The following is a 91,187-nucleotide window of genomic DNA, read 5'->3' as shown; positions in this document are numbered from 1 at the left end:
ACTCAGGCTACAAATAAAGGAGGGCAGTGCTTGGGTAAGCGGAGGTGTTCACGCTTACCAGAATTAGCGTTCACGTTTACCAGAATATGCAGGGCTATTGCGAGGAATTCCAACGAAGATCCAGCTGTTCAAAATGGCTGCGCAGTTCATATTTAGAAGGTGGAATTGGTATTACCAATAACCCTGGAGATTGCCGAATTATCCGTAAGCTTTGACAGCAGCATAAATAACGACCCTGCCGACGGCTGAGCGCCGCCTGTGCCACTATATACGACGCCAAAATGGTGACAGCCAGCGACAACCAGTAACTCATCACGCCCTACCATAGGTATCCTCAAACCGCACAATATCATCCTCACCCAGATACCCACCGCTCTGCACCTCAATCAGCTCAAGGTTGAACTTGCCGGGGTTTTTCAGCCGGTGAACAACACCAATAGGAATGTAGGTAGACTGATTTTCAGTCAGTAGAATTTCCTGATCACCATTAGTTATCAGCGCAGTGCCTTTAACCACAATCCAATGCTCGGCACGATGATGGTGCATCTGCAAAGAGAGCTGGGCACCGGGCTTAACGGTAATGCGCTTGACCTGGAAACGGTCACCTGTATCAATGGAGTCGTAAGCCCCCCATGGACGATAAACCTTGCGGTGCAGTTTGACCTCGGAACGGTTTTCCGTTTTCAAACGATCAACGATCTTTTTAACATCCTGCACGCGGTCCTTATGGGCCACAAGGATGGCGTCATCACTTTCGGTGATCACCAGGTCATCAACCCCCACCGTGGCAATCAATTTTTTCTCACTGCGCACATAGGTGTTGCGTGTATCGCGAAGCAATACATCGCCCAGAGTGGAGTTACCCGCATTATCCTTTTCAGAAATATCAGCCAGCGAAGACCAGGAGCCGACATCAGACCACCCGGCATCCAGAGGTACCACCACTGCATCGGTGGTTTTTTCCATCACTGCGTAATCAATGGACTCATCCGGGCAGGCCTTAAAGGCATGCTCGTCCAAACGAACAAAGTCCAGGTCGGCACTTTGTACTTCCATCGCTTTTTGGCAGGCTTCAAGAATATCCGGACGAAACTGGTTCAATTCTTCCAAATAGCGGGAGGCTTTGAACAAGAACATGCCAGAGTTCCAGTAATAGTCCCCAGAGGCCAGATAACCCTGAGCCGTTTCCAGATCCGGCTTCTCTACAAACTGATCGACTGAGTAGATAGTTGTGAGTGATGGATTATGGGTTGTGGATTCAACGTTTTTACCCGCTATTACCTCTACCCGATTCCCTATTATCTGTTCACCCGCCTTAATATAACCATACCCTGTTTCCGGATGGGCAGGCACAATACCGAAAGTGACCAGTTTCCCATCGCGGGCCGCTGGTAATGCCGCCTCAACAGCCTGATGGAAAGCCTTAACATCGTTAATCACATGATCCGCTGCCAGGACCAGCAGGATTGGATCGTTATCAGTTGTGGGTTGTAAGTTTTGAGCCTTAAGAGATGCCAGAGCGACTGCCGGGGCGGTGTTCCGGCCAGCAGGTTCAAGAATAATCCCTGAGGCTTTGCGGTTCATCTGGCGAAACTGTTCTGCCACAAGGAAACGGTGCTCTTCATTGGCAATCACCAATGGAGCGGCAACAGAGTCCAGCCCATCCAATCGGGATACTGTGTTCTGCAACATAGTCTGTTCGTTGACCAAGGGCAGAAACTGTTTTGGGTATAAAGAACGGGACTGAGGCCAGAGGCGGCTGCCGGAGCCGCCGGACATGATTACGGGTATTAGGTTCATAGTTTTTGTTATGAGCTGTGAGTTATGGTTTTTGTACAGTGGGTTGTGGGTTGTGGGTTGTGGGTTGTGGGTTGTGAAAAGAATGATTCTTGGGTGTGAGAGGGAACTCATCACTTATAATTCACGACCCATCACTAAAATAATCCTTAGTATGTTGATGGACCTGCTGAGAAGCCAGCAATTCATCAACGGTAAACCAGCGATAATCCTGATGCTGATCAGCTGGAAGATCATTGAGACTAATATCCAGCTCCAATTCATAACCCAACACCACATAATGAGTACTGAAGTTATCACCAAAAAAATTATCCGGGTAGAAATGCTGATAAGGTCCTAAAAACCGGGCTTGAACAAAACTTGCATCACATCCCAGTTCCACTTTAACCAGACGGCGAAAAGCGCTTTCCACCCGTTCGTCTTTCTGAATTCGCCCACCTGGTACAAACCAAAACCCTTGGGCAGGGCTATTACTCCGTAGTCCCAACAGCACTTGCTTCTGGCGATTACGCACAATCAAATCAATGGAGACCAGGGGCGAAGAGGCGACAACTGTTTTGAAAGTTTCGAGTCCAAGCATAGGGTTGTGTTAATGATGAAGTAGGAATAGTTAATGGTTAAAAGTGAACAGCAATTACTTATTAACTCTCAACTCATACCGACCGCAACTGAGCAGCATGTTCAAGGAACCAGCGGTAAGTCATACCCAACCCATCTTGCAAAGAGACCGAAGACTTCCAGCCCATCCGATGCAAACGGGAAACATCCATCAGCTTACGGGGTGTACCATCAGGCTTGGAGGTATCAAACACAATGTCACCCTCAAAACCCACCACCTGCTTCATGGTCTCGGCCAGTTCTCGAATGGTGCAATCCACCCCGGTACCCACATTAACATGGGACATCATGGGTTCGGTATGTTTGCAATAAATGGCCTTATCCAGGTTCATCACATGGAGGCAGGCTGCCGCCATATCATCCACATGAAGAAACTCTCGCATTGGCATACCGGTTCCCCATACGACGACTTCTTTACTTCCCCGCAGCTTCGCTTCATGAAAGCGGCGCATCATGGCCGGGATTACATGGCTGTTTTCGGGATGGAAGTTATCGTTTTCACCATAAAGATTAGTTGGCATTACCGAGCGGTAATCAACGCCGTACTGCCGGTTATAAGATTCACACAGCTTGATACCAGCAATCTTAGCGATGGCATAAGGCTCGTTGGTGGCTTCCAGATGGCCATTAAGCAACTCAGTTTCCACCATAGGCTGCTGTGCTAACTTCGGATAAATACAACTGGACCCCAAAAACAGCAGTTTCTTAACGCCTGCCGCAAAAGCCTGATGGATAATATTGCACTCTATCATCAGGTTTTCATAAATAAACTCAGCCGGGTAAGTGTTATTGGCATGAATACCCCCCACTTTTGCCGCAGCAAGATACACTTGATCAATCGGTGCAGAGTGGAAAAACTCAGCTACAGCACTCTGGCTGGTTAGATCCAGCTCACTGCGACTGCAGGTAATTAAATCAATATCAGCTTGTTCAGACAGCTGACGAATAATAGCCGATCCCACCATGCCTTGGTGGCCAGCAACAAAAACTCTTTTCATAGGAATTATTTGATTGAACGCCCCGGCACAGGCCGGGGTCAATTATGTCTTGAACATGTTAGCCTCGGTTGTGAGTTTTTAGTCATGGGTTATGAATAGAGAAAGTTCTCACCCTCTCAGCTCATACCCCAAAACTTATAACTACTACTCCCGCGACACTTTCACATCGTAGCCATGCTCTTTCAGCAAAGCGTGCTGCTTGGCCTTGGACAGGTCATACTCCACCATTTCTGCCACCATTTCTTCCAGTGTGATCACCGGTTCCCAACCTAGCCTGGCGTTGGCATTGGATGGATCACCCAGCAGGGTTTCAACCTCAGCTGGACGGAAGTAACGGGGATCAACCGCAACCACCTTCTGGCCAAGTGTCAGGGCCGGAGCGTTATCACTCATAATCTTCTCCACATAGGCACACTCATTCACACCGGAGCCTTCCCAGCGCAGCTGAATACCAATGGCCTTGGCGGTGAAATCTACAAACTGTCGTACAGAATACTGGACACCGGTAGCGATGACAAAATCTTCCGGGTGTTCTTGTTGCAGCATCAGCCACTGCATCTCTACATAATCACGAGCATGGCCCCAGTCCCGCAGGGCATCCATATTTCCCAGATAGAGGCACTGATCGAGCCCCTGAGCAATATTAGACAGACCACGGGTAATTTTACGGGTAACAAAGGTTTCACCACGGCGGGGTGACTCATGGTTAAACAGAATGCCATTACAGGCATACATGCCATAGGACTCCCGGTAGTTAACAGTTATCCAGTAGGCGTACATTTTCGCCACGGCATAGGGCGAGCGAGGATAAAACGGTGTAGTTTCCTTTTGGGGAATCTCCTGTACCAAGCCATATAGCTCGGAGGTAGAAGCCTGATAAAAACGAGTCTTTTTCTCCAGCCCTAAAAAGCGGATTGCTTCCAGCAGGCGTAGAGTACCAAGAGCATCAACATCAGCAGTGTATTCCGGTGATTCAAAGGACACCGCTACATGAGACTGTGCTGCGAGGTTATAAACCTCATCCGGCTGTACTTCGCTAATAATACGAGTAAGGTTTGAGCTGTCACACAGGTCACCATAATGAAGCTTGAAGTGTTGATTTTCTGTGTGTGGGTCTTCATAGATATGGTCCACACGACCTGTATTAAACAGTGAAGCTCGACGTTTAATGCCATGTACTACATAGCCTTTTTTCAACAGAAATTCGGCAAGATAGGAGCCATCCTGACCAGTTACCCCAGTTATAAGTGCGACTTTTTTTGACATTTATGTATCACCGTATTTTCAAAGTGAGTAGTTATGGCTTTTATGAGTTAAGGGTACTCAGTGGTTTTATGAGAGCTATCATGGGTTGTAGGGATTACAGGGAATAGTTGAAAGTGACATGAAGATAATGAAATTCACAATGATCTGTTCTTTCTGCCCAATCCATGGTTCTGAAAAAAACAAAAAATTCATTTAACTTTTACTGGTAATGATAAAATCCTTACGGAATACCAAAGGCAGAATCTTAAGGCCATCTATAAAATATCGTCTTAATTTACCTTTAGGGTCTTTTATAAAACGATATAACCATTCCAATGCCAGTTTTTGCATCCATAGCGGGGCTCGCTTCTCCTTGCCAATAAGAAAGTCGATAGAAGCACCAATACAAAATGCTTTACAGGGAAAATCAACTTCCTGCTTCAAACGATACGCAAGAATCTCCTGCCGTGGCGAACCCACTGCCAGAAACAATACTTCTGGCCGATGATTTGTAACAAATTCAATACAATATTTCACCGCATCCGGGCTGTTAATAAACCCCATAGGCGGATAATGGTGAAACAGTTTTTGCAAATGATATCGTTCTTTGATGTAAGTGATTGCAGTCTGATCTCCCCCAATAATGGCAACTTTCCGATTTCTAAGAACACCCGAGTTAAATAGATACTCTGTCAGGTCACTACCTGGTAAGAAAGATATATTGGCACCGTGAAAAAACCTGGACACAAGCTGCAATACACGGCTATCTAGAATTGCAATATCGGCTGCCCGATAAGCACCAACAAATAAAGTGTCTCTGGAATCCACGTAGCGCACCAGGTGATCCACATTAGGCGTGACACAATATTGCAAAGACTCAATTTGCCCCTCCTTAATCCACTGCTCAACTTGTGGGGCGGTATAATCGCATAATGGGATACCCAATAAGTAACCCTGGGTTTCATGACCGTTTACATTAAATGAATATTTAGTCATTGGGAGAGAATATCATCTTTCATAGAAGATTTAACTATCAAAAGTTTTGGAATTCGAGCCAGAAAAACAAAATTACCAATAATATAACGACCGAAAAGTCGAACAGGCTCCTGCAAAAAACGATACAACCATTCCAACCTTAGCTTTCTCAATATCAACGGTGCACGAGAAACTTTACCTCCAAGAAAATCCAGAATGGCACCAGCATTCAAAATTAGCCCATTGGGTAGATGCTTAACTAACTCATTCGCTATTTTCTCTTGTTTAGGCATACCCATAGCTAAAACAACGATCGGCCTTTGAAACTGCCTCCAATTAATCTTGTTAATGTAAAACTCATTAGGCTGAAAGCCATCAAAGATAAAACAGACATTCCCCCCCTTACACTCCAGTGTTTTTTTGGCATTTTCCAGCCATGGTGATTCCGTACCCAGTAAAATAATTTCCCGTTTCTGCTGAATAGCGCGCTCCAGTAACTGGGGAATAAAGTCCGTACCGTTCATGTTCTTTCCTGGGGCAATTCCAAGAGTTCGACATAACAGACTAATGCCAACACCATCTCTGAATAACCAGGTTGAAGAACTCAGACTATCAAGAAATAACTGATCATTTACTGCCAAATTGAAGGCATGAGCATTTAAAAACGAGATTATTGTTGGTTCAAGAGATGCTTGATCCAAGCATTTCTGAATAATTATCTGGTGATCAGTACTCTCTGAAACAATGTGTAACTTATGACACAAAAGCTGAGTGATATTTTTATAGCATCTAATGCCAAACATAACTTTATTCATCTTTTATTTTTCAACTTCTTTTGCATGTTGGCTGATCAAATGATCATGGTGAATTGGAGAATTATTCTGTTGATACCAATATATTCTTCTAAATAGTAAAATACTGCATCTGATTAACCTTTTTACAGGTGGGGCCAGAATGTAGGTTAAGCATTAGTTACCCTAGTTACTGACGTTAATATCTGAAAACGATAAGCTAAAATGCGAAAAAACCTTATTTTGATCGTAGTGAAAACATTAATTCCGGTAATATTTTTTTGAGTAAATAATGTATCTGATGACTTACAAAAAGTACACTTGCCATAATATGGGAAGCTTCCATAACTTTCCGACGGATACGGTAATCCTCCTTCAAAGCCTTTTGCCTTTGTACCACAGAAATACCATCAAGATAAAATTTGCAAATTTTAATTTGGAGTCGCAATGGGGGCCGGTTAAAGAAATCACAGGCCTTAATGAACTTACACATCAAATCATAATCGCCACTGAGTTGGTAACGCTCATCATAACCCACCAATGCCAATAATTGGTTGTTAAAAAGCATTGCTTGATGGGATGTAACCATACCCTTCAACGCATGTTGAGGTAAACGGGAGCAGCTGAGGTGCTCAGTACCGCTTTGACTGATATTGACTGCATCCCCATAAATCAACAAAGGCATAGGCTTCTCGGTTATGTTTGCAAAATAAAGTGACTCACGAAGCTTATGGATAACATCAGGCCCATAAAGCTCATCACCACTGTTCATATAAAGACTATAACCACGGTGTTCGATGTAGTTACGCCCTTTGTTCATGGCGTTGTAAATACCCGTATCCGGTTCGCTAAGCCAGCGCCAGGCAAAAGGTGGCCTTATTGCTTCGAGCCACTGTTTGGTACCATCTTTTGAATTACCATCAATAACAATCCAGCAGAATTGTTGATCTGACTGACTTAACAGGGACTGATAAGTTCGCTGGAGTTCTTTCAGGTTATTAAAGGTGACAGTAATAATATCAATATTTTGTTGCATAAAAATCCGTTCACAAGAAGAGAGCTTTAACTGATTCACTTAAAAGAAGTTAGCATTTTTTGGAAATGAACTGGCTTTACAAAAACCATGCCGTAACACGCTTGCTGTGTTGGCAGAATCAGACAATCTGATTCTGACAGCCGTTATACACAAAACTAATAAGCTTTACACTTTCAACCTCTACAACACAACCATCAATTGCCTGTCGGCAGGCCCATTTTGATGGGTAAGGGACTATTGTCAACTACTCAACCACTTTATTTTTTCTACAGCGGGGCCATAGTGTAATTCAAAGACAAGGGATAAAATCCACGAAATTCTTAACCAACTTTTATAACTGGTTTGATCAATAGCACAAAAAATATCACTTTCATGATGAGTTTTTACCTGATAACCATCTAATGTTAAAAAATCGTGACTCTCTGGATAGTTTTCCCAAACGGGGGTATTCGACTAAATTCAAGTAAGCCAATACAGCAAAAAACAATCCATAAGTTTGCCCACCAAACGTCATGATATTAGAGTAAACAGGGTTCAATAGTGCAAAGACGATAGAGTAACGGATGGCAACCACCAACGGTCTTTTATCATCAGGCCGACCAAATGCCCAAACCAGATTGTTACGGAAATAGAAAAATATTAGTGGAATTGCTAACAAGCCAAACCGGTACCAGATGCCATAAAGTCCCACATCTGATAGGTAAAAATGGCGATTATAAACTTGATGAAAACCACCTTGCCATTGCAAGGAAAGTGCCCCCATACCTACCAGATTATTGTTGAAAATTTCATCCACAATAACCTGTATGGTCACATCCCTGACCCTGGGGCCATGATCATGGGTGGCTTCCTCATAGAGCTTTTCGAAGGTTTCGACCTGCTGCCCGGCCCAATCCGGGAATAGCGCAATAACCAGTACCAAAGTAAAAAGGGTAACATATCCCAACTGCACGACACGGAAAAGCTGCTGACGAAAAGCGACCAGAGTCATCAGCAAAAGCATTGCCATCATGCTTCTGGTTTGAACAACAAACCACAGATAAGCGACACACACCAATGCCAGTAACATCCATTTAATAGCAGCCTTTGAAAACAGATAAGGCAGACGACGCAAGTTTAATATCGCAAGCAGATACACCAATCCAAGAAACGAGCTGCCAAAGGTAAAACGCCCTGCACGAAACCCAGTGTAAAGATCTTCTAAATCTTCAATCGCACCCTCCACCTGGAAAGAAACACCAGCGCGGACTTGCAGAATTTGCAGTGCATAGAGCGAACCTAATGCCACACACGCCAAAAAGGCAAAGATAATGTACTTCTCTATTGTTTTCACCGTAATGTGTTTTTTTAAAAGACCATAAAATAGTGGGAAAAAAATCAGATAATGCAAAATTCGTCGTTCTTCCAGCATGCCATAACTTATAGGTTGACCAAAGCTCAGCCATGCCAGCAAAGGGGAAAGTAGTATAGTACTCCCTACCAATAACAGAACCCAATACTCATAAAAAGTGCCCTGCCAGCGGCGTTTGATGATAATCTGCCAGGCACAAATAGAGAGCAATATGAAAACAAACAGCTCCCGAAAAAAAGGGATACCAGAAGTTTTAGAATCACTTAAAAACAAAAAACCCATATTAAAAAGGATCAATATAAAATAGGGGTGTTTTCGTTTGACAGAAAGTAAATTAACCATTTATTGAAAGTTATACAACTAAGAAACGGGAAGCAACTCAACAACCACCCTCTAAAGCCGGTGGTTTTAACCTGGGAGCCTAATGAACTGAAGTACCATTAACTTGGGTAAATCTGACAATTTTAGAATAATTGACTACTTCACCTTTTAGTAAGTTTGTGTACTCACTAAATATACAGTTTGGAGATGCATATGTCAGCATGCTCACATTAAATTCATTGATATTATTAAGAAGTTTAAGCGATGATAAAACACCCATAAAAAAATAGTCTTCATTAATAAATTTACTCATATATTCCTTAGCAATCTTCTGATATCAATGCTAAATACAATCGTACGAGATAACTCAGAGATTAATATAAATGACAAAACAACTCCGATCATTCCAACATCAATTCCGAATCTATAAGAGAAAAATGAACCCAAAATAACCAAGGCAACTCCATAAGTAGCTTGGCTTTTAAAATTATTTGTGCCATTGAGCAGCATCGTGAGTGCAATATTTATGCTTGATAAAACCATCCAAAATGCACACAACATTAAAAGTGTAAAACTTGGAACCACTTCACTACCTGCCCATATATCAATTATCAACTTCCCAAATAGAACAAAAATAATAGAAGAAGAAAGAGATATAATAAGTACTGAAACAATGGATCTTTTTAATGTTTTAGTTATCCATGCCTTATCTCTTTTATAAAATGCTTCTCCATAGGCAGGCCACAAAGATTGTAAAGAAACATTAATAAACATCAAAACAGCACCTATGATTCGCTGAGTTACAGCAAAGGTTGAAACCTGCGCTACACCCACCAAGGATGATATAATCAGTATCGGCATATTTTCTTTTAGAGCAAAAGAAAACTGCGCAAGAAAATTCCACCCCCCTGTACTAATTACATCCTTAAAGTGTTGTGTTCTAATAAAGTAGATAGAGGGACACATCTCTCTATTTTCCACTTTAGAAAAATAAAATATCGTATAAACAAAATAAACAATACTTGGCGACACTATGAACAAAACAGACAAAAGATAGAGACCGAGATCAAAGTATATACTTATAAAAATAAAGAACAACCCCAATACTCTTCCTAAGCAGAGCAGTAGGTTTGCCAAATAGTTTTTTTGATAACCAACAAGAACTCTTTCAATTAGGTTTATAGGAATACAAGCTATAAATGCAATGCAACTTAATTTTACTGCCATTATTGATTCACTATAAAGATCCTGACTATTAACATTAAACTTAAACAGACGATCAAACGGAACATATGAGTGAGAAACAAGAAAGCAAAATAAGATAAAAACTATCAAAACTGAAACCAGAAAATAACTTGTCGAAATATAAATCTTTGGGTTGACTTTATCATCATTACCATAACACCTTGTAAGTGCATTTTGCAGACCAATACCTAACCCAAAGTCACTTAGGGTTAAAAAACTTACAAGCCCTGTAATAGTCATCCAAACACCAAAACGTTCAACCCCCAAATATTCCAATGTAAAAGGAATCGTTACTAGTCCAGAGACTATAGTTATCGACTTTGCTAAAATACCCGTTACAATCCCTTTAAATATACCTTTATCTCTTTGAGATTTAATTTTATTAAAAATCATAAATACTTAAAATAGAAAATGCTTGCTGTGGATTTGATAAAACAATATTGCATATCCAGTTTATTTTTTTATTAAACGGCTTAAGGGAGCAGAAAATAGATAGTTAAGCCAGACATAATGCTTTGCAAAATAGAAAACTACAACAGGAAAAATAACACCTGCCAGTGTTCCAATTACCAAGTGTATAGCAGGGTCGTAGATATAGAACAGGTTAACCAGAATAATCCTCACACCACTTCCCGCTAGTATATGCAACAAATAAATACTCATTGATGCAGAACCAACAATTAAAAACCAATGAATAGGTTTACGAACCAAACTTTGAGATAACAACACAATAAACAAAATAGATATCATAGCAAGTAGAAGGCTTAACACACCTTTGTCTTCATAATTCATATCCAGTTGTAAATGAAAGATGTATTGGGAAACAGCAAAAATTATAAATGCAAAAAGTGTAAAATTTAGGTTCCCAGAGCCTGGAAATAGCTTTTTATAGCGGTCATATAAAATGCCAGCAATAAAAAAAACAAGATTATTTGTGATAAATCCCAAGTTATAAGCACTGGGTAGCTGCTTCTGGAAGATGTATAGTAAGATAGACACAGCAAAAGCTAATAATATCAGTCTATTTTCACTGGAGTTGAACAAAATGGACGACAACACAAAAATCATAAATAGTGCATACAAGAACCAGAACTGCCATTGTGGTTGCCATAGAATTGTTAATAATGTGCTGGCCTCAACCTTATTATTGGTGAAGGATGACAAAACAACTATGACTCCCCCCTGGATTAAAGACCATAATAAATAAGGATATACAATAGTATCAATTTTACTGGATATTAATTTCAACCTCCCTCTTCTTCCTAGAGAATTCATAAAAAACAAACCGGATAAAAAGAAAAATAGTGGCATATGAAATGTATACACTAGACTGTCGACTAATGTGTAAACACCAACATTCAATGGAATTGAAGCATTATAAACACCTCTTGCAACATGACCATAGACTACCAGCACTATACCGATGGCTTTTGAGTAGTCCACCCATAAGCTTCTATCACTCATGACACCATTAATCCTTTAATATTATCTTGCAATAGGTATTTAAAAATTGAGTTTAGAGTTTGAAGGGTACTATCGTTTGTATTGAAAGCCTTTGTAACACTTTAACCTGGCCAAAACATGCTGATTTGCTGTGGTAAAAGCACTCACTATGTGAATAACGACTACTGTCGTAATGCCCATCTTTACAAGCCAGTCAGCCATTTGCTATGAACTGAAATAATTCTGCTTCACTAATTAATTAGTGCCAGGAGTTACCAATCTCAGGGTGGGAAAATAGCTTGTGAATTTTCCATTATCCCGTGTTATCAGTTGGAAATTTGAAGTCAAAGCATGGGCTCCAATAAAGAAATCAGGCAATGGTAATGTTTTATTGCCTTTGTTTTTTCTATATTGAAGGAAAACTTTTCCTGCCAGAAATAGCGCTTCACGTGGCATTTCCAAAACTTTAATGCCCATTTCAGTTAATGTTTCATCGACTGCTTCTATTGTTTTGAAACCAATCGATATTTCTGTGTATACCATTGAGTTGATGAATAGGCTATTGCTCTGGCTGTACTGTTCCAGAATATTTTCTGACCAATCAGCCCAGTTTTTGTCATTGGTCAATAAGTCCAGAAGAACAGAAGAGTCGATGAGAATGCCGTTCACGGTTTTCCCCTCGTATACCCCATAATTTCATCTGTGCTCATTTGGGCAGAAGCGATTCCTCTGAACCGGGCAAATTTTTTCTTCGTTTTTAGTTGGTCTCTTTTTGCCAGATAGAATCTGCCGTTCTCCTCAATAAAATCTATTTCACTTCCCGGCACAACTCCGAGTGCCTCCCTCACTTCCCTGGGGATAGTGACCTGGCCTTTTATAGTAACTCTCATGATTTTCTATCTCTGGCTTAAAGTAATACTAATATAGTATTACTTGAGAGTGTGTACCAGAAAAGCCAATGGAATCAGCCCAGAAACCCGAAAAGCCGGGGCCAGCCAGTGGCCGGTAATTACCGTTGGCGGCCTCTATTTACCCTTGTGCAAAAGATTCTTCTGCTCTGTCCAAGGCAACATTTTGCCGAAGCTGTGAACAATGGTCAGCAGCGCAAGAAGTAGCTCGCCAGGTGTTTTCTCGATTTCCTGCTCCAGGTCCTGTATTTTCATCTCAGTAATTTTCAGGAAGTTGATCAGAAGCTTTAAGAATCCACCCCAAATAAATCCCGGATATAAACCTTACCCCGATTCTCTGGTCGCAAGCACGCTACCGCTCACCATCTTTTGCGCTCTATGTTGGAACAGCGAAACGTCTGTTTGTAAAAATCATGCCGCAGGCATATTGCTACTCTTTAACTTTCACCCCCTGCAATGAGGGCATTTATCTGGTATTTGAAAATCGATGTATAGCTAATGTAGACATAATAAATGACAAAGTAATAACAGAATTACTAATTATCATTTTCCTTATAATTTTTTTTAATTACATTGATCACAAAGGATACGATTAAAAAACTTTTCTTTTTTCTGTTTTTGTGTCCTCCTCCCCAGTTAACAAAAAAGCCAATTAAACAATGCCAGAGTTATAGCCGTTATGGTCGTAATAGCCCTGGGTATAGCCATAAGCATCTTTTTGCAACGGATTGATCTTATTCAACACTGCTCCTGTCACTGGCGTTCGGGCCTGTAACAGACGACCAACCGCCACCTGTATTGCATTCACCTGCATGCGGCCAGCTTCAACCACATAGATCAAGCCATCGCAATGGCGGGAGATCATCAGCACATCACTGACGTTCTGCACCGGTGGACAGTCCAGCAGCACATAGTCGTAGTGCTCTTTCAGCTGTTTCAGCAGCATGCCGTAACGCTCAGAAGCCAGGAGCTCCTGGGGGTTTGGTGGTATCAGGCCACAGGGGATTACATCAATGCCATCCACCGTATGCACCGCTTCATCAACTGAAGCCGAACCCAACAGCAGGTTTGCCAGGCCAGCAGAACCACCTTTAATAGCGAAGTTCTTACCTAAAACCGGACGACGCAGGTCGCAGTCAATCAACAAGGTTTTACCCAGCTGCCCCAGCGCCAGCGCCATATTGGAAGCAATGGATGACTTACCCTCACCGGGCGCAGTAGAGGTAATAGCAAAGAGTTTATGCTCCTGATCCATTGCGCTCAGGTTGATGCCGGTCCGAATAGTCCGAATCGCCTCTCCAAATCCATGCTGGTCTTTATTGGTGAACAGGCTGTGAATCTGACCATCCAGTTTTTTATCGGTCATCTTTGGCAGCACTCCCAGCACTGGCAGATTCAGCTTTTCTTCAACGTCGCTTGTTGTACGGATAGTGTTGTTCAGCATCTCCAGCAGGAAAGCAACACCACAGGAAAACAACAGCCCCATCAAGCCAGCCACAACAACAATCAGTTTTTTCTTTGGTTTTATTGGGTGCTGAGGCGCATAGGCCTGATCCACAATACGAGCATTAGCGGTCTGTAAATCGCTGGTGGCCGAAGTTTCCTGAATACGTTTAAAGAATGCGTCGTAAAGATCTTTATTAGTCTGTACTTCACGTTCCAACGCCCTTAAGCGGAACTGTTTGCGGTTGATTGCCTGCACATTGACCTTTGCCTCCGCAACCGCGTCCTCAAGGCTGCGTTCGTTGGCTTTATCCAGCTCATAGTCCCGCTCTACCCCTTCAACAATATTACCAATCTGGCTGTCAATATTATTCTCAAGGCTTTCCAGGTCACTGCGTGCTGCAATCATTTTCGGGTGCTTTGGCCCATAGCGACGGGAAAGCTCCTGAACCAATCGCTGACTTTTTGCTTCTTCAGTTTTTAAGTCTTTTATCAGTGGATGGTTTAACACCGCCTTTAGTGAATCATGACTATTTTTTATACCACCATTTTGAATCTGCTGATAAATACCTTCAGACACCGCCAGTTTCCGACGCAATGCCACCAGTGACTTCGTCAGGGCTTTTAACTCATCACTGGAAATGGTTAATACCCCTTCCAGGTCCACCAGGTCTTCACTGTCCCGGTAATTCTGAAGACTCTGCTCAGCAATACGTAACTTCTCAGAAAGCTCATTCATCCGTCCCTGCATCCAGTCAGTAGCACTGAGCGTCAGGGATAGTTTTGCTTCCATATAAGCTTCGATATAGGCACCGGCCACCGCATTGGCAATGGCAGCTGCCAGTTTCGGGTTTTCGGACTGGGCGTGTATTTTCACCACCTGAGTTTTGCGTACAGGCTCAATGCTGACTTTTTTATTCAGGGCATTGATCACATCCCTGCGCACCGAAGACTCATCAACTTCTCCCCCGGGCTCCTGAAGGCCTAACCATACTTTCCAGTCCAGCAGCCCGACATACCAGGGAGCATTGTTCAAACGATCATTAAACTCCGGGTTATTCATCAGTCCGAGTTTATCCACTACCTTTTCCAGAACCCCCCGGGATTTCAGCACTTCAAACTGGGTATTCAGGTAACTGTCGCTGCCTTCAATGCCATAGACCTCCTCAATGGAAAGCACCTTGGCCTGCTCCTGTTCTATTTGCAGAACCGTGGTCGCCTGATAGACCGGTGTAATAGAAAACACCACCAGAATGACAATTAGAGTGACCGCCAGGGTAAAGCCAATAATTGGCCAGCGGTAATTGACCACTACCTGAACAATCTGGCGCAGGTCGATAATGTCTTCATCTTGCTCTGCAATACCCGGCAGTCGAGTGGGTTGTGAATTACTCATAACTATGACTTCTAACAGATGAGGCAACAAACTCCCGTTTACTGCCTGAATCAGGAATTTATTACTTAAAAAAAGCTCTCTTTAACATTGACAATATCACCAGGAAGCACCGAGTTATTCAGTGCCATGGTACGTTCCTGCAAATGACCATTTTCTTCACGGGTAACCACCACCTCCTTACGTGCCGCACGCTGGGTAAAACCACCAGCAAGGGCCACCGCCTTTTCAAGAGTTAACCCCGGTTCAAAACTGAAACCACCAGGTGATTTAACTTCACCACTGACAAAGAACTTGCGGTATTCGGTAATTCTGACGGTCACTTTCGGGTCAATAAAGTAATCCCCCTTAAGCTCACTGGTCAGAAACGACTGCAACTCACCGACCGTCTTTCCCTTCACCCGAATCTCACCCAGAAATGGGTAGGTGATGGTGCCCGCATCGGTCAGCCTGGTTTCCACCTCCATATCCTCTTCACCAAAGACGGTGATACTTATCTGGTCACCAGAACTCAGGCCGTAGGTAGAGTAACTCACCAGCTCTGCATTCGTGATATTTGCCATCAGCGTCAGGGTGGGGAAGATAATTGCCAGAAGCGGTTTTACCCTTCTAGCCAGCAAACAGGGTCCTTCCATATTCACTACCATTTCTGCAAAAAACAGGAAACTGACGACTTTAGTCGTCGACTTATTTTATAACCATTAACATTTAAACAAGATTAAAGAGACACTTCAGCCGTCAGCATGTATACATTACGGCTAAATCCATCCGGAGTCTGGCCCACAGCCAGAGCCTTTTCATTCCGGTCGATGGTATTCCAAGAAAAACCCAGTGTCGCATAACGACGCAGTTGCCATTCAACTCCTACACCAAAATCATTTAACGTAAGGTGCTTCAGAGCTTCACCACTCGCTCTTTGCAACTCTTCATTGGTGTATCGGTAAGTAACACGGGTTGAGATACGAGATGTCCAGCCGTGTTTCCAGCTTACCTCAGTGCTGGTACCCTGAGTAAAAGTCACATCCTGTGGATTACCAGACTCAAGACCGTAGTCACGAGCAGTACTGAACTGAATCAGGGAGTGCTCCAGGGGCAGGTAACTGGCACCCACCTCCCAACCGGTATAGCCTTCTGAGCCTACCCCACTGACCTGACTGCTACGGTAGCGACGACCCAGCTTGGCGTAACCGGTGGTTTTCACTGTAGCTTCCCAACTCAGACCCACCAGATAACTGGTAATGTCATAACCGGCACTGTTTACACCGGTGTAATCCAGCTTGCGCTGCTTGATTTCTACCAGTGCATCAGTTACGGGCATAAAACGGTAAAATGCGGTACCACCCAATTCCGTTGTTTTGCGGTCATTACCTTGTACAAGGCCATTACTGGTTTTGTAGTCCTGCATGTTGTAGCCACCAAAAAGGTCAGCACGAAGGATGGCTTCCTGGCCACCCAGACTGTAGAGGAGACGACCAGTGGTGCGGATGTATTCAGGGGCACTTAGATCAACAACACCATTTACTGTTGAACCTTCATCATGGTAATTGCCAATACCCAGCGTCAAATCTATCCGGTTACGACGATTCAGCTCGTGATTAAGGTTGGCATCAAGGCCAATATTGGTAAAGTCAGCATCCTGCTCACTGGTAAAATGTTTGTTTTTTGCTGCTGCTCTTACCACGTAGGTATTCAAACCCTGCTGCGCCTTAAATTCAACAGATGCTTCCAGGTCATAAACCGTAGAGCTTTTGTTTTTCAGGCCATCGGTCACACTATTTTGAAAGATATTGTCATCATAGCCAATATTCAGAACAGCCAGAGGAGTTACTTCAACGACACCCCAGTCTATATGTGCAGGCTCTTCTACCGCAGCAACCGCCCTCAAACCATGACTGGTCAGGGCAATACCAATAGCGAGCTTACTTATTCCCTTCATTTCCTACTCATCCCTAATGCATCTTTTAAAGGCACTTGTCAGTCCAGACATGTCGAGCCTGAAAAGCTCTTGTCATCAATGATCCCGCCATACCTTGGGAAGTAAGACCTGTAATCACACAGCAAAATTGATGCCAGCCTGCTTTCCTATTTATTTACTAACCGGAGATCTCTAAAAAATAAGCAGTTGTACTAATAGACCTAAAAAATTAGTTTGTATTATAAAATCAGTTTAAATATAATTTCTAGCAATATATTAATATATTTAAAAACTGGCTCTTTCTATTAAACGAAAGCCAATCCCTGAAAAATGGATATCTAACTTCATTGGATCTCGCTGATCAGGAAATTGTTGTTTATTTTCAATGAATCATCGCTTCCCATGGTAATTCCTAAACGTTCACGCCCATCAGGGCGCTTTGCCATACAGGAACCCGGATGAAACCAAAACACTTACTTGCCTCAAGTGCATTGTCGCTGATCGCTATTGTTGGTATGGCCCAGGCAGATCTGGTACAGGACCTGGCCACCATGCCAGCCGACCAGGCGCTAACCATAGCAATGCAGGCTGAAAATTCCTCTATTGAATCAGTTATCAGCAGTGCTGCTATACAACTGAATAATCAGCCAGAACTCCTTTCTGCTTTGATTGAAGCCGCAGTTAAAGTTTATCCTCTACAGACTGGTCAAATTGTTTCTGCCGCCATCAGTCAGGCACCTGACCAAAAAGAAATCATCGTCAATGCAGCCAAGGCAGGAGCTGGCAATAGTGCTGAGCTGATGAGCATGATCGACCAGGCCGCCGGACAGTTTGAGCAACTGGTGACAGCACTCGATGATGTTGAAACGACTGAAGAAATCGAGGCGGAACAACAAGAAATCGCCCCACTACTTCCACCACCACCGCCTCCTGCTAATTCTGGCTCCAATGACAGAGAGTCCTCCATCAGCGATAACTGATTTAAATGCACCCGATTCGATCGGGTGTTTTTTTATGTTTTTAACCAAGAAGAATTCAAAGGTTTTCACCTTTTCGTTTTATAGGTCTGTTATTTGGGGAAGAAGATATATAGCCTCAACAGATTTCCCGCGAACCAAAAGCTGTTCCATTCAAGGAGTGCAAGACGCATTCTAAAAATAACGTTGTAGCTTTTGTGGTTAAAAACAGCCCTTCCACGGCTCAAAAAATGCCCACTTTTAATGCGACCTATCAACAAATTGAACAAATTCAGTGCTTATGCCTGCATTGAACCGGTTTCTTGCTGACCTATATCAAAAAATGCACAACCCATTGGCTCTATTATTGATCTGCGCCAGAAGGCCTGAGGTGAAATGAGTAATGGTTTTTGCATTAGCAAATCCACCACTTTTAGCTGAACAAATATTGATCAATTTCACTTTATCGTGAAATATGTAGAGAGTATGATGCCCCGTTGGTTTCATCATCCATCAGATCGAGGCTTTCTTTTTTGTCAGGTCAACTCTTGTCAGAACACACAGCGCCAGCACCGTTGAAGATTGGTCCTTATTCCATCGTTCACCCGGTGGTATTGGCACCCATGGCGGGCGTTACCGACAGTCCGTTTCGCAAACTCTGCCTGAAAATGGGTGCAGGCATGGCGGTGTCGGAGATGGTGACCAGCAACCCAAAGCTCTGGAATACCCGTAAGTCCAGGCTGCGCATGGATCACAGCTGTGAGTCCGAACCACGCTCCGTGCAGATTGCCGGAGGTGATCCGGAGCAGATGGCCGAGGCGGCCAGGCTGAACCAGGAGTTTGGAGCCCAGATCATAGATATCAACATGGGCTGCCCTGCCAAGAAGGTTTGCAATAAGGCGGCCGGTTCTGCCCTGCTGCGGGACATTGATCTGGTGGAGTCCATCCTGAAAGCGGTAACGGCGGCGGTGGATATTCCGGTGACCCTGAAGATTCGTACCGGCTGGGACCCGGACAACCGCAACGGTGTTGCGGTTGCCAAACTGGCCGAACAGTGTGGCATTGCCGCCCTGGCGGTTCATGGCCGCACCCGGGCCTGCATGTATAACGGTGAAGCGGAATACGAAACCATCGCCCGTATTGTTGAGGCGGTGACTATCCCGGTGATTGCCAATGGTGACATCACCTCACCGGAGAAAGCACGGCATGTGCTGGACGTTACCGGTGCCAGCGCATTAATGATTGGCCGTGCCGCCCAGGGCCGTCCCTGGATATTCCGGGAGATCAATCACTACCTGCAACACGGGGAACGGTTGGCAGCCCCGGATCAGAATGAGGTTCAGGCAATCCTTTTGAGGCACCTGGAAGCCCTCCATCAGTTCTACGGCCTTTTTTACCAGGAGCTCCAGGCTGTGCGGATTGCCAGAAAACATGTGGGCTGGTACATGCAGGACCAGCCATCCGGCCTGGAGTTTCGCCGGCATTTTAATAAGCTGGAATCTTCGGAAGAACAGCGCACCTGCATTCAGGAGTATTTTCAGCGTTTTTCAGAGTCGACTTTTGCGAAGAAGTCAGAAGGTAACGGAGAGGACATAGCGGCATGACGGCAACACAAGTAATCGTAGAAGAAGGTCGTCCAGTAAATGGCCATGGGGGAAGCCTTGCCACAGCGTCGAGAATACCGGAGTCCCAGACTCTGCGCGACAGTGTGGAAAAATCCATGAATAACTACTTTGCCCACCTGGACGGGCAGGACGTCACCGATGTCTATCAAATGGTGCTGTCTGAAGTAGAAGCACCTCTGCTGGAAACGGTCATGGCTTACGTCAAGGGCAACCAGACCCGCGCGGCCACATTACTGGGCCTGAACCGGGGTACCCTGCGCAAGAAGCTGAAGCAGTACGGCCTGCTTTAATTGGTTCATTACTCTTTTCAATCTAATCAGTAGTTTCTGGACCAAGGACACTACTGATTTCCCCTTTATTCCCTCTCCCCCTGCCAATAGCCACCATTTCCAGCTAAAATCTGCCAGAATTTTTATTCCAACTATCTATTCCAACAAACGGTGAGTGAGAAACGATGGCAGTCACGACACGCCCGATTCGCCGGGCTCTGATTAGCGTTTCCGACAAAACAGGAATTGTTGAGTTCGCCCGGACACTGCAACAGCATTCGGTTGAAATTCTGTCCACAGGCGGAACTTATGCACTGCTGGTTGAGAACGATATTCCTGCCATTGAGATTTCTGACTATACCGGCTTCCCGGAAATGATGGACGGCAGGGTGAAAACCCTCCACCCCAAGGTTCATGGTGGCATTCTGGGCCGCAGCGGCCAGGATGAATCCGTCATGGACCAGTATGGCATCCAGCCTATCGACCTGGTTGTGGTCAACCTCTACCCCTTCGAGCAAACCATTGCCCGCCCTGACTGCGATCTGGCCACCGCCATTGAGAACATCGATATTGGCGGCCCGACCATGGTTCGGGCCGCCGCCAAGAACTACCGCGATACCACCATTGTGGTGAACGCCAGTGATTACCAGTGCGTACTGGACAGCCTGGCTGACAATAATGGCTTGATTGATCTGACCACCCGCTTTGATCTGGCCGTGAAGGCATTTGAGCATACAGCCGGCTACGATGGTGCCATTGCCAACTACATGGGCACCGCCATTAACAGCGATGACGATGAGCCGGAAGCTTTCCCACGCACTTTCAACAGCCAGTTTATTAAAGTAGAAGATCTGCGCTACGGTGAAAACCCGCACCAGAAAGCCGCCTTCTACACAGAAAAGAACCCGCCTGAAGGCACGGTTTCCAGCGCCAGACAACTGCAAGGCAAAGCGCTTTCCTACAACAATATTGCCGATACCGATGCAGCCCTGGAATGCGTTAAAGCGTTTGATCTGCCAGCCTGTGTTATCGTCAAACACGCCAACCCCTGCGGTGTGGCAACCGGCACAGATATTCTTGAAGCCTACAACCGCGCTTACGAAACCGATCCAACCTCTGCCTTCGGCGGCATTATCGCCTTTAACCGCAAGCTGGATATGACCACAGCCCGTACTATTATTGAGCGCCAGTTTGTGGAAGTCATTATCGCTCCCGAAATGGACGCTGAAGCGGCCGCCACTCTTCAGAATAAGCAGAACATTCGGGTATTAACCGCTGGCCAACTGGCAGCTGAGCCAACTCCTTTGCCGGATTTCAAGCGTGTCAATGGCGGCCTGCTGGTTCAGGATTCCGATATCCGTATTATTGATCCTTCTGATCTGAAAGTGGTGACGGATCGCGCCCCGACCGAGCAGGAAATGGCCGACCTTCAGTTCGCCTGGAAGGTCGCGAAATTTGTGAAGTCCAATGCCATTGTCTATGCCAGGCACTCACAGACAATCGGTATCGGCGCAGGCCAGATGAGCCGTGTTTACAGTGCCCGCATTGCCGGCATCAAGGCAGCGGATGAAGGGCTGGAAGTTCGTGGTTCCGTGATGGCATCCGATGCCTTCTTCCCATTCCGGGACGGTATTGACGCCGCAGCCAGTGCAGGTATTACTGCGGTCATCCAGCCCGGTGGCTCCATGCGAGACCAGGAAGTGATTGACGCCGCCAACCAGGCAGGCATAGCCATGGTATTTACCGGCGTTCGGCATTTCCGCCATTGAGAAAAATTTTCCCCAGCAGAAATCACAAAAAGAAAACCTTTGTGCACTCCGTGGTCTCTGTGGTTCAAAAAAAGGACATCCTTTATGAAAGTACTGATCATCGGAAATGGCGGGCGGGAGCATGCCCTGGCATGGAAAGCGGCTCAAGACGACAATGTTACACAAGTGTTTGTCGCTCCCGGTAATGCTGGCACCGCCTCTGAAAACAAAGTATCCAACGTTGCTATCGATGTGCTGGATATCACCAGACTGGTTGAATTTGCCCAGTCAGAAAACATTGACCTGACCATTGTCGGCCCGGAAGCACCATTGGTGGCGGGCGTTGTTGACCAGTTTGAACAAGCAGGTCTGGCGATATTTGGTCCGTCACAGGCAGCGGCCCAGCTGGAAGGCTCCAAGGCATTCACCAAAGATTTTCTTGCCCGCCATAATATCCCCACCGCCGCCTACCAGAACTTCACAGAGATTGAACCCGCTAAAGCCTACGTCAAACAACAGGGTACACCTATTGTGGTGAAAGCTGATGGACTTGCTGCCGGTAAAGGCGTGATTCTCGCCCAGACGGAGCAGGAAGCTTTTGCTGCTATTGACGACATGCTGGCTGGCAATGCTTTTGGTGAAGCCGGTCACCGTGTGGTGATTGAAGAGTTTCTTACCGGCGAAGAAGCCAGTTTTATCGTCATGGTGGACGGCAAAAACATTCTCCCCATGGCCACCAGCCAGGATCACAAAGCCCGTGACAATGACGATAAAGGCCCGAATACCGGCGGTATGGGTGCATATTCTCCTGCGCCTGTGGTGACGCCGACAATTCATGACCGAGCCATGAAGGAAGTCATCATCCCAACGGTACAGGGCATGGCCAGCGAAGGCATGCCATACCGGGGCTTCCTCTACGCCGGATTAATGATTGATGCTGATGGCACCCCCAAAGTACTGGAATACAACTGTCGTTTTGGTGACCCGGAAACCCAACCCATCCTGATGCGCCTGAAGTCCAGCCTGGTAGAACTGTGCCTGGCCGGTACCCGTGGTGAGCTGGATCAGGTTGAGATTGAGTGGGACAGCCGCACTGCCCTTGGCGTGGTCATGGCAGCCGGTGGTTACCCGGAAGCCTACCGCAAGGGTGATGAAATCACGGGCATCGATAATATCATCAATGCCAAAGTCTTCCAGGCCGGAACCCGTGTTGAAGAGGGCAAAACCCTGACCAATGGCGGCCGGGTACTCTGTGTGACCGCCCTGGGCGAGACCGTGAAGGAAGCTCAACAGCAGGCCTATAACGCGGTCACAACCATTGACTGGAAAGACGTCTACTATCGTACAGACATCGGCCATAGAGCCATCGTCCGGGAAGAGGCATAGTTACAGAGGTCAGGCAAAAGACTTTTAACCACAGAGAACACAAAGCCCACAAAGAAAGATAAAACTTCTTATCTTTTTTCTTCGTGAGCTTTGTGTTCTCTGCAGTTTAAAAAAAGCCTTTCACTTTGTCATACTTCAGGAAAATCCCCTGAATTTCCTGTTCTTGCGTAAACCGTCGACTGATTCACTGTCCAACCAGTCAGTTTTCAGTATAATTCTGCAATAAATACGAAAAACGGAATTTTCAACAGTGTTTTATCAAGCCTTTACACGGCAAAAATGGACATTCGCACTGCTATTTATTTTATCGTTTACTTTCTCCGCCCTGAATGCATCTGCGAATGTCGACATTAATCAATCATCCTACTTACTCCAGCCTGGAGCGAGTACAGAGTTCTATATTGACGACACTAGACAACTATCCATCAATGCGCTGGTTGAGGGAGCGTTCAAATACCGCTTTGCCCCATGGCAGCCTAACTTACTCCGCACCGAAGAACAGCAACAAAACCTCTGGTTACGCTTTCCTGTTACCAACCATACGTCAGAAGTAGTGCATCCCATCCTGTCTGTGGATTATCAGCAGCAGGAACTGCCGACCCTTTATCTCACATACGTCAGCGCTGCCACTGGCAAGACTGTCGTTAAACCACTGCCACTGGATCAGGTCAACACCACGAGCTTTACGCTGCTGCCAGCTCAGTCCGCAATGATATACCTTAAAGCACCGTTTCATCCTGAACTGAGCAATAGTCTGAAACTGGGTAGCTTTGATCAGTTGATCAAACAGCAGTGGTATAAACACTGGCAAACCGGATTAATCAGCGGTCTGTTGATATCAATGATTCTTGCCAATGCCTGGCTTTTCCTGTCGATAAAACAGCCATCAAAAACTTCAAACAGCCTCTCACCTTCTAATCACCGTCGTATTTTTCATCTACTGCTGGCTTCAGGTGCTATCTTTGCACTCATTTTTATGGCTTCCTGGCAGGGCTATCTGAGCACCTGGTTTTACATACCCATCACCGCAGAAGCCTGGCTCTACAAATTATCACTGCTGTTAATCAGCCTGACCTTCTGTCAGCTGGCCATAAACCTCTTTGGCTATCATAGGCCACTGCTTATCCGTTTCTTTAATATTTTCTCGTTTATTTACCTGGTATCAGCCCTCTGGTTGCCACTAAGCGACAGTAGTATGTTAAATACTCATCTGCTGGTACTGACGCTGATCGGTAATGCCTGCTTCTGCCTGTCTTTTTGGCTGGTAAAACCCCATCGCCTCTATATATCACCCTGGTTGCTGGTCCCCCTCGTCATCAGTCAATGTATTTTCGCCCTGAACCAAACCGGTGCATTGGGGATATCTTCCAGAAACACGACCTGGCTACTGATTCAAACATTGGCTTTAACACTCGGCTTCCTGTCGCTGTCAGGGAGAGTCAACAGAAAAGTGATCAACAGGGAAAAATTTTCGGATAGCGTCCGACAACGGGATGAGCTGGACGAAGAGACCATGAAATCGCTGGGCCATGAAATGCGAACGCCACTGAATGGTGTGATGGGCATGTCAGAGCTGTTACTGAGTACACCATTGACCCCGAAGCAGGAAGACTACGTGCAAACACTTCGCTACGCGGGTTATGAACTGGGCAACCTGGTCAATCTACTGGCCTCCAGCATTAAGGCTCAAAACCAGGAAATAACGTCGGACACACGACTGGTTGATATACACAACACAGTGGATGAGCTGATTCATCATTTCCAGTATCGTGCGGAACAGCAGAATATTGAAATTATCTGCTTCGTTGATGAAAGCATGTCCGCCGAATGTCATATCGAAGGCTATCGGGTCTCATTGATTCTGGAAGCATTTCTGTTCTATGGGCTGAGCCAGGCTGAAACGGGAGAGGTTGCACTTTCTATTCAGAGAGATGCTGCCGGTAAACTGCTGTTTGAGTTCAGTTTCAAAAACCCTGCCGGTAGCAGCATTGCAGAAAAACATTTATCCGGTGAGCACTCTTTATCCGAGATAAAAGCAGAGACAGTCATGAGGCTGAATCTATACCTTGCAACTCGTCTTATACGACAGCTTGGAGGAAAGGTCAGTAAACGGGCCAATATCCTCTCATTTACTTTGCCCTGCTCCTGTGGAGAAGAGAATAAGCAACCCAGACAAGATGAAATACCTCAGCAAAACCAGTATGAAAATATGCGGGTACTGATTGCTGATGACAGTGCAACCTGTCGTAAAGTGCTCCGCCAGCAATGTCATCTATTGGGTATTTCGGTGATCGAAGCAGAAGATGGCCCGGAAGCCCTTGCCATGATTCGTAACGAAGCTTACCTGAACCGAGCATTTGATATCATTATTCTTGACCACCAGATGCCCGGGCTGAAAGGTTTACAGGTCGCAGAACGAATCAATGACGACCCGGGTATTGACCCATTGCCAGCCATTATTATGCTGACCGGGGTCAGTAACCCTCCCAGTAAGCACCAGTCCAGCAAACTGGGTATCAGCTCAATTCTCACCAAGCCGGTTACCCGGTTTACCGTACAAAGCGCCCTGATAAAGGCCCTTAACAGCAGGCAACAGCGTTATACGGAAGCATGATATTGGGCAGACAGTTCATGTACGGCATTCACAAAGGCACCCGCCTTTTCCGGCTCAACATATTGGTGAATGCCATGCCCCAGATTGAACACATGGCCATTGCCTGTGCCAAATTTTTCCAGAACGGTTGCCACTTCCCGGCGAATACGTTCCGGTGATGCATAAAGCGCTGATGGGTCCATATTGCCCTGTAACGCCACCCGGTTACCTACCCTCTGTCGTGCTTCACCCATATCGGTTGTCCAGTCCAACCCCAGGGCATCGGCACCGGTATCGGCCATCGCTTCAAGCCACTGCCCACCATTTTTGGTAAAGAGAATAACCGGCACTTTTCTGCCTTCATTTTCCCGCTTCAGGCCTTTCACAATCCTGTCCATATAGTGCAGTGAGAAGTCACGATAGTTCTGTGAACTGAGCACCCCACCCCAGGTATCAAAAATCTGCACCGCCTGGGCACCCGCTTCTATCTGGGCATTCAGGTAGCTGGTCACTGACTCGGCAAGCACGCTCAACACTTGCTTCAGCAGTTCTGGCTGATCAAACATCATCGCTTTTATACGACGAAAGTCTTTGCTACTGCCACCTTCAATCATATAGGTTGCCAGTGTCCAGGGGCTGCCGGAAAAACCAATCAGCGGCACCCGACCATTGAGTTCACGCCGAATGGTTCTCACCGCATCCATCACATAACCCAGGTCTTTTTCCGGGTCTGGCACGGTCAGCGCTGCAACATCAGCGGCATTACGAACCGGCTTTTTGAGCTTCGGCCCTTCACCGGCTGAAAAATAAAGCCCAAGACCCATGGCATCGGGAATCGTGAGAATATCGGAAAAGAGAATCGCCGCATCCAGCGGGAATCGTTCCAATGGCTGCAAAGTTACTTCACAGGCAAGCTCTGCGTTCTTGCACAGGGCCATAAAGTCACCGGCACGGGCCCTGGTTTCCCGGTATTCCGGTAAATAACGGCCGGCCTGGCGCATCATCCAGACGGGAGTTACATCAACTGGCTCCCTGAGCAAAGCTCGAAGAAAGCGGTCATTTTTCAATGGAGTCATAAAAGTCCCGATACCAGCGTTGCCTGAACCATCAGTATTCCAGGCTGTAGAAAAAACAGGGGCGCTTCCGGATTGGAAAAACGCCCCTACATTATCGTAAAAAAGAGTGATTAATCAGACATCCAGGTAATCAAGAATACCATCTGCTGCCTGACGACCTTCCCAGATGGCGGTGACCACCAAATCTGACCCACGAACCATATCACCACCAGCAAACACCTGCGGGTTACTGGTCTGGAATTTGTACCTGGCTTTTTCCGGGGCCACCACCCGGCCACCTTCATCAATCTGAATATCGTGCTGTTCAAACCAGTCAGCCGGGCTCGGGCGAAAACCAAAGGCCACCAGAACCACATCCGCTTCCAGTATCTGGTCACTGCCTTCTACTACCTGTGGACGGCGACGACCATTGTCATCCGGTTCGCCAAGTTCAGTGGTTACCAGACGGATGCCCTCTACCTTGCCATCACCAACAATTTCTACCGGCTGGCGGTTAAACAGGAAGTTCACACCTTCCTGTCTGGCATTGGCCACTTCCCGGCGGGAGCCCGGCATATTCTCTTCATCACGACGATAGGCACAGGTAACCGACCTGGCTCCCTGCCGAATCGCCGTGCGGTTACAGTCCATGGCGGTATCACCACCACCCAGTACCACCACCCGCTTGCCCTTCATATCAATAAAGTCTGCCGGATCCTGTTCAAAGCCGAGGTTACGGTTCACATTGGAGATCAGGTAAGGCAGCGCATCATGGACACCTTCAAGATCTTCACCCGGGAAGCCGCCTTTCATATAGGTGTAAGTTCCCATGCCCATGAATACCGCATCATACTCCTCAAGCAGCTTCTCCATGGTGATGTCTTTACCGATTTCCGTGTTCAGCTGAAACTCAATCCCCATTTCAGTAAACACTTCACGACGACGGCTCATAACGTGCTTTTCCAGCTTGAACTCTGGAATACCGAAGGTCAACAAGCCACCGATTTCCGGGTTTTTATCAAACACCACCGGCGTCACACCATTGCGTACCAGTACATCGGCACAGCCCAGACCTGCCGGTCCGGCACCGATGATGGCCACTTTTTTATCGGTCCAGGACACCTTGGACATATCCGGACGCCAGCCGAGCGCCAGCGCCGTGTCGGTAATGTATTTCTCGGTAGACCCGATGGTTACCGCACCAAAGCCGTCATTCAGTGTACAGGCACCTTCACAGAGGCGATCCTGTGGACAAACCCGGCCGCACACTTCTGGCAGTGTATTGGTCTGGTGTGACAGGTCTGCCGCTTCAAAAAGACGACCTTCAGAGACCAGTTTCAACCAATCCGGAATGTAGTTGTGTACCGGACACTTCCATTCACAGTATGGGTTACCACAGGAAAGGCAACGATGCGCCTGATTTTTTACCTGCCGCTCATCAAACGGTTGGTAGATTTCCACAAATTCTGTTTTGCGCTGACGCAGGCTTTTCTTATCCGGGTCATGACGACCGACATCAACAAACTGAAAGTTGTTATTCAGCCTTCTTTCTTTCTGGCTCAGGCTGCTGCCATTTTTTAATGGTATCTGTGACATTTCGCTGACCTCACAAAGCTGTTCGTAGATTCAATACCTGTTCGTTTGCCCCCCCTGCGGACACCCTGATTACTCAGGGCTACCGTGGGTACTGGCCAGCAAGGTATCGAGACTGGCAGCTTTTGGCTTCACCAGCCAGAAACGACCACTGTAGTCATAAAAGTCTTCAATCAGCTCCTGCCCCCAGGTACTGCCGGTCTCGGCAACATAGTCTTCCAGGACACTCAGCAGGTGTGATTGATAAGGCTCCATGGCTTCATTATCAATGCGATGTATATCCACTAATTCATGGTTATAACGATCAACAAAACTTCTTTCCAGATCCAGCACGTAGGCAAAACCACCGGTCATGCCCGCACCGAAGTTATGACCCGCCCGGCCCAGTACAGTCACCAGACCACCGGTCATGTATTCACAACAGTGGTCGCCTGCGCCTTCCACCACAACATTGGCACCAGAGTTACGAACACCAAGACGTTCACCTGCACGACCCGCTGCGTACAATGTTCCACCGGTGGCACCATAGAGACAGGTGTTACCAATGATAGAGGTTTCATGGGTGACAAAACTGCTGCCAACCGGCGGGTAGATCACCAGCTTACCGCCGGTCATGCCCTTACCCACATAGTCGTTGGCATCCCCTTCCAGGCGCATCTCCAGACCACCCGCGTTCCAGACACCAAAGCTCTGCCCTGCGGAACCGGTCAGATTCAGCTTCAGGGGGTTATCCGCCATGCCCTGGTTACCGTAACGTTTGGCAATCTCACCGGATAGACGGGCACCGATGGAGCGATCACAGTTGCCAACCGTAAAACTGAACTCACCACCTTCTCCGTTTTCGATGATATCCATCGTCTGGCGGACCATCTCTTCCGCCAACTCACCTTTGTCGTAGGGTGGGTTACGATCTACCTGACAGGTCATGGGCTTATCCGCAGGCACATCGGCACTGCCGAGAATCGGGGACAGGTCCAGGTTCTGCTGCTTTTCCGTCAGGCCCGGCAAAATCTCCAGCAACTCAGTGCGGCCGACCACCTCTTCAAGGGTTCTGGCACCCAGCAAGGCCAGCCACTCACGCACTTCTTCAGCAACAAAGGTGAAGAAGTTCATAACCATTTCAACATCACCCTTGAAGTGCTCTTCCCGGAGTGACTTATCCTGAGTCGCCACACCGGTAGCGCAGTTATTCAGATGACAGATACGCAGGTATTTACAACCCATGGCAATCATCGGTGTAGTACCAAAACCAAAACTTTCCGCACCGAGAATGGCCGCCTTGACCACATCAAGACCGGTCTTGAGACCACCATCCGTCTGCAGGCGAACCTTACCACGCAGATCATTGCCACGCAGCGTTTGATGGGCTTCACTCAGGCCCAGCTCCCACGGTGAACCGGCATAACGGATAGACGTCAGAGGACTTGCAGCAGTACCGCCATCATAACCGGAGATGGTGATCAGATCCGCATACGCCTTGGCAACGCCTGCTGCAATAGTACCGACGCCAGGTTCAGATACCAGCTTGACGGAAACCAGCGCCTCGGGATTCACCTGTTTAAGGTCATAAATCAGCTGAGCCAGATCCTCGATGGAATAGATATCATGGTGCGGTGGCGGTGAAATAAGGGTAACACCCGGCACAGAGTAGCGCAGACGGGCAATCAGCTCATTTACCTTGCCACCGGGCAACTGACCACCTTCGCCGGGCTTGGCCCCCTGGGCAACCTTGATCTGCAGGACTTCGGCATTCACCAGGTAGTGAGGGGTTACGCCAAAACGACCCGAGGCAATCTGTTTGATTTTGGACATACGATTGGTGCCGAAGCGGGCTTCATCTTCACCACCTTCACCGGAGTTGGAGCGACCACCAAGACGGTTCATCGCTTCCGCCAGAGCTTCATGAGCTTCCGGGGACAAAGCACCAAGACTCATGGCCGCAGAGTCAAACCGGCGCACGATATCGCCAACAGATTCAACCTCATCCACCGCCAGTGCCTGATCATTGCGCTTGAGACCCAGCAGGTCACGCAAAGTAGCCACTGGACGCTGGTTGACCAGTTCGGCGTACTTCCGGTACTCCTGATAGTCGCCGGTTTTAACGGCAACCTGTAACTGTTGCACCACATCCGGGTTGAAAGCGTGGTACTCACTGTCGTGTACATACTTCAACAGGCCGCCCTGCTGAATCGGCTTACGGGCTTTCCAGGCCGTTTCAGCCAGCAGACCCAGTTCATAATGGAAGTCTTCGAAACGGGCTCCCTGAATACGGCTTTGAACACCGCAGAAGCACAGATCGACAATCTCTCTGGCAAGACCCACGGCTTCAAACAGCTGCGCTCCCCGATAGGAGGCAATGGTCGAGATTCCCATTTTGGAAAGGATTTTCATCAGCCCTTTGCCGATGCCTTTACGGTAAGCCTTGTACGCTTCCCGGGGATCGGTCATTACCTCACCGGAGCGAATCTGGTCATTGATGATTTCATAGGCCAGATAAGGGTATACGGCGGTGGCACCAAACCCGATCAGTACTGCAAACTGGTGGGAATCACGGGCAGACGCGGTTTCAACAATAATATTCGACTCAGAACGCAGGCCTTTGCCAATCAACCGGTGATGCACGGCACCCGTCGCCATGGCCGCTGGCACTGGCAGCAGTCCCTGATCGATATGGCGGTCAGAAAGGCAGATTAATACCTTGCCGGATTGCACCGCTTGTTCCGCCTGGTCACAGATATTCAACACCGCCTGCTCAAGACCAATAGACGGGTCGTAAGTCAGGTTGATGGTGGCTGTCTCAAAGGACTTATGCTGATGACGAACACTCATCAGGTCCAGGAATTTCGCAGTGGACAGTACGGGTGACTTGAGAATGACCCGGGCAGCGTGTTCCGGTGTTTCTTCAAACAGGTTCAGCTCACGACCCAGGCAGGTTTCCAGCGACATGACAATCGCTTCACGCAGTGGATCAATGGGCGGGTTGGTTACCTGGGCAAACTGCTGGCGGAAGTAGTCATAAACCGTTCGAGTTCTGCCAGAGAGCACGGCCATTGGTGTATCGTCGCCCATAGAACCCACCGCTTCCTGGCCAGACTCCACCAGTGGACGGATCACCTGATCACGTTCCTCAAAGGTGACCATAAACATCTTCTGATAGACGTTTAGCTGCTCAGGAGACAGGTGGTCAACCTTGTAATCATCTTCACTGAAGTGGGAACGGATACGATAGGCGTTCTGCTTCAGCCACTTTTTATAGGGCTGGCGGACTTTCAGTTTGTCATCGATATCATGGGCCTGGTGCAGTTCGCCTGTTTCGGTATCAATCGCCAGAACTTCTCCCGGCCCAACCCGGCCTTTGGCAACCACATCTTCAGGCTTATAGCCATGGACGCCAACTTCTGAAGCCACGGTCAAATAACCGTTTCTGGTAATAACCCAGCGTGACGGGCGCAGGCCATTTCGGTCCAGGGCACAGACGGCGTTGCGGCCATCGGTAATAACCAGGCCGGCAGGGCCATCCCAGGGCTCCATATGCATGGAACTGTATTCATAGAATGCCCTGAGGTCCGGATCCATGGTGTCGACATTTTGCCATGCGGGCGGAACCAGCATGCGAATGGCACGGTAGAGATCCACACCACCCGCGACCAGCACCTCCATCATATTATCCAGGCTGGATGAGTCAGAGCCGGTGCGATTCACCAGAGGAGAAATATCATCAAGCGTTGGCAGCAACGGTGACTGGAACTTCTGACGACGGGCCTCTGCCCAGTTACGGTTACCGGTGATGGTATTGATTTCACCGTTGTGAGCCAGCATGCGGAATGGCTGGGCCAGCTGCCAGCGCGGCATGGTATTGGTAGAAAACCGCTGATGGAATACACAGATGGCGGTTTCAAAGCGGGTATCACCAAGGTCCGGATAAAATGTCGGCAGGTCCACCGGCATCATCAAACCTTTATAAGTAATGACCCTGGGCGACAGTGAGCAGATATAGTAATCCTGGTCTTCCACCATCGCCATATTGGTGTAACGGCGGGCCATGTAGAGCCTGGCATTAAACTCTTTCTCGTCAAGCTCACCTTCGGGGGTAACAAAAATCTGTTCAATGCCTGGTAACAGATCTTTGGCGATGGGGCCCAGGCAGTCAACATTAACAGGAACCTGGCGCCAGCCTACCACGTTGAGGCGCTGCTTCTGTAACTCTTTCTCAAGCGTTTTTTTGCCTTTTTTCGCCCGGGCCTTGTCCGTGTTGAGAAAGACCATCCCTACGGCATATTGGCCGGGCAGCTCGCAGCCAAACTTTTCTTTCGCAACCGTTCGGAAAAAAGTATCCGGTGTTTGAATCAACAAACCACAACCGTCGCCTGTTTTACCGTCGGCAGCAATACCGCCACGGTGAGTCATACAGGTCAGTGCTTCAATCGCCGTTTTCAGAAGGTGGTGACTTTTCTTACCTTCCATCTGGGCAATGAGCCCGAAACCACAGTTATCCCGAAACTCCCCGGGATTATACAGACCTGCTTTCATAGGCACTTTCTCTACCAACCTCATCAACCCATTATTTTTCTGGCTCGCCTCGCCTTAACCAAAAGTCATCCCGACTTTCCCGGAGCCCGCTTCCACCTTGAAGTTGACTCCTATCCGGAAGGCTTCATGTTCCACTTTCTGAATCAGGTGAATACACATCGTTTAAACATCTTTGGTGTACCACCGGCACACTACCCTGTAGAGCCATAACTGTTTTGTAACCGGTTTTGTAACCCGTGTGCTTTCTGCCTCTGGTAACAGGACTTCCCGCCATAATTATGCAGCTTAAGTGCATAAAACCAAATCTGGCTTATGACCAATTGGCAGGCAAAACGGCTCGCCATTTTACACGGCTGTCACTGCAATCACAAATGACCCGCATCAATGCAATTAAAAACCGTAATAACAGATTGATATATTGAAGCTTTTTACAGCAAATTCACACATCCAGGAATAGTTATGACTAATAAAGTGAGAGCTGGAGAGCACGCTCCAGCCAGTGATAAAGTATTCAGGAGCAGAACTGCTCAAGGCAGTCCATTAAATGTTGATAGCTAAAACCATCCGTCACCACAGCATGACCAACAGAGTCCAGAAGCACCAGCCGCAACTGGCCATCCAGCACTTTTTTATCCACTGCCATTAGCTCAAGAAAGCGATCCGGGTTGATACCAGAAGGAGGCATCACCGGCAGGCTGGCACGCTCAAGCAAATATATAAGCCCATCGACGTCTTCTCTGGATATATGGCCTTCCCGGCAGGAAAGATCAGCCGCCATCACCATACCAGCAGCCACCGCTTCACCGTGCAGCCAGGAGCCATAGCCGGTATGCGTTTCTATTGCGTGACCAAAGGTGTGCCCAAGATTGAGAATGGCACGAATACCGGACTCATTCTCATCCGCCTCGACCACTCTGGCTTTGTCCTGACAGGATTGATGGATTGCGTAGGAAAGTGCCTCTGGATCACGATCCAGCAAACGCCCAATGCTTTCCTGCAACCACTGATAAAACGGTTTATCGCAAATCAAACCATATTTGATTACTTCTGCCAGTCCTGCTGATAGCTCCCGGTCAGGTAATGTGTTCAGTGTCAGCGTATCGATAATGACGGCATTGGGCTGATAGAAGGCACCGATCATGTTTTTACCCAGGGCATGGTTGACCCCGGTCTTTCCTCCTACTGAGGAATCAACCTGGGAGAGCAGTGTCGTTGGAACCTGAATAAAATCCACACCCCGCTGATAGCAGGCCGCAGCAAAACCGGTCATATCCCCAATAACACCGCCACCCAACGCCAGCAACGTGGTTTTGCGGGTATGCCGTTCCTGCAACAGCTGATCGAAAATAAGGTTGAGTGTTTCGAGGTTTTTATACTGCTCACCATCCGGCAAAGTGATGACCGTCAAATCATAATTTGCCAGGGTGCGCTTAATGAGATCCAGGTAGAAAGGGGCGATCGTCTCGTTGGTGACAATGGCAACACGCCGACCTTTAATGTAAGACTGGAAATGTTCAGCGTCTGACAAAAGATCGGAGCCGATAAAAATGGGATAGCTTCTATCTCCCAGATCGACTTTAAGTTCCAGCATGGTAGATGACTCCCTCACTGTTTTCCCAAACCAACCGTTTGAACGATTTTTTTTATAACTTGCCGGGGTGACATGGTGGCCGTGTCCAGAACAAGGTCTGCGATCGACCGATACAGTGGGTCACGCTCTTCAAGCAACCTGGTCAGAACCTCTGCACGGTCTGCCCGTTGCAACAATGGTCGTCGTTTGTCTTTTTCCGTTCTCTGCAATTGAATTGCTACCGGGGTACTCAAATAAACCACAAACCCATTGGTGCTCAACTGCCGTCTGTTTTCCAATCGGCCAACAGCCCCCCCACCGGTTGCCATGACGACGCCTTTCTGAGTGCAAATATCTTCGATGACCTGGGTTTCCCTGTCCCGAAACCCCAGCTCGCCTTCAACATCGAAAATCCAGGGAATATCCGCGCCACTGCGTTCTTCAATCACATGATCCGAGTCAAGAAAGGGTCGAGCCAGCTCTTTTGCCAGCATCCTGCCAATGGTACTTTTGCCTGCCCCCATGGGACCAATAAGATAGATATTTGTTAATGGCATGCTCTTTGCCAGCCTGACTTCCTGCCTGTGTGCAGCGAGCGTAGCGCATCGCAAGCAGTGATGACAACAAAAAACGGGAGCCAGGGCTCCCGTCAGAGATTTTAAAACCTGCTAAATGCCAGCAGCTTAACGCAATGAAACACCTTCAGTAATGATTCTGGGCGTTATAAAGACCAGAAGTTCTTCTTTTTCATCACTCTCTGTTTTTTTGCGGAACAAGCCACCAACCCAGGGAATATCACCCAGAACTGGTACTTTATCAACGCCGTTTTTTATAGTCTGCTTAAAGACACCACCCAGAACGACTGTTTCACCATCTTCAACCAGAACCTGGGTAGTGATCTCATTGGTGGAAATAATTGGTACGTTATTAGATGCCTGATTGGTTGTATCGTCATTATTGATCTTGATATCCATAATGACGCGACCATCCGGGGTAATCTGAGGTGTCACCTCCAGCCCCAGCACCGCATCCTTGAACGCGACCGAAGTTGCACCGCTGGAAGTTTTCTCCTCATAAGGGATTTCTTTACCTGACTTGATCACTGCGGTTTTCTTGTCCGCTGTAATGACTTTTGGCTGTGAAATTACTTCGCCTCCGCCATCACTCAACAGGGCAGAGAGCTCAAGGTTCAAAATGGTGCCACCTTTGCTGGAGAAGCCGATGGCAATAGCACTTGAAGTCCCTCCGGTTATACTCAGGTCAGTGAATACATCATTATCCTTACCACCACCAATAGAGAGTCCCCTGTTATCATTCTTGAGCGCATCTTTTTTTGACCCACTCCACTTAACACCCAACTCTTCTTTGAAGTCAGAGCTTAGCGTCACGATACGAGCTTCAATCATCACCTGCCGAATAGGAATATCCAGCTGATCAATCAGCGCCCTTAATTCATCCAGCTTGACCTGAGTATCCTTGATCAACAGACTATTGGTTCTTGCCACCACCTGAACCGAGCCCCTCTCTGTCAGCAGGCTGGCACCTTCTGCGCCTTTCAGTACCGTGGCAATTTCTTCAGCGTCGGCGTAATTAATCTGAACCAGATCAGTATATACCGGGGCTAACTCACGAATCTGTTTTTCGTTCTCCAGCTGCTCACGTTCACGTGCAGCAATTTCCGCTGCCGGAGCCACGGTAAGAACATTGCCTTCCAAACGCTTATCGAGCCCTTTAGCCTTAAGCACAATATCAAGCGCCTGGTCCCAGGGAACATTTTGCAGTCGCAGGGTTACATTACCCCCAACCGTATCCGATGCCACCAGATTCAGATCGGTAAAATCAGCGATCAACTGAAGCACCGCCCGGACTTCAATATCCTGAAAGTTTAACGACAGTTTGTCACCTTTATAGGAGAGCCCTGCTTTTCGTCTACTACGATCTTTAGGGTCTGGAGCCTTGACACTGACAGTCAGCAGATTGTCTGTCTGATAGGCCAGATACTCAAACTCTCCCTTGGGCTCTATGGTAATAATGCTGTTACCATCCTCAACAGCGGCATCAATAAACTTGATCGGTGTAGCAAAGTCGATAACATCCAGGCGATTTCTGAGGTTCTGCGGCAATACATTGCCCTGAAACTCCAGACGGATACGCCCCCCCTGCTCATTCATATCCATCGGAATCCTGGCGTCGGACAGGGCGATGATAACCTCGCCCTCACCATCATCACCTCGCTGGAAATCAATATCAGTAATACCTCTTCGCATTTCCGGGACTTGATAGGATGACTGGCTCCGCTGAGGTAACTCCCTTTGCACCGCCGTGGTGCTGTTATTCTCGCCAAGGTAAATGCTCAGTGTCCTGCCATCAGCCTGGGTGCTGAAGCGGGTAGGCTGCTGAAGATTAATAACCAGGCGGGTTCTGTCTCCGGCTTCCAGCACAGTCACGCTCTTGGCATTATTAAAACCAATCTCGTTGTACTTGGGGAGTTCACTGCGGGTAAAAGGCAGGTCTATGGAAATCCGGGGAGGCTTCTCAATGCTGTAGCCATGAGCAACCGGTGCCGCGCCATCAAAGCTCAAACGTATCTCAACCATCTCTCCCGGCAATGCCGCTGAATCCATATTTTTCAGGGTGACACCCCACACGGAAATAGGCAACATGGCCAGCAACGTATACAGAAGCCCTCGGACAGCCCTGGCCTGCAACAGGGGACTAATATTCATCTAACTTACCTATTTCAGAATTAGAATTGTTTTTTTCATCGGCATCACTGTTAAATAATCCAGCCCATTCCGCCACTATGGCTCAAAACCATACCCGCTCATGCTGAAGCATCCCCCAGATAAAAAAAGCCGTCCATCCCTGAATACAGTTGACTAACTCAACACAGCCAGCCGCGCACTGTCAACCGCTCAGGGTGTGACAGCAGCATCCTTGCTGGAAATATGATGATTAATTCACAATAAAGGAAATAAAATCACTGATTATTAAAATTAACGCGGAGAACTCTTGGTCGCTCAATCCAGTAACCTGGACCAGCAGGAACAATCTCGGTCACACGCAACTCCTGGTCATCGAGGTAAGTAATACGACCATGGTTACGCCCCATGAAATCACCCACACGAACCCGGTGAACACCGTCAGAGCCACGCACCAGCCCCCAGAATCCTTCGTCGTTACTGATAGAGCCTACCAAACGAAACGAGTCCAGTTCAAACTGTTCCAGGTACTGCTTAACACGGTGTGGGTCTGGCTTGATGTTGCTATTGAGCTGTTCCGTGGTCAGTTCAATTTTCACCGGCTGCTTAAAAGGGCTGCGCAAGGCAGATGCCTGATAAGTAAACGCCTCATAAGGCCTGAACTTGGGCAATGGCTCAATATTACCCGTAGGACGGGCCCTCATCTCAGCCATATAGTCATCAATATCCTGATACCCACGGCCACCATCCAGACATCCGGAAAGAATCAGCGCAGCACCGGCAACAAAGACAAGTTGAAGCAGCTTCATCATAGCCCCCCCTGATCATTGTAGCGGTAAGTTTTTGCAAGGATGTTCATGGTTAACTGACCATTCTTGCCCGGGCGAATCTCAAAATCATGCAGGGTAACTATTCGCGAAAGACTGGCGACACCACTGACGAAGTTACCCAGATCATGGTATGTGCCGGTCACGCCAATACTGATTGGCAGCTCTATATAAAAGTGGCTGACATTTTCATCCTGAAGTTTTATTTCTTCGATCTGAAGACCTGCTCCACGCCCGGTAAAGGTAATGTCTTCAAGCAGCCCGGGCACCTCTGTATCACTGGGCAGCTGTTTCACCAGTGCACCAAACGAGTTTTCCATTTCCGTCATCTGTTCGCGGTAGGCCTGCAGGTTGGCCGACTGGAACGCCCTGATTCGATACTGCTCCCGTAAATCCTGCTCTTTACTGGCAGCAGCATCATACCGCTTCTGCAAACCGGTCAGGTGAAACTGATAACCAAGCCCCAGCACTAACGCCAGAGTCAGAATACAGACAAAGACCCTGGCTCCCAGAGGCCATGAACCGATGTTATCGAAATCAATGTCATTCAGATCAAGCTCATTCAGCTTTTGTATTGAATCTGTAAGGTTCATAGTCCCCCCTTGGCCTGAGTGGGGTTGATCTGCTTAACCGTTAGATCAAACTCATTCCAGCGCTGGCTGTTAGCCGCTACTTTCCTGACCGCTGTCAGATTTGGCTCAGCAAACCATTCAGAGTTATCGAAGTTTCTCATCAAGGCAGAGATACGATTATTGGACTCGGCAACCCCGACCAGCGACAGACGATCTCCCTCCAGGGTTATCTGCTTGAAATAAACCCCCTCAGGAACCACATGTGCGACCTGGTCAAATATGCGAACAATCACAGGGCGGTTGCCCTGCAGGTTTTGAATGACCTGCATCCTCTCCAGCAGTTGTTCTTTCTTGGTTCTCAGGTCCTTGATTTCACTGATCCGCTGATTAAGCTGCGTAATTTCATTCTGCAGATACTGGTTACGGCTCTGCTGCTGACTGATGTTATTGCTGATATAAAGATCACCGACAAAGACCAGGCCAATACCAACCAGCACCGTTATCGCCCAGAGGGCAATGAAACGCTGTTTGCGCTCTTTCCTGAGTTCTTCACGCCAGGGTAAAAGGTTAATTCTTGCCATCAGTCGAAACTCCTCATGGCAAGGCCACAGGCGATCATCAGCGCCGGGGCCTCAGTGGCCAGTTGGTCCTTATCCACTTTCCCAGCCATGGACATTCCGGCAAAAGGATTTGCCAGCCTGGTCGGGACCCCCAGTTTGTCCTGAATCATTTCCGCCATACCCGGGATTGATGCGGATCCTCCTACCAGGGCAATTGCATCCACATCATTGAACTGGCTGGATGAATAAAAGAATTGCAATGAACGTGATACCTGCTGAACCACCGTTTCACGAAAGGGCTCCAGAACTTCAGGTTCATAATCATCAGGCAGTCCCCCTTTACACTTGGCTTTCTCTGCTTCTTCAGGGGTGAGCCCGTAACGGCGCTGAACCTCATCAGTCAACTGCCGTCCACCGAATAACTGCTCACGGGTGTATACGGTTTTACCACGGCTGATCACATTCAGTGTGGTTTTCGTGGCGCCAATATCGACGATAGCCAGCACCGGATCCTGATCTGGCAGGTCAAGCTGGCCATCAATCAATTCGCACGCCCGCTCCATGGCAAAGGCTTCGACATCAACAACCCTGGCCGTTAATCCACCAAGTCGAAGTGCCTCTTCGCGCATTTCAACATTGTCACGACGGCAGGCTGCCAGCAAAACTTCAACCCGCTCGGGATTTTTTTCGTTCAGACCCTGAACTTCAAAGTCGATGGCCACTTCATCCATGGCGTAGGGAATATACTGGTCTGCCTCAACAGAAATCTGGGTTTCCATCTCATCTTCACTGAGGGAAGCATCCATATCGATGGTTTTGGTGATAACGGCAGCGCCTGACACCGCAACGGCGGCGTTTTTCAGGCCAGTTCTGGATTGGGAGAGAGCTCTTGCAACGGCTTCACCAATGACATCAACTTCATGAATATTATTTTCAACCACGGCTCCTGGCGGAAGGGGCTCAACACAGAAAGCTTCCACTCGGTAAACACTGCCTTTCAGCCCTAACTCAATGACTTTGACAGATGTCGAGCTTATATCCACCCCTAACACGGCATTTGATTTTTTCTTCAGCAGCCCAAACACTGGTGCAATCCTTGATTATTAGTTATAAGATCAACGGCCTTAATTTAATAACAGTCTGTATACTTTCGCAATTACAGTCGCCATTCAGCCAACTCTAAACACTGGATTTTTAAGGAAGATCCTTCGGCAACCCAAGACGGTGTCGCGTACAGGAAAACCACATTTTCAGCTGATGGCCATTTCACCATATAATACTCAGTCACGAACGGCTGTCAGGACGACTCTTGTTATGACAAGACAGTTCAAAGATGTCACAACTTCAGCCGGTGGCCTTCGCTTAATCAGGATGCCCTAACAGCATGAAACGGTCGGTTAAACTTCTTAAATTCCTGCTCTGGTCACTAGTAACAGTAGCCAGTGGAATTCTGCTTGTCAGTGCCAGTGCCTATTTATACCTCAGTCCTTCGCTACCTTCTGTGGAGTCCTTGCGAGACGCCAAATTACAGACACCTCTGCGAGTTTACTCTCAAGATAATCTTCTCATTGCCGAGTTCGGCGAAAAACGCCGGTCCCCCATTCAGTTTGAAGACGCCCCCATACACCTGATCAAAGCCTTTATGGCTGCCGAAGACGACCGTTTTTATTACCATCCCGGCGTTGACATCATGGGCCTGATGAGGGCCGCTGTGCAACTGGTCAGCACCGGCAGCATTCAGTCCGGTGGCAGTACCATAACAATGCAGGTGGCCAAGAACTTCTTCCTGAGCCACGAGCGGGTATTTTCGCGAAAATTCAATGAAATCCTACTCGCTTTGCAAATAGAACAGCAACTGTCCAAGGATGAAATCTTTGAACTCTATCTCAATAAAATTTACCTGGGAAACCGCTCTTATGGCGTCGAGGCCGCCGCACAGGTTTACTATGGCAAAGCCATCGATGAGTTGAATCTGGCCCAGATTGCCATGATTGCCGGTTTACCAAAAGCACCTTCCCGCTATAACCCGATCAATGACCCCAAACGGGCCCTGATCCGACGGGACTGGATCCTGGGAAGAATGAAAGATCTTGGCTACGTCACCCATGAAGAATATAGCAACGCCGTCAGCCAGCCGGTTACTGCCCGCTATCATGGCGCAAAAATCGAACTTGAAGCGCCTTATATCGCCGAGATGGTTCGACAGCAAATGGTTGAGCAATACGGTCTGGATGCCTACACCGAAGGTTTTAAAGTCTACACCACCACCAGCAGCGAGCTGCAAAATGCGGCCAACCTTTCGGTAGCCCAGGGGTTAATGGCCTACAACGAACGCCATGGTTACCAGGGCCCGGTCACCAACCTGTTTGATAATATTCCGGAAGAGGGCTGGCAGCAGCGCATCAATAAAACTCCATCGCCCGGTATTCTGTTACCCGCCATGGTCACCCGGGTTGGCGAGGAAGACGTTGAAATCGGCCTGAAAGACGGCAACAGCGGTAAAATCAGTTGGGAAAATCTGAGCTGGGCAAAGCCCTTTCTGACCGTAAACAGCGTTGGTCGTACACCTGAAACACCTGCGGATGTTGTGAGAATCGGAGACCAGATCTGGGTCAGGCTTACAGAAGATGGCAGTTATCGTCTGGCCCAGGAACCACAGGCACAGGCAGCCCTGATTTCCATGCACCCGGAAAATGGTGCAATTCTGGCTTTGGTGGGAGGGTACAACTTCTATGACAGCATGTATAACCGCGCCACGCAGGCCATTCGTCAGGCAGGCTCATCATTCAAACCCTTTGTTTATGCAGCAGCCATTGCTAACGGCATGACTGCGGCAACCATCGTCAATGATGCACCAATTGTCTTTGATGATGCCAATCTTGAAGATAGCTGGCGGCCAAATAATGACAATATGAAGTTCAACGGCCCCATGCGTCTGCGTGAAGGTCTCTATCGCTCCAGGAACCTGGTCTCTATCCGTGTTCTGCGCCAGATGGGTATCAGCAAAACCGTTAACTATCTTAAGCAGCTGGGTTTCAAGGAAGAGTCTTTAAGCCGTGATCTGTCACTTTCCCTGGGCAATGTTTCCATGACACCGCTGGAACTGGCTTCTGGCTATGCAGTTCTGGCCAATGGCGGTTTCCGCATTGAGCCCTGGTTTATCCAGCGAATTGAGACCAATGACGAACTTATTTTTGCCGCCAACGCAGCAATAGCCTGCAATGAAAGCTGTATCGCCAGCCTGAATCAAGACACCATGGAGGGTGAAGAAGAGCCCCCCCTTTTCAGCGATCCAGAGCTTGAGGAAATGCTGATTCAGGAAGACACTTTGCTCACTGAACCCGACGATCAGCCGGTAATCGCCCAATCCGTTATGTCACCCCGAGTGAACTACATCATGAACGACATCCTGAATGATGTCATCTGGAAAGGCACCGGCAGACGCGCCCGGGAATTAAAACGGGAGGATATCGCCGGTAAGACCGGAACCACCAATGACAGTAAAGATGCCTGGTTTGTTGGCTTTAACCCGGATGTCCTGACTGCCGTATGGGTGGGTATGGACGACTTTTCAACCCTCGGGCGCTGGGAATACGGAGCCAATGCAGCTCTGCCCATCTGGATTGACTATATGCACACCGCCCTGGAAGGCAAACCGGAACATAAACCGGCACAACCGGAGGGCATGATCACCCTGAAAATTTCACCAGAAACCGGACAGCTTGCACTGCCCGGAGATCCCAACGCTATTTTTGAAATTTTCCTCCAGGAAAACGCTCCGCAACAATACAGTGATGAAGGGCTGCCATCTCTTGGTGAGATGGACCATGAGTTTTCACCGGAAGATCTTTTTTGATATTGATCAAATATCCGCAACAGAGTTCAGAGGGTAATGGCCAGGGTATTCCGCCCTGGCAACGCCAGAGTCAACTGCGGCCTGAGCCACAGCGGCAGAAACCCTGCCAAGCAGTCGGGAATCCATAGGTTTGGGAATGATATAGTCCGGCCCAAAACTCAGCCTGACGCCATCGTACGCCTTCATTACCACTTCCGGGACAGGCTCTTTTGCCAGCTCCCGGATGGCATTCACGGCCGCAATTTTCATCGCTTCGTTAATGCGTGAAGCGCGGACATCCAACGCCCCCCGGAAGATAAACGGAAAGCCAAGGACATTATTGACCTGATTCGGATAATCTGAGCGCCCGGTAGCCATAATGACATCAGGACGAACCGCCTTAGCCAGCTCAGGACGAATCTCCGGGTCAGGATTGGCACAGGCAAAAACAATCGGGTTTTCAGCCATTTTCGCCAGCTGTTCCGGAGACAACAGGTTGGCACCGGAAACGCCAAGGAATGCATCCGCCCCATCAATGGCGTCATCCAGTGTGCGGCAGGGTGTTTCTACAGCAAACATCGCCTTATACTGGTTCAGATCATTCCGTTCTGAATGAATGACGCCCTTGCTGTCCAGCATGAGAATATTTTCTGGCTTGAAGCCGCAGCTGATCAGCAGTTTCACACAGGCAATGGCCGCCGAACCGGCCCCCAGGCAGACCAGTTTTGCCTCTTCAATATCCTTTCCGGCAATCTCAAGGGCATTAAGCATGGCCGCTGCCGTTACAATCGCGGTACCGTGCTGATCATCATGGAAAACCGGAATATCACAATCTTCAATCAGACGACGTTCAATTTCAAAACACTCAGGTGCTTTGATATCTTCCAGATTAATACCGCCAAAGGTACAGGCAATTCGCTTCACCGTATCAATAAACGCCTGCGGACTCTCAGATTCCACTTCAATATCGATCGAATTAACACCGGCAAAACGTTTAAACAGCAGAGCCTTGCCTTCCATAACCGGCTTACTGGCCAGTGCGCCCAGATTACCCAGACCAAGAATCGCTGAACCATTACTGATTACCGCAACCAGATTACCTTTGCCGGTATAACGGTAGACATCCTCTGGATTTTCGGCAACCGCCCGCACCGGCTCCGCGACACCCGGGCTATAGGCCAGTGAAAGATCCAGCGCGGTCTCTGCCGGCTTGGTAATTTCAATCGAAATTTTTCCAGGTTTTGGAAGAGCGTGATAATCAAGTGCAGCTTGCTTCTTTTCCATGAGTTTTTTACTGATATGGGGAGGAGGTTATATGAAGGCCCAGAATATATGATGGAAATGGGGGGAACAAGGTCAATTGGTAAAATATCAGGCCATACAAAAAAGGCGACTGCAAAACAGTCGCCTTTTTAAACCTTTCGGTCGGTAAGCTGTCAGCTCGATTACTTGCGAGCGCCCAGCTTGCCAAAACGCTTGTTGAAGCGCTCGATACGGCCGCCGGTATCCATCACCTTCTGAGTGCCGGTGTAGAATGGGTGGCACTTGGAGCAAACTTCGATGCTCAGTGGCTTGCACAGCGTAGAGCGAGTTTTGATTTTGTTACCGCAGCTGCAGGTAACTTCGATTTCTTCGTAGTTAGGATGGATATCCTGCTTCATTTGAGCTTCCTCGAACTGGTGTATGCCGCCACCTGACTCTCAATAGAGCCCTGGTGTTATCAGGCTCGGGAGACAGGCACCGCAAACGGAACCCACCCCAGCATAATGAGCTGAGAGGGTAAAGAGCGGTGGATACTACCAGAGATTATGGCGGAGGGAAACAGTCTTATGTTCGTCCCATATACGTAGTTTTCAAGCCATTATCCGATCATCAGCACAACCTGCAATGACAAAAAAAACAGTACACAAAAATTAACAAATTACCGTTTCAATTCTTTTACCTTCCACTCTGTTTCAGAAGAGAAACTATTGGATAAAAACGGACATCCAGAAAAAGTCTGACGAAAACCGGCGACAGAGCCCTTGAGGCAGTAGACTGGATATCCATCGTCAATATTAATGAAACCACAAATAACAGTGCCCAACTGTGTCCGGTGAATACCATGAACATAGAATGCTTGTATTTTTATGATATTGACCTGGTGTGGGCCGCCAGCAGGCAGGGCTATATCGGAATACACAATGTGCTGCAAGCCAACGAAACCGATTCACCTCCTCCATATGATCTGGCATGGGCGGCCGTGAATGGGCAAACAGAGACCGTCAACGAACTGCTGGCCAATGGAGCTGTTCCCAGTCTGTCTACCTATGCCTTATCGTTGGCAGCCGGCCAGGGGTATGCCGACATCGTCGATATTCTGCTGGCCCACGGTGCCACTCCATATCAGTCACCGGATGCATTGGTGTGGGCCGCCCAGAATGGTCATTTTGTGATTTTCAACACCCTGCTGACCCACGGGGCCACTGTGCACCAGTCGCCAGACGCCCTGGTAAAGGCCGCCAAAAATGGGCACACCAACATCGTTGACATCCTGCTGGCCCACGGAGCCACACCCAGCCTCGCTCCATTTGCCCTGTCGCTGGCGGCCCGGAATGGGCATGCCGGGATCGTCGAAACTCTGCTGGCCCACGGAGCCACCCCCCAACAGTCACCAGAAGCCCTGATGTGGGCTATCCAAAAGGGTCACAGCACGATTGTCAACGCCCTGCTGAGCCATGGAGCCGACCTTAACCAGTGCCCGAAGGCCTTAGTGTGGGCCGCTGAGAATGGTCACGTTGAGACGGTCAAGACATTGCTGAACAAAGGAGTTCCCCCGGAGTATTGTCAAGAAGCACTGGTGCATGCCTCAAGAAAGGGACAGCTTGAGATCGTTAACGCTCTGTTAGCCAAAGGTGCCAATCTCCATCGGTCGCCAGCGGCCCTGGATCATGCCGTAACTAATGGGTATGTCGAGATCACCAGCGCATTGCTGACCACCGGAGCCACACCTCAACAGTTATCCAAGGCCCTGGTCTGTGCCGCTACAAGAGGACATGCAGGGGTCGTCCACACTTTGCTGGCCTATGGTGCCATCCCACACCACTCTCCAGATGCCCTCGTGATTGCCGCCCGTGAGGGTCACATTCAGGTTGTCAGCATGCTGTTGGCCAACGGTGGGACTCCCCATCAGTCTCCTGAAGCCCTGGTGCAAGCCTCCTCGAATGGCCATGTCAGTATCGTTAAAACTTTACTGACACACGGAGCCAACCTCCACCAGTCACCAGCAGCCCTGGCCTGGGCATTCAGGAAAGGACAAACCGAAATCACTTACCTTCTGAAAAACCACATACCCGAGTTACAATGCCAACAACCAACACTTCTGCAACTGTGCGCACGAACGTGCATCCGTAACCGATTGATCGAAAATCTGAATATCAGCGGGCAACCGGTACGGCCAGCAATTGAAGCACTGCCACTGCCCGATCAATTGAAGAAGTTTATCTACAACCCACTGCTTCCAACACCTTCCTGAAACACTGAGGCAGAAGAGATCAAAGTGGATAACCTCAAACCACCCGACCCGGTTTCTGTTCATGCCAGCTTTCAGTTCCTGTATCATCTCCCCCATAGAAATACCACGATGGAACCTGAATGAGCAGCAAACCGGCGGACACTTCTGACGCAGCAAATGATCAAGCAACCACCGAACAATCCGTCTCCGCCAGGCTTATTGCAGAAAAATTTATCAGAGTCGCCATCCCTTCTCCTCTGAGGCAATTGTTCGACTACTTACCACCAGACACGCATTCTGCCACGGCCATTCACCCTGGCAGCAGAGTTATCGTGCCTTTTGGCCCACGGCAAATGGTGGGGATTGTGCTCTCCATCGAATCCGGCACTGACATTCCTGCCAATAAGCTGAAACAAGTCATTTCTGTCCTGGATCAAGGGGCTCTTGTACCAGAGGATATTATCCAGCTATGCCAGTGGGCAGCCCGTTATTACCATCACAGCATCGGAGAAACCCTGCACCAGGCTCTGCCGAAAAACCTGCGCCTGGGAAAACCGGCATCCACCGGCAGCATTCCTTTCTGGTACCCCCTGGTTGAACCGGACAGTGAGTTACGAAACCAGCTGAAGCGATCAAAAAAGCAGCTGGCCGCCCTGACGCTGATTGGTGAAAATCCTGCCGGCATCAGCGCCACGGAGCTCCATGAATACGGTTTCAGCAAGAGCACTCTAAAAGAGCTGGCCAAAAAAGGATTGATCCATTCCCGGGATGTTGAGCCTTCCCCACGCCTGTTTACCGAAACCACCAACCCACTGAAGTCTGCTCACCTTCAGCTGAACGAAGAACAGGCGTTTGCCTGTGAAGCCATTACCGATTGCCTGGGATCCTATCGCACTTATCTTCTGGAAGGCATCACCGGCAGCGGCAAAACCGAAGTGTACCTGCAGGCTATTTCAGCAGCATTGGCCAACGGTAAGCAGACATTAGTGCTGATTCCGGAAATCGGCCTCACGCCTCAGACGGTCAGGCGCTTTCGTGATCGTTTCAAGGTACCGGTTGCCTGCCTGCATTCGGGGCTCAGCGATGGTGAACGATTACAAGGCTGGCTCGAAGCGGCCAGGGGCACGGCTGGCATATTGATTGCCACCCGTTCAGGCATTTTCACCCCAATGCCACACCTTGGGCTTATTATTGTTGATGAGGAGCATGACGGCTCTTATAAGCAGCAGGAAAGCCTGCGATATAACGCCAGGGATCTTGCCATATTCCGCGGCAGCCAGTGCCACTGTCCGGTCGTCCTTGGATCGGCAACCCCTTCCCTGGAAACGCTACACAATGCGCATCAGGGAAAATACACTCAGCTTCACCTGAAGCAGAGGGCAGGGAATGCGCGTCCACCCGCCATGGAGCTGCTGGATATGCGCCACCAGGTTCTGAAAGACGGCTTATCCACAGAACTGCTGCAAAGAATGACTGCTCATCTTGGACGAGGCAATCAGGTGATGGTTTTCCTGAACCGTCGTGGCTATGCGCCATCCATGATCTGTCAGGACTGCGGCACCATTATCGACTGCCCGCACTGCGATGCGCACATGACCATTCACCGTTACCCTCCCCATATGCACTGCCATCATTGCGATCTGCAACAGGCTATCCCATGGCAGTGCCCATCGTGCCGGAGCAGAAAGCTTCAACCTGTAGGCCAGGGTACGGAGCGGACAGAGCAGACCCTCAGCCAACACTTCTCCGGTTATCCCGTGCTGAGAATCGACCGGGACACCACGCGCAGAAAACAAGCGTTGAGCAATATGCTGGAGGAAGTGCAGTCCGGCAGACCCTGCATACTGCTGGGCACACAGATGCTGGCGAAAGGTCACCACTTCCCGAATGTGACCCTGGTTGCCATCGTCAATGCCGATGCAGGGCTGTTCAGCTCTGACTTCAGAGGACCGGAAAGAACCGGCCAATTGATTATGCAGGTGGCGGGGCGAGCAGGACGGGGGAATAAGCCCGGACAGGTTATTATTCAAACCTATAATCCGGAACACCCTGCGCTCCAGCTTCTGTCCATGAACGATTACAGCCGTTTTGCCAGCAGTCTGTTTATGGAAAGAAAAAGCCTGAATCTTCCCCCACAGGGATATTTAACCCTGGTTCGATCAGAGTCGGTTAACCAGGGGGAAAGTGAAGCCCTACTCTCAGCGTTGAGACACTATGCTGAGCGGGCAGCCGAAGGCAGCAATGTTCGGTTACTGGGTCCGATTCCAGCCCCCATGGAAAAGCGTCAGGGACGCTACCGCTGGCACCTTCTTATCCAGGGAAAAAGCAGAAATCATTTACACGCGGTGGTGAGTAGCGTTGTCAGCTACCTGGAAAGCCACCGGCTTCCCAGACAACTGAAGTGGACGGTAGATATTGACCCTCAGGAGATGAGCTAGTACATGGTTTCAATGAATTTGACGGGTTGTCGTGCCTCCGGACTCCGTTCGTCCTGAGCCTGTCGAAGGGCGAAAACTCCGGACTCTGATAGATCGTGCCAAGCACCCTTCGACTCCGCTCAGGGTGAACGGAGATTGTACCCGTCAAACTGAGGCTGACCGAGAATAGCGCACGTAGCGAGGAGGGCAGTCTATTCTCGGTCAGCCTCCTATAGCATCCGCGATATTGCCTGAATTTGTCCACGCTGGAAGTTCTGCATGGCACTTTTACGGGCAAAGTCGAGATATCTCCGGATATCACTGTCCGGCAGAGATTTATAAGTGTAAAGAAAGATATCCCGCATTCTTTCCGGCATATCTTTCCGGATATAGGGCTTCTCCTGAGCTTTCAACACCTGGGCAGGTCTCATTGGCTGCTCGGCACCTGCGGGCATGACCTCCCGAAGCATTCTCTGGGCTCCCACTGAAGCACTGGCAGCCAGCTCGGTACTCAGCTCAACAGCATCAAGTGCTTCCATCAACTCTTCTATTAAAATTATCCGGTTATTTCTGGGCAGCTCCGCCGACAGTTTTTCCCGGATATACATCTCCATTTTTGCCTGATTGGCAGGATCACTGGCTTCAGCCTCAAGGCGGAGAATTTTCTTACCCAGGGGCGATCCGAACCAGTCAATCAACCGGTCCAATTCACCCACCGACAACGCTTCATCCAGGGTTACTTTCATGGAAGCCCGAAAAAAGTCGGGACTGTAACGAATTTTGACCACCTGATTGACCGTATCCACAACTGGCTCAGGAATCGGATATTTCTGCTGCTGAAGAGTCATACTGTCGTGTATCCAGTCAAGCTGACGTTCCAGTCCTGTCTGGTCATAAAGTTTATCCAACAGCTGATGCTTTGCAGGTGATGCCAATGCATTGGCAGTAAAAAGCAGGGGAGCGAACAAACCTACAACTACTAATCTCTTTCCGTCCATAGTCAGAGCCGTGTTGATACCGTTTATTGTGAAACAGTCAGTTAATATATCTATCAACCCACTGTATGGAGTGAGCGACAGTGACTGGATTATCGCCAGAACGCTCACTTTTACCATACTCTGTTGAGTATCAGTCGTAAAGTTTACTGACGATGGCCGTTACCGCCGTCTCGACCCGTAAAATACGTGGTCCAAGATGGATCCTTTGAAACCCGGCCTGTGCCAGTTTATCCACTTCATAGTCAATAAAGCCCCCTTCCGGACCAATAGCCAGCACAGCAGGCCTGGAAATCTGATGCGGGCAGCTTTCACCCCCTGCCGGATGAGCCACCAGCCCCAGCTTTCCTGCCACCAGGGTCGGCAAACGATCTTCCACAAAAGGTTTGAAACGCTTTTCAAGAATCACTTCTGGCATGATCGTATCCCGGGCCTGCTCAAGACCCAGTATCAGCTGCTCACGCACTTTCCCGGGGCTTAACCAAGGGGACTGCCAGAAACTTTTTTCAACCCGATAACTGTTCATCAGGATAATCTTTTTAACACCCAGCGCCGTCAGATGCTGGAGTGAACGTTTGAGCATTTTGGGCCGGGGTAAAGCCAGCAGAACCGTCAAAGGCAGGGCCGGAGGGGGAGGCATATTCAGCTCCACCTCAAGACGCATTATTTCTGAAGACAGATGAGTAATTTTCCCCGTGCCCATCTTGCCATTCACCAGGCCAACACGCAGCATATCGCCTTCACTGGCCTGATGAACGTCCAGCACATGCCTTAACTGTCGCTGGTCCAGCTCTGCATGCCATTCATCAATAAAGTGTTGTTGCTCAAGGAGGAGAAGATTCATCTAAACAGCCATACGCTGATAAGCCAGTTAATCAGCAGGGAACTGAAACTGACACATTCATATAAAAGGAAAATCAGAGTGCTTAAAAAGCGACGCCTTTCCGATAATCATCCACAAGCCGGTCAATCTCATCAAGTACCCGATCAATGGCTGCCGACGGTAGCTTGATCTTACCAGATACCAGCTCATCCCTTAACTCATCCACAGACAAATAATTACTCGAAAGCGATGCTTTAAGTGGGTGAAAAACCGGATCAGAGAGTAGCCAGAGCAGGCCGTTCTGGACCACCTCAATGGAAACATCAAATGGTGAATGCTGGTAAATGTGGTCAGAATTAAACGCTTCCTGACCATCTGAGAAGTGGGGATATGGCATACTTCCTCCCTGAAACAACCGTATCATAGGATAGCATAGCACCTGAACCTTATGGGCGACCCCGTCTCGGCGACCCCGTCCAGGCGACCAGAGAGCATAGCCTGGACGATAGAAATTGGTGGAAAATACGTTTTTGTTAGATTGGGGGGGAAGTAGTTCTATTTGTCGAACAAAATCGGACTTTCAGACCAATTTGCTACCAACGCGCGACTGCATGGTTAGAGGCAACTGCAGGAGCAGTTGCCACACAAGGCATACCATTCACGGTCAACTTCGTTCACTAAAAAGAACTATTGTCATCCTTCCAACCTGATTGCATTGAGGGGGGCAGAAATGGCGATTGATCCACACTGACATCCATGCAACCGTCATCAGTATCTTTCTCATTCTGCACCTGGGAATCTCGAACACCTTCTTCGCAGAATTGTTCCGGTGCAGAGACCTCGACACCTGAAAGTGGCTTGAGCAACGTGATAACTCGCTCGAACTGACTCCGGGTTATGCTTGATTTCTTGCCAGTATTCACATTGCATCTACCATTTAAGTCCACGGTGATTTTATTCTCCTGGTTGTGCAATACCGAATTTTCCACGCTTGCAACATACACCAGAAGATAAACCATGCCGTTTCTGCACGCGTATTCAAGCCAGTTAAATCCATGTTTATCTTGACAGTTATGATCTGGGTCTTTCTCCAGCAACAAACAGGCTACCTTACCTCCGTAGGTATTATTGTTATTTTGAACCATACACAGCCGATGCAATGGTTTCTGGTTAGCCTTGTTGAGCGCGTTGACATTCGCTCCCAGCTTTATTAATACCTCTACCGCATGCAGTTGGTTATTACTGGCAGCGATGTGCAATGGCGTATTGCCCTGTCGATCCTGGCAATTGATGATATCGGTGGAAAGTGCGGCGCTCTCAATACCAGCAATGCCAGCAATACCAGCGAACCGGTCCTGTTCCACCAGAAGTTCGATCAATCCCGGGAAGTTGTGCCTGGCGGCATGGTGAATAGGCTTCCAACTGTTGCTATCCATCATGTGCTGATTGGCACCTGCCCCAAGCAAGGCCTCAAGACCCACACGCCTGCCATTGCGCTCTTCGGATACACTGTCAAAACGACGAATGAATTTGGCGTCCTCAGCCCTGGCCCCACAAAGCAATGCCAGTGGCGTAAAACCATGTCCATTAACAACATTGATATTGTTTACCTTACCCGTGGCAATGATGGCTGCCACCGCCTCTCCATTGCCTGATATGGCCGCAGAGTGCAATGGGTTACAACCTCTCAAGTCGCCGAGGGTAATCTCTGTATTCAGATCAGCCCCTCCAGTAAGATAAGTCTGAATCTGCTCCAGCTTAACCACCTTGTGTTGTTCCAGGCCGACACATAACTTCCTGGTTTGATCAATGGTTTCCGGTTTAATCTTTGGCTCAACACCAGTTAACACCTTGACACTCTCTGCGTTGCCATTTTTCGGGTCCGAGCCTTGCTCTGACCCGAAAGTCATGGATTGCAAATCGGGAGCAATAGCTCTGCAAACTTCTCTATAACGATGAGGATGAGGATTAAGATTCATCTGTCACTCCAGGTATATATACCTATCATCTTTCAATTTTTTGCTTAAAGATGAATTTGACCGACAAAACAAGAAAAGGTTCAATACTTCTATATCTGCATTGAACACCAATGCTTACAACGATAATAAGCGTTGCGAAAGAGTACTAAGTTTCTGCCTCATCCGGTTTCCGGCTTTTCACAAACCGGGCAAAGAGAATTCCGCACTCAAACAACAGCCACATCGGAATGGCCAGCAGAGACTGTGAAATAACATCAGGCGGCGTCATGATCATACCGATCACAAAGCAGCCAACCACCACGTATGGGCGCTTTTCCTTGAGGCTTTCGACCGTAGTCACCCCCGACCACACCAGCAGAACCGTCGCCACAGGGATTTCAAAAGCGATACCAAAGGCAAAGAACAACTTCAGGATAAAATCCAGATAACTGTTGATATCCGTCATCACGGTGACTGACTCAGGGCCAACCGTGGTGAAAAACGAGAAAATCAAAGGGAAGACCACATAGTAGGCAAAGGCAATGCCCAGGTAAAACAACACAATACTGGCAACCAGCAGAGGAATTGCGATGACTTTTTCATGCCGATACAGGCCAGGCGCAATAAAGCCCCACGCCTGATGGAGAATAAATGGAATCGCAATAAACAGCGACAGCACAATGGTCAGCTTAAAGGGTGCCAGAAAGGGTGAGGCCACCTCGGTGGCAATCATGGTACTGCCTTCCGGCAGGCTGGCGCGGAGCGGTTCCGAGATATAAACGTAAATATCGTTGGCAAAATAAAACAGCCCGGCAAAAACCACCAGCACGGCAACCAGGCTTTTCAGGATACGCCCGCGCAACTCAAGGAGGTGCTGAACGAGCGGCTGCTCTTTATCCTGACCTTTTGATGTCTGTTGAGAATCATCCGACGTTTGTTGTGACATAGTTTACCAAACCCGTCGTAAAGCATCGCCCAATCGGGCGGTGATATAAGACAGGAGCGCGCAGAGCGCTCCGCTTGAGTGTTTGTTCATTCCTTGCTAACTTTATTCAGTCTTTTGTAGACCTACCGTCGGGCAGACGGGATGTAAAGTCTGCGGAGTTCGTGTGAGACTTGGGGAGCATGGGTTGATTCGTCATCGTAAAAGCTCCCACTGTGGAACTTTTATGCGATAACCAAGCCTAGGCGGCCCCACCTGTTCCCTGAGCTACGGACCGTGAAACAGAAACGTTCTTGAGCGATCAAGAACCCTCGCCCGCCAGGGCGGGGAGTGTCAGTTACTGCCCTTTTCCTGAGACAGGCGAGCAGAGGTGTCATTCACTGCCTGTTGGTTAACACTGCCATCTCCACTCACTGAGCCACTGTCAACCCCGGACGAGGCATTTACACCGGAAGACGTCTGGTCTTCGGCAGGATCAATGCTCACAGACTTTTTCAGATCATTGATCTGACTTTGAAACTGTTCGCGAGTTTTATTCAACTCTTTCATGACAGCTTCATTGTGCAATTGCTGTTTGATTCCGTCGGCATCAATCTCCCGCTCAAGCTCCTCTTTGACGGACTGAAAACTGCGACGAATTTTGCCCACCCAGTAAGCGGTTGTCCGGATGGCCTGAGGCAGGCGCTCCGGACCCAGCACCACCAGGGCAATTACGGCAACCAATAACAACTCTGTAAAACCTATATCAAGCACAGCGAACTATCACACCTCTCGATCGCCACTCAATTACCAAAGCGTAGCTGTAGCTCCCCTGCAAGAGGGGATCACACCTGGCTCAAAAGAACAGCTTCCGCCAAAACCGGCCTGAAAGCCCTTTTATACAGTCAAGACTGCTTATGCCTGGACTTTTCCAGGTCAGACTCAAGATTACGCTGCTCAACAGAGCCAGCCTTCAGCTCAGGCTTCCCTGAGTTTTTTTCATTATTTTTCTCACCTTCCGACTCTTCATCAGAGCCCAGTGCTTTTTTAAAACCTTTTACTGCATTGCCCAGATCACTGCCCATTCCACGAAGCTTTTTCGTACCAAAAAGCATCACTACGATCAACAGAATGATCAGCAACTGCCAGATACTGATGCCACCAAAACCCATTTTCTACTCCTTCAGCTCTCCATAAAGCTGATCAAATAATACACAAAGAGAGGACATATTACCCCATTCCATCACCAGGAGCGTGGCTATTTTGCAACAAACGTTCAGGAAAAGTCAGGAAATACAGTTACCCGCGGGATGCTTTCTCTTCTATACCGGAAAGCCCGAAACGACGATCCAGCTCATTCAACACATCAGCAGGCTCAAGCCCAAGATGGGACAGCATGACCATAGTATGGAACCAGAGATCAGCCGTTTCATAAATAACCGCCTCCCGATTATGGTCATATTCTGATGCCTTGGCGGCAATCAGCACTTCTGCTGACTCTTCCCCCACTTTTTTCAGAATATGGTCCAGTCCCTTGCTATGAAGCTGTGCAACATAAGAGGAATCCGGATCAGCTTGCCTGCGGTTGCTTAATACTTCAGTCAATTTTTTGATTATATCGCTCATGTTTTAACCTGTGGGATGATTTACAGCAAAGAATACAGCCTTTACTGATGTCCATAAATCGTTGCCGGATCCTGTAACACCGGCTCTTCGGTATCCCACGATGCGTCTCCATGGTTATCACTGAGGCGACGATAAAAGCAAGACTTACGTCCTGTATGACAGGCAATACCACCTGTTTGTTCCACTTTCAGCAGGATCGCATCGCCATCACAGTCAAGGCGGCACTCTACCAGCCGTTGCGTATGGCCAGAGCTTTCGCCCTTGCGCCATAGCCTGCCCCGTGAACGAGACCAGTAAATGGCAACCTGTTCTTTCAGGGTCAGTTCCAGCGATTCCCGATTCATCCAGGCCAACATCAAAACCTCTGCGGTTTTATGGTCCTGGGCAATGGCTGTCACCAGGCCATCATCGTTCCACTGAACCTCATCCAACCAGTGAGTTGTTTTCATAACACTGTCCAATCATTTTATTTGTTCACATACTTACGCGGCTGATCAGATATCATATCCCTGTTACCCACCGAGACACGACAACGTTAGCATGCAGGCACTAACACAACAGGCTTGGAGAAGATCACCTAAACAACCATTGCCAAATAGCTGTTCACAACACCCTTTATCGTTAGCACGCCGCTCTACCTGGAAAGCATCTTCTCTCATCTGTGTCCTGACGTTATTGAGCAAAAGCACATTATTACGGTCAGGTTTATTACGGTCTGGAAAAGCTTGTGGCGTCTGCCTCATAGCTTCCGAGTAGGACGGCGGGGGCGCAGCACACAGGTGACAAGGCTGGGAAGCAACGACGTCATGCCCCGAGAAACGTCCAGGCACATCTGGACCTGACGCTTCAGTAGCGCCGTAGCCTGATGGTTGGGCGCTGCTTACAAAACCACCCGAAACCGAATTCATGGGGCAACTCCTGATAGCTGATGGAAACCAATATTTTGACCCCCGGTATTAGAAAAAGTTCATGGGCCGATTCGAGCCTGACCCGGGGGGCATAACAACGGTGTAAGCTGGCAATCTTCTTAACGAACAACCAGCCATCCCCCCATTGCCACAGCCAGTAATCCAACCATTGTCTGGTCCAGCAGCTCTTTTTCCACAAAAAGGGAACCTGAAGTCACCATCAACACCCCGCCTGCCAGAAGTAACAGAACGCCAAAACGTCTCTGCTTTTGCTGGCGTTTTTCAGCCCTCACCTGCTGATGATGCAACGCCTGTTGCTGATCAACCAGGGTTCGCACCGTTGACATCACTCTCTGGGCCATCACGGGAGCACTTAGCAGCCAGTCTGCACCTTGCTCCTTAATATCGCAGAGAATGCCGGTTGGGCTGACCTGGTCTTTCATCCACTTTTCCAGATAAGGCTGAGCCGTGGCCCAGAGATCCAGATCCGGGTATAACTGCCGCCCCAATCCCTCGACATTCAATAATGTCTTTTCCAGCAGCACCAGCTGCGGTTGAACCTGCATATTAAAGCGGCGGGCCACCTGAAAGAGCCTGACCAGCAGCTGGCCGAAGGAGATATCCTTAAGGGGCTTTTCAAAGATCGGTTCACAGACGGTACGAATCGCCGCTTCAAGCTCTCCTACCGGCGTATCTCTGGGCACCCAGCCGGAATCCACATGCAACTGGGCAACCTTGCGGTAGTCCCGCCGAAAGAAAGCCAGCAGGTTACTGGCCAGATAGTGCTGATCTTCCGGCTCAAGCGTACCGATAATGCCACAGTCGATCCCGATATAGCGGGGCTCGGCAGGATTGGTGGTATCAATAAAAATATTGCCCGGATGCATATCCGCATGGAAAAAGCGATCCCGAAACACCTGGGTGAAGAATATTTCAACCCCCCGTTCTGCCAGTTTTTTCATATCCACATGCTGTGCTTTCATCGTGGCAATATCGGAAACAGGCACCCCGTAAATCCGCTCAACGACCATCACTTTTGTGCGGCAATAATCCCAGTACACCTGGGGCACAAACAACAGGGGGGAGGTCAGGAAGTTACGTCGCAGCTGGGAAGCGTTAGCCGCTTCCCGCAACAGATCAAGCTCATCCAGAATAGTACGTTCATAGTCGGCCACCACTTCCACCGGCCTCAAACGACGAGCGTCTTTTGATAAAGCAATCAGCACGCGGGCAAACAGATACATTAAGCCAATGTCTTTACGAATCACCCGGTCAATGCCCGGACGAATCACTTTGACCACCACTTCTTCCCCGGTATGCAGCTGAGCGGTATGAACCTGGGCCACCGAGGCAGAAGCCAATGGCTCACGATCAAAACGGGAAAACAGGGTATCAACATCGCTGCCCAGGCTGGACTCAATAATGCCAATCGCCTCGGCGGCGGGAAACGGCGGAACATCGTCCTGAAGCCGGGACAACTCATCACTGATATCATCCGGCAACAGGTCCCGCCGGGTTGAGAGGATTTGCCCGAACTTGATAAAGATAGGCCCAAGCGCCTCCAGAGAGAGCCGGACACGCTCACCCCGGGGGGCATTATTGCGGATAACATAGCGCCAGGGCAGCAGAATCAGCAGACAGCGCAGCCAGAACGGTGAGCGCTCCGAATCAATCAGATTATCCAGCCGGTTACGGGCGACAGCGGCCACAATTTTCAACAAACGGATCAACGTCAGGCCCCCGACTTATGATTTGGCATCAGATGTATTTTTTGCAGGTTGTATGGTTTGCCATTGCTCCTCCAGCCGCTCCATCGACTCAGCCAGGCACCCCACTTCCTCCGCAAAGCTTTCCACTTCAATCCTTGACGGAATCAGGCGAAGTTCTTCCTGAAGGTACTCCCCGAGGTTGTCCATAACCAGCTGCTGCCCCCGGTGAACATGGTCACCGACGAAGCGGAGCCCCCGTGCCATAAAATGTCCGGTGATGTCGCCAAAGGTCTGGCAAAGCGGTCTTTCCCAGTCCAACTCCATCTGCTGGTGAATCTGCTGCAAATCAGCAATCAGTGTCTTATCACCAGAAACACTCAACCCGGGAACATCAGCAAACGGCAGATTCCTGCGCGTCGCCAGTGTGACAAATGCAATGCTGGAACCTGTAAAGGTGGCATCCACCGCATATTCGCGCTCTTCACCAAGAGTACTGGCAAGACGAATACGGTCATGCTCAAAGTGGACATAACATAACCACTGCGGCGAAGTGCACTGAAAAGCCACCACCTTACCAAACCAGTGCGACAGTTTTTTTATGGTGACCGGATCCAGAGCCAACAGTGAATTGACCTGACGCTCGAGGGCGGCCAGCAACCCCATCTTGACGACGATGTTATCAACAGAGCTGTCAGAAGAGCTGTTATCAGAGTCGGCCATCAGGGCTTAACTCCCTTATGCAGCGCCACAATGCCGCCGGTCATATTGTGGTAGGCCGTATTGACAAACCCGGCCTGTTTCATCATGCCTTCCAGCGTCTCCTGATCCGGATGCATGCGAATACTTTCCGCAAGGTACTGATAACTTTCGGAGTCCCCGGCCACCAGCTTGCCCATCATTGGCAGCAAACTGAACGAATAAGCATCGTAAGCCCTGGTCAGCAATGGATGGTTGGTTTTGGAAAACTCTAGAACCAGCAACCGCCCACCCGGCTTTAACACCCGGCACATAGAGCGAAGTGCCGCATTCTTATCCGTCACATTACGCAGACCAAAAGAGATGGTAATGCAGTCAAAGGTGTTATCCGGGAAAGGCAGGCATTCCGCATTGGCCTGGACAAACTCCATATTGCCAACAATACCCTGATCAGTCAGTCGATCCCGACCGACGCGCAACATGGATTCATTGATATCCGCCAGCACAACCCGCCCGGTTTCTCCAACGATACGGGAAAACTGCCTGGCCAGATCGCCAGTCCCCCCGGCGATATCCAGCACCACATGACCGGGCCTGGCGGCAGAAAGCTCAATGGTAAAACGCTTCCAGAGCCGATGAATACCCAGGGACATCAGGTCATTCATCACATCATAGCTACTGGCTACCGAGTGAAAGACACCCGCTACCAGCCCTTCTTTATCACTCTCTGGCACATCACGATAACCAAAGTGCGTTGTGCCATCATGCTTTTGCTTGCCACTGTCAGTCATGATCCTTCCCGGCATTCGTTCGATCAATCTTATGGCTGGTTATTGTAAAGGCAAATGACTTATGGCGTAAGCATGAGAACAGGTATCGTCGCCATTACCGGAAAAAACGGCGAATGCTCTCTATGGAACTGCCCTGAAATAACTGCCACATTTTCGATGTTATCCAGCAAAGAAAAGCCTTGCCACAGAGAGACGGATGCGCGGAGAAAAGAAAAATCTTTTCCTCTGAGCCTCCGTGTCTCTGTGGCAAACAGAGGAAGTTATTCAGGTAGAATTTCTAACCGGGAGAGAATAGGAGCGAAGTCATGGAATAAGCTTCCGTAATCAACTACCATCACAGCCATTATTTATTATTGGCTCTGTCATTACTCATTCTGCCCCATGGACTTCAACCGTATCTCCGGCCTGCGCAGCCACCCGGCCTGGCGACTGTTGCAGGCAGACAGCGCACCGCTGATTATCAGCTTCCTGCACCGCGCCTTTATTGCCACCAACCAACGCTCGGTGGGGGCAGAAGAGCTGGCCACCAGGCTGGACGATTACCTGCACCATCTACGGGAAACCACCGGGGAGAACCGGTACCCCAAAAAAGGGCGGGATTATCTCAACAACTGGTCTGCCGGTGAACACGGGTATTTAAGAAAGTATTACCCACCCGCCAGCATGGGTGATGAACCGCTGTTTGACCTGACGCCCGCCACCGAAAAAGTGATTGAGTGGATTGCCAGTTTTGAACAGAAACAATTTGTCGGCACCGAGTCCAGACTACTGACCATTTTCCGGCTACTGCGGGAAATTGCCGATGAGACCGAAACCGACCCCACCCTGCGCATTCAACAATTAGAGCAGGAAAAGACCGCCATTGAACGACAGATTGCCCAGCTTCGTGAAGGTCATGTCACCCCTCACGACGGTACCCGTATCAAGGAAAAATTCCTGCAGGCAGAAGATACCGCACGGCAGCTGTTGTCTGACTTCCGTCAGGTGGAAGAGAACTTCCGGGCACTGGACCGGGGCGTCAGAGAGCGGATCACCACCAGCAGCAGCGGTAAGGGCCAGATGCTGGACACCATTTTCTCGGAGCAGGATGCCATTACTGAATCGGACCAGGGGCGCAGCTTCAAGGCATTCTGGAGCTGGCTGATGTCCCCGGTCAGCCAGGATGAATTGCAGGAGACATTGCAAAAAGTCCTCCGGCTGCCGGAAATCAATAGCCTCAACAGTGATAAAGACCCTTTGCTGGACGGCATTCGTTTTCGTCTGCTGGAAGCCGGGGAAAAAGTGAACAGCACCTGCGCCCTGTTAGTGGAACAGTTACGCCGCTACCTGGATGACCAGGCCTGGCTGGAAAACCGCCGGATTATGGAGATTGTCCGGGATATTGAGCAGAACGCCATCACCATTCGCCAGCACCCGCCACCGGATAAACTGTTCACCACACTGTCGCCATTAAAACCGGAAGTGGAGCTGCCCATGGGTCGGGGGCTGTTCCGCCCTGCCCTGCGCCCGGTGATTGATGAAGTGCCGGAAGAGGGTCAGGGCGATGTGGACACCAGCGCACTCTATAATCAGCACTATGTGGATGAGCAGGCCCTGAAAAGCCAGATTCGCTTCGCCCTGCAAACCCGGTCACAAATCACCCTGGCAGAACTGCTGGAACTCTACCCGGTGAAAAAAGGATTAAGCGAAGTGGTCGCCTACTTACATATCGCGGCTGAATCGGATCGGGCGGTAATCAACGCTGAACATAATCAAGCGGTTCAGTGGCTGGACAATACCGGGAATACTAAAGCGGCGTGGATGCCTTCGGTGATTTTCACCCGTTAATGGTTTTTTACCTATTAATCACTTCGTCATAACAAAATGAGTAAGAATGAATCAGCCCCATCACAGGGGAACGCCAATCTGGGTGTCGTTGTGGTCAACCTGATGAAAGGTGTTGTCTACCGGGACCAGAATCCAGCGGTATGGCAGCAGCTTGAAGAACTTCATGGGCCAGTATTGGACTATGTCCGGGTCATGGGTCTGGACCTGATCCTGGACGAGGCCGAAGGCTACGCTTTTCTCCGGCAACTGGATGAAGAGACCACCGAAGCAGACGACGACAAGACAAAGCTGCCGCGACTGGTGGCCCGTCGCCCCCTCAGTTTTCCGGTCAGCCTGCTCTGCGTACTGCTGCGCAAAAAAATGGTGGAGCAGGACGCCAGCGGTGGTGATGCCCGGCTGATCCTGAACCGTGAACAGATCGTTGAGGTGATGCGGGTGTTCCTGCCGGACCGGGCCAATGAAGCCCGACTGTTTGACCAGATCGATACCCACATCAATAAAGTGGCCGAATTTGGCTTCCTGAAAAAACTGTCCGGCAATCCCCCCGCCTGGGAAGTACGACGCATCATCAAGGCACTGGTGGATGCCGACTGGCTGGCGGATTTTAACGACAAACTCAAGGTATACCGGGACCATGCAGACACACTCGTTTGATTTTTCCGACAGCACAAAACGGGCTGGCTTTCGTCTGGCAGCCCTGGAAGTGCTGAACTGGGGAACCTTTCACAAAAAAATCTGGGTCGCCACCCCCGGTGGTGATAACAGCCTGCTGACCGGGGATATCGGTTCCGGTAAATCCACCCTGGTGGATGGTCTCACCACCCTGTTGGTCCCCAGCCAGAAAATCACCTACAACAAGGCGGCGGGTGCGGAAACCAAAGAGCGCAACCTCACCTCCTATGTGCGCGGATACTACAAAAGCGCCAAGGATGACGACACCCTCAGCGCCAAAGCGGTGGCCCTGCGCGACCATAACAGCTACAGCGTCCTGCTGGCCCGTTTTGTCAACGAAGGGTTTGACCAGACCATCACCCTGGCCCAGGTATTCTGGAGCCGGGATAACAGCAATACGCCGGAGCGCTTCTATCTGGTGGCACGAAAACCGTTATCCATTGCCAAACACTTCAGCGGCTTTGGCAGTGATATTGGTGACCTGAAAAAAAAGTTGAAACGAAAGGAGCACATCAAGCTGTTTGACAGTTTCAGCCAATACCAGGCCGAGTTCCGTCGCCAGATGGGCATTGACAACGATCAGGCTTTGGAGCTGCTTTACCAGACCGTCTCCATGAAATCCGTGGGCAACCTGACCGAGTTTGTCCGCAGCCACATGCTGGAAAGCACTGATGCCGAAGAGAAAGTCAACGAACTCAGTCGTCAGTTTGACAATCTTAACCGGGCTCACGAGGCGGTACTGAAAGCTCGCCAGCAAATTGACCGCCTCGCCCCCATGATTGACAACTGCAACCAGTATGAAAGCATTGAGTCAAGCATTGCGGCCCTGCGCCAGTCCAGAGAAGCGCTGTACGGTTTTTTTGCCGATAAAAAAATCACGCTGCTGACGGAGCGCATCCAACGCCGGGAACAGGAACAGCAAAAACTCGAATCCCGCCTGCAGGAGCTGCGTCTGTCCATTGATGACCTGCGCACCACCAGCCGTGAACTGGAACGGGCCATTGACCAGAATGGTGGCCAGCGCCTCTCCGAACTAAAAACAGAACTGGAACGACTGGGACGGGAACGGAACCGCATCGCCAAAGCCTGTGATGATTACCAGGCACTGTGCAACATCCTGGAATTCTCCCAACCTGCAGACGACGATGGTTTTTTTCATAACCGGCAGCAGGCGGAAACCGGACTGCAATCCCTGGAGAAACAGCAGGCCGATCTGCAAAACCAGCAAGTGGAACACCGCGTTGAGTTCCAGAAACTGCGCAGTCAGCACGATGAACTGGAAGCAGAGATCGCCTCGCTGAAAAGTCGTCAGTCCAATATCCCCAGCCGCAACCTGGCCATCCGTCAGGCCCTGAGTGAATCCCTCAACCTGCCGGAATCCACCCTGCCCTTTGCCGGTGAACTGCTCCAGGTTCGCGAAGAAGACAAACACTGGGAAGGGGCGGTTGAACGAGTACTCCATAATTTTGCCCTGAGCCTGCTGGTGCCCGATGAGCACTACCAGTCCGTTGCTGACTATGTGGATCGCACCCACCTCAAGGGACGTCTGGTCTATTACCGGGTTCGCCAGCCCGCCCGCGCCACGGCCGATACCCTTGACCCTCGCTCCTTGTGCCGCAAGGTCTCGATCAAGACCGACAGCCAGTTTTACAGCTGGCTTGAGCATGAACTGTCCCAGCGCTTTGACTATATCTGTTGCGATCAGCTGGCCGACTTCCGCCGGGAGGTTCGGGCCATCACCACCGCCGGACAGATCAAAAGTGGCGGCAGCCGCCATGAAAAAGACGACCGTTACCGTATTGATGACCGTTCCCGTTTTGTCCTGGGCTGGAGCAACCGGGAAAAAATCTTCACCCTGGAAGCCACCCGTAAACAGCTGGAAGCCGACATTCAGAAATCCGCCAGCGCTGAGATGCGGTTTAACCAGCAGATCAACCAGCTGAACCAGCGGCAGTTAGATCTGAAGCTGCTGCTGAAATACGCGGATTTTGCCGAAATCAACTGGCAGCCCCTGGCCATTCAAATCAACAGCCTGGAACAGGAAAAGCAGCAGCTTGAAACAGGCTCCGACATTCTTCGCACCTTGCGCGAACGCCTGGAACGTTGTGAAGCAGCTACTCGTGAAAAAGAGGAACAGGAGCGTAAACTGACCAGGGAGTCCGGTACCGCTGCAGAGAAGCTGAAACAGGATCACAAACTGCTGAAGTTTTCTGAACAACAGCTTTCAGAGCTTCCGGAAACCGCCCGGGAGTCATGCTTTCCCACGCTTGCCGAAATGGAACATGAAGCCCTGGGGGACAAAAAGATCACCATTGAAAACTGCGACAGCTCCCAATCCACCATGCGCAGCTGGCTGCAGCATCGCCTGGATAGCCGGGAGAAAAAGTCCCGGGAACTGGCGGCCCGGATTACCGGGCAGATGGCGGACTATAAAAACGCCTATCCCCAGGAAACCCGTGAAGTGGACGCCTCCATGGGCTCAGTTGCGGAATTCACCGCCATGCTGGAAACCCTGCAAGGGGAAGACCTGCCCCGCCATGAGCAACGGTTTAAACAGATGCTTAATGAAGGCACCATCCACAACATGGCCATGTTCCAGAACTGGCTGGATCATCAGCAACAAACCATTCGGGATAAAATCGCCACCATTAACCGCTCCCTGGCCGCTATTGACTACAGCGACGGCACCTATATACGACTGGTGGCGGACAATCACCGGGACCCGGAGATCAACCAGTTCAAAATCGACCTGAGAAACTGCCTCGGCGATACACTGACCGCCGATAACAGCGATGATGCCTATGCGGAAAACAAGTTCCTGCAGGTGAAAACCATTGTCGAACGATTTAATGGCCGGGAAGGCCAGAGCGAACTGGACAAACGCTGGACCCGCAAAGTGACCGATGTGCGCAACTGGTTCCTGTTCAATGCCTCGGAACGCTATCGAGAAGATGACTCGGAAAAAGAGTTCTATTCCGATGCCGGTGGCAAATCCGGAGGGCAAAAGGAGAAACTGGCCTACACCATCCTGGCGGCAGCACTGGCCTACCAGCTGGGTCTGGAGTGGGGCGAAAACCATTCCCGCTCTTTCCGCTTTGTTATGATCGACGAAGCCTTTGGCCGGGGTTCTGACGAGTCCGCCCGCTACGGGCTGGAGCTGTTTCGCCGGTTGAATCTGCAATTATTGATTGTCACCCCCCTGCAGAAGATTCATGTGATTGAAGATTATGTGAACTCTGTCCACTTTGTTCATAACCAGGGCGGGAACCACTCTATGCTCCGGAACCTGACCATTGAACAATACCGACAGGAGAAACAGCAGGAGCAGGAGCGTCTGCTTAAGGAAACCATAAGCCAGAACCGGGCAGAAGCCATTAGCTAAATGATTACCCTCACCGAACTGCAAAAAAAATCCCTGCGCCCCTGGAGTTCCGGGGCGTTTTTGAGAAGTGTGTTGCAGGGAGAATCCCTGTTTCCGCTGGAAATTACGTTTCGCAAACCTTCCGGCAAAGTGCTCAGCCAGGAGTTTGCCAAAGTGCGGGACTGGATAGCCCTGTTACACAGCAATAGCAAGGCGGTAAAAGGCAGTGGTTATCGGCTGGATTATCGCAGCATCAACCATCAGCAGCTCGGTACCCAGCGCCTGCCCCAGCGCATTGTGTTTGAACACCGGGAAGACTGGCTGGGTTTTATCGGCAAGATCAAAGCCTTTCGCCAGTTTGATGAACTGGCGGGCACAACCAGACGACAGCTGCCAGAGTTAATGCCCTGGCTGCTGGATAAACCGTTAAAAGCCCTGGAGCTGGTTGATAGCTGGCCCCGGTTGCTGAAGGTCTGCCGATATTTTCAGCTGAATCCAAAACCGGGGCGTTACATCCGCCAGTTGGATATCCAAAGTGTTGACAGCAAATTTATTGAAAATAACAAGGGCATTCTCTCGGAGTTGCTGAGCCTGGCCCTTGAACCGGAGGATTTTGATGGGACCATCGCCGGGCTCGCGGAAAACGGTTTTGAGCGCCGCTTTGGTTTACGGTTTGATGAGCCGCTGGTGCGATACCGGTTATTGGATCATCCCGGCCCGGTGACGGATATCACGGTTCCGGTGTCGCAATTTATAGATCCGGGAACCGGCAAGGTGTTTATCACAGAAAACAAGGTCAATGGTCTTGCCTTTCCACCAGTACCGGATGCCATTGTCATCTTTGGGCTGGGCTATGGTATTCAGTCACTGTCTTCCATTGGCTGGCTGAAGGAAAAAGAGATTATCTATTGGGGGGATATTGACACCCACGGTTTTGCCATTCTCTCCCGCCTGCGCCAGCATTTTCCGCAAGTCCGCTCCTTGTTGATGGACCAAGCCACCCTGCAAACGCATTTGGCACTGTGTACAGAGGAGATGGACAGCAAGCGTTTTACTGGTGAACTGCCGGGGCTTACCCCGGATGAATCGCCAGTGTTTGCGGCCCTGAAAGATAATACCTTCGGAAAAAACCTGCGTCTGGAACAGGAGCGTGTTGGTTATGGCTGGCTGTTGGATGCACTTTGACCTGTGATAGCATTAGCAGCGAAAATCCAGGGTGAGGTCTTTCTTTTTGAACACATTCAAGTTTCAAGACCTAACACTGGTTTCTTAATGGTTTCTTAACACTGGTTTCTCTTGTGCGGGGCGGACCATATATAACCTCCAGCTTCTCTTTCCGTATAACATCTATCAGGTATTATTCGAGATTTCATTCCCAACCAGTACAGTACTTAAGAGCTGGCAAGTGTACGGAAGCATTGAGCTTTGAAATTTGAGTTTTGCAAATGAGCATAGTATTCACCCGACAAGATCGAAATCTTTACGACGTACTCAATCAGGCAACTGAAGATGAGCTGCTGCTGTTATCCAAAATTATTGGTGACAAATTCTCCAGTGACATTGATACCAACTGTACGGATCCATTCAAAATTGCCCGCGAGTTGCACCTAATGGGAGGACACTCTGCTGCTAATCTCTGGCGGGGTCACGGTGTCAGCTACAAGCAATAAAAAGGACACCCACTTTTTAAAAAGTGAAGAGAGCGACAGCGTCCCACAACTGGCTTCCTGACAACCCGCAGGGCCTCTGGTAAGCTTGCCTTCAGCTGCTCCCTTGTCCCGTTTTTCCTGACGCTTTCCGCCCTTCATAGGCAGCATTACACCATCAAGAGAGGCCGCTACCGTCGCAGCATTGGCTGGAACCTGAAAGTTGTCTGCCAGACATATACTCAAAAGGTTCAAGATACTGTTCCCACCGTTCACTGAGTTTTGCAGGAAGACGAGCCAAAGTACTGGCCGACGGTTTCATATTTCCCAGCAACTCAAGAAGGCTTGCCACTTCGGTTGGTGGCAACTGAGCCACCATCCATGCCGCTTGCTTTGCCGCCCTGGGTAACCAGAACCCTTCAACAATCCCTGCCTGGAGTTCCAGGGGGACTATACATTTGCTTCCTGAGCCGGATCGATACAGGGTTCGCTTTACCCGGACAGGGCCAGCGGCAGATTGGTATGTTTGATGATTTTGAGCCACCCTGCGATAAACGGTGCCCTTGACCTCAATAGAAGGTTCATTGACGTCCAGTTTTTGGAGGTCTTCAGAGAGAATCTCCTGCTCTGCAAGAGCCATGAGGTTATGCAGTTCATTTTCGTAATCCTCCCAGTGGAGCTCATGGCATGACTGGCGAAGAAGAGATAACCGATGTTGCAGCATCTCGATTGCAGGGCAGTGATTACTAGCGGGAATGGTCAGTGGGTGACATACTTCCATGGAGGGCGGCCTCTCGCAGATGATTCTTTTGTCACATGAAAATCATAGCTGCGTTTGGTCGCCTTTCTTGTTCGGGTATTTTGGCTCCGGGACGTAAATCCTGTGCTCCAGGGTCTGTAGTTGTGCTCAGTATGAGACTTTGACCCTCATGATTCTTAAATTCCCTTTTTGACGTGTTGGTTGACCCTTTTGTGTTTCTGCTGGCCATTGGCGGCACCTGATCCCCGCACGCATCATGCGGACCTATATCAACCGCCCTATTCTGATTGTTTCTCTGTCTCGGTACACCGTGATGATTTAGCTGTCATATTTCTTTCATCATTTCCCGTTATAACTGTTCAGCAACTAAAACAGGACATGACAGGCAAGGCCGATGAAAATCCCTTTCAGCAGAACCGCTCCATTACTGGCAGCTCTGATCATTTCAGGCTGTACTTTGGATATGCAATCTGCCAGCGTAACCCACCCGGATATGCAACCGGTTGGTCGCTATGCATCTGGCACTTTCTTTGAAGGTGCAGCAGAAATTGTCAGCTGGCATAAAACCAGTCAGTCGATTTTTGTCGTGAATGCCGGAGAAAAAACGATTGATATTCTGGATGCCAGCCAATTAACCAGCAAGGCTCTCGCTAACCCACTGACCGATTCAAACCTGACCAAACGAAGCAGCATTGATATTCAAAGCTATCTGCCAGACATCGAACTCGGTGCTGCAAACAGCCTGTCATTACATGATGGCCTGCTGGCTGTTGCCGTTGAAGCTGACATCAAACAGGAAAACGGCGTTGTTATTCTGTTCAACATCGATGATCAAGGTAATGCAACCTACCGGGATTATGTCCACACTTCAGCACTGCCAGACATGGTGACCTTTACCCCAAATGGTAAATATGCGCTGGTTGCCAATGAAGGTGAGCCTTCTGAAGATTACAAAATTGATCCTGAGGGTTCCATCAGCATTATCCAGATCAACGATAACGGTACCGTAGGCGAGGTCAGACAAGTTGGCTTTACTGAGTTTAATAAATACGGTCCAAGGCACAATGAGTTAAGCGAGCAAGTTCGGGTATTTGGCCGAAATGCCACCGTTGCACAAGACCTTGAGCCTGAGTTCATCACCGTATCCAATGACTCTAAAAAGGCTTATGTCAGCCTGCAGGAAAATAATGCTCAGGCAATCATTGATATTGAAGCAGCTGAAGTCGTTAAGATCTTCCCCCTGGGCTACAAAGATTTTGGGAAATACACCGCCGATATCAGTAACAGGGATGGTGGCGTGAATCTGAAAACCTGGGCGGGTGTATACGGTATGTATCAGCCAGACACCCTCGCTTCTTATGAAGCCAATGGCAAAACCTATGTTGTTTCTGCCAACGAAGGTGATGCCCGTGATTACTGGTATGACAGCCCTTCCAGAACAGATTGTCTGAACTCCGGCGGCCTGAAGTTTGATGAAGACGACGGCTGCCTTGCTTATACTGAAGAGTTCCGTGTGAAAAAGGTGAAGGTGGCTGATGAGCACCCAAATGCCGACAAAGCAAAAGATTCAGCCGGGATGGCTCAACTGAAAATCACCAACACTCTGGGAGACAGTGATAACGATGGTGAGTTTGAACAGCTTTATGCTTACGGTACCCGTTCCTTCGCCATCTGGGATGAATCCGGAAATCTGGTGTTTGACTCTGGCGATGATTTCGAGCGCATCACGGCAGAAATACTGAAGTCTGACTTCAATAACAATGACGATGAAACCAAAGGCGATAACCGCAGTGATGACAAAGGTCCGGAGCCTGAAGCCCTGGCCATTGGTGAAATCAATGGAAGACACTATGCGTTTGTTGGTCTTGAGCGTACCGGCGGCCTGTTTATGTACGACATCACCAGTCCGGAATCACCTGAATATGTCCGCTATATCCATAACCGGGACTTTTCCGTGAATGTGGCCGAGCAGCCTGAACTGGCTGGTGACCTTTCACCGGAGGGTATGGTCTTTGTGGCAGAAGCGGACAGTCCCACTGGCAAGCCTTTGCTGATCATTGGCCATGAGGTTTCTGGATCAACCCTTGTCTATGAAATCTTTTAACGACTATTCGTACAGCCTCCCGGGAGGCTAAACGTTTAAAGGCTTCCACCCGGAAGCCTTTTTTATGCTTTAAACAACCGGTATCGGACTAACGACATCGGCATTCTGTGCCCGGTGCCGCAGAAAATGATCCATCAGGGTAATCGCCATCATCGCTTCAGCAATGGGTACTGCACGAATACCTACGCAGGGATCATGGCACCCCTTGGTGACGACCTCCACCGGCTTGCCCTGACTATTAATCAACTTTCCTGAGGTGGTAAAGGACAATAAAAAGAGGACAATAAAAAGAGGACAATAAAAAGAATAAAAAGGACACCCACTTTTTAAATAGTGAAGAGTACATCATTTATTCATTTTTTAAATGATAGTATCCGACCTTCACCACCCCTTGGTAACATTTTGATTTTAAACGATTAAATATCGTGCCAACCATATATTCGAATAGAATATATGGTTCAAAATCAAATGATTACGTTATTTTGGTGGTGAAAGTGGGATAGTATTGATCATTGTAAGAATGTCTCATTCAAAGAATAAAAAGAAGAATTTCTCATTCATACCAAACAGGAAGCGTATAAAAAGCACTCAGCAACAGCCAGATAGAAGACACTATCAAGACAATATAAGAAAGAGCATTCAGAAGATTCTGGCCACATTAAAGTAAATGAAAATACGTTGATCAGGCAGGGTAGAGAGCACCGCTCACAGACATCCCATGAACCCAGCATTTTCCGGTGCTTTCTGCATAAGCCTTCAGTGAGGCCAGCTTGCCGACTGCGCGGTGAAAACGATTATGCCAGCGCATAGTCTCCAGCCATTCTTTTGGGTCAATACCCAAGCGCTCCAGGATAGGTGGTACATCGTCAGTTATACGACCAAGTTTGCCTTTTCGGACAATTCGGCCAGACCAGTCAACCAGTTCAAAGTAGCTAATGAGTGGGTATGGAATCGCCTGTTCCGGGTTTTGACCCTGAGCTTTTAACGGTTTCAAGTGTGTCTTTTGTTTTTTTCCGTTTGCGCTGTCGTATGACTCAATGCGCTCTTTAATAGAAGTATGTTCTGAGGTTTCCAGCGTTGCGGCAATTTTTGCCCGGATGGGGTTCAAGTCGACATAGGCCATGCAAGTCAGCAATGCTGCCTCATCTAACAAAGCCTGACTTTTGTAACGACCTTCCCAAAAGCGCCCTTTGCACTCATCCTCTTTATTGGCCAGCCGGGCTAAATATTCGTTGAGACAGCGCATGAACCAGCTGATATCCATTAACCGACCTCGGTACTTCTGGGCATATGCTTCGACACGCAGCAGCTCTGCTTTGCCCAGCTGATCGCCGACAAGAAAACGCTGAACCAGGTGCGGGCCTGAAAAAAGCTGCGTCCAGCGTTGTAAGACTGCTTTGGTGTCCCATTTTTTGGCTTGCTGACTATTGATATGGAGCACCACATGATAATGATTCGACATCACCGCATAAGCACAGACTTCCAAGGCAAAAATACCGGAAAGTGCTTTCAACCGATCAACCACCCATTGCCTGCGATGCTCATAGTTTTTGCCTGAGAAATTATCTTTGCCGCATAGGAAGGCCCTGCGAACGCAGCGTGCCATACAGTGGTAGTAGGGCGTACTGGCTGGATCTATGAGGTTTTTTCGGGCGGTCGTCATGTCATTTTTTTTGGTTACTGGGTAGATTTCCTTAATACCCTTAAGAGGTTCCAGAAGAAAAACAGACGGTGTGGCCGATTAATCAAATTTTTGGGTGTCTTTTATTTCACCCCAAGTCGTCGGTAACAGCGTGATGGCGCAGTCTGTCAGCACTGTCACCGGGGGCAGCATGCCACTCATCTTCAGCAGCTGCTCTTCAGTCAGTTCAGATTTGCCCGTCACCTGACAGTGTCGCCAGCATCATATTTACCTCTTTCAGGCATTCGTGAAGTTCTATTGCAGCACATGCTGGGCTCGACGGCCAACGTTCCTTTGTCAGCCTTAAAGTTGACTCTGCTCTCATGTTCTGTAGCAGTGTTAAGGCAAGCTTAGGTTTTTTCATAAGCTGCCATTGCCGAACCATAGCAATATCAGCATGATAATTATCTGAAGGCTCACACATTGCCTTCTCATCGGCATGGAGGCTTTTTCTTCTCAGAGTCAGGAGCCGAGCCTCAGCCTGAATGGGCAATCCAAGTTCTTGTTCGCATCGGCTCAGGGTTATATCCAGGTCAGGAATGATCGAAGCCCCGGATGTAGTGCACCATTCAGAACCCCTGAGAACTTGCAGATGATGCTGGGCTTCCGTCAGTTTCTTGTAGGTGTTTTGCTCTACTAGTGACCTTGCAAGCCCTACCAGTGACCTATGGTATTCCAATTCGTCCAGATCCTCTTCCAAGTAGACGCCCCGGAATAACCTTTCCGCATTGCTGAAATTTTGTTTATCCAGTTCTTCGAAGGCGTAATTGATTCTGCCTACGAAGGTATTTAGACCTGGTTTGCGGTTAACCGCATCACTGGTATCTTCATCGGAAGCAACTGCTCTGGAAGAAACCCCAATCTCTTTTTGCCCTGTTGCGGAATCTGCTGTGAAATCTAAATTTACGTGATTAACTGCAGATGGTTCACCGCTGACAGGACTGACGATCCTTCCGAAGACAGTGTTATGCTCCGCTTTAGCCATTTCTGAAGCTTCAGCATAGGGGGCAAAATAATTTCCCCCCTGATTGCATGAGGTTTTAAATAATGGGTCCATGTTTTTTCTCCTATCTTTAATTGTACTTGAGCATGTTGAAAGTCAGTCCTCAAAGGTTATTCATATTCATCAGAGTCTTAAATTAAAAGAAAGTTCCAAAACAGAAGCGAGGGTCAGGTCTTGATTCTTGAATAAAGTCAAGGAAAACGAAAAGCCAGGGTCAGGCCTTTCCATTTGAACACATTCAAGATTCAAGACACTGTTTCTCCCCTAACACCCATGTCAGTGAATCAAACCACAGATATTAATAAACTAAAGCTCATCAAAAACCGTTATCCGTTTTCATATACCAACAAGGAGGTTGAATTATGAACAATCCGATACTGCCCTCAAGCGCTTCCTGGCAGGATTTTTCCAGCTTGCCTGCTCCGGCCATGGAGGAAAACAGCAAGCGTTCCTTATTGTCAAAAGTCGGCAGGGCTGCTGGCAAGGCTGTTGTCATACCATCCCGACTTGCCTCAACGGTGCTTAATGGCGGTATTTTTGCTGCCTATTATGTGACCGCCCTGGCTGCTACCGGGCTTGCGCCGGAGGCACTGTCTTTGGCATGGCCAAAATTGCTGTAGATGTTGCCAGTGGAAAACCACATAAAAGCCTTCATGAATATACCATCACCGCTGGCAGAGAGACCTTCAACTATCTCTCCCGTCCTTACTACACACTGCCAAAACGTGGATCTGAAGCCATATTCGTCGGTGTTGCCATCGTTGCGGTAACTATCCTGGTATTCCTCGCAGGAGGAGGAGGAGCTAATATTGGTGTTGTGCACTTAGATGACAATTCTGACAGCACTGACTATAACCCTTCAGGCATCAAAGCAGCACTGCATCCATACAGACCTTCTATTCTCCTTGGGCGTAAAATCATGGAGAAAACTACCGGGGTCTTGAATCGTGGCAAGGTTATTGACTAACAAAAACCGGGGGCAAAAAACCTGTGTCATCTATGCCCCCGGTTCTCCGTGAGATTCGTTAAAACACCGCAACCGCCGCTACCAAAGCACTCAGGCAGTGCCTGTAACCCAGTCATCACCGGTTGCCCGCCAGTGAGGACAAGCAGTCTTAAAGCACACCATCACCTCAACATTCAGTGTTTGTCCTGTTTTTGAATAGCAATCCATTGAAGGATTTTGAAGACGCACTGAATGAACGCTCACACTGCTAATGACATTGATCAATGATCTGATAATGCAAATGTGCCCACCACGGTCGATATAGTCCGTCATGCACTAAAAGAGAAAAAGAAAAATCATGGAAAAAAACAACCTGATTGGCAGCATTTTTTTGGTCACGGGAACCACTGTTGGAGCCGGGATGATCGCGCTGCCGGTAACCACAGGCACTTACGGGTTTGCAGCGACCCTCTTTATGTTTATCACCGTCTGGCTTGCTTCACTGGTCATCGCCTTCGCTATGCTGGAAGCTAACCTCCAGCACAAAGAGGGTGCCAACCTGATCACGATGATCTCGGTCACTCTGGGGCGACCCGGAGAGATAATAGGGTGGGGAAGCTGCCTATTATTTCTATATTGCATTCTTGCTGCTTATTTGTCTGGCCTGGGGGAGTTAACAGGCTACTCCTTGTCATATATTCTTCCTCTTGACGTCAACAAGACTACATCCGTTGTCGTGATTACGGCTATTGCCTCTGGCTTAATATATTCAGGCATAAGAATGTCAGAAAACATCAATCGCGTTTTTGTGATGGGTATTTTGCTGATATTTATCTCTCTTGCCTTCATTTCCATGCCCTATGTGGAGGCTGACAGGCTGGAAATAACAACATTCAACCCACCATTCTTAGCATTGCCGGTTATTTTTGCCTCTTTTGGCTATCTGGTCATAGTGCCCACTTTGCGAAGCTATCTACACAGTGACGTGAGAAAAATAAAGATTGCCTGTGTGGTTGGTAGCCTTATACCACTGATCATGTACATTTTATGGGCAACGATTGTCATTGGTGTAATACCTGTTAATGGTGACAACGGTATAGAAAGCATTCTGCACTCTGGTGACCCATCAACAGGCATTTTACGGGCCATGGCAGAGTTCACAGACAATAACAATGTTGTATTGATATTCAAGGCATTCTTTTTTTTAGCCATTGCCACGTCATTAATTGGTGTATCCCTGGGAACATTTGATCTTATTTCGGATGGTTTGCAGGCCAACAATATCAAACCCGGCAAGTTTACCCTGACTTTACTGACTTTTGTGCCACCTGCTCTGATAGTCATATTGCTGGATACTGTATTTTTAACGGCACTTGGTTATGCCGCAATATTTTCTGCTGTTGTCTTTGGCATCATTCCGGCCGTACTGCCCTGGGCCGGAAGAAACAAGGGTATCAAAAGCAGTTATCAGTTACCTGGCGGAAAAATAGCTTTCACTTTAATTATTCTCTTTTCCATTGCGGTGATAGTCGCTGAGCTATAAGTAGTTAACCAAATGAAATCATATATTTCTGACTAAGTTGTCAGTCACTCTGCGGCGTTGCAACTGCCCACTTAGCCAGAAATATACGATTCCATTTGGCCAACTACTTACAGCATGAATGATGCATAATTTCAAAAGGATATGAATATGAAAAATAATGTTATTAAAGACCTGGTAAAAATTTGCAAGTACGCCGGTGGCCGCTTCGACCTTGTTCAGGCTGGCGGGGGGAATGCCGGGGCTAAAGTGGATACAGGCAAACTGCTGGTCTCTCAGGGAGTGGGTTGCGTCCTTTCAGAAACGGAATTGAATCATGGTTATGTAACCGTTGACAGTAAAAAAATACTGGACGTTTTAGATAACGAAGACCTGTTGAAAAAATACAGCCTGAAAGAGAGTGTTAAAATAGCCAATCAAGCGATCAGGGAAGCTAATGAATTGCCGGATATAAAACCCACCGCCGAAGTCTTTCTTCATGCCCTCCTCCCTTTTAAATACACCCTGCATTTGCATCCTGTCCTTATCAATGCCCTGTTGATAAACCGTGATGCCCAAAAAATCATATCAAACCTATACCCGGATGCCGGTTTTGTCGGGTATGCCGCCCCCGGGCTGGAAGTGTCCATTCTTTTCGCCCAGTACATGCAAAGCCTCACAGAGAAGCCGCATCTCTACTTTATGAAAAATCATGGCATTATGGTTGGTTATGATACTGTCGAAGGCTTAATGGCCATTGTTGAAAACATGATGGCTATTGCTGAAAAATACTTTGCAGTTGATTACAGCCACATGAAAAATGCGACAAAAATTGCTGAACTCTATAGCGCAATAACTGGCATTCAGTGCATAGTTCACTGTTGCAACGACCAAACCATCAACCAGGTATACCGTGATGACAAAGAGGCCTTTTTCTTTACTCCCTGTTATCCTGATCAATATGTGTATAATGCGGTTCTGCCGGTGGAGTTGAACGAGTTATCGGCTCAGGAGATTGTGGATTTTAAAATCCATAATAATAATTTTCTGCCAGGTGTCGTGGTGTACCAGGATAACATCTACTTTGTATCTACCAATTTAAAAATCACCCATGAGATGGAAGAAGTTTTCAGATCTCACCTGTTAATTGTTACCCTGAACAAACAAAACAGAAAAAAAATAGATACATTAGACAACAGCTTACACAATATTCTATTTTCGGTTAATCCGTTAAACCGATATCATTAGTGCAACTGATTCTCGATGAACCAGTAAGAGACTGTTGCAATGTTTCTTCCCAAGGAAGATATTAAGGAATTCATCACAGAAAACCGGTAACTATACTCCGCTGTCATTCCGTACAGGCGACTGCATGGATGCAGAGTAAGCCGGTGGATTTTTCGCTGCTAATGCCCTTGACGTCTACCGTAAGAGGCTGCCCTACTGCGGCGGTACCGAAAAAAAGAACGGTAACCGCCTTGGGGCTACCTGGCCCGGAATAATTTTTACAAGATACCCGGAAGCACTGGATTTAATGGGTCCACTTTCTGCTTATCTACCCATTGTCTCAGGCCTTCGCTGGTTTCGATGCCCGGCAAACTGGTGACGGTCTGCACCCAGATAAGGCCACCAACCCATGCAAAAGCTTCCGTTGGTGCCCCATCATTTACAAACGTATATTCTCTTTCCGTTGTGCATGCCAGGGGATTAATACCACTGGTAATCGGTTCGTTGGCCTCAGGCTCAACTCCATCAGTCTGCGTGGAGAACCCCCTGGTGGTTCTTCCAGTTGCCGGAGGGTAGTCGAATTCGTCGTAGGCAGGCACGTCAGCTGATTCGCCTCCACGGAAGTTGCCGCCACGAAAGGTGCCTCCACGAAAGGTGCCTCCACGAGAGTTGGCCCCACCAAACAAGCTTCCGAAATCAAACATTTCTCTGGACCCCAACATATTTTTTGACACCTTTGCTTCTCGCACCAAAGCATCCTCTGACTGTTTCAACAAGGTAAATCCGAAGGGAATGGCCAGTCCGGCCTCCCTGGACATGGCCGTTTTGCGGTCAACCCCCATGGCTTCCAGTATGGGTGCCACTTGTTGAATGCCAATGTTGTGCCTTTCTGAATCATTGCGCCCTTGTCCATGGGAAAAAAGCGCTCTCGAAGACGATGGCCGTTCCCCTCCAAACCGCGATACCTCGTGAAGGGCAAAGCCGACATGATGAAAGTCAGCACCTTGATGCAGCCCTTTGGGCATACGCAGCGCCACACTGAGGGGAATCAGTTTATCCATGCCCCGGGGCGAGAACTTCGACAGATACCTCGCTCTGATTGTGCTGTGCAGATCCACAGTGAATTCAGAACCTTCCAGTGCCTTTTCACTACTGGCGCACAGATACACCTGAACGATGGGTATATTCGTATCATCTTTTTTGCCATGATCCCCGATACCCGCAAGCTGCAAACGTTCCTGAACTTCAACAGGAAATTTATCCAGCGTTAGCCATGAAACGTTGACAACAGGCTGAATGTCCTGATTGTTACCGACAACACTCACGCCAATATCGGCCGTTGATACGGAATCGTTGCGAAATACGTTTACTGAAGTCATCCGGACCTGCTCAGCGAGGGAAGTTAACCGCTCCCCACTGGCCACTGTAGTCGTCTTCGGCTGTGTGCACTGGCCACTCATACGCGTCAGGATTTGAGCCATGTTGTTCATGGCAGTCCCGGTTCCGGAAGGGTCCAGGGAGTAATGCTCAAGCTGACGGGTAAACAAATCAAGGCCTTTATTACATCGCTGCTGTTCAGGGAGTTCACTTGCCCGGCTCCCCGCCATCGCATCGTCATAGGCAGGGGGCGCTGATGGGGCTGGATTTTCCGGTGGATAATGAAGGGCTTGTTGTTCCCTGGGGAGCTGCTGAAAAACATCAGGATTCATTGCCTGGCCGGTGGTACCACCATCACCAGAAGGAAATCCCTCACTTGAAGGAAGACCAGCGGACATGCCGGGTAAACCATGCTCACCGGCTTCCTGCTCCCGCTTATGCACATTGATTTCATCGATCAGGCAATCAATTCCCATGCTCAAGCAGCTGTTAGGTTCCCGGATAAGCTTACAAAATTTTGTCGCTTCAGGCCCTTCAACGCCCTCCCCAAGATTCAGGAATTCCTTTTGGAGGTGCTGGAGCAGCCCGGTAATAAGCTGGCGCTTTTCGCCGCCAGGACAACTGGACTTATCAATATTGGCAAACCCTGAAACCCTGAGCTGCTCTCTCAGTGCTTTAATTTTGAAGCCAGGATCCGGATCCGCTGCCGTGCAGAGTTTTCTAGCGATCTCTTGGACCTCCATTACTTTCCTGTTTTGCAGGAATTTAGCAAGATCCATGTGCGTTATGTTACTGCGCTCAATTCGCCTGACTGCCTGGCTGCCAACGGGTTGTGGTAGCAATGGATTTTGGGGAATGAATTGAAGGTTTGATTTGGTAATATTCATAATCGATCAGCTCTAAATACAAATTTTCCTTATTAGATTGCCTGGTTGGCTAAAAGTTCAATTGATAATGATTGGCTATTGAAACATTTGGGGAAATGCGGAACTTTTATCAGAAAAAAGTGATTAGTCAGTTATAGTTTCACAATTCAACAAACCAACAGGTTAATTTTCAAATGGACAGAGTTCTTGCAGACTCAAAAGCAGCACTCTGCGCTAATCAACCTTGCCAACAGGTTCTTTCAGAAAATTCCATACCTACTGAAGATTCGAGTCTGCAGCCACGACTGCTGGCTATTTTGCACAAATACCCACTTCAGCCCGTGAAAACTACCTGAAGCAGGAAGTAACTAACCAGAAGACACCATCTCCCCCCCTTTCAATCGATGATTTTTCAATATCCAATTCACCAGCTACTACTAAAGAGTTACGACTTCCTCAGGCAACTGATCTTCTGTCTCTGGTGAGTCTGAAAACGTTACGCTTGAAAAGGTGCGCGTTAAGTTTAAAAAAGATTTGCGCATTTCCCCAACACTCAGGGAGATCGAAGCCAGATTCCACCAAACCGAAAAAGGCAAGGCATGGGAAGCCGACAAAAAAGCATTTAAAAAGTCCTTTATAATCGATGTATAAGGAAATGAAGGAGAAGAAGAGTCGGCAGCTAACCCAGACAAAATCGAATCATCTCCCCCCGGACATGCCTTGAATGGAACCTGATAATCCCGATAAGGTCAAACGTCGGCATTTACAGTCCATAGTTCTATTGTGACAAGGTCTCTGATCCAGAGTAAAGGTCGCTGGGAACAACTTTGGTCAAACGTATTGTCAGGCAAGGTTTAATTGACGAATGAGTCAGTTATCAAATCGAGAGAGCACCCTTCTTGTTACCCACTGATTCTAATAGCAGAAAAGAAAGTCAGTCATGCCTTTTCAGGCCAGTTAAAAAGTCGAACATCGCGTATGTTATAACAACTTGCTACTCGGTTAGTGATTTTGCATATGCATGTGTTTTTTAATTATATTCCATATGTTTTATTTTTTAAGATTGAGCAATGAATATGATTCCAATTAATGACTTTAATAAATGTAAAACTACCCAAAGTGTTTTTAAAACTGTTGAATTGATCAGCACTGGCTTTAAAAGTCGATATATCAGAGTTTGTGAGAATGAATCAATGGTTCGACTTATCATAAAACCGGACAATCTTACTCTTAATAGCTATCAAAAAGAATTGTTAATTTATCGGCACATTCAGAGTGTTTGTTTAGAGAAGCGAATAGAGTGGCCGACTTACATCCCGAAATTCTACGGTGAATGCTACGTAAGAATGGTTGGAGAGTCTGAGGATAGCGATGTGGTTCTTGATTTTATAGAGGAGGGTAAAGATCTGCATTCTGAGCAGAAAACAGACCGCCATGATTTACAGAGGGCGATTGCGATTGAGTATTTCCCACCTCCCTATAAGTCTCTTGCAAGCTTGAGTGATGTTGAAAGGCAGGCCCTTGATGAATATGTTGCGATAGATGCGGCTATGTCATTGAGGGATTTTCATAACACATACAATACTTGCATTGATCTGGATCTCCATATTCATAATGTTTTATTCAACCCACAAGAAAGGTCAATCGTATTTATTGACTTTGAGCATTCCAAAATTTGCCTTGACGAGGATAAATTGACTGATGGTGATATTGAATTAATGGCTAGAAGCTTTTTTAGTAATATGGAAGCAGCTTATATTCCTCTTACCGAACATCAGTCTTATTTTCATGACTATAGATTAGCCCTTGCATGTATTAGTGGAAAATATGGAACAGACTATGAGCTAAGAACTATTGAGAGCCGTCACCCCATATTTGATTCTATAAAGGAAGGAAATCTGGATGCTTTGAAAAGTTGTGTCACCACTGAGTTGTTAAATACTTTACGATCATCTCAACATGACAAAACTCCCTTGATGGAAGCTGTGTTCCGAGGAAATATTGATATCGCAGAGTATCTGATAGATTGCGGTGCTGAGGTTAACTCAAAATCGGGTATTTATCATTCAACACCAATATGGAGGGCCGTTTTTGATGGAGATCTACCAATGGTTAAATTACTTGTAAAGTATGGGGCAGATGTCAGCGAACCTAATAAAGATAGCCAAACTCCACTGGATACTGCTTATATTAAAGGGTGTGATAGCATTATTGAAACATTATTAATGCATGATGCAAAGAGAGGTGATGAATTAACGCAGTTAAAGATCTAAACATGATTGGGTGAAAGTCTCATACTGACTGTCTTTTCAGAGTTTGCGCTCCACGGAATGCCCCATAGCAACAAATTTCGCCCGGCCTGGTATAGGGTAACGGCCAAACACCGGTATGATGCTTACTGGAATACGACACCGTTCCAGTGAGAGGCAGGTTAGCCATAAAGGGCAAGAGTTCCTTGCGGTTAAGTTTCTTTTTGAGAGCCACATGACCTTTGGCATCAACACCATGTAACTGGAAACTCTTTTACTCAGATCAATTCCGAAAAAAGCTACCTGACCTTTTTATTAGTTCCTGATTTGTTACGCTTGCCCATGGTTCGCTCCGTTTCTTATTCTGAATGATGTTCCGTAAAACTCATTCTATCTTGGCTCATTTGAAGCCGTTTTGGGAGCGGGGCGGACCATTCCATTAGGTCTTTAATTATGAGTGACAGCTGTTGCTTATACTAATAAGAAAAGACATTTGCACAATGCAAGACCGGCCCCCTGCTTTTCTTCAATCCACTATCAGAGCATGAAGTGGTGGTCCTGAGCCGTACCAAGAATGGCGACATTACCAATATCACGCTACAAATTTGGGAAATAAGAGATGCTGGCACCCCGAATTGCAGACAACACGTATTTTGAAAACATTCACAACCTGATGATCAAACTCACTCTTTATGATAGTGCCTATTGGAAGCTGCCCGGAAACTTCCCGGCCTTTGGCCTGTCCATTAAGACATGAAACTAATGATCATGCCGGTAATCACTGGCCAAGACAGGAATGGTACAAGCCAGTGAGCAACCCTCTCTATGCAACCGCTGCCGGCCTTTCCAAGGTGCCGGATTGCCCTGTAAATCCGCCTGCTAAAACCATACGCTCCAAATCCCCGCCCACTGTCGCATGCCCAAAGGTCTGCCCGCAAACACAACCGTTGTGGCAAAGAACGATTACCAAACTTCCTCCTGAACTTTTAGTCATGATTTTTGACTACCTGGAATTCGATGATATTCGGCATGTCAATGCAACCTGTCTGGCATTTCGGGATGTGGTCATAGAATACAAATACATCCAGGAACTGTCTTATTTTGCCCGACTTCCCCTGAGCTTTCGGGAACAGTACCAGCCAACGGCCCGGTGGCAGAAAAAATCCCTGCCCTTTCATCCATTTGATCATTCAGCACCGCTGAACGCCAGGAGGATATGGTTCAGGGACAGGATAATAAACAACCTGCCTCAGATGTCGGCATTACTGTGCCTTACCACCCTGGGGAAGATGGAACCGTGCCCGGCTTATCGTATGGTTCCGCGATTTAAAGTCACTCTCCCCACGTCTGAAGCAGTGCAACAAGATTCTGACGATCCTGATCTTGTTCGCTTCAGCCCGTCCAGTCGTCATCTGTTGTTTTATGGTCGTTGTTTTAATGACGCTCGAATTCTGGCCAAGGATGACCGGGGGCAATGGGCACAACAGCCCCTGAATTGGTCCGATAACCGCGGCAGTCGGGTGATTACCGCGGCAAATTTCAGTGCTTGCACAAATCGCCTGTTAACCTGCAGCAGTGCGGGCTACATTAATACCTTGCACCCGGCGCACCGCTGTTGGGAAGAGGTTGGCGAAGAAATAATGCTGTCCAATCAGGTCGTCCAATTCAGCCCTTCAGGGAACTATATGGCGACCTACAGCAGGTCCAACCCTCTGAGAATCTGGCGCATGGAAGGAAATAACCAGTGGCAGGAAATGGAGGTGTGCGGCTTCTGCCCTGGAGTAAGCATTGTTGAAATCCTGTTCAGTCCATCGGAGCAGCATCTGTTACCGAAAGGTTTGTATGAATTAACCATATTATCTCTGAATGATCGTGGAGCCTGGTCAGCGCAGATAATATTAGAAACATCCTGTACTTGCATAGAGTATATGGATTATTCCAGATTCAGCCCAGTGGCGGATCAGCTTCTGGTCGGTTACTACAGTACTTTACCCAAAACTGGAAGGGTCTCTATTTTCAGCCCGGAACCCTCGGGAGAATGGCAAGAGACGATTATTTCCCCGGACTTCAAACTGCTTGAATTCAGCTCTACCGGTAAATACTTGTTCAAGAAATACCCCTGTGGCCCTAATTTGCAGCTATGGCCCAGACCGGAAAAATTGTCGGACTGGTGGCTGAATCCTCCTCTCTTGCCGCACCCGGATGCCCCATCAACAGCGATGCATGACTCAGTAATAGTGCTCAAACATGAATCTCGTTTAGATAAGGCGCAGTTCAGTCCGTCTGACAGCCACTTACTGGTCAGTTGTAAAACCGGTACGATCTATATCTGGGGGAAGAATCAGGCAGGCGAATGGTCAATACAAGCCATCAACAGGGACTGCAATCCAACCGCTAACCCCTGCTTCAGTCTGTCTGGCCTGCATGTGCTGACTAGCAACCTTACAATGGTAGGCATCCTGGGGCGCAGTCAGCAAAAGGACTGGCCGCTCAAGGGGATTATCAGGCAAGACGATATCCTGAAAGCCTACTTCAATCCACTATCAGAGCATGAAGTGATGGTCCTGAGCCGTCATACGGATGGTGACATTACCAATATCACTCTACAAATCTGGGAAACAAGAGATGCTGACAAGCTGGATTAAAGGCACTGGTCTGCGTGGTATGAGCAATGCAGACTCATCTTATTCAGAAGAGAACATCTATATGACTGATCAATCTCTACCAGAGACACCAACTGGCGTCCTCATGGGTAGAGAGGTCACAGTCTTGAAAAAGAGTAAACCTTCATCGCTCAATTTTCCCCCGGTAGCAGATAAAGCAAAATCAACTACAATCGTGGAAGAATCACAACATATTAAGAGAACCTTAGAGGAAACTTCCTGCGCATTTGCAAGATGTGTTTCACTTCATAATGAGATTAAGGTAGATAGTAGATTGTTATCCAACGTTGCTTCTGAAAAACAGGATATAGATAAAGAATACTTGCCTGAAAAACCTCTCATAAAAGCAAGTGACTCATTTTCATCTGCATTAGAATTGAGTATTAATGAACTAAACAATGAGGATGCATGCCACACGACGGTATCAGTTCTTGAAAAAAACTTCTCTAAAGAAGAGTACTCGAGACCTTATATTTTTTTCCCTTATGATCAGCAGATATATAAGACGTACATCAATAGTGACCCAGAACATAATTATATTTTTATACATAAGATTTATTATTTACTTCCTAATGTTAAAGTATATTCTCATGATTTCGTTATTCTCAGAAAAAATAACCTTTTCGAAATCTTACAGTCGATGGTAGGTGCATTCAGTCTTGATCAATGGCTCACTGGCGATCCTTCAACAATAATCGCAAACAAAAAAAATTATCAACGTGCCAATGATTTAAATCTGTTTTCCCGGGACAACGAATCTCCACCATTTTTTACTAAAGAGAAGAAGGATAAAATAAAAAGATTGGGAGAAGAATTAAAAAAAACTGAACAACCATTTTATAAAGCAATAAAAACAAGAAAAAATAAACCTTGCTCTAAAGCTGTTTTTAACCAGAAAATTTTACCCACATTGTTTTCAGCTTTAAGTAATTCAGATGATCACCCCTACTTCAGAATGTTCGCAGTTTCAAGAAGATACTTAAACATAAGACCAGAATATCAACTGCTTTTAGAGGTATACAATGCACAAATATAAGTGGCCCACCCACCTTGCCCATTGTGGCCTATTCCGATCGAGCTTTGCCGTGAAAGAAAATTGCCACGGAGGCACAGAGACACGGAGAACAGAAAAACGCTTTTCCTCTGCGTCTCCGTGATTCTGTGGCTAAAGCTTTCATGACAGAGGGTGACAAACCATCGTCATGAACATTTGTACCCTTCGTGGCACCATTTTAACTTCCCGAAGCCGGGAGCAGGCGCTCAATGTCTACCTTGAGAATGGAACCTGATAATCATATTGAGGTCAAACATTGGCATTTACCGTCCTGGGGTTTATTTTGCAAGCGACAGCATCAAATCCCCCCCATCCAAAGCCTGCCTACCGGGCTGGCCAACAAGCCATCCCAGGCAGATTTACTGGCCGGTCCAGAAGTACATTTATCGGTAAAAGAATATCAAATCATCAATTGCACAGAAGAAGAACCAGTACCCCGGATGATGGCCAATGTATTGAAGATGCCTTTTGGAAAAGTAAACCATTACACGGACGTCAAATCACCTCAGGTGTCGTGCTAAGGGCCTATAGAAATGACAGGACATCTCTGAGAGCTGGCTTCTTCCTGCAAAAACTTTGCTTACAGAACATTCTGCATGACAATAAAAGAAAAATTACCCCGGATCAGGTCATTCAGGAATTCAACCGGAAGCCAAATCGAAACAATAAGCAGACATTGGCAATAGCACGTTTCAAAGCGGAATGTTGCCTGAGGAACCTGCTGTTGAATGGCCAGCGGGTCACATCGGATGAAGTGGTTGAAGGTTATCAGGCAGCCACAGCCACACTGGAGTTAGCCCGTTTCAAGGAAGAGTGTTGCCTGAGACACCTGTCGTTGAATGGCAAGGCAGTCACACCGGATGAGGTGCTTGGGGATTTCCCGGATAGTCCGGAAGGCAGACTGGGGATGGCACGCTTCCAGGCGGAGTGTTGCCTGAGAAGTCTTTGGTTGCATGGCCAGCAGGTCTCACCGGATTCCGTAGTTGAGGGTTTTCAGGCCGTCAGGGCAACACTGGCGCTGGCGCGCTTCAAAGCGGAATGTTGCCTTAGAGGCCTGTTATTGAATGGCCAGCAGGTCTCACCGGATTCCGTGGTGGAGGATTATCAGGCCGCCAGTGCAACGCTGGAGCTGGCACGCTTCAAAGCGGAATGTTGCCTGAGAGGTCTCTCGTTGAATGGCCAGCAGGTCTCGCCGGATTCCGTGGTTAAGGATTACCTGGCAGCCAAAGCAACACTGGAGTTGGCGCGATTTAAGGAACACTGTTGTCTGAGGAGTCTGCCGTTGAATGGCCAGCCAGTCACACCAGATGCAGTAGTCAAGGGTTATCAGGCCACCAAAGCAACACTGGAGCTGGCACGATTCAAAGCGGAATGCTGCCTGAGGAGCCTGCCGTTGAATGGCCAGCCGGTCACACCAGATGCGGTGATTGAGGATTTCCCGGATAGCCCGGAAGGCCAGCTTGGGATAGCGCGCTTCAAACAGGAATGTTACCTGAGGGGGCTTTTTGTGGATGGCCAACAGATAACAGCGGATGCAGTGGTTAATAATTTCCCGGATAGTCCGGAAGGCAGACTGGGGATAGCGCGCTTCAAACAGGAATGTTGCCTGAAGGGCTTGGCGTTGAACGGCCAGCAGGTCATACCCGATCAGGTGGTTAAGGATTATCGGGCCGCCAAAGCAACACTGGAGCTGGCACGCTTCAAAGCGGAATGTTGCCTGAGGGGCCTGTCGGTGAATGGTCAGCAGCTCACAGCGGACGACGTGGTTAAGGATTTTCAGGCCGCCAATGCAACGCTGGAGCTGGCACGCTTCAAACAGGAATGCTGCCTGAGGGGCCTCCCGTTGAATGGCCAGCCACTCACACCCGGTGAGGTGGTTAAGAGTTATCAGACCGCCAATGCCACTCTCGAGCTGGCGCGCTTCAAAGCGGAATGCTGCCTGAGGGGTATGCCGTTGAATGGCCAGCAGCTTACACCCGGTGAGGTGGTCAAGGATTTTCAGGCCGCCAATGCAACTCTCGAGCTGGCGCGTTTCAAAGCGGACTGTTGCCTGAAGGGCCTGGCATTGAATGGCCAGCCGGTCACACCGGATGAGGTGGTTAAAGATTATCAGGTCACCAGGGCAACACTGGCACTGGCACGCTTCAAACAGGAGTGCTGCCTGAGGGGCCTGGCATTGAATGGACAACCAGTCACACCAGATGAGGTGGTCAAGGATTTCCCGGATAGTCCGGAAGGCAAACTGGGAATATCGTGTTTAAAAGCGGAATGCAGCCTCAGGGGCCTGCCATTGAATGGCCAGCTGATCTCGCCGAATACGGTGATAAAGGATTATCACGCACTCAAAGCGAAACTTGAATTATCGTACTTTAAAGCAGCATGTTACCTGGGGAACCTGCCATTAAATGACCAGTCGGTCACACCGGATGAGCTGGTCAAGGATTTCCCGGACAGTCCGGATGGTAAACTGGGGATTGCCCGTTTCAAAACGCAATGTTGCCTGAGGGACTTGCCGTTAAATGGTCAGCTGGTCACACCGGATGCAGTGGTTAAGGATTATCAGGCCACCGAGGCAACACGGGAATTGGCACACTTCAAAGCCGAATGTTACCAGAGGGGTTTGGCGTTGAATGGCCAACCGGTCACCCCGGATACGGTGATTAAGGAATATGAACGGTGTGGTTGGTTACGCGATAGAGATTTTTTTTATTCTCATCTGCCATTGAAGGCAAGATCTCAGTTAAGTTTAAGTATTTCCTGATCCCCAGCAATGTGGGCACACCACCGGTCGATTGCTGCTTTGGCATCCACTCCATGTAACTGGAAACTCTTTTTGCTCAGATCAATTCCGAGAATAACAACCTGATTTCAAAAAGCAATGCCCTCGAAACCTGCGTGGTGACGCTGAATGGGCATACCGGCTGGGTGAGCTCAGTCGCGACATTGCCCGATGGGCGGCTGGCTTCGTGCTCTGAAGACACGACCGTAAAGGTGTTGGATCTGAGCAAACCACTGCGCAAAGAGCCAAAGGTGATGACGAACAATAGACACACGGGCGGGGCGAACTCAGTCACGACAGCGACCGATGGACGACAGGCTTCTGGTTCTCCTCCTCTGAAGAGAAGAAAAACCACTGAATAAGGTAAAAAATACCAATGGTATCGATTCTGAAAATTTCCAGCACAAGGAGTCAGAAATATATAATTTCATATGGTTAGCTGTTTACGGCCGGGTCTGGAAAAACAGACGCCTCCCATCAATGATTCGATGTAATGGGCGGATTACCACGCCGATCCTTGCCAATGGGCAGCCATCAATTAACGTCAGATTTATTGCATTGTCGGACAGGAACTTTAGCGCTGCTCACCGGTCAAAGGCACCATGCCTAATAATGCCGTTGATAATGCTTCCACTCTTCCCCCCCGGGATACAACTCCGTCTGGTAATCCGCCGGGAGAAAAGAACACAGAGGGGGTTTCGGTGGTTCCTCTTAAACAAGTGTCGCCTTTACTGGCATTACCCGATGAAATGCTGACTCAAATTGCTGACAGCCTGACGTTCGTCGAATTTCATCGCCTGGCTTCAACAAGCAGCCGCTTGCTTACCCTGTTCAATACCGAAGAAAAATTGAAAAAACTGTCCGCTCAATATTACGGCCCTGCTTCTGACGCATACAGAAAAACAATTGAAAACAGGGATATACCTGCGGTTCCTGACCATGACATTGAGGACCCTCTATTACGGTTGGCTTACCTTCGATACGTCAGCAATAACTACCTGATTGCACAAAGCAATTCCCTGAACACCTGCATGGCGACCTTGAGGGGGCATACCCACGGGGTGGTCTCAGTCACGGCATTGCCCGGCGGGCGGCTGGCTTCCTGCTCTAATGACGGGAACATAAAGGTGTGGGATCTGAGCAGGCCCAAGGGGCAGGAATGCGTGGTGACGCTAAAAGAGCATAAGACCTTTGTGAATGCTCTCACGGTATTGCCCGATGGTCGGCTGGCTTCCTGTTCTTCTGACCGGACCGTAAAGGTGTGGGATCTGAGCAGGCCCAAGGGGAAGGAATGCGTGGCGACGCTGAGAGGGCATACCAGCGGGGTGATCTCAGTCATGGTATTGCCCGACGGGCGGCTGGTTTCCTGCTCTGAAGACAAGACCATAAAGGTGTGGGATCTGAGCAAGCCCAAGGGGCAGGAATGCGTGGCGACGCTGAATGAGCATACTCACTACGTGATTTCTGTCGTGGTATTACCCGACGGGCGGCTGGCTTCCTGCTCTGTTGACCAGAGCATAAAGGTATGGGATCTGAGCAAGCCCAAGGGGCAGGAATGCGTGGCAACGCTGAATGGGCATACCGGCTGTGTGAAATCGGTCAAGGTATTGCCCAATGGCCAACTGGCTTCCTGCTCTGATGACCAGACCATAAAGGTGTGGGATGTGAGCAAGCCCGACGGGCAGCAATGCGTGGCGACACTGAATGTGCATGCCAACTGTGTGAGATTCACGGTATTGCCCGATGGGCGGCTGGCTTCCTCCTCTGCTGCCGGGACCATAGAGGTGTGGGATCCGAGCAAGCCCGACGGACAGCAATGCGTATTGACGCTCAGAGGGAATACCGGTTGGCAGCTCTCAGTCACGGTATTGCCAGATGGGCGGCTGGTTTCCTGCGCTAATAAGGGGTTCGTAAACGTTTGGGATCCGAGCAAGCCCGACGGAGAGCAATGTGTGGCGACGCTGAAGGTCCATGCCGGGAGAGTGTCATCAGTCACGGTGTTGCCCGATGGGCGGCTGGCTTCCTGCTCTGACGACAAGACCGTCCAGGTGTTGGATCTGAGCAAACCACTGCGCAAGAAGCGAAGGGTGCTGATGAGGAATAGGCGCACGGACGGGGTGAACTCAGTCACGACAACGACCAATAGACGGCAGGCTTCTGGTTCTCCCCCTCTGAAGAGAAGAAAAATCACTGAATAAGGTAAAAATGCGAAGAAGCGAGGATCAGGTCTTGATTCCTGAATAAAGTCAAGAAAAACGAAAAGCTAGGGGAAGGCCTTTGTATTTGAACACATTCAAAATTCAAGACCTGACAATGTTTATTTAAAATATCTAGCTGTGTTTAGTGCCTTGCATATTAAGAATATTCTGTATCCTGGAATCCAGTTTCTGTTTTAATTCCTGATAATCTTTATTACCTTGTGTCACGAAAAGTACATTGTCGAGAACTTCGTGGCCATCGTTTATAATCTTTTGTAATTTTTTGGCCGAAGTAATGACTGTATTCTCAGCATTTGAAATACATTCCGTGACTTGATAAGCAGTGATATTTGTTCTGATGTCAGGCAGCAGCCGGGCAGCGCCATCATGGGTAGAACTCAGAATATACCCTGCATCCTGTTTGCGTTCCAGTATGCGTTCCAGTTTGTCGAATCTGGGTCTGAATTGCTTCAGGGCCTGTGCTGCTGATTCATCAGTAATCGTTTGTGATGAGTCCATAATGCTGTCAAAGCCAAATTTCAATTCCTTACTCCAGGTTCTCAGATCGCTGATGATTTGTTTTGCAGAGAGGGTTTTCTCGCCGTTCTCAATAGCCGCTAGTTCCAGGCCTATAAAAACAGCAGCCATTGGAATATCACTTACCTCACGGACGATATCGACATACTCTGTTGCCAAATTTGCAAGTTCTTTCATATTCTCCTGCAATTGACCCAGCCTTTGTTGTTCTGCCAACCTATGTTGTTCTGATAGCTGGCCTGTGTTGACCTCCGACTGTGAGTTTGACCGGCCTGCTTCCTGAGCTACGGGTGTCCGAGTGTCCTTTGGGTCAGGCCGTGGCTTTGTAGTCTGAGCACGCAAGTCGCCAGCAGGACTAAGAGTCACCTTCCTGCTGTCAATTTTTCTGTTTAGAGCTTGTGTTAGCCCGGATTCAGGAAAGGTGTTGATGTAACTCTCAGCCTCGACGACTGAGATGGTCCTTGAATGGCCAGAGAAACAGAAAACAGCGAACAGGGCGCTCCACAATCCTTCGGTTTGGTAATTGTATTGAATGTTTTCAAGCCAGCTCAGCTGGACTGAGGTAGATGGCGTCATACGGTACTTTCCAGGGTCAGTTATTTTTTGAAGGCTTTAGTACAAATTTGACCAGTAAGACCTGAGCAAGTTCATTTTTAATGGCAGATCCTATGAACAATATTCTGATCATTTCGGTTCCCTGGAATTTTTGTTATGTATACTTACTCCTGATCTTTAGAATCTTTGCCGAAAAGATTCTCAAAACCTGTGAGTGTTTTGAAATATTCATTGAACTCTCTAGCAAACTTATCATGCGTTTTATCAGATTTGCCATAAATAATGCTGGTGTTTTCAGGTAATGCACGGGCTACCTTCCGGTGGCTGACAGCCTCATCAGATGAAACAGCACCACCGTTTTCAAATCTGGAGGTGTTATTATACAGAACAGTATCAGTTGTCACTTTACCTGCTTGAGATAAATCAATGGAAGCGCAGTAATTCCCGATGAATCCTGAAGCACTACAGCCACGAGAGATACAGAAGAGGTAAAAAAATCATGCCCGCACAATTCTTCGACTAAAA

The 91,187-nt window shown here is 48.4% G+C and carries 72 protein-coding genes and 1 pseudogene; 25 read left to right on the top strand and 48 right to left on the bottom strand.

What is annotated here, in order from left to right; genetic code table 11:
• Positions 1–312 precede the first annotated feature (312 nt).
• The 16 genes from ACO6VE_RS10150 to ACO6VE_RS10075 all read right to left on the bottom strand — a co-directional run bounded on the left by ACO6VE_RS10150 (position 313) and on the right by ACO6VE_RS10075 (position 17,500).
• Positions 313–1,800 (bottom strand): mannose-1-phosphate guanylyltransferase/mannose-6-phosphate isomerase, encoded by a 1,488-nt coding sequence (locus tag ACO6VE_RS10150; RefSeq protein ID WP_422461134.1) that lies wholly within the window; start codon positions 1,798–1,800, stop codon positions 313–315.
• A 121-nt stretch (positions 1,801–1,921) separates the two neighbouring features.
• Positions 1,922–2,377: a GDP-mannose mannosyl hydrolase gene (locus tag ACO6VE_RS10145; protein ID WP_422461132.1), complete on the bottom strand. Its 456-nt coding sequence runs from the start codon at positions 2,375–2,377 to the stop codon at positions 1,922–1,924.
• A gap of 73 nt (positions 2,378–2,450) precedes the next feature.
• On the bottom strand, positions 2,451–3,413 hold the full coding sequence (gene fcl, locus ACO6VE_RS10140) for a GDP-L-fucose synthase (RefSeq protein WP_422461130.1): 963 nt from the start codon (positions 3,411–3,413) through the stop codon (positions 2,451–2,453).
• Positions 3,414–3,557: 144 nt separating this feature from the next.
• Positions 3,558–4,679 (bottom strand): GDP-mannose 4,6-dehydratase, encoded by a 1,122-nt coding sequence (gene gmd, locus ACO6VE_RS10135; protein ID WP_422461128.1) that lies wholly within the window; start codon positions 4,677–4,679, stop codon positions 3,558–3,560.
• Positions 4,680–4,871: 192 nt separating this feature from the next.
• On the bottom strand, positions 4,872–5,654 hold the full coding sequence (locus tag ACO6VE_RS10130) for a WecB/TagA/CpsF family glycosyltransferase (protein WP_422461126.1): 783 nt from the start codon (positions 5,652–5,654) through the stop codon (positions 4,872–4,874).
• Positions 5,651–6,334 carry a WecB/TagA/CpsF family glycosyltransferase gene (locus ACO6VE_RS10125; protein ID WP_422461124.1) on the bottom strand — a complete coding sequence of 228 codons (684 nt, stop codon included), beginning with the start codon at positions 6,332–6,334 and terminating at the stop codon, positions 5,651–5,653. Before ACO6VE_RS10125 ends, ACO6VE_RS10130 begins: the two co-directional genes overlap by 4 nt.
• A 328-nt stretch (positions 6,335–6,662) precedes the next feature.
• Entirely contained in the window at positions 6,663–7,460 is a 798-nt protein-coding gene (locus tag ACO6VE_RS10120) for a glycosyltransferase (protein ID WP_422461122.1), read from the bottom strand.
• A 370-nt stretch (positions 7,461–7,830) separates the two neighbouring features.
• Positions 7,831–9,093 carry a hypothetical protein gene (locus ACO6VE_RS10115; protein ID WP_422461120.1) on the bottom strand — a complete coding sequence of 421 codons (1,263 nt, stop codon included), beginning with the start codon at positions 9,091–9,093 and terminating at the stop codon, positions 7,831–7,833.
• Between the two features lie 348 nt (positions 9,094–9,441).
• Entirely contained in the window at positions 9,442–10,770 is a 1,329-nt protein-coding gene (locus ACO6VE_RS10110; protein WP_422461118.1) for a lipopolysaccharide biosynthesis protein, read from the bottom strand.
• 60 nt (positions 10,771–10,830) lie between these two features.
• Positions 10,831–11,841, bottom strand: coding sequence for an acyltransferase family protein (locus ACO6VE_RS10105; RefSeq protein ID WP_422461116.1), 1,011 nt, complete (start codon positions 11,839–11,841; stop codon positions 10,831–10,833).
• Between the two features lie 234 nt (positions 11,842–12,075).
• On the bottom strand, positions 12,076–12,489 hold the full coding sequence (locus tag ACO6VE_RS10100; RefSeq protein ID WP_422461114.1) for a type II toxin-antitoxin system VapC family toxin: 414 nt from the start codon (positions 12,487–12,489) through the stop codon (positions 12,076–12,078).
• On the bottom strand, positions 12,486–12,710 hold the full coding sequence (locus ACO6VE_RS10095; RefSeq protein ID WP_422446312.1) for an AbrB/MazE/SpoVT family DNA-binding domain-containing protein: 225 nt from the start codon (positions 12,708–12,710) through the stop codon (positions 12,486–12,488). Before ACO6VE_RS10095 ends, ACO6VE_RS10100 begins: the two co-directional genes overlap by 4 nt.
• Before the next feature lie 135 nt (positions 12,711–12,845).
• Positions 12,846–12,983, bottom strand: coding sequence for a hypothetical protein (locus ACO6VE_RS10090; protein ID WP_422446314.1), 138 nt, complete (start codon positions 12,981–12,983; stop codon positions 12,846–12,848).
• Between the two features lie 397 nt (positions 12,984–13,380).
• Positions 13,381–15,567: a GumC family protein gene (locus ACO6VE_RS10085; RefSeq protein ID WP_422461112.1), complete on the bottom strand. Its 2,187-nt coding sequence runs from the start codon at positions 15,565–15,567 to the stop codon at positions 13,381–13,383.
• A 65-nt stretch (positions 15,568–15,632) separates the two neighbouring features.
• A complete protein-coding gene (locus ACO6VE_RS10080) occupies positions 15,633–16,199 on the bottom strand; it encodes a polysaccharide biosynthesis/export family protein (protein ID WP_422447893.1) in 567 nt (188 codons plus the stop codon).
• Between the two features lie 83 nt (positions 16,200–16,282).
• Positions 16,283–17,500: a hypothetical protein gene (locus tag ACO6VE_RS10075; protein ID WP_422461110.1), complete on the bottom strand. Its 1,218-nt coding sequence runs from the start codon at positions 17,498–17,500 to the stop codon at positions 16,283–16,285.
• A gap of 437 nt (positions 17,501–17,937) precedes the next feature.
• Between ACO6VE_RS10075 and ACO6VE_RS10070 the strand changes: the two genes are divergently transcribed.
• From ACO6VE_RS10070 to ACO6VE_RS10045, 6 genes are all read left to right on the top strand, one after another.
• Positions 17,938–18,459, top strand: a complete 522-nt coding sequence (locus ACO6VE_RS10070; RefSeq protein ID WP_422461108.1) for a hypothetical protein — start codon at positions 17,938–17,940, stop codon at positions 18,457–18,459.
• A gap of 551 nt (positions 18,460–19,010) precedes the next feature.
• The gene (gene dusB / locus ACO6VE_RS10065) at positions 19,011–20,039 is read left to right on the top strand and encodes a tRNA dihydrouridine synthase DusB (protein WP_422461138.1); all 1,029 of its coding nucleotides are present in this window, start codon (positions 19,011–19,013) and stop codon (positions 20,037–20,039) included.
• On the top strand, positions 20,036–20,350 hold the full coding sequence (gene fis / locus ACO6VE_RS10060) for a DNA-binding transcriptional regulator Fis (protein ID WP_209199972.1): 315 nt from the start codon (positions 20,036–20,038) through the stop codon (positions 20,348–20,350). Before dusB ends, fis begins: the two co-directional genes overlap by 4 nt.
• Positions 20,351–20,514: 164 nt before the next feature.
• The gene (gene purH / locus ACO6VE_RS10055; protein ID WP_422446322.1) at positions 20,515–22,098 is read left to right on the top strand and encodes a bifunctional phosphoribosylaminoimidazolecarboxamide formyltransferase/IMP cyclohydrolase; all 1,584 of its coding nucleotides are present in this window, start codon (positions 20,515–20,517) and stop codon (positions 22,096–22,098) included.
• 84 nt (positions 22,099–22,182) lie between these two features.
• Complete coding sequence (gene purD, locus ACO6VE_RS10050; protein WP_422446325.1) at positions 22,183–23,463, top strand: phosphoribosylamine--glycine ligase; 1,281 nt, start codon at positions 22,183–22,185, stop codon at positions 23,461–23,463.
• 250 nt (positions 23,464–23,713) lie between these two features.
• Positions 23,714–26,077: a hybrid sensor histidine kinase/response regulator gene (locus tag ACO6VE_RS10045; RefSeq protein ID WP_422446327.1), complete on the top strand. Its 2,364-nt coding sequence runs from the start codon at positions 23,714–23,716 to the stop codon at positions 26,075–26,077.
• Here ACO6VE_RS10045 and hemE read toward each other — a convergent pair.
• From hemE to ACO6VE_RS09995, 10 genes are all read right to left on the bottom strand, one after another.
• Positions 26,062–27,132 (bottom strand): uroporphyrinogen decarboxylase, encoded by a 1,071-nt coding sequence (hemE, locus tag ACO6VE_RS10040; protein WP_422446329.1) that lies wholly within the window; start codon positions 27,130–27,132, stop codon positions 26,062–26,064. The two genes, ACO6VE_RS10045 and hemE, sit on opposite strands and share 16 nt — an antisense overlap.
• 114 nt (positions 27,133–27,246) lie before the next feature.
• Positions 27,247–28,707: an FAD-dependent oxidoreductase gene (locus tag ACO6VE_RS10035; protein ID WP_422461106.1), complete on the bottom strand. Its 1,461-nt coding sequence runs from the start codon at positions 28,705–28,707 to the stop codon at positions 27,247–27,249.
• Between the two features lie 69 nt (positions 28,708–28,776).
• Positions 28,777–33,234: a glutamate synthase large subunit gene (gltB, locus tag ACO6VE_RS10030; RefSeq protein ID WP_422461104.1), complete on the bottom strand. Its 4,458-nt coding sequence runs from the start codon at positions 33,232–33,234 to the stop codon at positions 28,777–28,779.
• Between the two features lie 511 nt (positions 33,235–33,745).
• Positions 33,746–34,825, bottom strand: a complete 1,080-nt coding sequence (aroB, locus tag ACO6VE_RS10025) for a 3-dehydroquinate synthase (RefSeq protein ID WP_422461102.1) — start codon at positions 34,823–34,825, stop codon at positions 33,746–33,748.
• A gap of 14 nt (positions 34,826–34,839) precedes the next feature.
• On the bottom strand, positions 34,840–35,361 hold the full coding sequence (gene aroK, locus ACO6VE_RS10020; protein WP_422461100.1) for a shikimate kinase AroK: 522 nt from the start codon (positions 35,359–35,361) through the stop codon (positions 34,840–34,842).
• 126 nt (positions 35,362–35,487) lie between these two features.
• Positions 35,488–37,530: a type IV pilus secretin PilQ gene (locus ACO6VE_RS10015; protein ID WP_422461098.1), complete on the bottom strand. Its 2,043-nt coding sequence runs from the start codon at positions 37,528–37,530 to the stop codon at positions 35,488–35,490.
• A 254-nt stretch (positions 37,531–37,784) separates the two neighbouring features.
• Positions 37,785–38,318, bottom strand: a complete 534-nt coding sequence (locus ACO6VE_RS10010) for a pilus assembly protein PilP (protein ID WP_422461096.1) — start codon at positions 38,316–38,318, stop codon at positions 37,785–37,787.
• The gene (locus tag ACO6VE_RS10005) at positions 38,315–38,926 is read right to left on the bottom strand and encodes a type 4a pilus biogenesis protein PilO (RefSeq protein ID WP_422446341.1); all 612 of its coding nucleotides are present in this window, start codon (positions 38,924–38,926) and stop codon (positions 38,315–38,317) included. Before ACO6VE_RS10005 ends, ACO6VE_RS10010 begins: the two co-directional genes overlap by 4 nt.
• A complete protein-coding gene (locus ACO6VE_RS10000) occupies positions 38,923–39,486 on the bottom strand; it encodes a PilN domain-containing protein (RefSeq protein WP_422461094.1) in 564 nt (187 codons plus the stop codon). Before ACO6VE_RS10000 ends, ACO6VE_RS10005 begins: the two co-directional genes overlap by 4 nt.
• The gene (locus ACO6VE_RS09995; protein ID WP_422461092.1) at positions 39,486–40,550 is read right to left on the bottom strand and encodes a pilus assembly protein PilM; all 1,065 of its coding nucleotides are present in this window, start codon (positions 40,548–40,550) and stop codon (positions 39,486–39,488) included. The genes ACO6VE_RS10000 and ACO6VE_RS09995 overlap by 1 nt, the downstream gene beginning before the upstream one ends.
• Before the next feature lie 299 nt (positions 40,551–40,849).
• Here ACO6VE_RS09995 and ACO6VE_RS09990 point away from each other — a divergent pair, with 299 nt between their 5' ends.
• Complete coding sequence (locus ACO6VE_RS09990) at positions 40,850–43,321, top strand: penicillin-binding protein 1A (protein ID WP_422461090.1); 2,472 nt, start codon at positions 40,850–40,852, stop codon at positions 43,319–43,321.
• Between the two features lie 6 nt (positions 43,322–43,327).
• Here ACO6VE_RS09990 and ACO6VE_RS09985 read toward each other — a convergent pair whose 3' ends face one another.
• Both ACO6VE_RS09985 and rpmE read right to left on the bottom strand, forming a co-directional pair.
• A complete protein-coding gene (locus ACO6VE_RS09985) occupies positions 43,328–44,584 on the bottom strand; it encodes a malic enzyme-like NAD(P)-binding protein (RefSeq protein WP_422446349.1) in 1,257 nt (418 codons plus the stop codon).
• 161 nt (positions 44,585–44,745) lie between these two features.
• On the bottom strand, positions 44,746–44,961 hold the full coding sequence (gene rpmE, locus ACO6VE_RS09980; protein ID WP_101745013.1) for a 50S ribosomal protein L31: 216 nt from the start codon (positions 44,959–44,961) through the stop codon (positions 44,746–44,748).
• 443 nt (positions 44,962–45,404) lie between these two features.
• On the opposite strand from rpmE, the gene ACO6VE_RS09975 reads away from it, so the two are divergent.
• Positions 45,405–46,814, top strand: coding sequence for an ankyrin repeat domain-containing protein (locus ACO6VE_RS09975; protein ID WP_422446351.1), 1,410 nt, complete (start codon positions 45,405–45,407; stop codon positions 46,812–46,814).
• A gap of 119 nt (positions 46,815–46,933) precedes the next feature.
• Positions 46,934–49,231, top strand: a complete 2,298-nt coding sequence (locus tag ACO6VE_RS09970) for a primosomal protein N' (protein ID WP_422446353.1) — start codon at positions 46,934–46,936, stop codon at positions 49,229–49,231.
• A gap of 209 nt (positions 49,232–49,440) precedes the next feature.
• Here the strand turns inward: ACO6VE_RS09970 and ACO6VE_RS09965 are convergent, their stop codons facing one another.
• The 12 genes from ACO6VE_RS09965 to ubiE all read right to left on the bottom strand — a co-directional run bounded on the left by ACO6VE_RS09965 (position 49,441) and on the right by ubiE (position 59,638).
• Positions 49,441–50,118, bottom strand: coding sequence for a DUF2059 domain-containing protein (locus ACO6VE_RS09965; protein WP_163369377.1), 678 nt, complete (start codon positions 50,116–50,118; stop codon positions 49,441–49,443).
• Between the two features lie 220 nt (positions 50,119–50,338).
• A complete protein-coding gene (locus ACO6VE_RS09960) occupies positions 50,339–51,049 on the bottom strand; it encodes a 16S rRNA (uracil(1498)-N(3))-methyltransferase (protein WP_422461088.1) in 711 nt (236 codons plus the stop codon).
• Between the two features lie 82 nt (positions 51,050–51,131).
• Positions 51,132–51,425: a hypothetical protein gene (locus tag ACO6VE_RS09955; RefSeq protein ID WP_422461086.1), complete on the bottom strand. Its 294-nt coding sequence runs from the start codon at positions 51,423–51,425 to the stop codon at positions 51,132–51,134.
• 280 nt (positions 51,426–51,705) lie between these two features.
• Positions 51,706–53,007, bottom strand: a complete 1,302-nt coding sequence (locus ACO6VE_RS09950) for an ankyrin repeat domain-containing protein (protein ID WP_422461084.1) — start codon at positions 53,005–53,007, stop codon at positions 51,706–51,708.
• A 145-nt stretch (positions 53,008–53,152) separates the two neighbouring features.
• Positions 53,153–53,932 carry a twin-arginine translocase subunit TatC gene (tatC, locus tag ACO6VE_RS09945; RefSeq protein ID WP_163369373.1) on the bottom strand — a complete coding sequence of 260 codons (780 nt, stop codon included), beginning with the start codon at positions 53,930–53,932 and terminating at the stop codon, positions 53,153–53,155.
• 330 nt (positions 53,933–54,262) lie between these two features.
• Complete coding sequence (tatB, locus tag ACO6VE_RS09940; RefSeq protein ID WP_422461082.1) at positions 54,263–54,682, bottom strand: Sec-independent protein translocase protein TatB; 420 nt, start codon at positions 54,680–54,682, stop codon at positions 54,263–54,265.
• Between the two features lie 131 nt (positions 54,683–54,813).
• Complete coding sequence (gene tatA, locus ACO6VE_RS09935; RefSeq protein WP_422446364.1) at positions 54,814–55,080, bottom strand: twin-arginine translocase TatA/TatE family subunit; 267 nt, start codon at positions 55,078–55,080, stop codon at positions 54,814–54,816.
• Positions 55,081–55,207: 127 nt separating this feature from the next.
• Positions 55,208–55,534 carry a phosphoribosyl-ATP diphosphatase gene (locus ACO6VE_RS09930; RefSeq protein WP_269673252.1) on the bottom strand — a complete coding sequence of 109 codons (327 nt, stop codon included), beginning with the start codon at positions 55,532–55,534 and terminating at the stop codon, positions 55,208–55,210.
• A gap of 41 nt (positions 55,535–55,575) precedes the next feature.
• Entirely contained in the window at positions 55,576–55,983 is a 408-nt protein-coding gene (hisI, locus tag ACO6VE_RS09925; protein ID WP_101745002.1) for a phosphoribosyl-AMP cyclohydrolase, read from the bottom strand.
• 578 nt (positions 55,984–56,561) lie between these two features.
• The gene (gene ubiB / locus ACO6VE_RS09920) at positions 56,562–58,178 is read right to left on the bottom strand and encodes a ubiquinone biosynthesis regulatory protein kinase UbiB (RefSeq protein ID WP_422461136.1); all 1,617 of its coding nucleotides are present in this window, start codon (positions 58,176–58,178) and stop codon (positions 56,562–56,564) included.
• A gap of 9 nt (positions 58,179–58,187) precedes the next feature.
• Complete coding sequence (locus ACO6VE_RS09915) at positions 58,188–58,871, bottom strand: ubiquinone biosynthesis accessory factor UbiJ (RefSeq protein ID WP_422446370.1); 684 nt, start codon at positions 58,869–58,871, stop codon at positions 58,188–58,190.
• Positions 58,871–59,638, bottom strand: a complete 768-nt coding sequence (ubiE, locus tag ACO6VE_RS09910) for a bifunctional demethylmenaquinone methyltransferase/2-methoxy-6-polyprenyl-1,4-benzoquinol methylase UbiE (RefSeq protein WP_422446372.1) — start codon at positions 59,636–59,638, stop codon at positions 58,871–58,873. Before ubiE ends, ACO6VE_RS09915 begins: the two co-directional genes overlap by 1 nt.
• A gap of 381 nt (positions 59,639–60,019) precedes the next feature.
• On the opposite strand from ubiE, the gene ACO6VE_RS09905 reads away from it, so the two are divergent.
• From ACO6VE_RS09905 to ACO6VE_RS09885, 5 genes are all read left to right on the top strand, one after another.
• Entirely contained in the window at positions 60,020–61,465 is a 1,446-nt protein-coding gene (locus tag ACO6VE_RS09905; protein ID WP_422446374.1) for a DUF3375 domain-containing protein, read from the top strand.
• A gap of 36 nt (positions 61,466–61,501) precedes the next feature.
• Positions 61,502–62,119, top strand: coding sequence for a DUF4194 domain-containing protein (locus tag ACO6VE_RS09900; RefSeq protein ID WP_422461079.1), 618 nt, complete (start codon positions 61,502–61,504; stop codon positions 62,117–62,119).
• The gene (locus ACO6VE_RS09895; protein WP_422446376.1) at positions 62,100–65,519 is read left to right on the top strand and encodes an ATP-binding protein; all 3,420 of its coding nucleotides are present in this window, start codon (positions 62,100–62,102) and stop codon (positions 65,517–65,519) included. The genes ACO6VE_RS09900 and ACO6VE_RS09895 overlap by 20 nt, the downstream gene beginning before the upstream one ends.
• Entirely contained in the window at positions 65,520–66,683 is a 1,164-nt protein-coding gene (locus ACO6VE_RS09890; RefSeq protein ID WP_422446378.1) for a DUF3322 domain-containing protein, read from the top strand.
• A gap of 260 nt (positions 66,684–66,943) precedes the next feature.
• The gene (locus tag ACO6VE_RS09885) at positions 66,944–67,168 is read left to right on the top strand and encodes a hypothetical protein (protein ID WP_422461077.1); all 225 of its coding nucleotides are present in this window, start codon (positions 66,944–66,946) and stop codon (positions 67,166–67,168) included.
• A 154-nt stretch (positions 67,169–67,322) separates the two neighbouring features.
• On the opposite strand, the gene ACO6VE_RS09880 is transcribed toward ACO6VE_RS09885, so the two are convergent.
• Positions 67,323–67,925, bottom strand: coding sequence for a hypothetical protein (locus ACO6VE_RS09880; RefSeq protein WP_422461075.1), 603 nt, complete (start codon positions 67,923–67,925; stop codon positions 67,323–67,325).
• Positions 67,926–68,298: 373 nt separating this feature from the next.
• On the opposite strand from ACO6VE_RS09880, the gene ACO6VE_RS09875 reads away from it, so the two are divergent.
• Positions 68,299–70,008, top strand: coding sequence for a choice-of-anchor I family protein (locus ACO6VE_RS09875; protein ID WP_422446382.1), 1,710 nt, complete (start codon positions 68,299–68,301; stop codon positions 70,006–70,008).
• A gap of 69 nt (positions 70,009–70,077) precedes the next feature.
• Here ACO6VE_RS09875 and ACO6VE_RS09870 read toward each other — a convergent pair.
• The 3 genes and pseudogenes from ACO6VE_RS09870 to ACO6VE_RS09860 form a co-directional block, all read right to left on the bottom strand.
• Positions 70,078–70,275: pseudogene (locus ACO6VE_RS09870) on the bottom strand (chorismate synthase); the annotation flags it as partial.
• Between the two features lie 415 nt (positions 70,276–70,690).
• Positions 70,691–71,671, bottom strand: a complete 981-nt coding sequence (locus ACO6VE_RS09865) for a transposase (RefSeq protein ID WP_422446384.1) — start codon at positions 71,669–71,671, stop codon at positions 70,691–70,693.
• Between the two features lie 205 nt (positions 71,672–71,876).
• A complete protein-coding gene (locus ACO6VE_RS09860) occupies positions 71,877–72,746 on the bottom strand; it encodes a hypothetical protein (protein WP_422446388.1) in 870 nt (289 codons plus the stop codon).
• A gap of 308 nt (positions 72,747–73,054) precedes the next feature.
• Here ACO6VE_RS09860 and ACO6VE_RS09855 point away from each other — a divergent pair, with 308 nt between their 5' ends.
• From ACO6VE_RS09855 to ACO6VE_RS09840, 4 genes are all read left to right on the top strand, one after another.
• Positions 73,055–73,312, top strand: a complete 258-nt coding sequence (locus tag ACO6VE_RS09855; RefSeq protein WP_422446390.1) for a hypothetical protein — start codon at positions 73,055–73,057, stop codon at positions 73,310–73,312.
• Positions 73,294–73,659: a hypothetical protein gene (locus tag ACO6VE_RS09850; RefSeq protein ID WP_422446392.1), complete on the top strand. Its 366-nt coding sequence runs from the start codon at positions 73,294–73,296 to the stop codon at positions 73,657–73,659. The genes ACO6VE_RS09855 and ACO6VE_RS09850 overlap by 19 nt, the downstream gene beginning before the upstream one ends.
• A 337-nt stretch (positions 73,660–73,996) precedes the next feature.
• Complete coding sequence (locus ACO6VE_RS09845; RefSeq protein ID WP_422446394.1) at positions 73,997–75,181, top strand: amino acid permease; 1,185 nt, start codon at positions 73,997–73,999, stop codon at positions 75,179–75,181.
• A gap of 147 nt (positions 75,182–75,328) precedes the next feature.
• Positions 75,329–76,405 (top strand): class II aldolase/adducin family protein, encoded by a 1,077-nt coding sequence (locus tag ACO6VE_RS09840; RefSeq protein WP_422446396.1) that lies wholly within the window; start codon positions 75,329–75,331, stop codon positions 76,403–76,405.
• 257 nt (positions 76,406–76,662) lie between these two features.
• On the opposite strand, the gene ACO6VE_RS09835 is transcribed toward ACO6VE_RS09840, so the two are convergent.
• Positions 76,663–78,648 carry a hypothetical protein gene (locus ACO6VE_RS09835; RefSeq protein WP_422446398.1) on the bottom strand — a complete coding sequence of 662 codons (1,986 nt, stop codon included), beginning with the start codon at positions 78,646–78,648 and terminating at the stop codon, positions 76,663–76,665.
• A gap of 416 nt (positions 78,649–79,064) precedes the next feature.
• Positions 79,065–79,319: a hypothetical protein gene (locus tag ACO6VE_RS09830; RefSeq protein WP_422446400.1), complete on the bottom strand. Its 255-nt coding sequence runs from the start codon at positions 79,317–79,319 to the stop codon at positions 79,065–79,067.
• Between the two features lie 384 nt (positions 79,320–79,703).
• Between ACO6VE_RS09830 and ACO6VE_RS09825 the strand changes: the two genes are divergently transcribed.
• The 6 genes from ACO6VE_RS09825 to ACO6VE_RS09800 all read left to right on the top strand — a co-directional run bounded on the left by ACO6VE_RS09825 (position 79,704) and on the right by ACO6VE_RS09800 (position 89,570).
• Entirely contained in the window at positions 79,704–80,900 is a 1,197-nt protein-coding gene (locus ACO6VE_RS09825; RefSeq protein ID WP_422461073.1) for an ankyrin repeat and protein kinase domain-containing protein, read from the top strand.
• 668 nt (positions 80,901–81,568) lie between these two features.
• Complete coding sequence (locus ACO6VE_RS09820) at positions 81,569–83,521, top strand: F-box protein (RefSeq protein ID WP_422461071.1); 1,953 nt, start codon at positions 81,569–81,571, stop codon at positions 83,519–83,521.
• The gene (locus ACO6VE_RS09815) at positions 83,502–84,575 is read left to right on the top strand and encodes a hypothetical protein (protein WP_422461069.1); all 1,074 of its coding nucleotides are present in this window, start codon (positions 83,502–83,504) and stop codon (positions 84,573–84,575) included. The genes ACO6VE_RS09820 and ACO6VE_RS09815 overlap by 20 nt, the downstream gene beginning before the upstream one ends.
• Positions 84,576–85,005: 430 nt before the next feature.
• On the top strand, positions 85,006–87,354 hold the full coding sequence (locus ACO6VE_RS09810) for a hypothetical protein (RefSeq protein ID WP_422461067.1): 2,349 nt from the start codon (positions 85,006–85,008) through the stop codon (positions 87,352–87,354).
• A 134-nt stretch (positions 87,355–87,488) separates the two neighbouring features.
• Positions 87,489–87,734, top strand: coding sequence for a WD40 repeat domain-containing protein (locus tag ACO6VE_RS09805; protein ID WP_422461065.1), 246 nt, complete (start codon positions 87,489–87,491; stop codon positions 87,732–87,734).
• A gap of 240 nt (positions 87,735–87,974) precedes the next feature.
• Complete coding sequence (locus tag ACO6VE_RS09800) at positions 87,975–89,570, top strand: WD40 repeat domain-containing protein (RefSeq protein ID WP_422461063.1); 1,596 nt, start codon at positions 87,975–87,977, stop codon at positions 89,568–89,570.
• A gap of 132 nt (positions 89,571–89,702) precedes the next feature.
• Here ACO6VE_RS09800 and ACO6VE_RS09795 read toward each other — a convergent pair whose 3' ends face one another.
• On the bottom strand, positions 89,703–90,284 hold the full coding sequence (locus ACO6VE_RS09795; protein ID WP_422461061.1) for a hypothetical protein: 582 nt from the start codon (positions 90,282–90,284) through the stop codon (positions 89,703–89,705).
• A gap of 542 nt (positions 90,285–90,826) precedes the next feature.
• On the bottom strand, positions 90,827–91,066 hold the full coding sequence (locus tag ACO6VE_RS09790; RefSeq protein ID WP_422461059.1) for a hypothetical protein: 240 nt from the start codon (positions 91,064–91,066) through the stop codon (positions 90,827–90,829).
• Between the last annotated feature and the right edge of the window lie 121 nt (positions 91,067–91,187).

This window comes from Endozoicomonas sp. ALB115, from assembly GCF_049310245.1.
Lineage (GTDB): Bacteria > Pseudomonadota > Gammaproteobacteria > Pseudomonadales > Endozoicomonadaceae > Endozoicomonas.
Note: the sequence above shows the minus strand (reverse complement) of the source record. Positions and strands in the feature narration are given on the sequence as shown.

Bases quoted from the DNA above. Each gene is read 5' to 3' on its own strand.
- ACO6VE_RS10150 (WP_422461134.1), bottom strand. From the start codon at position 1,800: ATGAACCTAATACCCGTAATCATGTCCGGCGGCTCCGGCAGCCGCCTC.
- ACO6VE_RS10145 (WP_422461132.1), bottom strand. From the start codon at position 2,377: ATGCTTGGACTCGAAACTTTCAAAACAGTTGTCGCCTCTTCGCCCCTG.
- fcl (WP_422461130.1), bottom strand. From the start codon at position 3,413: ATGAAAAGAGTTTTTGTTGCTGGCCACCAAGGCATGGTGGGATCGGCT.
- gmd (WP_422461128.1), bottom strand. From the start codon at position 4,679: ATGTCAAAAAAAGTCGCACTTATAACTGGGGTAACTGGTCAGGATGGC.
- ACO6VE_RS10130 (WP_422461126.1), bottom strand. From the start codon at position 5,654: ATGACTAAATATTCATTTAATGTAAACGGTCATGAAACCCAGGGTTAC.
- ACO6VE_RS10120 (WP_422461122.1), bottom strand. From the start codon at position 7,460: ATGCAACAAAATATTGATATTATTACTGTCACCTTTAATAACCTGAAA.
- ACO6VE_RS10115 (WP_422461120.1), bottom strand. From the start codon at position 9,093: ATGGGTTTTTTGTTTTTAAGTGATTCTAAAACTTCTGGTATCCCTTTT.
- ACO6VE_RS10110 (WP_422461118.1), bottom strand. From the start codon at position 10,770: ATGATTTTTAATAAAATTAAATCTCAAAGAGATAAAGGTATATTTAAA.
- ACO6VE_RS10105 (WP_422461116.1), bottom strand. From the start codon at position 11,841: ATGAGTGATAGAAGCTTATGGGTGGACTACTCAAAAGCCATCGGTATA.
- ACO6VE_RS10095 (WP_422446312.1), bottom strand. From the start codon at position 12,710: ATGAGAGTTACTATAAAAGGCCAGGTCACTATCCCCAGGGAAGTGAGG.
- ACO6VE_RS10090 (WP_422446314.1), bottom strand. From the start codon at position 12,983: ATGAAAATACAGGACCTGGAGCAGGAAATCGAGAAAACACCTGGCGAG.
- ACO6VE_RS10085 (WP_422461112.1), bottom strand. From the start codon at position 15,567: ATGAGTAATTCACAACCCACTCGACTGCCGGGTATTGCAGAGCAAGAT.
- ACO6VE_RS10080 (WP_422447893.1), bottom strand. From the start codon at position 16,199: ATGGAAGGACCCTGTTTGCTGGCTAGAAGGGTAAAACCGCTTCTGGCA.
- ACO6VE_RS10075 (WP_422461110.1), bottom strand. From the start codon at position 17,500: ATGAAGGGAATAAGTAAGCTCGCTATTGGTATTGCCCTGACCAGTCAT.
- ACO6VE_RS10070 (WP_422461108.1), top strand. From the start codon at position 17,938: ATGAAACCAAAACACTTACTTGCCTCAAGTGCATTGTCGCTGATCGCT.
- fis (WP_209199972.1), top strand. From the start codon at position 20,036: ATGACGGCAACACAAGTAATCGTAGAAGAAGGTCGTCCAGTAAATGGC.
- purH (WP_422446322.1), top strand. From the start codon at position 20,515: ATGGCAGTCACGACACGCCCGATTCGCCGGGCTCTGATTAGCGTTTCC.
- purD (WP_422446325.1), top strand. From the start codon at position 22,183: ATGAAAGTACTGATCATCGGAAATGGCGGGCGGGAGCATGCCCTGGCA.
- hemE (WP_422446329.1), bottom strand. From the start codon at position 27,132: ATGACTCCATTGAAAAATGACCGCTTTCTTCGAGCTTTGCTCAGGGAG.
- ACO6VE_RS10035 (WP_422461106.1), bottom strand. From the start codon at position 28,707: ATGTCACAGATACCATTAAAAAATGGCAGCAGCCTGAGCCAGAAAGAA.
- gltB (WP_422461104.1), bottom strand. From the start codon at position 33,234: ATGAAAGCAGGTCTGTATAATCCCGGGGAGTTTCGGGATAACTGTGGT.
- aroB (WP_422461102.1), bottom strand. From the start codon at position 34,825: ATGCTGGAACTTAAAGTCGATCTGGGAGATAGAAGCTATCCCATTTTT.
- aroK (WP_422461100.1), bottom strand. From the start codon at position 35,361: ATGCCATTAACAAATATCTATCTTATTGGTCCCATGGGGGCAGGCAAA.
- ACO6VE_RS10015 (WP_422461098.1), bottom strand. From the start codon at position 37,530: ATGAATATTAGTCCCCTGTTGCAGGCCAGGGCTGTCCGAGGGCTTCTG.
- ACO6VE_RS10010 (WP_422461096.1), bottom strand. From the start codon at position 38,318: ATGATGAAGCTGCTTCAACTTGTCTTTGTTGCCGGTGCTGCGCTGATT.
- ACO6VE_RS10005 (WP_422446341.1), bottom strand. From the start codon at position 38,926: ATGAACCTTACAGATTCAATACAAAAGCTGAATGAGCTTGATCTGAAT.
- ACO6VE_RS10000 (WP_422461094.1), bottom strand. From the start codon at position 39,486: ATGGCAAGAATTAACCTTTTACCCTGGCGTGAAGAACTCAGGAAAGAG.
- ACO6VE_RS09990 (WP_422461090.1), top strand. From the start codon at position 40,850: ATGAAACGGTCGGTTAAACTTCTTAAATTCCTGCTCTGGTCACTAGTA.
- ACO6VE_RS09985 (WP_422446349.1), bottom strand. From the start codon at position 44,584: ATGGAAAAGAAGCAAGCTGCACTTGATTATCACGCTCTTCCAAAACCT.
- rpmE (WP_101745013.1), bottom strand. From the start codon at position 44,961: ATGAAGCAGGATATCCATCCTAACTACGAAGAAATCGAAGTTACCTGC.
- ACO6VE_RS09975 (WP_422446351.1), top strand. From the start codon at position 45,405: ATGAACATAGAATGCTTGTATTTTTATGATATTGACCTGGTGTGGGCC.
- ACO6VE_RS09970 (WP_422446353.1), top strand. From the start codon at position 46,934: ATGAGCAGCAAACCGGCGGACACTTCTGACGCAGCAAATGATCAAGCA.
- ACO6VE_RS09960 (WP_422461088.1), bottom strand. From the start codon at position 51,049: ATGAATCTTCTCCTCCTTGAGCAACAACACTTTATTGATGAATGGCAT.
- ACO6VE_RS09955 (WP_422461086.1), bottom strand. From the start codon at position 51,425: ATGCCATATCCCCACTTCTCAGATGGTCAGGAAGCGTTTAATTCTGAC.
- ACO6VE_RS09950 (WP_422461084.1), bottom strand. From the start codon at position 53,007: ATGAATCTTAATCCTCATCCTCATCGTTATAGAGAAGTTTGCAGAGCT.
- tatC (WP_163369373.1), bottom strand. From the start codon at position 53,932: ATGTCACAACAAACGTCGGATGATTCTCAACAGACATCAAAAGGTCAG.
- tatA (WP_422446364.1), bottom strand. From the start codon at position 55,080: ATGGGTTTTGGTGGCATCAGTATCTGGCAGTTGCTGATCATTCTGTTG.
- ACO6VE_RS09930 (WP_269673252.1), bottom strand. From the start codon at position 55,534: ATGAGCGATATAATCAAAAAATTGACTGAAGTATTAAGCAACCGCAGG.
- hisI (WP_101745002.1), bottom strand. From the start codon at position 55,983: ATGAAAACAACTCACTGGTTGGATGAGGTTCAGTGGAACGATGATGGC.
- ACO6VE_RS09915 (WP_422446370.1), bottom strand. From the start codon at position 58,871: ATGGCCGACTCTGATAACAGCTCTTCTGACAGCTCTGTTGATAACATC.
- ubiE (WP_422446372.1), bottom strand. From the start codon at position 59,638: ATGACTGACAGTGGCAAGCAAAAGCATGATGGCACAACGCACTTTGGT.
- ACO6VE_RS09905 (WP_422446374.1), top strand. From the start codon at position 60,020: ATGGACTTCAACCGTATCTCCGGCCTGCGCAGCCACCCGGCCTGGCGA.
- ACO6VE_RS09900 (WP_422461079.1), top strand. From the start codon at position 61,502: ATGAGTAAGAATGAATCAGCCCCATCACAGGGGAACGCCAATCTGGGT.
- ACO6VE_RS09895 (WP_422446376.1), top strand. From the start codon at position 62,100: ATGCAGACACACTCGTTTGATTTTTCCGACAGCACAAAACGGGCTGGC.
- ACO6VE_RS09890 (WP_422446378.1), top strand. From the start codon at position 65,520: ATGATTACCCTCACCGAACTGCAAAAAAAATCCCTGCGCCCCTGGAGT.
- ACO6VE_RS09885 (WP_422461077.1), top strand. From the start codon at position 66,944: ATGAGCATAGTATTCACCCGACAAGATCGAAATCTTTACGACGTACTC.
- ACO6VE_RS09880 (WP_422461075.1), bottom strand. From the start codon at position 67,925: ATGGAAGTATGTCACCCACTGACCATTCCCGCTAGTAATCACTGCCCT.
- ACO6VE_RS09875 (WP_422446382.1), top strand. From the start codon at position 68,299: ATGAAAATCCCTTTCAGCAGAACCGCTCCATTACTGGCAGCTCTGATC.
- ACO6VE_RS09865 (WP_422446384.1), bottom strand. From the start codon at position 71,671: ATGACGACCGCCCGAAAAAACCTCATAGATCCAGCCAGTACGCCCTAC.
- ACO6VE_RS09860 (WP_422446388.1), bottom strand. From the start codon at position 72,746: ATGGACCCATTATTTAAAACCTCATGCAATCAGGGGGGAAATTATTTT.
- ACO6VE_RS09855 (WP_422446390.1), top strand. From the start codon at position 73,055: ATGAACAATCCGATACTGCCCTCAAGCGCTTCCTGGCAGGATTTTTCC.
- ACO6VE_RS09850 (WP_422446392.1), top strand. From the start codon at position 73,294: ATGGCCAAAATTGCTGTAGATGTTGCCAGTGGAAAACCACATAAAAGC.
- ACO6VE_RS09845 (WP_422446394.1), top strand. From the start codon at position 73,997: ATGGAAAAAAACAACCTGATTGGCAGCATTTTTTTGGTCACGGGAACC.
- ACO6VE_RS09840 (WP_422446396.1), top strand. From the start codon at position 75,329: ATGAAAAATAATGTTATTAAAGACCTGGTAAAAATTTGCAAGTACGCC.
- ACO6VE_RS09835 (WP_422446398.1), bottom strand. From the start codon at position 78,648: ATGAATATTACCAAATCAAACCTTCAATTCATTCCCCAAAATCCATTG.
- ACO6VE_RS09825 (WP_422461073.1), top strand. From the start codon at position 79,704: ATGATTCCAATTAATGACTTTAATAAATGTAAAACTACCCAAAGTGTT.
- ACO6VE_RS09820 (WP_422461071.1), top strand. From the start codon at position 81,569: ATGATAGTGCCTATTGGAAGCTGCCCGGAAACTTCCCGGCCTTTGGCC.
- ACO6VE_RS09815 (WP_422461069.1), top strand. From the start codon at position 83,502: ATGCTGACAAGCTGGATTAAAGGCACTGGTCTGCGTGGTATGAGCAAT.
- ACO6VE_RS09800 (WP_422461063.1), top strand. From the start codon at position 87,975: ATGCCTAATAATGCCGTTGATAATGCTTCCACTCTTCCCCCCCGGGAT.
- ACO6VE_RS09795 (WP_422461061.1), bottom strand. From the start codon at position 90,284: ATGAAAGAACTTGCAAATTTGGCAACAGAGTATGTCGATATCGTCCGT.